95 protein-coding genes, 4 tRNA genes, 1 other RNA gene and 1 pseudogene (2 of these 101 only partly in view) are annotated in these 115,343 nt (G+C 45.4%); 68 read left to right on the top strand and 33 right to left on the bottom strand.

The features are described from left to right. From ORJ01_RS02520 to ORJ01_RS02495, 6 genes are all read left to right on the top strand, one after another. Nucleotides 1-757, top strand: the 3' portion of a protein-coding gene (locus tag ORJ01_RS02520; RefSeq protein ID WP_306176871.1) for an ATP-dependent DNA helicase. It extends 1,190 nt beyond the left edge of the window; the window shows 757 of its 1,947 coding nt (coding positions 1,191-1,947); its start codon lies beyond the left edge, outside the window; its stop codon occupies nucleotides 755-757. Then, on the top strand, nucleotides 754-1,452 hold the full coding sequence (tsaB, locus tag ORJ01_RS02515; protein ID WP_306176870.1) for a tRNA (adenosine(37)-N6)-threonylcarbamoyltransferase complex dimerization subunit type 1 TsaB: 699 nt from the start codon (nucleotides 754-756) through the stop codon (nucleotides 1,450-1,452). The genes ORJ01_RS02520 and tsaB overlap by 4 nt, the downstream gene beginning before the upstream one ends. 192 nt (nucleotides 1,453-1,644) lie before the next feature. After that, complete coding sequence (locus ORJ01_RS02510) at nucleotides 1,645-1,953, top strand: hypothetical protein (protein ID WP_226749880.1); 309 nt, start codon at nucleotides 1,645-1,647, stop codon at nucleotides 1,951-1,953. A 176-nt stretch (nucleotides 1,954-2,129) separates the two neighbouring features. Next, nucleotides 2,130-2,867, top strand: a complete 738-nt coding sequence (locus ORJ01_RS02505) for an SDR family oxidoreductase (RefSeq protein ID WP_306176869.1) — start codon at nucleotides 2,130-2,132, stop codon at nucleotides 2,865-2,867. Beyond that, on the top strand, nucleotides 2,864-3,373 hold the full coding sequence (locus ORJ01_RS02500) for a DUF2878 domain-containing protein (RefSeq protein WP_306176868.1): 510 nt from the start codon (nucleotides 2,864-2,866) through the stop codon (nucleotides 3,371-3,373). Before ORJ01_RS02505 ends, ORJ01_RS02500 begins: the two co-directional genes overlap by 4 nt. 87 nt (nucleotides 3,374-3,460) lie before the next feature. Next, nucleotides 3,461-3,967, top strand: coding sequence for a chalcone isomerase family protein (locus tag ORJ01_RS02495; RefSeq protein ID WP_226749883.1), 507 nt, complete (start codon nucleotides 3,461-3,463; stop codon nucleotides 3,965-3,967). A 101-nt stretch (nucleotides 3,968-4,068) separates the two neighbouring features. Here ORJ01_RS02495 and ORJ01_RS02490 read toward each other — a convergent pair whose 3' ends face one another. Beyond that, nucleotides 4,069-5,361 (bottom strand): alkaline phosphatase, encoded by a 1,293-nt coding sequence (locus tag ORJ01_RS02490; protein ID WP_306176867.1) that lies wholly within the window; start codon nucleotides 5,359-5,361, stop codon nucleotides 4,069-4,071. 225 nt (nucleotides 5,362-5,586) lie between these two features. Between ORJ01_RS02490 and ORJ01_RS02485 the strand changes: the two genes are divergently transcribed. The 5 genes from ORJ01_RS02485 (at nucleotide 5,587) to rarD (ending at nucleotide 12,108) form a co-directional block, all read left to right on the top strand. Further along, nucleotides 5,587-6,453, top strand: a complete 867-nt coding sequence (locus ORJ01_RS02485) for a class I SAM-dependent methyltransferase (protein WP_306176866.1) — start codon at nucleotides 5,587-5,589, stop codon at nucleotides 6,451-6,453. 176 nt (nucleotides 6,454-6,629) lie between these two features. Then, a complete protein-coding gene (gene fadD / locus ORJ01_RS02480; RefSeq protein WP_306176865.1) occupies nucleotides 6,630-8,285 on the top strand; it encodes a long-chain-fatty-acid--CoA ligase FadD in 1,656 nt (551 codons plus the stop codon). A 48-nt stretch (nucleotides 8,286-8,333) separates the two neighbouring features. After that, a complete protein-coding gene (gene rnd, locus ORJ01_RS02475) occupies nucleotides 8,334-9,467 on the top strand; it encodes a ribonuclease D (RefSeq protein WP_306176864.1) in 1,134 nt (377 codons plus the stop codon). Between the two features lie 145 nt (nucleotides 9,468-9,612). After that, complete coding sequence (locus tag ORJ01_RS02470) at nucleotides 9,613-10,980, top strand: DUF4397 domain-containing protein (RefSeq protein ID WP_226749888.1); 1,368 nt, start codon at nucleotides 9,613-9,615, stop codon at nucleotides 10,978-10,980. A gap of 228 nt (nucleotides 10,981-11,208) precedes the next feature. Continuing rightward, nucleotides 11,209-12,108, top strand: coding sequence for an EamA family transporter RarD (gene rarD, locus ORJ01_RS02465; protein WP_306176863.1), 900 nt, complete (start codon nucleotides 11,209-11,211; stop codon nucleotides 12,106-12,108). A 75-nt stretch (nucleotides 12,109-12,183) separates the two neighbouring features. Here the strand turns inward: rarD and ORJ01_RS02460 are convergent, their stop codons facing one another. Genes ORJ01_RS02460 through minC form a run of 4 tightly spaced genes read right to left on the bottom strand, consistent with a single transcriptional unit; the run spans nucleotide 12,184 to nucleotide 15,730 of the window. Next, nucleotides 12,184-13,905, bottom strand: a complete 1,722-nt coding sequence (locus tag ORJ01_RS02460; protein WP_306176862.1) for a hypothetical protein — start codon at nucleotides 13,903-13,905, stop codon at nucleotides 12,184-12,186. 41 nt (nucleotides 13,906-13,946) lie between these two features. After that, nucleotides 13,947-14,207, bottom strand: a complete 261-nt coding sequence (gene minE / locus ORJ01_RS02455) for a cell division topological specificity factor MinE (RefSeq protein ID WP_226749891.1) — start codon at nucleotides 14,205-14,207, stop codon at nucleotides 13,947-13,949. Nucleotides 14,208-14,210: 3 nt separating this feature from the next. Further along, nucleotides 14,211-15,020 (bottom strand): septum site-determining protein MinD, encoded by an 810-nt coding sequence (minD, locus tag ORJ01_RS02450; protein WP_229585014.1) that lies wholly within the window; start codon nucleotides 15,018-15,020, stop codon nucleotides 14,211-14,213. Nucleotides 15,021-15,031: 11 nt separating this feature from the next. Further along, complete coding sequence (gene minC, locus ORJ01_RS02445; protein WP_306176861.1) at nucleotides 15,032-15,730, bottom strand: septum site-determining protein MinC; 699 nt, start codon at nucleotides 15,728-15,730, stop codon at nucleotides 15,032-15,034. A 146-nt stretch (nucleotides 15,731-15,876) separates the two neighbouring features. Between minC and ORJ01_RS02440 the strand changes: the two genes are divergently transcribed. From ORJ01_RS02440 to ORJ01_RS02400, 9 genes are all read left to right on the top strand, one after another. Then, nucleotides 15,877-16,161 (top strand): YcgL domain-containing protein, encoded by a 285-nt coding sequence (locus ORJ01_RS02440; RefSeq protein WP_306176860.1) that lies wholly within the window; start codon nucleotides 15,877-15,879, stop codon nucleotides 16,159-16,161. Between the two features lie 11 nt (nucleotides 16,162-16,172). After that, entirely contained in the window at nucleotides 16,173-17,228 is a 1,056-nt protein-coding gene (locus tag ORJ01_RS02435; protein WP_306176859.1) for a lytic transglycosylase domain-containing protein, read from the top strand. 2 nt (nucleotides 17,229-17,230) lie between these two features. Further along, entirely contained in the window at nucleotides 17,231-17,893 is a 663-nt protein-coding gene (locus ORJ01_RS02430) for a fumarylacetoacetate hydrolase family protein (protein WP_306176858.1), read from the top strand. Then, nucleotides 17,894-18,388, top strand: a complete 495-nt coding sequence (locus ORJ01_RS02425; protein ID WP_226749897.1) for a YcgN family cysteine cluster protein — start codon at nucleotides 17,894-17,896, stop codon at nucleotides 18,386-18,388. A gap of 2 nt (nucleotides 18,389-18,390) precedes the next feature. Continuing rightward, nucleotides 18,391-19,044, top strand: a complete 654-nt coding sequence (locus ORJ01_RS02420; protein ID WP_226749898.1) for a mechanosensitive ion channel domain-containing protein — start codon at nucleotides 18,391-18,393, stop codon at nucleotides 19,042-19,044. A 61-nt stretch (nucleotides 19,045-19,105) separates the two neighbouring features. Then, nucleotides 19,106-22,516, top strand: a complete 3,411-nt coding sequence (locus ORJ01_RS02415) for an AAA family ATPase (RefSeq protein ID WP_306176857.1) — start codon at nucleotides 19,106-19,108, stop codon at nucleotides 22,514-22,516. A 21-nt stretch (nucleotides 22,517-22,537) separates the two neighbouring features. Then, on the top strand, nucleotides 22,538-23,428 hold the full coding sequence (zipA, locus tag ORJ01_RS02410; RefSeq protein WP_306176856.1) for a cell division protein ZipA: 891 nt from the start codon (nucleotides 22,538-22,540) through the stop codon (nucleotides 23,426-23,428). Nucleotides 23,429-23,494: 66 nt separating this feature from the next. Continuing rightward, nucleotides 23,495-25,534 (top strand): NAD-dependent DNA ligase LigA, encoded by a 2,040-nt coding sequence (ligA, locus tag ORJ01_RS02405; RefSeq protein ID WP_306176855.1) that lies wholly within the window; start codon nucleotides 23,495-23,497, stop codon nucleotides 25,532-25,534. Between the two features lie 53 nt (nucleotides 25,535-25,587). Continuing rightward, nucleotides 25,588-26,058, top strand: a complete 471-nt coding sequence (locus ORJ01_RS02400; protein ID WP_306176854.1) for a DUF2919 family protein — start codon at nucleotides 25,588-25,590, stop codon at nucleotides 26,056-26,058. Here the strand turns inward: ORJ01_RS02400 and ORJ01_RS02395 are convergent. Beyond that, nucleotides 26,048-27,673 carry a tetratricopeptide repeat-containing response regulator gene (locus ORJ01_RS02395; RefSeq protein ID WP_306176853.1) on the bottom strand — a complete coding sequence of 542 codons (1,626 nt, stop codon included), beginning with the start codon at nucleotides 27,671-27,673 and terminating at the stop codon, nucleotides 26,048-26,050. The two genes, ORJ01_RS02400 and ORJ01_RS02395, sit on opposite strands and share 11 nt — an antisense overlap. Nucleotides 27,674-27,973: 300 nt before the next feature. Here ORJ01_RS02395 and ORJ01_RS02390 point away from each other — a divergent pair, with 300 nt between their 5' ends. Continuing rightward, nucleotides 27,974-28,681: a DUF1499 domain-containing protein gene (locus ORJ01_RS02390; protein WP_226749904.1), complete on the top strand. Its 708-nt coding sequence runs from the start codon at nucleotides 27,974-27,976 to the stop codon at nucleotides 28,679-28,681. A 61-nt stretch (nucleotides 28,682-28,742) separates the two neighbouring features. Here ORJ01_RS02390 and ORJ01_RS02385 read toward each other — a convergent pair whose 3' ends face one another. Both ORJ01_RS02385 and ORJ01_RS02380 read right to left on the bottom strand, forming a co-directional pair. Beyond that, entirely contained in the window at nucleotides 28,743-29,441 is a 699-nt protein-coding gene (locus tag ORJ01_RS02385) for a gamma-glutamyl-gamma-aminobutyrate hydrolase family protein (RefSeq protein ID WP_306176852.1), read from the bottom strand. Nucleotides 29,442-29,445: 4 nt separating this feature from the next. Next, a complete protein-coding gene (locus tag ORJ01_RS02380) occupies nucleotides 29,446-30,444 on the bottom strand; it encodes an amidoligase family protein (protein WP_306176851.1) in 999 nt (332 codons plus the stop codon). 261 nt (nucleotides 30,445-30,705) lie between these two features. On the opposite strand from ORJ01_RS02380, the gene ORJ01_RS02375 reads away from it, so the two are divergent. Next, complete coding sequence (locus ORJ01_RS02375) at nucleotides 30,706-32,790, top strand: collagen-like protein (RefSeq protein WP_306176850.1); 2,085 nt, start codon at nucleotides 30,706-30,708, stop codon at nucleotides 32,788-32,790. Nucleotides 32,791-32,879: 89 nt separating this feature from the next. Here ORJ01_RS02375 and ORJ01_RS02370 read toward each other — a convergent pair whose 3' ends face one another. The 3 genes from ORJ01_RS02370 to ORJ01_RS02360 all read right to left on the bottom strand — a co-directional run bounded on the left by ORJ01_RS02370 (nucleotide 32,880) and on the right by ORJ01_RS02360 (nucleotide 35,232). After that, nucleotides 32,880-33,089: a helix-turn-helix transcriptional regulator gene (locus tag ORJ01_RS02370; RefSeq protein ID WP_226749908.1), complete on the bottom strand. Its 210-nt coding sequence runs from the start codon at nucleotides 33,087-33,089 to the stop codon at nucleotides 32,880-32,882. Further along, nucleotides 33,086-33,532 (bottom strand): hypothetical protein, encoded by a 447-nt coding sequence (locus ORJ01_RS02365; RefSeq protein WP_306176849.1) that lies wholly within the window; start codon nucleotides 33,530-33,532, stop codon nucleotides 33,086-33,088. The genes ORJ01_RS02370 and ORJ01_RS02365 overlap by 4 nt, the downstream gene beginning before the upstream one ends. 179 nt (nucleotides 33,533-33,711) lie before the next feature. Next, entirely contained in the window at nucleotides 33,712-35,232 is a 1,521-nt protein-coding gene (locus ORJ01_RS02360) for an aldehyde dehydrogenase family protein (RefSeq protein ID WP_306176848.1), read from the bottom strand. Between the two features lie 159 nt (nucleotides 35,233-35,391). On the opposite strand from ORJ01_RS02360, the gene ORJ01_RS02355 reads away from it, so the two are divergent. Then, nucleotides 35,392-36,291, top strand: coding sequence for an AraC family transcriptional regulator (locus ORJ01_RS02355; RefSeq protein ID WP_226749911.1), 900 nt, complete (start codon nucleotides 35,392-35,394; stop codon nucleotides 36,289-36,291). A 98-nt stretch (nucleotides 36,292-36,389) separates the two neighbouring features. Here ORJ01_RS02355 and ORJ01_RS02350 read toward each other — a convergent pair whose 3' ends face one another. After that, nucleotides 36,390-36,641: a YdcH family protein gene (locus ORJ01_RS02350; RefSeq protein ID WP_226749912.1), complete on the bottom strand. Its 252-nt coding sequence runs from the start codon at nucleotides 36,639-36,641 to the stop codon at nucleotides 36,390-36,392. Nucleotides 36,642-36,976: 335 nt separating this feature from the next. On the opposite strand from ORJ01_RS02350, the gene ORJ01_RS02345 reads away from it, so the two are divergent. Then, complete coding sequence (locus ORJ01_RS02345) at nucleotides 36,977-37,525, top strand: DsrE family protein (protein WP_306176847.1); 549 nt, start codon at nucleotides 36,977-36,979, stop codon at nucleotides 37,523-37,525. Nucleotides 37,526-37,536: 11 nt separating this feature from the next. Here ORJ01_RS02345 and ORJ01_RS02340 read toward each other — a convergent pair whose 3' ends face one another. The 7 genes from ORJ01_RS02340 to ORJ01_RS02310 form a co-directional block, all read right to left on the bottom strand. Further along, nucleotides 37,537-38,688, bottom strand: coding sequence for a diguanylate cyclase (locus tag ORJ01_RS02340; RefSeq protein WP_306176846.1), 1,152 nt, complete (start codon nucleotides 38,686-38,688; stop codon nucleotides 37,537-37,539). Nucleotides 38,689-38,756: 68 nt separating this feature from the next. Then, complete coding sequence (locus ORJ01_RS02335) at nucleotides 38,757-39,662, bottom strand: cation diffusion facilitator family transporter (protein ID WP_306176845.1); 906 nt, start codon at nucleotides 39,660-39,662, stop codon at nucleotides 38,757-38,759. 909 nt (nucleotides 39,663-40,571) lie between these two features. Continuing rightward, nucleotides 40,572-42,266, bottom strand: a complete 1,695-nt coding sequence (locus tag ORJ01_RS02330) for a bifunctional diguanylate cyclase/phosphodiesterase (RefSeq protein ID WP_306176844.1) — start codon at nucleotides 42,264-42,266, stop codon at nucleotides 40,572-40,574. A 366-nt stretch (nucleotides 42,267-42,632) separates the two neighbouring features. After that, nucleotides 42,633-42,708 (bottom strand) — tRNA-Val (locus tag ORJ01_RS02325). Nucleotides 42,709-42,729: 21 nt separating this feature from the next. Beyond that, nucleotides 42,730-42,805 (bottom strand) — tRNA-Val (locus ORJ01_RS02320). Between the two features lie 21 nt (nucleotides 42,806-42,826). Continuing rightward, nucleotides 42,827-42,902 (bottom strand) — tRNA-Val (locus ORJ01_RS02315). Nucleotides 42,903-42,923: 21 nt separating this feature from the next. Then, nucleotides 42,924-42,999: transfer RNA gene (locus ORJ01_RS02310), tRNA-Val, on the bottom strand. A 204-nt stretch (nucleotides 43,000-43,203) separates the two neighbouring features. Here ORJ01_RS02310 and gltX point away from each other — a divergent pair. Together gltX and ORJ01_RS02300 are read left to right on the top strand one after the other, a co-directional pair. Continuing rightward, nucleotides 43,204-44,616, top strand: coding sequence for a glutamate--tRNA ligase (gene gltX / locus ORJ01_RS02305; protein WP_306176843.1), 1,413 nt, complete (start codon nucleotides 43,204-43,206; stop codon nucleotides 44,614-44,616). A gap of 76 nt (nucleotides 44,617-44,692) precedes the next feature. Further along, nucleotides 44,693-45,481 carry a YdiY family protein gene (locus tag ORJ01_RS02300; RefSeq protein ID WP_306176842.1) on the top strand — a complete coding sequence of 263 codons (789 nt, stop codon included), beginning with the start codon at nucleotides 44,693-44,695 and terminating at the stop codon, nucleotides 45,479-45,481. Nucleotides 45,482-45,800: 319 nt separating this feature from the next. On the opposite strand, the gene serA is transcribed toward ORJ01_RS02300, so the two are convergent. The 4 genes from serA to ssrS form a co-directional block, all read right to left on the bottom strand. Then, on the bottom strand, nucleotides 45,801-47,027 hold the full coding sequence (serA, locus tag ORJ01_RS02295; RefSeq protein ID WP_229585036.1) for a phosphoglycerate dehydrogenase: 1,227 nt from the start codon (nucleotides 47,025-47,027) through the stop codon (nucleotides 45,801-45,803). An 83-nt stretch (nucleotides 47,028-47,110) separates the two neighbouring features. Continuing rightward, nucleotides 47,111-47,767, bottom strand: coding sequence for a ribose-5-phosphate isomerase RpiA (gene rpiA, locus ORJ01_RS02290; protein ID WP_226749923.1), 657 nt, complete (start codon nucleotides 47,765-47,767; stop codon nucleotides 47,111-47,113). A gap of 88 nt (nucleotides 47,768-47,855) precedes the next feature. Next, complete coding sequence (locus tag ORJ01_RS02285) at nucleotides 47,856-48,455, bottom strand: 5-formyltetrahydrofolate cyclo-ligase (protein WP_306176841.1); 600 nt, start codon at nucleotides 48,453-48,455, stop codon at nucleotides 47,856-47,858. A 66-nt stretch (nucleotides 48,456-48,521) separates the two neighbouring features. Beyond that, a non-coding RNA gene (gene ssrS / locus ORJ01_RS02280) (6S RNA) lies at nucleotides 48,522-48,705 on the bottom strand. 165 nt (nucleotides 48,706-48,870) lie between these two features. Between ssrS and ORJ01_RS02275 the strand changes: the two genes are divergently transcribed. The 8 genes from ORJ01_RS02275 (at nucleotide 48,871) to ORJ01_RS02240 (ending at nucleotide 61,680) form a co-directional block, all read left to right on the top strand. After that, complete coding sequence (locus ORJ01_RS02275) at nucleotides 48,871-49,452, top strand: UPF0149 family protein (protein ID WP_306176840.1); 582 nt, start codon at nucleotides 48,871-48,873, stop codon at nucleotides 49,450-49,452. Nucleotides 49,453-49,533: 81 nt separating this feature from the next. Then, on the top strand, nucleotides 49,534-50,835 hold the full coding sequence (gene pepP, locus ORJ01_RS02270) for a Xaa-Pro aminopeptidase (RefSeq protein ID WP_306176839.1): 1,302 nt from the start codon (nucleotides 49,534-49,536) through the stop codon (nucleotides 50,833-50,835). 49 nt (nucleotides 50,836-50,884) lie between these two features. Further along, the gene (gene ubiH, locus ORJ01_RS02265) at nucleotides 50,885-52,126 is read left to right on the top strand and encodes a 2-octaprenyl-6-methoxyphenyl hydroxylase (protein ID WP_306176838.1); all 1,242 of its coding nucleotides are present in this window, start codon (nucleotides 50,885-50,887) and stop codon (nucleotides 52,124-52,126) included. Continuing rightward, nucleotides 52,113-53,312, top strand: a complete 1,200-nt coding sequence (locus tag ORJ01_RS02260; protein ID WP_306176837.1) for an FAD-dependent monooxygenase — start codon at nucleotides 52,113-52,115, stop codon at nucleotides 53,310-53,312. The genes ubiH and ORJ01_RS02260 overlap by 14 nt, the downstream gene beginning before the upstream one ends. Before the next feature lie 162 nt (nucleotides 53,313-53,474). Then, on the top strand, nucleotides 53,475-55,331 hold the full coding sequence (locus ORJ01_RS02255; RefSeq protein WP_306176836.1) for a DUF885 family protein: 1,857 nt from the start codon (nucleotides 53,475-53,477) through the stop codon (nucleotides 55,329-55,331). A gap of 130 nt (nucleotides 55,332-55,461) precedes the next feature. Continuing rightward, on the top strand, nucleotides 55,462-56,496 hold the full coding sequence (locus ORJ01_RS02250; RefSeq protein WP_306176835.1) for an efflux RND transporter periplasmic adaptor subunit: 1,035 nt from the start codon (nucleotides 55,462-55,464) through the stop codon (nucleotides 56,494-56,496). After that, nucleotides 56,493-59,582, top strand: coding sequence for an efflux RND transporter permease subunit (locus ORJ01_RS02245; protein ID WP_306176834.1), 3,090 nt, complete (start codon nucleotides 56,493-56,495; stop codon nucleotides 59,580-59,582). The genes ORJ01_RS02250 and ORJ01_RS02245 overlap by 4 nt, the downstream gene beginning before the upstream one ends. A 358-nt stretch (nucleotides 59,583-59,940) precedes the next feature. Then, nucleotides 59,941-61,680 carry a PAS domain S-box protein gene (locus ORJ01_RS02240; RefSeq protein ID WP_306176833.1) on the top strand — a complete coding sequence of 580 codons (1,740 nt, stop codon included), beginning with the start codon at nucleotides 59,941-59,943 and terminating at the stop codon, nucleotides 61,678-61,680. A gap of 157 nt (nucleotides 61,681-61,837) precedes the next feature. Here the strand turns inward: ORJ01_RS02240 and ORJ01_RS16180 are convergent. Beyond that, nucleotides 61,838-62,077, bottom strand: a pseudogene (locus ORJ01_RS16180) (porin); the annotation flags it as partial. Nucleotides 62,078-62,561: 484 nt separating this feature from the next. On the opposite strand from ORJ01_RS16180, the gene ORJ01_RS02235 reads away from it, so the two are divergent. Next, a complete protein-coding gene (locus ORJ01_RS02235; RefSeq protein WP_306176832.1) occupies nucleotides 62,562-64,235 on the top strand; it encodes a Calx-beta domain-containing protein in 1,674 nt (557 codons plus the stop codon). Nucleotides 64,236-64,506: 271 nt separating this feature from the next. Next, complete coding sequence (locus ORJ01_RS02230) at nucleotides 64,507-64,908, top strand: hypothetical protein (RefSeq protein WP_306176831.1); 402 nt, start codon at nucleotides 64,507-64,509, stop codon at nucleotides 64,906-64,908. On the opposite strand, the gene ORJ01_RS02225 is transcribed toward ORJ01_RS02230, so the two are convergent. Continuing rightward, entirely contained in the window at nucleotides 64,892-65,710 is an 819-nt protein-coding gene (locus ORJ01_RS02225; RefSeq protein WP_306176830.1) for a zinc-dependent metalloprotease family protein, read from the bottom strand. The two genes, ORJ01_RS02230 and ORJ01_RS02225, sit on opposite strands and share 17 nt — an antisense overlap. A 192-nt stretch (nucleotides 65,711-65,902) precedes the next feature. Here ORJ01_RS02225 and ORJ01_RS02220 point away from each other — a divergent pair, with 192 nt between their 5' ends. Together ORJ01_RS02220 and ORJ01_RS02215 are read left to right on the top strand one after the other, a co-directional pair. Further along, nucleotides 65,903-66,541: a DUF2959 domain-containing protein gene (locus ORJ01_RS02220; RefSeq protein ID WP_306176829.1), complete on the top strand. Its 639-nt coding sequence runs from the start codon at nucleotides 65,903-65,905 to the stop codon at nucleotides 66,539-66,541. 38 nt (nucleotides 66,542-66,579) lie between these two features. Then, on the top strand, nucleotides 66,580-66,804 hold the full coding sequence (locus ORJ01_RS02215; protein WP_226749937.1) for a hypothetical protein: 225 nt from the start codon (nucleotides 66,580-66,582) through the stop codon (nucleotides 66,802-66,804). Between the two features lie 146 nt (nucleotides 66,805-66,950). Here ORJ01_RS02215 and ORJ01_RS02210 read toward each other — a convergent pair whose 3' ends face one another. Together ORJ01_RS02210 and ORJ01_RS02205 are read right to left on the bottom strand one after the other, a co-directional pair. Continuing rightward, nucleotides 66,951-67,547 (bottom strand): DNA-binding response regulator, encoded by a 597-nt coding sequence (locus ORJ01_RS02210; RefSeq protein ID WP_226749938.1) that lies wholly within the window; start codon nucleotides 67,545-67,547, stop codon nucleotides 66,951-66,953. After that, a complete protein-coding gene (locus tag ORJ01_RS02205; RefSeq protein ID WP_306176828.1) occupies nucleotides 67,544-68,620 on the bottom strand; it encodes a sensor histidine kinase in 1,077 nt (358 codons plus the stop codon). The genes ORJ01_RS02210 and ORJ01_RS02205 overlap by 4 nt, the downstream gene beginning before the upstream one ends. Before the next feature lie 191 nt (nucleotides 68,621-68,811). Between ORJ01_RS02205 and ORJ01_RS02200 the strand changes: the two genes are divergently transcribed. The 11 genes from ORJ01_RS02200 to ORJ01_RS02150 all read left to right on the top strand — a co-directional run bounded on the left by ORJ01_RS02200 (nucleotide 68,812) and on the right by ORJ01_RS02150 (nucleotide 82,651). Next, nucleotides 68,812-69,732 carry an alpha/beta fold hydrolase gene (locus ORJ01_RS02200; RefSeq protein WP_306176827.1) on the top strand — a complete coding sequence of 307 codons (921 nt, stop codon included), beginning with the start codon at nucleotides 68,812-68,814 and terminating at the stop codon, nucleotides 69,730-69,732. Between the two features lie 8 nt (nucleotides 69,733-69,740). Further along, nucleotides 69,741-70,655, top strand: coding sequence for an ABC transporter ATP-binding protein (locus tag ORJ01_RS02195; RefSeq protein WP_306176826.1), 915 nt, complete (start codon nucleotides 69,741-69,743; stop codon nucleotides 70,653-70,655). Continuing rightward, nucleotides 70,652-71,380, top strand: a complete 729-nt coding sequence (locus tag ORJ01_RS02190; RefSeq protein WP_306176825.1) for an ABC transporter permease — start codon at nucleotides 70,652-70,654, stop codon at nucleotides 71,378-71,380. Before ORJ01_RS02195 ends, ORJ01_RS02190 begins: the two co-directional genes overlap by 4 nt. 191 nt (nucleotides 71,381-71,571) lie before the next feature. Further along, nucleotides 71,572-71,802 carry a hypothetical protein gene (locus ORJ01_RS02185; protein ID WP_306176824.1) on the top strand — a complete coding sequence of 77 codons (231 nt, stop codon included), beginning with the start codon at nucleotides 71,572-71,574 and terminating at the stop codon, nucleotides 71,800-71,802. Nucleotides 71,803-72,812: 1,010 nt separating this feature from the next. Further along, nucleotides 72,813-73,892 (top strand): glycine cleavage system aminomethyltransferase GcvT, encoded by a 1,080-nt coding sequence (gene gcvT, locus ORJ01_RS02180; protein ID WP_306176823.1) that lies wholly within the window; start codon nucleotides 72,813-72,815, stop codon nucleotides 73,890-73,892. A gap of 60 nt (nucleotides 73,893-73,952) precedes the next feature. Further along, nucleotides 73,953-74,339, top strand: a complete 387-nt coding sequence (gene gcvH, locus ORJ01_RS02175) for a glycine cleavage system protein GcvH (RefSeq protein ID WP_226750726.1) — start codon at nucleotides 73,953-73,955, stop codon at nucleotides 74,337-74,339. Between the two features lie 305 nt (nucleotides 74,340-74,644). Continuing rightward, nucleotides 74,645-77,536: an aminomethyl-transferring glycine dehydrogenase gene (gene gcvP / locus ORJ01_RS02170; protein WP_306176822.1), complete on the top strand. Its 2,892-nt coding sequence runs from the start codon at nucleotides 74,645-74,647 to the stop codon at nucleotides 77,534-77,536. Nucleotides 77,537-77,905: 369 nt separating this feature from the next. After that, nucleotides 77,906-78,658: a glycosyltransferase family 2 protein gene (locus ORJ01_RS02165; protein WP_306176821.1), complete on the top strand. Its 753-nt coding sequence runs from the start codon at nucleotides 77,906-77,908 to the stop codon at nucleotides 78,656-78,658. Nucleotides 78,659-78,782: 124 nt separating this feature from the next. Continuing rightward, complete coding sequence (locus ORJ01_RS02160) at nucleotides 78,783-79,421, top strand: TVP38/TMEM64 family protein (RefSeq protein ID WP_306176820.1); 639 nt, start codon at nucleotides 78,783-78,785, stop codon at nucleotides 79,419-79,421. Further along, nucleotides 79,418-81,154, top strand: coding sequence for a glycosyltransferase family 39 protein (locus ORJ01_RS02155; protein ID WP_306176819.1), 1,737 nt, complete (start codon nucleotides 79,418-79,420; stop codon nucleotides 81,152-81,154). The genes ORJ01_RS02160 and ORJ01_RS02155 overlap by 4 nt, the downstream gene beginning before the upstream one ends. 552 nt (nucleotides 81,155-81,706) lie before the next feature. After that, a complete protein-coding gene (locus tag ORJ01_RS02150; RefSeq protein ID WP_306176818.1) occupies nucleotides 81,707-82,651 on the top strand; it encodes a RimK family alpha-L-glutamate ligase in 945 nt (314 codons plus the stop codon). Nucleotides 82,652-82,920: 269 nt separating this feature from the next. On the opposite strand, the gene ORJ01_RS02145 is transcribed toward ORJ01_RS02150, so the two are convergent. Together ORJ01_RS02145 and ORJ01_RS02140 are read right to left on the bottom strand one after the other, a co-directional pair. Beyond that, complete coding sequence (locus tag ORJ01_RS02145; RefSeq protein WP_306176817.1) at nucleotides 82,921-84,582, bottom strand: diguanylate cyclase; 1,662 nt, start codon at nucleotides 84,580-84,582, stop codon at nucleotides 82,921-82,923. A 339-nt stretch (nucleotides 84,583-84,921) separates the two neighbouring features. Next, on the bottom strand, nucleotides 84,922-87,774 hold the full coding sequence (locus ORJ01_RS02140; RefSeq protein ID WP_306176816.1) for an EAL domain-containing protein: 2,853 nt from the start codon (nucleotides 87,772-87,774) through the stop codon (nucleotides 84,922-84,924). Nucleotides 87,775-88,580: 806 nt separating this feature from the next. Between ORJ01_RS02140 and ORJ01_RS02135 the strand changes: the two genes are divergently transcribed. The 5 genes from ORJ01_RS02135 (at nucleotide 88,581) to ORJ01_RS02115 (ending at nucleotide 95,306) form a co-directional block, all read left to right on the top strand. Beyond that, on the top strand, nucleotides 88,581-89,735 hold the full coding sequence (locus ORJ01_RS02135; protein WP_306176815.1) for a porin: 1,155 nt from the start codon (nucleotides 88,581-88,583) through the stop codon (nucleotides 89,733-89,735). Between the two features lie 9 nt (nucleotides 89,736-89,744). Then, a complete protein-coding gene (locus tag ORJ01_RS02130) occupies nucleotides 89,745-90,140 on the top strand; it encodes a phosphate ABC transporter substrate-binding protein (protein WP_226750773.1) in 396 nt (131 codons plus the stop codon). Nucleotides 90,141-90,183: 43 nt separating this feature from the next. Next, a complete protein-coding gene (locus tag ORJ01_RS02125) occupies nucleotides 90,184-91,794 on the top strand; it encodes a methyl-accepting chemotaxis protein (RefSeq protein ID WP_306176814.1) in 1,611 nt (536 codons plus the stop codon). A 525-nt stretch (nucleotides 91,795-92,319) separates the two neighbouring features. Then, a complete protein-coding gene (locus ORJ01_RS02120) occupies nucleotides 92,320-94,365 on the top strand; it encodes an amidohydrolase family protein (protein ID WP_306176813.1) in 2,046 nt (681 codons plus the stop codon). 320 nt (nucleotides 94,366-94,685) lie between these two features. Beyond that, nucleotides 94,686-95,306, top strand: coding sequence for a heme-binding protein (locus tag ORJ01_RS02115; RefSeq protein WP_306176812.1), 621 nt, complete (start codon nucleotides 94,686-94,688; stop codon nucleotides 95,304-95,306). A gap of 206 nt (nucleotides 95,307-95,512) precedes the next feature. Here ORJ01_RS02115 and ORJ01_RS02110 read toward each other — a convergent pair whose 3' ends face one another. Continuing rightward, nucleotides 95,513-96,310 (bottom strand): thioredoxin family protein, encoded by a 798-nt coding sequence (locus ORJ01_RS02110; protein ID WP_306176811.1) that lies wholly within the window; start codon nucleotides 96,308-96,310, stop codon nucleotides 95,513-95,515. A gap of 186 nt (nucleotides 96,311-96,496) precedes the next feature. Here ORJ01_RS02110 and ORJ01_RS02105 point away from each other — a divergent pair, with 186 nt between their 5' ends. The 11 genes from ORJ01_RS02105 to ORJ01_RS02055 all read left to right on the top strand — a co-directional run bounded on the left by ORJ01_RS02105 (nucleotide 96,497) and on the right by ORJ01_RS02055 (nucleotide 108,614). Beyond that, entirely contained in the window at nucleotides 96,497-97,114 is a 618-nt protein-coding gene (locus tag ORJ01_RS02105; RefSeq protein ID WP_306176810.1) for a hydrolase TatD, read from the top strand. 120 nt (nucleotides 97,115-97,234) lie between these two features. Continuing rightward, on the top strand, nucleotides 97,235-97,711 hold the full coding sequence (locus ORJ01_RS02100; RefSeq protein ID WP_306176809.1) for an NYN domain-containing protein: 477 nt from the start codon (nucleotides 97,235-97,237) through the stop codon (nucleotides 97,709-97,711). A 115-nt stretch (nucleotides 97,712-97,826) separates the two neighbouring features. After that, entirely contained in the window at nucleotides 97,827-99,167 is a 1,341-nt protein-coding gene (locus tag ORJ01_RS02095; protein ID WP_306176808.1) for a pitrilysin family protein, read from the top strand. Next, entirely contained in the window at nucleotides 99,164-100,624 is a 1,461-nt protein-coding gene (locus ORJ01_RS02090; RefSeq protein WP_306176807.1) for a pitrilysin family protein, read from the top strand. The genes ORJ01_RS02095 and ORJ01_RS02090 overlap by 4 nt, the downstream gene beginning before the upstream one ends. Nucleotides 100,625-101,013: 389 nt before the next feature. Beyond that, nucleotides 101,014-103,284, top strand: a complete 2,271-nt coding sequence (katG, locus tag ORJ01_RS02085; protein WP_306176806.1) for a catalase/peroxidase HPI — start codon at nucleotides 101,014-101,016, stop codon at nucleotides 103,282-103,284. A gap of 275 nt (nucleotides 103,285-103,559) precedes the next feature. Further along, a complete protein-coding gene (locus tag ORJ01_RS02080; protein ID WP_306176805.1) occupies nucleotides 103,560-104,471 on the top strand; it encodes an AEC family transporter in 912 nt (303 codons plus the stop codon). Between the two features lie 66 nt (nucleotides 104,472-104,537). After that, entirely contained in the window at nucleotides 104,538-104,756 is a 219-nt protein-coding gene (locus tag ORJ01_RS02075) for a DUF4177 domain-containing protein (RefSeq protein ID WP_226750785.1), read from the top strand. Next, nucleotides 104,757-105,005, top strand: a complete 249-nt coding sequence (yidD, locus tag ORJ01_RS02070) for a membrane protein insertion efficiency factor YidD (protein ID WP_306176804.1) — start codon at nucleotides 104,757-104,759, stop codon at nucleotides 105,003-105,005. After that, nucleotides 104,989-105,393: a TM2 domain-containing protein gene (locus ORJ01_RS02065; protein WP_306176803.1), complete on the top strand. Its 405-nt coding sequence runs from the start codon at nucleotides 104,989-104,991 to the stop codon at nucleotides 105,391-105,393. Before yidD ends, ORJ01_RS02065 begins: the two co-directional genes overlap by 17 nt. Before the next feature lie 104 nt (nucleotides 105,394-105,497). Further along, complete coding sequence (locus ORJ01_RS02060) at nucleotides 105,498-106,484, top strand: kelch repeat-containing protein (RefSeq protein WP_306176802.1); 987 nt, start codon at nucleotides 105,498-105,500, stop codon at nucleotides 106,482-106,484. Between the two features lie 75 nt (nucleotides 106,485-106,559). Next, nucleotides 106,560-108,614, top strand: coding sequence for a bifunctional 2',3'-cyclic-nucleotide 2'-phosphodiesterase/3'-nucleotidase (locus tag ORJ01_RS02055; protein WP_306176801.1), 2,055 nt, complete (start codon nucleotides 106,560-106,562; stop codon nucleotides 108,612-108,614). 547 nt (nucleotides 108,615-109,161) lie between these two features. On the opposite strand, the gene ORJ01_RS02050 is transcribed toward ORJ01_RS02055, so the two are convergent. The 3 genes from ORJ01_RS02050 to ORJ01_RS02040 all read right to left on the bottom strand — a co-directional run bounded on the left by ORJ01_RS02050 (nucleotide 109,162) and on the right by ORJ01_RS02040 (nucleotide 112,169). Continuing rightward, a complete protein-coding gene (locus ORJ01_RS02050) occupies nucleotides 109,162-109,365 on the bottom strand; it encodes a response regulator (protein WP_306177514.1) in 204 nt (67 codons plus the stop codon). A 213-nt stretch (nucleotides 109,366-109,578) separates the two neighbouring features. After that, entirely contained in the window at nucleotides 109,579-111,228 is a 1,650-nt protein-coding gene (locus ORJ01_RS02045) for a diguanylate cyclase (RefSeq protein ID WP_306176800.1), read from the bottom strand. 131 nt (nucleotides 111,229-111,359) lie between these two features. Next, entirely contained in the window at nucleotides 111,360-112,169 is an 810-nt protein-coding gene (locus ORJ01_RS02040; protein ID WP_306176799.1) for a GAF domain-containing protein, read from the bottom strand. A 311-nt stretch (nucleotides 112,170-112,480) separates the two neighbouring features. On the opposite strand from ORJ01_RS02040, the gene ORJ01_RS02035 reads away from it, so the two are divergent. The 3 genes from ORJ01_RS02035 to ORJ01_RS02025 form a co-directional block, all read left to right on the top strand. After that, nucleotides 112,481-113,296, top strand: a complete 816-nt coding sequence (locus ORJ01_RS02035) for an alpha/beta fold hydrolase (protein WP_306176798.1) — start codon at nucleotides 112,481-112,483, stop codon at nucleotides 113,294-113,296. Continuing rightward, the gene (locus ORJ01_RS02030) at nucleotides 113,293-114,792 is read left to right on the top strand and encodes an ATP-binding protein (protein ID WP_306176797.1); all 1,500 of its coding nucleotides are present in this window, start codon (nucleotides 113,293-113,295) and stop codon (nucleotides 114,790-114,792) included. The genes ORJ01_RS02035 and ORJ01_RS02030 overlap by 4 nt, the downstream gene beginning before the upstream one ends. 493 nt (nucleotides 114,793-115,285) lie before the next feature. Then, nucleotides 115,286-115,343 carry the 5' end (the start) of a zinc-dependent metalloprotease gene (locus tag ORJ01_RS02025; RefSeq protein ID WP_306176796.1) on the top strand. 2,471 nt of this gene lie beyond the right edge of the window, so only the first 58 of its 2,529 coding nucleotides appear in the window; it begins with the start codon at nucleotides 115,286-115,288; the stop codon falls past the right edge of the window.

The raw sequence follows: 115,343 nt of genomic DNA, 5'->3' as shown, positions 1-115,343 counted from the left end.
TTTTACGTCAGCCACGCTATCGGTAGATGAAGGCTTTGCCCATTATCAACAACAAATGGGCTTGACGGGGGCAGATACCCTGTTACTCGAAAGCCCGTTTGATTATGCGCAACAAGCGCTGCTCTGTGTGCCGCGATTTATGCCAGAGCCGCACGAGCCTGCAATGATGCATGCTTTATTAACTATGGCAATTGAGCTAATTACCGCTAATAACGGGCGTTGTTTTTTCTTATTTACCAGCCATCGTATGTTACAGATGATGGCGAAAGCCTTACCTGAACAAATTCGCCAGCCGGTGCTTATTCAAGGCTCTACCGGTAAACGTTTATTGTTAGAACAATTTGTTAAATTAGAAAATGCGGTGCTGCTGGGTACCGGCAGTTTTTGGGAAGGCGTTGATGTACGTGGTGATACCTTAAGTTGTGTCATTATCGACAAGCTACCCTTTGCCTCGCCAGATGATCCGTTGTTACAAGCGAGGGTGGAAGATTGTGCGATGCGCGGTAAAGATCCTTTTGCTGAGGTACAATTACCGCAAGCGGTGATTACCTTAAAACAAGGGGTCGGCCGACTGATCCGTGATGTAACCGATCGCGGTGTGCTGGTGATTTGCGATAATCGGTTGGTGACTAAACCCTATGGGGCGACCTTTTTAAAAAGCTTGCCACCGATGCGGCGAACGCGTGATCTCGGCGCGGCCAGTCAGTTTTTAAAAGAGATGCAAGGTTTAAAAGAGCAGCAACAAGGAAACTCATGAATTTTTTAGCGTTAGATACTTCTACCGAAGCGTGTTCCGTCGCGTTAAGTCACAATGGCAAAATACTGACCCTAGACGAAGTATGCCCGCAACAACACAGCAAACGTATTCTACCTATGGTGCAGCAATTATTGGCTGAGGCCGGTGTTAACCTGAATCAGCTAAATGGTATCGTATTTGGTCGTGGCCCTGGGAGTTTTACTGGCGTAAGGATTGGCGTGTCGGTCGCACAAGGTTTAGCCTTTGGCGTCGATGTACCGGTATATGGCGTTTCGACTTTGGCGGCGATGGCACAAGCTGCTGCGCAGTTAAAAAATGCTCAACACGTTATTGCTGCAATTGATGCGCGGATGGCCGAGGTCTATTTGGCTGTCTATGCTCGTGATGAGCAGGGTTTGATGCAGGCGATTAGCGCTGAAGTGGCGGCAAAGCCTAGCGCCTTACCCGCAGCGATAACCGCTTTAAATTTTGACACTGAGGTAATGGCCGTCGGCACCGGCTGGCAAACCTATCAGAGCCAGCTACAAGGCATACTTTCAGCCAGCGTGGCCAAAGATATTTTATATCCCTCAGCACAATACATGCTGCCTTTTGCTGATCAGGCATGGCAACAGGGCCACTTTGTTGCAGCAGAGCAGGCCGAACCGGTTTATGTGCGAGACGAAGTCACTTGGCAAAAACTGCCCGGCCGTTAACCCCTAACCACACTCACATTACCAAAGACTGGTCAGACCGCACTCCGGTACAGGTCTGACCATACTCAGAGACGTTAGCTTGAAGTCGCTAGCTTGCAGATGCATATTAATATCACTGTTTGCAAAAGTTACTGGCTTGTTGGTTGATTACTTGTCTATAATTAGAGCACTTTCCAATAGCTAAGATCTTGCATGAGCATCAACGCCAGTAACAACATTAATCCTAGTAGCTTGCTAAATCCGGCAACGAATCGGCCACAGCCGAGTCGTACGGTGCAGCCAGAGCGGGAGAGTGTGGTTAAAGAAACGGCGGGTATTCGTTTTGAGCGTGATGCGGTGGAGCGATTAGATAGCGAGCGGGAAGCGCAAACTAACCGCCAATCTTTTCGCGATAACACGGAACAACGCAACGAACGCGCGGTTGCTGCGTATCAAAGTTTGCAAAACGAACAACGCCGCAGCGAAGTTCAAGCCATGCTAGGTGTTGATTTATACGCTTAATGGCTGTTAATTGTTTGCTTTAATTTTTTCGTTTCGCTTATCCCTTCTACTGCCACACTGAACTGTTCTAATTCCTTTACGTACAAGTTATATCTTTTTTGCTCGCTTACTATTTATTTGGCCTTGCTTACAGAAGCTAATGCGTGAGTGAGCTCAGCGACATAACAGGAGTGAATATGTCTGCAACAATTCTTATTACCGGCGCTAGCTCAGGTATCGGGCGCGAAACCGCAAGCTATTATGCACAGCAGGGCTGGACGGTTTACGCGGTGGCTCGCTCAGAAGATAAGTTAGCGGCACTGGCTGCTGAACATCCTGAAAAAATTATCCCTGTCAGCTTAGATTTAACAGATTATGCAGCAATGCAAGAATGGCAAGCCAGTTTACCGGCAACACTTCATTTTGATGTGGTGCTGTTAAATGCCGGGAATTGCGAATATGTCGAGGCTAATGATCTCGATTTAGATGCGTTTGCACGAACTTTTGCCATTAATTTTCAGGCTGTTGTTAGCAGTACTAAGCTGTTATTACCACGCTTAAAAGCCGGCAATACTTTAGCGATTGTTAGTTCAATGGCACATTTTTTTCCTTTTACTCGTTCAGAAGCCTACGGTGCCAGTAAAGCTGCGGTCAGCTATTTTGTTGATAGTTTACGCGTCGATTTATCTCATAGCGGCATCCATATTTGTTTGATTGAACCCGGCTTTATTGATACGCCATTAACGCAAAAAAATGATTTTCAGATGCCTTTCTTAATGCCTGTGGCCGCCGCAGCTAAACGTATTTTTGATGGCATCGAAGCGGGAAATTTACGGCTGCGTTTTCCAAGACGCTTAGCCTATTTATTAAAAACGCTGAGTGTGTTGCCTTACGGTTTACGCTGTAAGTTGGCAGCCAAGATGAAGCAATCATGAGCAGCGTTAAGGTTAAATTAAATTGGCGAGTCTTAATTGGCTTTGAGTTAAGTTGGTTTTTACTGGTCTATTTTCAGCAATTGGCTTTTTGGCCGGTTTTAGCTTATTTGCTTTATGGTCTTTGGCAACTGCCGTCAATGAAGGCGCGTTATTTGGTATTGGCGGCTACCATTTTAGGTATCAGTGTTGACTCGTTATTAGTCGCAACCGGGATCTTAAGCTTTGCGCAATTGGCTTGGTTACCGCTGTGGTTTATTTTGTTGTGGGCCATATTTGCGTTAGCACTGGTTGAAGTGATGAGTCGTTTCTTAACAAAACCTTGGCTGGGCTTTTCCTTGGGCGCAACCGGTGGGCCGCTGTCTTATATTGGCGGTGCGGCATTAAGTGACGGTGTCATGAGCTTCCCATCAGGCGTGACTTCATACATCGTTTTATGTTTAGTCTGGGGCTTATTAGGTGTGATTTTCGGTAAGATCCCGAGCTTGTTAGAGACCAGGACAGCTTAAGAGTTGAACGGTTCCGCTCAGAAATAGTCTAAACATTATCGTCGGCGGCATCACAACGCTGCTTTTGGCAAGTTATTTGGAGGGGCTATGCGTAAGTTATTGGGTATTGTTTTAGCACTGGGTGTGTCATTCCCGTTGTTCGCGGTTCCGCAACTTGAGACCGTTGGCCAAGGAAGTTACCGTTATTTATTTTGGCAGTTATACGATGCACGTTTAGCGACCCGCGATGGCCGTTATGTCGATTACCAGCAAAGCTCGCCGTTATTGTTAGAGTTAACTTATAAACGCAAGATTAGCCGTGATCAGTTCATCGAGGCAACAGTTGATGAGTGGAAAAAGCTGAAACAAAGCACCCCTGAGCAACAAGCTGACTGGGCTGAACAATTAAAGACTTTGTGGCGTGATGTAAAAGAGGGTGATCGTTTAGCGGCAGTGCTGTTAGCGGATTCGAGTGTCGAATTTTATTTTAATGGCACTAAAACTGGGGTGGTTGAAGATAACATTTTTGGTCCCGCGTTTTTTAATATATGGCTACACAACGATACCAGCGCCCCAAAGTTACGCGAGCAATTAACCGGTCTAGGTAGTGAATAAACAACAAAGCGCAAGTTAATACTGGATAGTTAAGTGTTGTCTCAGAATCACTTAACTATCCGGCAAAAATAAATACTAGGCGTTTTTAAGCCCGCAAAGGCTTAATGGCTACTGATATACTTGATTAATTGCTTAGCAATATCGGTATTGTCCATAAAGCCGTGGAAATCTTCACTGTTTTTACCATAAGCCATGACGGGGACATCCACCGCGGTATGGGCGCCTGTTGTCCAACCGGTGTAAGAATATTGAGCCACAAGTTTAACCGCCACTTCGCGTAAGGCTTTTTGCTCTTTGCCCCGAGCAGCTAACAATTGTTGCTGTTCTTCTTTGGTTAGTTGGATCTTGGTAAGAGCTAGCCAGCGTGCTAGCGCGGTGTTGTCATCTGGGGCAGCGTTAAGCTCATCTGCTATTTTACGCCCCGTAGCTGATACCCCTTTAATGACCTCTGGTAACCATAAATACTTGCCTGCCGCCCCTAAAGACATGCCACCGGTTTCGTGATCAGCAGTAATAATTAATAAGGTATCAGGATTGGCATCGACATAGGCTTTAGCAACCGCGATAGCGTTGGCAAAATCATCCATTTCAGCCATGGCACACGCGATGTCGTTATCGTGGCCACACCAGTCAATCTGACTGCCTTCTACCATCAACATAAAACCTTTTTCAGCAGGGCTCAACAATTGTAGAGCTTTGCTGGTCAGTGTCGCTAGTTGTCTCGGTTCAGTCGCATTAAGTGCAGCAGGTAACGCAACGTCAGCCATCAGTGCCAGTGCCGGTGCGCGAGTCAGCGAATCAAGTTGCTGCCAATTATCGATGTACTGATAACCTTCGTTTTTAAATTCATTAACCAGATGCCGATCTTCACGGATAAAAAACTGAGTGCCACCGCCTAAGATTACATCAGCGACCGGCTTGCCGTTGATCCGGTAGTCAAAGTACATATCTGCAATCTGATTGTAATTTTGCCGACTGATATTGTGGGCTAAAAAGGACGCGGGAGTGGCATGGTTAACCTGAGAACTTGCGACCACACCATTAGCTTTACCGTGATGTTTCGCCAGTTGCATCATAGTGCCAATCGGTATGTGTTGGCGATTGACTGATATAGCGCCGTTATAGCTTTTTACGCCAGTGGCCAGAGCTGTAGCACCTGCTGCAGAGTCAGTAACCAGGGTGTCGTCGTCAGGGTAGGTGCTAGCGGTACCCTTGAGTAAATCATCAAATATCGTGTTAGCGACAGGGTGTTCCCCCTCGTGTTGATAATAACGATAGGCCGTTAAGTAAGCGGGGCCCATACCATCACCTATCATGTAAATGATATTTTTTGGCGCTGCAGTTGCGGCGGTTGAGGCAAAAGCAATTATGGGTAGCAGTAATAATGCGCGCATCAGATACCTTGTGTATTTAAACAACAGAGAAGTATTTATAGTTTAACGGATGAATATGACAACACCAAGGCGCTTGCGGCAAACTGGCTAAAAAATGATGCCAGTATGCAGGGTGCTTTTGCTGGACTTTTGGGCAAATAGGGCGTTATCTTAAAGCGAATTGTTTGATCGCAGTTCCTTATCCAGAGTCCGCATCTTAATAATGTTATGAAGCAAGGTTTTACTATGAAAAAAATAACAACAAGCATAGTGTCTTTAGGTTTATTACTGGCGTTAATGCCTACGCCTAGCATTGCTAATAATGCCACCGAGTGGCAGCAGCGTTTGACCGAATTGTCTGAGGGTCGTTCGCGTGGAAAGGCTCACTTGCAGCGCAACCAATACCGCAATCCAGTTGAGACCTTAATGTTTTTTGGTATTGAGCCGCAAATGTCCGTTTTGGAAATTTGGCCAGTACGAGGCTGGTATACCGAAATTTTGGCGCCGTTTTTAAAAGATGAAGGGCAACTGACGATTGCGCATTTTCGTTTAGATGGTAGCAATAATGCGGGTGAAAAAAGTGTGTTCTGGTCTCGACTGACCAACCGATTAGAGCAGCGCATATTGCAGCAAGAGGCCACTTTTGGCCAAGTATCTCGCGTCGCGTTAGATCCCCCCAACTTTATTCCGCAACTAGCCGCTGACCAATTTGATATGGTATTGAGCTTTCGCAATGTACATATTTGGGATCAGGCAGGACATTTGCGAGCAACGTTAGAAAATATGTTTCGGGTACTCAAACCGGGCGGCATCTTAGGAATGGTTGAGCACCGTGCTGCTAAAGTGACCGAACTGACCAGTTATGCCGTAGAAGGTTATACCGATGAAGCCTATTTAATCGCTGTAGCTGAGGCGATTGGCTTTCATTTAATTGACCGTAGTGAAGTTAATGCCAATGCAAGAGACACCAAAGATTATGTGAAAGGGGTTTATACCTTGCCGCCAACGTTAGCATTAGGACAAGAAGATCGCGATTTTTACCAAAATATTGGTGAAAGTGATCGCATGACACTGAAATTTATTAAACCACAAGACGTCGACAGCTTAGATTGATTGTCTGCTGCAGACATTTATGGGATGATTAACCTAGAGTAAAAACTCAGTATTTAGATGGCAACAGTAACTACTGTTCAACATCAACACAACTATAACGATAAATGGTTTTGTCAGAATACAGCATAGACGCCTGACAGCGACCAGATAGAAAAACTTCAAAAAAGGAGTAGACGGTGGATAGAGTCTGGTTAGAGAGTTATCCTGAAGGTGTGCCGGCAACAATTGATCCCGATCATTATTCGTCATTAAACGACATTTTTAGCCGTAGTATTGAAACTTACGCCGATAAAGACGCTTTTATCAATATGGGTAAGAGTCTTACTTATCGTGAGTTAGATCAGCAAAGCCAAGCCTTTGCCGCGTACTTGCAAAATACCTTGGGTTTGGTTAAAGGCGACGCTGTCGCGATTATGATGCCTAACCTTTTACAATACCCAGTGGCGTTAATGGGAACCTTGCGTGCCGGTTGTACCGTAGTCAACGTAAACCCCCTTTATACGCCTCGGGAATTACAACATCAGCTGTCAGACTCTAAAGCCAAAGCCATTGTTATCGTCGATAACTTTGCGCACACGCTGATGGCGGTAGAAAAACAATTACAAGTTGAACATGTCATCTTAACCAAGATGGGTGATATGTTAGGTAGTGTCAAAGGTTCGGTCGTTAACTTTGTTGTGAAACACGTGAAAAAGTTGGTGCCCGCCTATCAACTGCGTAAAGCCATTCCCTTTAAACAAGTGCTGAAAGAAGGTGCTAGGCTGCAATGGCAAAAACCGAACATCAGCGGTGAAGATATTGCCTTTTTGCAGTATACTGGCGGGACTACCGGCGTATCAAAAGGCGCCATGTTAACCCATCGCAATATGGTGGCAAATTTAGAGCAAGCCAGCGCCTTTTTAGATCACTTTTTAGTGGCAGGAAAAGAGTATGTTGTCACGGCGTTACCGCTTTACCACATCTTCGCGTTAACGGCGAATTTCTTTGTGTTCTTTAAGCTAGGTGGTACCAATTTACTGATCACCAATCCACGTGATATGCCCAACTTTGTTAAAGAACTCGCTAAATTTCCGTTTACCTCGATCACGGGCGTCAACACCTTGTTTAATGGTTTGTTAAATACGCCAGGTTTTGACAAACTGGATTTTAGTACGCTAAAACTCTCTCTGGGTGGCGGTATGGCGGTGCAACGGCCAGTCGCTGAACGTTGGAAAAAAGTCACTAAGAGTCGCTTATTGGAAGGTTACGGTTTAACGGAGTGCTGCCCACTGGTTACTTTAAGCCCGGTGAACTTAGAAGACTTTAACGGCAGCATTGGCTTACCGGCACCGTCTACAGACATCCGTTTAATTGATGATAACGGTAACGATGTTGCCCTAGGTGAGTCAGGTGAAATGTTAGTGCGTGGCCCACAAGTGATGCTGGGTTATTTAAACCGCCCAGAGGAAACCGCTAAAACCATCAAAGAGGAATGGCTTTACACTGGTGACATTGCTCGGATGGATGAGCAAGGTTTCTTTTATATTGTCGATCGTAAAAAAGACATGATTTTAGTGTCGGGCTTTAACGTCTTCCCTAATGAAATTGAAGAAGTTGTCGCCATGAACGATAAAGTACTTGAAGTGGCCGCAGTGGGTGTTCCAAACGACGTAGCGGGTGAAGTGGTTAAAGTGTTTATCGTGAAAAAAGATCCTTCTTTAACCGAGCAAGAAGTGATTGCGCACTGTAAGCAACATTTAACGGGCTACAAAGTGCCTAAACTGGTAGAATTCCGCAAGGAATTACCCAAAACGAATGTAGGCAAGATACTACGCCGCGAATTACGCGGTTAGTACTTAGAGCCGGCGATTGCCGGCTTTATTTTTTGAAGAGAGAACACCATGTCGTTGCTTAGTGATAATCAAAGTTTAGCCCGTTTTTGTTTGCAGGCAGCAGAGCAGCCTAGCTTAGCGGTTGATACTGAGTTTATCCGGCAAAGTACCCTGTCACCGAAGTTAGGGTTAATTCAATTATTTGATGGCCAGCATTTTGCGCTGGTAGATCCGCTGGCGATTGATGATTGGACGCCATTACAAACGTTGTTTGCAGCGCCGCATATTTGTAAAATTCTGCATTCTTGCACCGAAGATTTAGAAGCTTTTGCAACCATTAATATTACGCAGCTCACTCCCTTGTTTGACACTCAACTTGCAGCAGAAGTGATCGGTTGGGGTGGGAGTATTGGCTATGCTCGGTTGGTCGAGCAAATTACCGGCGCGGTGATCGATAAGAGTGAAGCGCGTACTGATTGGTTGGCAAGGCCATTAGCGCCCGCACAGTTAGCGTATGCTGCGAATGATGTAAAATATTTGCTCGATGTATATCAACGTTTGCTTAGTGAATTTAAAACCCCGCAGCAACTCGAGGTTTTATTCGCGGAAGGGCAACAATTACTGCAACGTCGCCAGCATCAATTGCCTGATCAATTTAAGTTTTTAGAGATTAAAAACAGTACCCAATTAAATAGTCGTGAATTAGCGGTATTACGTGACATCGTAAGTTGGCGTTTTCAGTATGCCAGTAGCAAAGATCTGGCATTGGGTTTAGTGGCTAAAGATGCTCAGTTGCTGGAATTAGCGAAACGCCGCCCGGCCACCCCAGAAAGTTTATTGAATATACCCGGCATGGCGACTCGTGATATGCGTCGACATGCCAAACTATTAGTGGAGTTAATTCAGCAGGCGAAAGCGTTAGCGCCAGAGCAGTGTCCACAACGTTTTTATCATCTTGACCGTTTTGCCGGAGAAAAGGTGGTGTTAGCTGAACTGGGGCAGGCGGTGAAAGAAGCCGCTGCCAGTAGTGGTTTGCCCGCCCCATTTTTGTCAACCCGTCGGCAATTGCATGAGTTTTTTAATTGGTGTTGGCGGGTGTCCGATGAGCAACGTTCACAATTACCGGTCCCTGAATATTTACGAGGCTGGCGTGCAGAGCTACTAAAACCGTTTTTACCCAAACCAGCACATATCGACTTTTAAATTAACTGAACAACAACGTTAGTTAACGTTAAATGGATTTATGTAAAAAATAGGTGTTTTCTTTCGATATTTGTCAACTTTTTCGATTGATCCCGTAATTTTGAGACAGCGTAAATTTTCGGGCTTATCAATTAAAAGGGTATTAATGATGAAGAAAATATTAACACTTTCCTTAGCTTCTGTGGCAATGCTTTCCTTAAGTGCTTGTAACAGCAGTAACGATGATGAAACCATCACACCACCAGGTCAGCCTGCAGCCGTTGCGGATGCCACCTTGAAGTTTGTACATGCCTCGTCAGATGCACCTGATGTCAATATTCGTTTTGGCGCGAACGCGGTATCGGGTTTGGCTTATGCTCAGAGTTCTGCAAATTTCAACGTGACTCCGGACACATACCAAGTTGCTGTTGATGCCATTTTACCAGGTAATAGCACTGCCACAGTGATTGGCCCATTGGGTGTGACGTTAGCCGAAGCGACCAACTACACCGTATTTGCTGTTGGCTCTGTTGCAAATGAAACCTTAGAACCGCTAGTGGTTACCTCTGATGTTGCGCCACTGGCTGCGGGTAACATCCGTGTGCAAGTTGTACATGCGGCTTCAGCAGCACCCACTGTGGATGTGCATGTTACTGCGCCAACGGATGCCTTAACCGCACCCTTAGCAACCCTTGATTACAAAGACTTTACTGCGCCCGTAGATGTGCCAGCAGGTAACTATCGTGTCCGTATTACACTTCCTGGCCAATCTACCGTTGTATTTGACTCGGGTACTTTAGAGTTAGCCGCAGGCACGGATTTAGTGGTAGCGGCAATCAACAACCGTTTATCAGGTGCTTCACCTGTCTCATTGTTAGCGGTTGCTCCAGATGGTAGCTTCTTTGATGTGGCTGATGCCAATACCACTTCTTCAGTGCGCGTCGTACATAACGTCTCAGATGCACCTGCTGTTGATGTTATCGTTAATGACAGTATTGAACTGGTTTCGGCGTTATCTTTCCCTGACTTCACTGATTATGTGGGTGTTGCTCCAGATACCTACAATGTTAAAGTCGCTGCGGCTGCAGATAATAGTGTAGTGGTCATTGATGCAGACCTGACCTTAGATGCAGGCGCGTTTTACAGTGTGTTAGCTGTGGGTTCTTTGCAAAATGATACCATTGAGCCGTTAGTGTTAGCAGATATGCCACGTCGTGTTGCAACTGAGGCACAAGTGCGTATTGTGCATGGTTCTACTTTAGCCGGTCCTGTTGATATCTATGTTACTGCTACTAATGATATCAGCGCTGCTACCCCTGCGTTTGCAGCTGTGCCATTTAAAGCCGACACCGGTTATGTATCGCTAGCCGAAGGTACTTACTTTGTTACTGTAACTCCAGCGGGTAGCAAAACGGCTGCTATCGGGCCATTATCGTTAGACTTAGAGGCTAACAAAATCTACACCGCGGTTGCTCGTGATGGTGTAGGTTTAACCGGTAACGTGGGTTTGATTTTATTAGACGATTTTAACTAAGTCGTTACTGAAATACTTTTTCCTGTATCTTGAGCGACTAGCCTTGGCTAGTCGCTTTTTTTTGCCTGAGGCCTGCATTATTTAAGCTATTGTTTATATTGATGTAACGTCCTATATTTGACCGCTTTGTTTTTGCAGCAGCTAACAGGCCGGCGTGGCTTAGCACAGATAGAGGCAGACGCATCCCAGCGTTGTGCGTATAATCGGCCGCTAATTTACGGGGTGGTTATGTCGTTAACGCGTGAACAAAAACTCGGTGGTGTATTTGCTGCCAGTGCTTATACCTTATGGGGCATTGCCCCGTTATACTTCAAACAGATTGATTATATCCCGGCTGCGGAGATTTTAATTCACCGTATTGTTTGGTCATTTCTCTTATTAACTTTGGTGATTGTTGCACTGCGCCAAGTACACAGCACGTTTAGGGTGTTTCGTCAGCCGAAAATGTTGGCTAGCTTATTGCTGACTGCGGTATTGCTAGGTGGCAACTGGTGGTTGTTTATTTGGGCGGTGAATAATAAACACATGCTCGATGCCAGCTTAGGCTATTACATTAATCCGTTGCTGAATGTGCTACTAGGTATGATGTTTTTGGGCGAGCGCTTGCGTAAATTACAGTGGCTGGCGGTATCGCTGGCAGCAGCAGGTGTGTTGTGGCAAATCATCAGTTTTGGTGCTTTGCCTTGGGTCGCTTTAACTTTGGCGTGTTCTTTTGCGATCTATGGTTTGTTACGCAAAAAATTGGCGGTCGATGCCATTACCGGTTTGTTTTTTGAGTCTTTATTGTTAATGCCACTGGCGCTGTGGTACTGGAACTCCTTTGCAGAGAGTTCAGCCGTTAATTTGTTAAACAACACCTTGGCGTTAAACGCTTATCTTGTGGCTGCGGCCTTTGTGACCACGATCCCTTTGCTGTGCTTTATTGCCGGTGCGCGTCGTTTGCGCTTATCGACAATGGGGTTCTTTCAATATATCGGTCCAACTTTTATGTTTATCTTTGGTGTTTGGCTTTATCAAGAGCCGTTTGCGGCCGAGCGCTTATTTACCTTTAGTTTTATTTGGGCGGGGCTAATTTGTTACAGCTATGATGCTTGGCGTAACTCGCGCCAATCGCGAAAAGCCAGCTAAAACAAGCAATAAAAAAGCCAGAGCATGGCTCTGGCTTAAGCTATCTCGCAGGTGGTCGTAACCGCTAAACGGAGTTTAGTCTGCCAGTTTCATTTCCGTGCTGACCACGACACCATGCTCGTTGACACCAAAAGACATGCCAATTTTCATATCTGATTGCAGCATTGATTCAAGCTCGGCAGGCATAGGTTGTCCTGACATGGCAAACATTTCACCCAGAGCGGCAAAGAACTGTTGATAATCCATACCAAAAGCAATCATGCCGTTTTTCTTTAAGGCTTCTTTAGCAATCACTTGTGCTTGAGCGGTGGCTTTATCACCCACATACAACAAGAGGTGATTACCGCTTAGCTTTAGCCGTACATCTAAATTAAGCATGGCAACGGGTGGAAAAATATCCGCTACGGCAATATCCTCGCCATCAGCTGGCAGCGTAATATTCGCCAAAGGCGGTAACATCGCTTTGGCATTTGCTAATAAGGTTTGTGGATTATCAGCCGACAAGGTCACTAAGGCATCAGCCGCTTTTGGCTGCCCTGTGTTCATGTCGATGCTAAAGCCATTAATGGTTACTGAAGCACCTTGCAAGCCATTGGCAGCCATGCCGGCCATGGCTAACATCATCATAGGGTTTTGCGCTTTCATCTGCTCTTGTATCGCCACAAGTGGCTCACAGCTAAGCGTCAGATCTGTCATGCCAGCCCACATTTTACTAATAGCTGGGGTCAGTTGGCTGATCTCAGTTCCCATGGCTAGGTAGAACATGGACGGATGGATCCCACCCGCTAAACTCGACGGGATAAAGCCTTGCATACTCTGCATGCCTTCTAAAGCAATTTGGCTTTCTGTAGGCCACAGCATCGTGCCGCTCATATGTAAACCGCTGTTATCTTGCTGGGCAATTTTGGCATCCATTACTAAACCTGGCCAAGTTTTCGCGAGCATGGCGGCATCAGTACGACAGGCATCGCTGTGCCACACTTCAAGCGCAGCAGGTAGGCCATCTGTAAACGTTAGCTGCAAATCTTTAGCTAATTGATTGCCATCGGTAGTGGTTAAAGCTAAAGCCAGCTGTTCGGTACTTAAAAAACCAATGCCATCTTGATGCAGCTGATATTTCTTGCTCATTTCGGTGAGCTTTTGGCTGTTACCTAAATTTTGTGCAGGTTTACTTTGCGCTAAACTTTGCGCGCGGTGCTCAGCCGATAATTGCGTGTTGTGTAAAACCACCGTACCCCAGCCACGATCAATACTGACCAACAGCTCTAAACCAGGCATAGCATCACCTAAGGGATAAGCCTGATAGCTATGCTCGCCTAACTGGCGTTGTTCAGAGACGACGCCGCTTTGGGTCGCTGCGCGCTCAAAGAAAGCTTGAAAGGCTAAAGCGTCAGACACTTCAAAACGCACCACCGGTGCCGCGCCAACTAAATAACTGAGCGAGCGTGTTTTGGCCATAATGCCGGTGTTGGCAACAAAGGTTTCTGGTGATGTTAATACGGTCAGGTAGTCTTGAAATAAGGCTATGGCAAATTTCAATGCTGGCGAGCCATTCTCAGATAATGCGGCCATCGCTTGCTGCATTTCGTCAGAATTATATTGTGCCGGTGACATACCGAGACTTTTTAAATAGGACACGATATCCAGAGCAGTAAATTGGCCAGAAAACAGCGCGGTATCTGCAGGAACGTAGTCTAGCTCGGTAAACGAGCTTGGGCTGGTAGATGATTGATTGAGGGCGAAATAGCCAGCAACGCCTGCGGCAACGATAGCGGCGGCAATTAGGGTCTTGCGCATTGTCTGCTCCTTTGACATAGAGTTATGATGATAAGCGCTGCTTAGCGCTTATCATCGGGGAAAGTAACGTTTAGCTCGAGTACTGACAGTTCATCACTGCGTTGTTCCAATGACACGGCAATTTGGTCTGCAGGGATATCGACATATTTACGAATGACTTCTAATATATCGCGTTCCATTTGCGGCAAGTAATCTGGGCCAGAGCGTCTTTTGCGCTCATGAGCCACAATGATTTGCAGGCGCTCTTTGGCCGTGCTGGCGGTATTTTTTTTAGTTGAACGAAAATAATCCAGTAGCGACATTAGTTATCCTCCAAAAATCCTTTTGATAAAGCCCTTTTTCTCAACGGTCAGAAAACGGAATGGCCGTGTTTCGCCAAGCAGGCGTTGTACGGTATCTAAATAAGCCTGACCAGCATCACTGTCTTTATCTAAAATAACGGGTTGCCCTGAGTTAGAGGCATTAAGCACCGCTTGAGATTCAGGGATCACGCCTATCAGTTCGATGGCTAAAATTTCTTTAACATCTTCAACGCTCAGCATTTCGCCTTTTAACACGCGCTCAGGATTGTAGCGGGTTAATAGCAAATGCTCTTTAATACCATCTTTACCATGCTCGGCGCGTTGTGATTTGCTGGAAAGCATACCGATAATGCGATCAGAATCGCGAACTGACGACACTTCAGGGTTGGTCACCACGACCGCTTCGTCGGCGAAATAAAGCGCCATCATTGCGCCTGATTCGATACCCGCTGGCGAGTCACAAATAATAAAATCAAAATCTTCAGATAATTCTTTCAGTACACGCTCAACACCATCACGGGTTAGGGCGTCTTTATCGCGCGTTTGTGATGCCGGTAAAATAAATAAATTTTCTACGCGTTTATCTTTAATCAGTGTTTGTTTTAAATTCGCTTCACCGTTGATAACGTTAACAAAATCATAAACAACCCGGCGTTCGCAGCCCATAATTAAATCGAGGTTACGCAAACCAATATCAAAATCAACAATGACGGTCTTTTTGCCAGCCAACGCTAAACCGGTACCAATCGCTGCGCTGGAGGTGGTTTTACCGACACCGCCTTTGCCCGATGTAACCACAATAATCTTTGCCATAGTGACGATCCTTACACTAATTCTGAAATGACTAAGCTCTCGTCCTGCCATTTAATGCAGGCCGGTTTGCCCCAAAATTCACCTTGCAGACTATCGCTAAGCCAGTAGTTTCCAGCTATCGACACTAATTCTGCCTGCATATTAAAACAATACACGCGTTTGCTATGATCACCATTAGCTCCCGCAATAGCTTTACCCCGAAGGGAGCCATAAATATGGATGTTGCCATCGGCAATCACTTCAGCGCCGGCGCCAACGGCACCTTTGATAATGAGATCTGCGCCTTTAGCATAAATTTGTTGGCCTGAACGAACGGTTTGTTCAACCACTTTGCTGTCCATGGTGCTCTGTGTTACTTGCGGTTGAACAGCTTTTTCAACGACGGCCGCAGCCGCTTTGACCTGCGCTTTACCGGCTTGTAGTACCGCTAAGCCCGCTTGTTGCGCTGCCGTTTTTTGCTCATTATTGGCACCGGTTACACCAACCAGTACTAAATTTAATTTGGTAAATACCTGTTTTAACGCAACAAAGTCAGGCTCATTCCGATTATCTTGTAGATTTAACACGATAGGCGCCTGATAAAAGAAGCCCGGTGCTTGGGCGAGTTTTTCAGCGAGAAGGGGCTCAAGAGTATGAATGCTTAGATCAGTACAATGTAACACGGACAAAGGGAACAAACTGCCCTTTAACTCTAAGGTGTGTTCAGACATAAAAATTCAGTGCTTTTGCTATTATTATTACTGCCATTGCAGCGTTATTATTTGCGTTACCGACAAGCGGCGCCATTACGCAAGACCTGAGCTTCATGTTATAGTCTTGCTATCTGTTAGGCAAGTTAGTGAAGTAGTTTTATTCTATGTTATGCGCCATTTATCGTAGCCTGCGTAAAGAAGGCACTTATCTGTATATTGAAAAGCGTGATGACTTCGAAAAGGTCCCCGCTTTATTACTGCAAAGCTTCGGAAAGCCGCAACTGGTTACCTTGCTCAATTTAGCTAAACGGGAACATTTAGCCCAAGTTGAAATCGAAAAGGTGAAAGCCGCTTTAACCGAGCAAGGCTACTATTTACAATTACCGCCCCCACCAGAAAATTTGCTGGCAGCACACAAAGCGTCAAACGCGTCTTCGCTGCAAAAATAAAGGAGAGAAGTATGACAGGATTAACATGGCGTCGCCTGACTACCGCCGCGGGCTTGTGGCTTTGCAGTTCAGTAGCATTGGCGAATACTGAGGTGGCTCAATCTGCCGAATTGGCTAAACCCGACTTTGCCAGCTACACCGCGGCCTTTAAAGCAGAAGCTGCAACTAAAGGTTATGATGCCGCTTTATTAGATGCCGTATTCTCCAGCCTGGAATTTCATGAGCGGGTGGTAAGCGCCGATCGCAGTCAACCTGAAGTGGTTGAAACGCTCAACACCTATTTACCGAAGCGGGTCAGTGAAATCCGCATTCGTATGGCGCGCGAGCGTTATCAACAATACCTACCGCAACTAGAACAAATAGGCCAACGCTATGGTGTACAGCCACGCTTTATTATCGCGCTTTGGGGGTTAGAAAGTAGCTTTGGCCGTTTTATGGGCACTTATTCCATTCCATCGGCTTTAGCCACCCTTGCCTATGAAGGGCGACGCGAAACCTTTTTTCGCCAAGAGTTTTATAATGCGCTAGATATTCTGGCCGAAGGCCATATCACGCTTGAAAACATGAAAGGATCTTGGGCTGGCGCCATGGGGCAAAGCCAATTTATGCCAAGCTCTTTTATGGCTTATGCCCAAGATGGGGATGGGGATGGTAAAAAAGATATTTGGACGAACGAGCTGGATGTTTTCGCTTCTATCGCCAATTATTTAAAAAACCAGGGTTGGGATAACAACAAAACCTGGGGGCGTGAAGTGTTACTGCCAGCCGATTTTGATCCGAGCCATGCCATTCAACGCGGCAGCTTAGCCCGTGCCGAGTGGTTAAAACGTTGGGATGCGTCTGAGCGCAGTGTGATGCAATGGCACAAACTGGGTGTCACCCGTTTAAATGGTAGCGCTTTACCAAAAAGTGAGCAGCCGGCGGCATTAATTATGCCTGACGGTGAAAAAGGCCGTGCCTTTTTGGCATACAGTAATTACAAAAGCTTAATGCACTGGAATCGTTCTTATTATTTTGTGACCAGTGTTGGCTATTTGGCCGATCTGATTGTGGCAGAGCAGGGCTAAACATGTATCAACATCTTACAATGGCCAACGTCGATATAGCCTTACCTGTGGGTAAGGTGGTGTGTATTGGTCAAAATTATCAAGACCATATCGCCGAAATGCAAAGTACCACCGCTCCTGAAGCCTTGTTTTTTATTAAACCGGCTACGGCGCTGGTGCCATTAGCACCGCAATTTAGTATCCCGCAGCAGCAAGGCGAGGTGCATAACGAGCTGGAAATCGCGGTGTTGATTAAAAGCCGATTATGCAAAGCCGATTATGCCACAGTCAATGATGCGATCTGGGGTTACGGTTTGGCTTTAGATTTGACGCTGCGCCAAGTGCAGGCCAAGTTGAAGCAACAAGGTCGTCCTTGGGAGATCGCCAAAGGTTTTGATGGTGCTTGTCCGCTAAGTGGTTTTGTTCCAAAAAACCAAGTGCAGCATCCGCAACAATTAGATTTTAGTTTATCGGTAAACCAGCAGCTGCGCCAACAAGGCAATAGCGCGAATATGATCCGTGGCATTAATCAATTAATCAGCGAAATGAGCCAGCATTTTACCTTGCTACCCGGCGATGTTGTTCTAACAGGTACGCCTGCAGGAGTAGGGGCATTGCAAGAAGGTGATGTTTTAACGCTAGAGCTCGCTGATTTTTTCTCGATAACAACGCAGGTAACCGCATAGATGGCTTTAACAGAGAATTTTTGGCAGCACAAACCGCTGGCTGAGATGAATAATGAAGAATGGGAAGCCTTGTGTGATGGCTGTGCTAAATGTTGTTTGAATAAGTTTATTGATGATGACGAAAGCGAAGGCCCTACTGCAGTGTTGCATCAAGATGAGCAAGTGCATTTTAGTAATATTGCCTGTCGCTATTTAAACAGTCATAAATGTGAATGTACTGAATACACGCAACGCACCGTGCTGGTGCCTGACTGTATCAAACTCACCAAAGATAATTTAAAAGATATTTTCTTTATGCCGACCAGTTGTGCCTATCGTCGTTTACATGAAGGCAGAGGCTTACCGTCTTGGCATCCGCTACTTAACGGCGGTAAAAAAAGCTTAATGCATAAAAAACAAATGTCGGTACGCAACAAAACCATCTCCGAAGATCAGGTCGATATGGACAAGTTCGAAGATTATATTGTTAGCTGGCCATTGAATGACTTGGATTAAGCATGAGTGTAGAGCAATCCATTATTGCTGAAAGCGACTTGCTGCAGCAATTAAGCGGCTATTTAAATCCAACCGTCATCCAGCTAGGGTTATCGGTTTTGACTGTGCTGGCTTATATTGTGATCAGTCGCCGCCTCGTGCCCGTTATTTACGGCTTACTAAAAGGCCGGCGGATGCGTCCGGACATGAATAAACGGGCATTGGTGGTTTTTCATATCTTATTGTTGTTAGTGTTGTTGGTGATGCTGAGCATCGTTTGGGGCGTCGACATTCGTGGCTTATTGGTGTTGGCTTCATCGATCATTGCGGTAGCCGGTGTCGCCTTATTCGCTTCATGGTCATTAATCAGTAACGTAACGGCTTTCTTTATCTTACTGGGGCAAAAAGACTTTGCTGAAGGCAGTAAGGTGCGCATTATTGATGGTAATAATGCGTTAGAGGGCGATATTGCAGAAATTCATTTATTCAATACGGTGCTGAAAACCAACGATAATGAGCGCATTATCTATCCAAATAACCTGATCATCTCGCGACCGGTGGTCATTGTGAGCGTTGCACCGGCTAAAAAGCGGCGTACCGTGGATGTCATGGCAAAAGCCGAACGTTGGCGACAGAAAAACCTACAAACGCGCCCAGTAAACCGAATTAGCAAGTGACAGTACTGTTGAATTTAGGTAGATTGAAAAAATCCAATGATTACAATAACGCAACGGCTGGATGCGCTTAAAACAGATTAAACTTGCCGGCTTTAAATCCTTTGTCGATCCGACCACTGTGCCGTTTCCTGAAGCGATGACAGCGGTGGTTGGGCCTAACGGCTGTGGTAAATCAAATGTTATTGATGCAGTACGCTGGGTGCTGGGCGAAAGCTCGGCCAAGAATCTGCGTGGCGATGCCATGACTGACGTTATTTTTAACGGTTCGGCCCAGCGTAAACCCGTTGCTCAAGCATCGGTAGAATTAGTCTTTGAAAACACACAAGGCCGCTTAGCCGGTCAAATGGCCGATCGCAGCGAAATTGCCATAAAGCGTTTGGTCACCCGCGATGCACAATCCAGCTACTTTTTAAACGGCAGTAAATGCCGTCGTCGTGATATTACCGATATCTTTTTAGGCACAGGGCTAGGCCCTCGTAGTTATGCCATTATTGAACAAGGTATGATCTCGCGGTTGATCGAATCCAAGCCGCAAGAGTTACGGGTGTTTATTGAAGAAGCGGCGGGGATTTCAAAATACAAAGAGCGGCGGCGCGAAACGGAGAATCGGATCCGGCATACGCGCGACAATTTAGATCGTTTAGCCGATGTGCGTGATGAATTAGCCAAAAATATCGATAAGTTAAAACGCCAAGCCACTACCGCTGAGCGTTACAAAGAACTGAAAGCGCAAGAGCGCAAATTAAAAGCTGAGGTGACAACCATTAAATGGTTAGCATTTAATCAGCAATTAACCGGCCTTGAGCAACAACTGGCGGCAGAAGAAACCGAGCTGCTTAAGTTTGAAACCAGCCAGCAAGGCGATCAGCGCATCTTAGTGCAACTAAAAGAGCAGGCGGTAGAGGCACGCACTTCGCAAGAGCGCTGTCAGCAGCAATATTATCAGCTTGGTGCCAGTATTAGTAAGTTAGAGCAGCAAATTGTTAATCAGCAACAGCAACAGCAGTTTTTGCAAAGCCAACTCCAACAAAAACAAGACAGCTTGCAACAATTTAGCCAACATCAACAGGCTGATCAGCAGCTATTAGACGATTACACGGCGCAACTGACGCAATTTGAGCCACAGATAGCGCTGTTAGAGGATCAGTTAGCCGAAGTTGACGAGCAGTTATTGTTGGCTTCCCAAGCGTTACAGCTGCAACAACGACGCTTTGAACACTGGCAAGAGCAGCGTTTTAGTTTACGCCAGCAACAGCAGCAATTAACAATGCAATTACAGCATCTCGCCCAGCAGCAACAGCATGTTTCAGCACAATTGCAGCGGCAGCAAGCACAGCTCGAGGCTATTGACGAGCAAGTATTAAGCTTGGAGTTAGCCCAGTTAACCGAACAAGAAACCTTATTGGCTGCTGCCGTTACTCAAAGCAGTGCGCAACTCGAAACGTTGCAAAATACCTTAGCTCTTGCAGCCGAACAACGTGAGCAAACACAGCAGCAGCTGCAGCAACTGCAAAATCAATGGCAGCTGGTGCATAATGAAGCTCAGCGACTCACGGCGATCCAGCAGTCTTTACCGAGCTCAGCACAGCATGTTTTACAACAGCTGGAAATAGTCGAGGGTTGGGCGCTCGCTGTAGCCTTTGCCTTAGGCGAGTTACAACATGCTCAAATTGGCTGTGCTGCTCAGAGTGAAGTGCAAACCTATTTAGACGCTGCAGCGCAAAGTGCAGCGCCCGGTACGTTAGCCGCCCAAGTGCTTAGCGGCCCTTATCCTGAAAGCTTTCAACATATTTTAGTTGCAGAGTCGTTGGCGCAGGCCAAAGTGATGCAAACCCAATTAGCTGCAGGGCAATCTGTGATTTGCCCGCAAGGGATCTGGCTGGGACAAAACTGGGGGCAATTACCCAGCGCCAATGCGGCCGACAGTGCTTTACTGCGCCAAGAGCGTTTACAACAATTAATAGCTGAACAGCAAAAATTAACTGCTGCACTATCCGTTGCTGAGGCAACGGCTCATGCCGCGAAACAGCGCTGGCAAGACACGCAAAGCCAATTCACAGCGATACAGCAGCAATTAGAGCAGCAAAAAACCGCTTGGCAGCAACAGCAAACCGCTGTGCAGTTAAAACAACAAGCTTTAGCACAGCGACAACAACAACGGCAGCAACTCGTTGAAACCATCGGCGCACTTCAGGATGAGCTGGTGCTACTTGCAGCCAGCAGCGAGCCTTTGCGCGATCAACAAGAGGTGGTTGCTGAGCAATTAAGTGAGCAACAAGCTGAGCAAATAGAGTTTGAGCAGGCCGAGCAACAGGCTCGGCAGCAAGAAAGTCATTTACGTGGGCAAAGTGTGCGGTTACGCCAACAATTACTAGAACAACAAATGCAACAAACGCTTTGTCAGCGTCAGCAGCAAAGTCTTGCCCAGAACCTCAATCGTGCCCAAGAGCAACAGCTACAATTACAATCGCAAATTGATGAGTTAACCACACAACTGCAGCAACAAGCCGATCCAAGCGAACTGTTACAAGCACAGTTGCAGGAAAATTTAGGCTTGCATGTGGATGCTGAGCAGGCTTTGCAACAGGCGAATGAGCATTTATCGACGATTGAGCAACAAATTCGTGCCCTAGAGCAAGGTCAATCAGGTATAGTGCACTTAGTTGCGCAACAGCAAAAGAAACTGGAGTCGTTGCGCTTAGATGCTGAGGGTTACCGAGTTCGTGCTAACAATATGTTGGAACTCTTACGAGAACAACAGGTCATCTTAAAAAGTGTGTTAGCGGATTTACCGGCAGACGCGCAAGAGTCAGTATGGCAGCAGCAACTGGATAAAACCGTAGATGCGGTATCCCGACTTGGCGCAATTAATTTAGCCGCGATAGAGGAATATCAGCAACAAGCTGAGCGCAAGCAGTATTTAGATGAACAACATGCCGATTTAATTGCGGCACTCGATACGCTGGAAACAGCGATGCGAAAAATTGATCGGGAAACACGGCAACGCTTTAAAGAGACCTTTGAGCAGGTTAACCAAGGGTTGCAGCAATTGTTTCCTAAAGTCTTTGGTGGCGGTAGCGCTTACTTAGATTTAACCGATGAAGACTTACTGGAAACCGGTGTGAGTATCATGGCGCGACCACCGGGTAAAAAAAACAGTACAATTCATTTATTATCCGGTGGTGAAAAAGCGTTAACCGCTTTATCATTAGTATTTTCAATATTCAGGCTTAATCCTGCGCCATTTTGCATGCTGGATGAGGTCGATGCACCATTAGACGATGCCAATGTGGGGCGGTTTTGTAATTTGGTGCGCGAGATGTCTGAAACGGTACAATTTATCTACATCAGCCACAATAAAATTGCGATGGAAATGGCCGCGCAATTAATGGGGGTAACTATGCAGGAACCCGGCGTCTCTCGAGTGGTGGCGGTTGATGTAGACGATGCTGTCAAGCTGGCAGTAGCCTAAGAACAGTGAAAGGTATAAGAAATGGCTAGCGACTTGCGTATGGTTTTAATTATTTTAGGTGCCTTAGTATTGGGCGGCTTATTTTTACATGGCTTATGGACGGTGCGTAAAAACAGCTCGAAAACGCAACACCGTTATCATCCAGAAGAAAATACCAAGGATGACACAGCTGAAGGTTTTGATGAATTAGGCGTTGGCCCTGTTCGGGTGGTTAAAGGGGCGACAACGGCTAAAAAGCCGGTAGAGTTAAAGCGTTTTAATACGCCTCGATCAGAGCTCAAACCGCAGAGTCGGCCCATTGATGTGCAGCGACCAGTAGAGCAAAACGATTTATTTAGTGAGCCAAAAGAGCCGAGTTTAAATTTTTCAGCCATAGAGCAACTAGAGCCGAGCTTATCCGCTGTCGATGACTTTGATTACGAGAACGAGGTTGCGACAGACAGCGCTCACAGCAGTAGCAGTGCCAGCGAGTCTGAAGCGTCGTCATCAGAAGTGTTGATTTTGTACGTGCTGTTACCCGAAAATAAAGAGATCCAAGGCCAAGAATTGCTGTCAGCCTTAACGCCTTTAGGTTTTAAATACGGTGATATGGATATATTCCATCGTCATCAAGACAGTGCCGGTAATGGCGAAGTATTATTTAGTCTAGCTAATATGTTTAATCCTGGGACCTTTGCCTTGGATAAAATGGAACAACTGTCGACCCGTGGCCTAAGTTTATTTATGACCTTGCCAGGGCCAGGTGAGCCATTGCAAAACTTTAATTTAATGAATAACGCTGCGAAAAAATTAGCAGAAGAATTTGGTGGTCAGGTGTTAGATGGTCAACGTAGTGTCTTAACAGTACAAACGGTACGACACTATGTTGAACGGATCCGTGAGTTCCAACGGCAGCGTTTGATCCATCGTTAAGTTAATATCTAATATCCTAACGGCAGGTAATTACCTGCCGTTTTTCGTCGAGAGTTAGGCCCGCTTATGAAACCAACAGCTGAACAGCAATGCGCTGCTATCCGCCAACAACTGGCAGACTATAATTATCAATATTATGTGCTGGATGCGCCGACTGTCCCTGATGCGGAATATGATCGTCTGTATCGTGAGCTGCAACAGCTAGAGCAACAGTTCCCTGAATTTATTACCCAAGACTCACCGACACAGCGGGTGGGCGGTGCCCCCTTGGCGAAGTTTTCGCAGGTACAGCATCGCTTACCGATGTTATCTTTAGACAATGCTTTTGCTGCAGAAGATCTGAGCGCTTTTACCAAGCGCATGCGAGACAGGCTAGATCTCAGCGGTGAGTTTAGCTTTTGTTGTGAGCCAAAACTGGATGGTTTAGCGGTGAGTATTCGCTACGAAAACGGTCAATTAGTCCAAGCAGCAACACGCGGAGATGGTTACACCGGCGAGGATATTACTAGCAATATCAGAACCATTAGAGCCATTCCATTACAGCTAAAAGGCGAGTCGATCCCAGCAGTGCTTGAAGTGCGGGGTGAGGTGTTTATGCCGCTTGCGGGTTTTGCCCGCTTAAATGAGCAGGCACGGCAACGCGGTGATAAGTTATTTGCCAACCCACGTAATGCCGCTGCAGGCAGCCTACGCCAGTTAGATCCGGCCATCACTGCCACTCGACCACTGATGTTTTACGCCTATGCCGTAGGCCAAGTTGACGATCCGACTGAGCTGTTAGATAGTGCCTGTCACTATCAGCGTTTGCAGCAATTAAAACAGTGGGGCTTACCGGTCTGTCCTGAAATTCAGTTAGTGACGGGTGAGTCGGCGGTGCTGGATTATTATCAGCAGATCTTAACGCGACGTGCCGAGTTGGCTTATGAAATTGATGGCGTGGTGATTAAAGTCAGTAACTTAGCGCAGCAACAGGCTTTGGGTTTTGTTGCGCGAGCACCGCGCTGGGCCATTGCATTTAAATTTCCAGCCCAAGAAATGCTAACAACCTTACTTGATGTTGATTTTCAAGTTGGCCGCACTGGTGCCATTACGCCTGTTGCCAGACTTGAACCGGTGTCGGTGGGCGGCGTTACCGTCAGTAATGCGACCTTGCATAATCAGGATGAGATTAACCGTCTTGGTGTGCAAATCGGTGACAAAGTGATTATTCGCCGGGCGGGAGATGTGATCCCACAAATTGTGGGTGTGGTTTTAGAGCAGCGGCCTGAGCATACTGTGCCGGTGCAATTCCCCAGTCGTTGTCCAGTTTGTCAGGCGCATATCGAACGGGTCAGTGGTGAAGCCGTGGCACGTTGTAGCGGCGGTTTAAGTTGTCAGGCACAGCTTAAAGAATCGTTAAAGCACTTTGTGTCGCGCAAAGCGCTGGATATTGACGGTCTTGGCGATAAGCTCGTGGAACAATTAGTCGATCATGCACTGGTGAAAGCACCAGCCGATATTTTTGCCTTAGATATGCCGTCTTTGCTGGGGTTAGAGCGGATGGCCGAAAAGTCAGCATTAAAGCTGTTGCAGGCGATTAAGCAGGCTAAAGCCACAACCCTAACACGTTTTATTTATGCCTTAGGCATTCGTGAAGTCGGTGAGGCGACTGCGCTAAATTTAGCCACGCACTTTGCATCCTTAGATGCCTTAGCGCAAGCGAGCAACGAGCAATTATTGGCGGTCAGTGATGTCGGTTCAGTAGTGGCAGAGCATCTGGGCCATTTCTTTGCTGAGCCACATAATCAGGCCGTAGTCGCCGATTTGCTGGCCCAAGGTGTGCACTGGCCTGCTATGAGTAAAGTTGCAGCAACGGAGCAGCCCTTAGCGGGGCAAACCGTGGTGCTGACTGGAACCTTACAAAGCATGGGCCGCGATGAAGCAAAAGCGTTATTGCAACGTTTAGGTGCCAAGGTCTCGGGCTCGGTTTCTGCCAAAACGCATGCGGTGGTTGCGGGAGACAATGCCGGCTCGAAATTGGTTAAAGCCAATGAGCTCAATGTGCCCGTGTGGGATGAAGCTGATATGCTGCAATTGTTTCAGCAAAATGGGCTTGTCGATGCGTAATCTTTATTTGCAGTGTGGGCAGTAATAGCGATGTTGTGTTGGCGAGCATGCTGATGAAAGAGTGGCCATTGTTAGATAAATACGGCTTAGTCCCCATACCAATGCGTTTATATTGGTTACTGATTTTATTGTTGCGGCCATATCTAAGTTGGGTCTTGGTATTAACCGTACCTGCGCAGCAAAAAGACATGTTGAAACTCTTTTATCCGCAGCAGCAAGATTTTCTGATCGCTTGCTTATTGGCGTTACCCGTTTTACTGATTGTTGCCGCCTTGTCGCAGCGCAGTGATAAACGTCATGCCGGCTGGCGGCATGTCTGGCGTTATGGTTTACCCATTTTACTGCTTTGTTGTTGTGCTGATCTGGCCTATACGCTTTATGATCTGCCAGACGATGCCATTTTAGATGCCCCATGGCGTTTGTTTACCTTAGTAGGGCTTGGGCTAGGCTTTGGCTGGCTGTGTCGCTCGCGTACCTTACCAGAGGTGTTTCGGGAGTGGCCGTTACCGGTAACTAAAGATTAGCGGCTGGTTTCAGTTTATGTTTAAGCTGATCATAGCGTTGTTGCTGATCGGGTTTTAGCATCGCTTGCTCAATAATTCGCTGGCACTGACGTAATAACTTATTTTGTTCTTTGATTGGGCACAACGGCCGCGGTGAAGTCAGAATGGTTTGCCACAAGTTTAACGCAATACCCGCATTTTTAGGCATTACTTGATGAGCTAATGAGAACGCGGCAAATGCTTGCTCCCAATGTCCACGTTGATATAACTGCACCGCACTGTTGTTGAGTTCGCGTGGGCCCAGTTGCATTTGTTTGCGTTCAGCTTTTTCTTGTTGCAGATAAGCATTTAACATCGGATCCGCTTGGTTTTTCAGACAATAATCACTTATCTGTTCAAATAAATGTTCAGCATTTTCAGTTAAGCCTACTTCATGCATCGCTTTGGCTTTATCGAGCGCATCTTCTAATGACTGAATGGGCGTATCGACTTTTAAACCCCGCAGTAAGGCTTTGGCCTTTTCTTTATTATCTTGTAAATAATGCAACCGCGCTTGAATGATATGTTGCTGCTCAGACAGTTCATGCTTATTAAACTGTTTTTGTAAACTGAGTAAGCTCTGGGTAGCTTGGCGATTTAAGCGCACGTTCTGTTCTTCATCTTCGCTGCTCAGCGCGAAATCAATGCTGGCTCTGGCCAAATTAAGATATAAGTCTGGCTGTTCGAAAATTGAAAACCGTGCAAATTTAACCATGTCTTTCGCCGCACGGTATTGCGATTCATAATCATGATTTAAACGCGACATATGGAATAGCTTTTGTTGGCGTAATAAATTGCGTGGTGCTAAATCGGCGGCATCAATTAGATGCTGTTGCGCTTCTTGATAACGTTTTTGTTTAAACTCTAATTCGGCAAGCAAATCTAAAGCAAATAAGCGGCTGTCTGAACGCATCAGCATCGCTTCTAACTCACTAAAAGCCTGCGACTCTTTATCCAGTTTTAAATAGCAACGCACCAAGCCCATGCGTGCCCAGTTAAAAGGTTGGATCGCCAGCATCGCTTGAAAGTACTGCTCGGCCTCTTTATAACGCGCCAAGTTTAATAATATATCGCCCTTGAGCTTTAATAATAACGGAAACCACTTGCGCTGATTGGCATCAGATAGTTGCTCATCAATAAAGCTTAAAGCGGCATCATGGTTTTGCGCATCTAATAATTTATAAAGTTGGCGAAGCTGTTCTTTACGTTTTAAGACCCGCTCGATACGCACCTGCAAGTCTTTTATGGCAAAAGGTTTTGCCAAAAATTCGTCGGGTTGCAGTTCGATAACACTGTGCACAAGGGTAGGATCGGTTTCAGCACTGATAAAAATGACACCGGTGGTGTATTTTTGTAAGCCATTAAATTTGAGTTCTTCGTAGAGCTGGTAACCGTCTTTGCCTTCACCTTGGTTGTAAGAGCAAATAATCAGATCGTAATGATTTTCTCGACACAGGGTAAGGGCAAGTTGCGGCCGATCGGCCACCGTTATATCTTGATAGCTCAACTTTTCTAACGCATAGCGTAAATAGCTCTGTGACAAGGCTTGTTCGTCAATAATCAGAATTCGTTCATCGCGTTCTAGCGAGCTATCCATCGTTGGCAATAATCCTAAAAGTTACTCAAGTACACTATAGCAACTTTTTTGCACAGAATAACTGCTTAGTCGCAATTATTCATCGCATATTTTGCTGATTTTAAGAGCTTTTTAGTTAAGCCGCTTTGCGCTGGCACAAGCCTAGGCTTTGCCACATCGCGTTTGGCGCAAAGTGGCTAAAAACGTCTTTTACCGATTAAAGCCTAAGTTTATAAGATTAACATAAGTCCAGATACGATCCCTGCTAGTATTAACTGCTGGTATTTCATCGACAGCTAAAACAATAATAGGATACACAGTATGAACATTTTAGTGATTTTGGTCAGTTTCGTTGCCTTTTTAATGGTAGTGTTGCCTGGCCTGTTGTACAAATATGGCCTTTTTGCACTGAGCACCGCTTTTGCTGGTCTGCGTTATGGCGTTTATGTGGGAGGTGCAGCCTTAGTACTGTTATTAGTGTACTTAGTGCTGAAACGTAAAAATAGTAATTGGGGTTTAGCCGCGGCTTCAGCTTTGTTGGCTATATTTGCGGTGGCAGTGCCCGTCAGTTTATTAAATAAAGCGCGTTCAGTACCACCTATTCATGATATTTCGACCGACTTAGTCAATCCACCTGAGTTTATTGCCATTGCCCCGTTGCGGGCAGATGCCCCCAACCCGGTCGCGTATGCTGGCGAAGAAACGGCCGAGCAGCAACGTGTTGCCTATCCTGAGCTGGCGACCCAGCAATATTCCCAAAGCCTTGAGCAAGTGTTTGCTGCAGCCGAAGCTGCAGTGAAAAGCTACGGCATGGAAATCGTCAATGTTGACCGCGCAGCCGGTATTATCGAAGCGACACACACCACGGCATGGTTCGGCTTTAAAGATGATGTGATTATTCGCGTGGTGGATAACGGCGAGATGCGCTTATTGGATATTCGCAGTAAATCACGCGTCGGCAGAAGTGATGTCGGTAAAAATGCTGAACGTATTAACAGCTTGATTAGCAGTATCAATAGCGCCTTATAATCTTTAAAACGTAAGTGTAATAAGGCGAAAGGGGATGGCAGACATCCCCTTTATTATTTGTTTAATTTGCCTTGTTGCCTTTGCTTAAGCGCTTTACCGCCCGCGCAAAGCAGCGAAACAGCTCACGTTGTGCGGGCAGATAGGGTAAATACTCGGGATGCCATTGCACGCCCACCACAAATCGATGCTTATGCTCAATCGCTTGCACAAAACCATCGGCATCTCTGGCGGTAATAATCAGGTTATCGCCTAAACGTTTAACTGCTTGGTTATGCAGGCTATTGACACTAAAGCGGCTGGGCGAGACACAATGGCTCAGTTGGCTCTTCGGTGCCACCGTGACTTCTTTAACTGGTAATGCGGTATAGGCATTGGGGGTTTTCTGGCGATCAGGGCGGATATCGGCATGTAACGAGCCGTTCGCCACAATATTAAGAAGCTGTGCGCCGCGACAGATGCCAAGAATGGGCAGCCCCGAATCGAGATATTGTTCAAGCAGGGTCATTTCCAGTTTATCGCGAGCGGGGTCATAACGACTGGTTTCGCGTGCACCCTCACCATAATGCTCAGGATGAATATCATCGCCACCACTAATAACTAGCCCGCTGATCGGCTGGTTCAGCTCTGGCCCACCAGGGTAAAGATAAATACCGCGCAAGCCCACTAGCCATAGATTAAAGCGGATAGCCCACCAACCAATGGGTAAGCGTTTACGTGGACCAGTTACCGCGATGAGCGGTTTGGTTGCGTTTTTCATCATTGCGTTAGCCTAACGTTTGCAGTAATTCTGTACTGCGCGTTAGCCATTTTTTATCAAGATCGCGCGTCAAGCGTTGATAGTCGGCACGAAACTCATCGATAAATTGTGCTAGCCGTTTGGGCTGATCCGCCAGTTGTTCAACTTTAAGCCAGCGCTGCCAGGGTTTTGATAGATCCCAATTCGGGTTATCAATATCGCAGTTGGGTAAGCGGTAATGCAAGGTGGGCCGCGCCTTGATTAAAGCGCGCTCTGGATGCGTGTCTACCCATTTTTCATCGATGTGCGCAATTAATGGTAGTAAATCTAAACTGCGATTGCGGCTGGGGTTGTACGCCATATAGTCGCGAATAAAGTTATCTAAATCAGGTTGATACTGTGGGTCTACCACCTTAAGGATATAGTCTTTGTTAAAGTTATCGATATAGGGCGTAAGCTTGCGCACGAGGTCGATGTTTTCTTCAGCATAAATATAATCATACAAACACATATAGGCTTGCAGATACCTGACTATGGTTGTCACCTGAAGATCAGGCAGATCGGGGTTTAAGTGTAAACCGAAGGCATAACGTGCGGCTTTGCGTGTGCCGACCGCGCCGTTTTCGCGTAAACAAAGAAAGAGGGCATGCAATTCAGCCAACTGACTGATGTTGATCGGTGGCGCGACCACTTCCCAAGGCACCAGTTGCTCGGCTGCCGATTTCAATAATTGTTCAGCCGCTTGATAAATAGCACTGCTTTGCTGCGCACTCTCTTCTGTAGCAACGATCTTTTGCAAGAGCTCAGCATCGAGTTCCAGCCGAAAATCGCCTACACGGCTGTCTTTAATCTGGTAGTTGAAGATCGAGTGTTTAATTACCTTACCGCCGAAACTTGCAGTAATACAATTGACAATCGACTCGGGCTGGCAGCCAGCAAATTCTAATTCAACCCCGACTTGTCGTTCGACATTCTGATGATTTTGCTGCTGAGGTGGCAGCCAAAGCGTGGTGTTATGCTCGCTCAAAATGGCTCCTTAATGTGTAAGTACAATATTCTTAAATCAATCACTTATAGTATCGCGAATGAAGGTCAGGTGCGAATTGCCAACAAACATACTGATATTAAACAAGTTTTAAATTACCAATTTAATTTATAAAAAAATATCAAAATAGTTGCATCTAATTATTCAAGTGGATCGTTACTGAAATTGAAGAAGAGTATTTAGCAGCAAAGCCAATAGCTATGCCACTCATCAAACTCAGTTGATAAACTTAAGGACAACGTCATGACAATATCCAAATTAGTTCGGCCGACAGGGCCTTTAGCATTAAGCGCATTAGCTCTCGCCATGTTATTGGCTTTATCGGGTTGTAATGGTGATGATGGTGCTCCCGGTGAAATGGGCGCCACAGGGCAACCAGGCCAGCCTGGCCCCATAGGTAACAATGGCCAACCCGGTTTCGCCGCCGCTAATTTTCTTATCGCTAACAATGGCACGGATAACCGCAATACCGTGGATGTGGTTAATCAAAATGCCGCTATGCTGAAGCGTTTAACTGGCTTAAATAATGAAGGAGTGGCGCTTGATCCGCTGGGCAATTTAGTGCAAGCCGGTGACAGCATGAACGGTAGCCTAAAAACCTTTTGTCAAATAGCTCAACGTGCTGATGGCGCTGCATTTAACCTAAATAGTGATCGGGAAATTACCGGTGCAACAACCGGTTTAGTTAATCCTAAAGGAATTGCCTATTCTCAGATGCGTGGTTTAGTGTTTATTGCCGATCAAACTGCAATGCAAGTCACCGTATATGGCGGCGCCGCGGCGGGGGATGTCGCGCCGTTAGCTACCACCACCACCGATGCGATGCCGTGGGATCTGTTTTACGATGACAATAACGATAGGCTGTATGTGGCGCTAACAAATGGCGTACTGTCGGTTTACGATAATTATGTTGCAAGTAACTATGCCGCGATGCCAACACGCAATATTACCCCGGTTGATAGCAATGGGGCTAAACAGTCGATTAATTTACATGGGATTGCCTACGATCGTTTATCTGACAAAATGGTTCTTTCGGATGTTGGCAGTGCTACCGATGCCACTGATGGTGCAATTTTTGTACTTAATAACATATCATTGGTCGATGGCAATGTTGTGCCTAGCCGAGTCATTAAAGGCCCCGCAACTAAACTGGGTAATCCGGTAGATATTATTTTATCGGGCAGCGAATTACGCATTGCCGAAAAAGCCAATGATGCCATTTTGGTGTATGCCAATATTTTTGCAGGTGCAAGCGGTGATATTGCGCCTGATTTAACAACCAGCGCCATTAAACCTGAAGCACTAGTTGAACTGACCGCTTCGCGCCAAGACGCAGATATATCTGATATCAGCAGTGCTGCTGTGTTACTTGGTGTTGCGGTATCCAGTAATCCCGCGGCAACAGGCCCGACAACAGGGCAAATAAGCCGATTAAATGCGCCTTTAACTAGTAACTTAGGCCAATATAATGCGCTACAAAATATTGAAAGCGTTACCTTTGATTTGGCAGGTGACAGTTACACCACTTTTGATACGGCGACTAGCGGTGGCATTGTGATTTCTAACCGTGTCGCGACTATGCGCCTAGGCGAGCAATATTCTGCGGCGCAAGATCGGATCATTACCGGAAGTAACACGGGCTTAATTTCACCCAAAGGCTTAGATGTTGATTCTGCCTCAGGTTTGATTTTTGTGGCTGAAAATAATGCGGCAACACCAGGCGTATTCATTTATTCAGCCTGTGCTAGCGGTAATGCCGCGCCACTACTAACCTTAAACACCGCTCCGGCCCAACCGTGGGATGTTGATTATGATCCCACTACAGATCGTGCTTTTGTTGCATTAACCAATGGCAGTGTTGCGGTGTTTAATCAAGTTAGAGCGAAATGGCTAGCGGGTAGTAGTGTCATTAGCACTGCAGATCGTATGATCACCCCAGCGGTCTCCGGTGTTGCTGTAGCAGCGCCAACCAATTTACATGGTATTGATTATGATTTTGCCAGTGATGCGTTAATGGTCTCTGATGTGGGCAGTGCGGCCGATGCTACCGATGGTAAAATTTATATTCTAAATAATGCCAGCAGTGCTGATGGCTTAACCAATATAGCCGTTAATATCAGTGGTGCGAATACCTTGCTCGGTAATCCGGTCGATATTATGTATAGCGGTGCGCATTTGTATGTTGCCGAAAAGTCGAATAACCGCGTGTTACGATTTGATAATATCTTGAACATTGCCGGTGGTAATATTGCTGCCAACGCCAGTTTTGCGGTAACGGCCCCCGAGTCGGTGGCGATTATTCCGGTGTATCTGACTAATCGGCAGTGATGCGCTAATCAGGATTTTGCGATAAGCGCTAAGGCATAAAACCGGTACGATTTGATGCCGGTTTTAGTTAATTACTTTGCGCTTAGCGTTTATCCTTGCCACTGAAACACTTCCTCCAATGGCAATTTAAATTCAGCGGCGATCTTAAACGCAACTTCGAGAGAAGGGGAATATTTACCTGCTTCAATGGCTGCAATGGTTTGGCGAGTGACGCCAACCCGTTGCCCCAATTCTGCTTGCGTCATTTCACCATGCATGAAGCGTTGTAAGCGAATATTATTAGATAAGCTACCGTTCATGCCGCTTGCCTACGATAGCTGACCGCTACCATGCCATATTGCACCATTTCTGCTAACACAATCATAAAGAGTGCTGCGTTGACAATATCCCAACCGCTGTTAGAAAAGGGCATCACCACGCCGACTAAAATCATTCCGGTAATCAGCACATAATACGCTATGCTAACCGAGTACTGTTTAATGGCAGTATCACGCTCATCTGGCTGCAGCTTAGCTTCCGCTGAGTTAAAGAACCGTAATAAAAGATGGCCAATACCCAATAACGTCAGCTGAATAGCTACCGTAATGGCATAGCCGATTAACTGCCTAAGATCAGGCAACGGTTGTGCAGGAAAATAGCCCGTTGCGACTAAGCTAAAATAGGGGCCAAAGGTAAGCAACATGGCGAAAAGCGACAACCAAGCCACTTTCTCGCGATACGGCATTGTTTCAAGTAATAGCATATGGCTCTCCTAGGGTAAGTCAGTTTTATGGTAGCTATATTCAACTTAGTGTTTGCCTTAATTGTCATCATGTCAAATATTTTTAACTTAAAGTTGTAAAAAAAACGGCACGCTTTAATGACAATGCGTGCCGGCTGTAGTTTATCAATTCTTTTTTATGGGGTTAGCAAAACCTTTGGCTAGAAGAAACCTAGCGGATCTTCACTGTAGCTGACCAATAAGTTTTTGGTTTGCTGATAATGATTCAGTGCCAGTTTGTGGGTTTCTCGGCCAATACCGGATTTCTTATAGCCACCAAAGGCCGCGTGTGCCGGATACATATGGTAGCAGTTCGTCCACACCCGACCGGCTTCAATTTTACGACCAAAGTGATAGGTGCGATTCATATTGCGCGTCCAAACCCCAGCGCCTAAGCCAAATTCTGAACTGTTAGCCAGCTGAAGGGCTTCGGCTTCATCTTTAAAGGTCGACATCGAAATCACTGGGCCAAAAATTTCTTCCTGGAATACCCGCATATCGTTAGTGCCTTTTAAGATGGTGGGCTGAATATAATAGCCGCCGTTTAAGTCGTCACTTAGCTGTTCAACCTGACCGCCGGTCAGCACCTGCGCGCCTTCTTGTTTGCCGATTTCAATGTAACTTAAAATTTTATCAAACTGCGCTTGGGATGCTTGTGCGCCGACCATGGTTTCGCTATCCAGTGGGTTGCCGCGCTTAATTTGTAGTGTGCGCTCTAAAATGCGCGCAATAAATTGCTCGTAAATGCCTTCCTGAATAAACAGCCGTGACGGGCAAGTACAGACTTCACCTTGGTTAAAGTAGGCCAACACCGCACCTTCAATCGCTTTGCTAAGAAATGAATCGTCTTTATCCATCACATCGTTAAAAAAGATATTTGGCGATTTACCGCCAAGCTCAACGGTAGACGGAATAATATTTTCTGCTGCACACTTTAAAATGTGCGAGCCAACAGGCGTAGAGCCGGTAAACGCAATTTTGGCAATACGGCTGCTGGTTGCGAGGGCTTCTCCGGCTTCTTTGCCAAAGCCATTGACCACATTCAGCACCCCGGCTGGCAGTAAGTCGCCGATTAATTCCATTAACACTAAAATAGAGGCGGGCGTTTGTTCGGCAGGTTTTAATACCACACAGTTACCGGCCGCCAGTGCTGGCCCAAGTTTCCATGCGGCCATTAAAATCGGGAAGTTCCACGGAATAATTTGACCAACCACGCCCAGTGGTTCATGAAAATGGTAGGCAACAGTGGTTTCGTCAATCTCGCCAATACTGCCTTCTTGGGCGCGTATACACCCAGCAAAATAACGAAAGTGATCAATTGCCAGTGGTATATCGGCGGCCAGGGTTTCACGAATGGCTTTGCCGTTATCCCAAGATTCCGCGACGGCTAACATCTCTAGGTTTTGCTCCATACGATCAGCAATCTTCAGTAAAATGTTACTGCGTGCCGCTACAGAGGTAGTGCCCCAGGCGGCTTTAGCGAGATGCGCCTTGTCGAGCGCTAATTCGATATCTTCTTTACTCGAACGTGGGATCTGGCAAAACACCTTGCCGTTTACCGGGCTTTTGTTATCAAAATACTGGCCTTTAATGGGGGCGACCCATTCACCACCAATATAGTTACCATATTGCGCTTTAAAGTTAACTAAGGCACCCGCTGTACCTGGATTTGCATAAATCATAGTCTATCCTTTGTCTAAATAGTTTAGTAATTAATTAACTAAATCTGGCGGGAAGTTATTGTTTTTTAGCCGCCATAAGTTCACATTAGCTCAGGTGTATTCAGCACGCTTGCTTGCTAGTCCAGACTTTTTGTCTATTTGTCCAAACTGAGGGAGACTATGACAACATCGGTACTCACCCAAAAACGCCAACGCATTAATGTGCTTGTTGAAAACAAAGTGAGCTTTGCCGGTGAGCATGCTGAACTCAGTATTTATGACACCTATCAAGATGCGCAGCAGGTGGCGTTACACTCTAGCGAGTTATTATTTTGCGGTATGCTAACGGGCAAAAAAGTGATGCATGTCGCCGATTGCCAGTACCACAGCGCGTTTTTACCGCATCAATCTTTTGTGCTGGCGCCTGGGCAAAAGGTACTTATCGACTTTCCAGAGGCATCACTGCAACAACCCACTACCTGCCTTGCCATTGAAATCAGTACCGATAAAATTCGTAAGGTGGCCGATGCGTTGAATTTCAAACAAGAAATTAGCCATAGCGATTTTTTTCATTATGTGCCGAAACTGGTACACGGCCAGCATAATTCGCAAACGCAGCAGTTACTGCAAAAAATGATCACGCTGTTCAGTGAAAACGAGCAGCACCGAGACTATTTAATTGAATTGTCGTTAAACGAGTTAATTACCCGTTTATTGCAGCAGCAAAGTCGCGAATTACTGTTGGCCAGTTGTAAGCAAAACAACCAAACAACACCGCTGGGTAATGTGCTGAACTATATTGAGCAACACCTGAGCGAAGATATTCAAATTGAAACGTTATGCAAAATTGCCTGCATGAGCCGCAGTAAATTTTATCAGCAGTTTAAATTAGCTTTTGGGGTAACCCCAGCGCAGTGGCAGCAGCAATTGCGCTTACAACAGGCTTATCGGTTACTGCAAACTGGCGAGCGGATAAGCCAAGTGTGTTATCAGTTAGGCTTTAATAACCCAAGCCACTTTAGCCGGGTGTTTAAACAAACCTTTGGGGCAGCGCCTATCCATATCGCTAAAGCCAATTAGCCGCCGCGTAAACGGCTAGCGATGCCGAAAACTGCAAAACCACAGTGACGCTTTTTTGTTAAGCGTAGCTGTGGTTAATAAGATTATTTGGCTTGGTGTTATTGCGCGGCTTCTTCTTTTTTTACCATGGCAAGCAGCGAGTCTTTAAGCTGAACACGGCGCATTTTTTTCTGCTCTAAATTGTCATCCGTAGTAGGGATACCGGCAGATTCAATACTAAATACTTCGTGATCTAAGTCGTTGTATTCATCAAATAACTTGGCAAAGTGCCGGTCGTGCATCTTTAAATGGCGAATAGTATGGTGATGATCAGGAAACTCACTGAGAAAGCTATGTTTTTCAAGCGTCATATTATTTCCTTATGCGATTAATTATTGTCTTTCCCTGATAAGTATAGGCGTAAATTAAATAAGGTTTATTGATCTCGGTCACAGCGTTGTTTGAAACCACAGGGGCAGGCTTTAAATGTTGATTTTAAAAAAACCGTTCAATAGTTAACCGCCGGGCCAATAGAACTTTAGATGCAGACGGTTCCGGCAAGTATTGGCTAACGCATTGAAAGCGGTTTTTTCGTTTGACTCATAGCTCAATGTTGGGCGCTCAACGGCTTAAACTGATGTTCTTTAGGCTTGTTGATTACGCGGGTGCTAGGTATAGTCTTTATAAACAATCGTTGGACACTCCCATGCAAATACACCGTTTTCTTTTATTAATACCCTTATTGCTTTGCACTGAAAATGCCTTAGCTGCGCAGCTGGACAATTTTAAAACCGGCCCCGTGTTTAACGATTTCGGGCCGACAGCACCTGTGCAACAAACTGAGCCGTTGCCCGCCAATACGGTATTTAAGCTGGCTTTCGACGTCGCTAAAGCGGCAGAACCAGGCAAGCTAAATCGGTCTATAGAAAGTGCGGCTCGATTTATCAATATGCATGTTGCAGCGGGTGTGCCTTTAGAAAATATTCAGCTGGCCGTGGTAGTGCATGGCAGTGCCTCTTTAGAGATGACGAACCCAAAATTTTATGCCGCCAATAAAGATGGACTAAAAAATAGCAGCGCCACTGCTATCGCACAACTACAGGAAAAGGGAGTCAAATTTTACCTTTGTGGACAAAGTGCTGCTGCTTATGGCATCAGTAATGCTGACTTGCTACCCGGTGTGAATATGGCGCTTTCTGCGATGACGGCTCACGTGCTATTGCAACAGCAAGGTTTTGCCATTAACCCATTCTAAAATTCTTGATGTCAAAGCCCAACTGCGCCGAGGGTTACGGTATTTCTGCCAGCACGCTTGCTGCTGTAAAGCGCTTCATCTGCGGCTTTTAGCGCACTCACATAGTCGTGTTGTGAGGTATCTACATACACTAAACCGATACTGATGGTCAGTTCGACCTTGGCATCAGCCACAAATTGCAGTTGTTTTTCAACTTGTTCACAGAGTCGTTGGCTAATTTTGAGTGCGGTGGCCTCATCTAAATCGATAAGCAGTGCAGCATATTCTTCACCGCCAATGCGGCCAATAATATCGTTACAACGCAATTGTTTAGATAACAACTGTGCCACGGCTTTAATTGCGCTATCGCCTACCGCATGACCAAATTTATCGTTAATTTTTTTAAAGAAATCGATATCGATCATCATTAAAACGGCAGGCAGAGGGCGCTGTTGTTGCCAATAACGTTCAACCAGATTGAAAAAATGCTCGCGATTAGCCAGTTTAGTTAGGCCATCACGTTGCGACTTTAGGGTGAGCTTGCGTTCTAGTTTCAAAAAGCATAACCAGGGTAGCAGCAAAGCGGTAAAGGTGGTCAGTAAAATATGGCTTAGCAGGGTATAGACCGAGCTTTCAGGTAAGCCATTCATATCTAAAGATTGCCATTGCCAGAGGATCAACATTACTTGGGTAAACATGGTTAGCGCATGCAGCAGAAAAATACCTTGTAAGGTGCGGGTAAAGGTGGGTTCGGTGATCACCGATTTTTGGAGTAGCACAGCACACAAATAGAAGGTGATGCCAATAGCTAGCGCAACCAGCACACTCAAGATACCGGGATGGTGATAGACACTGAGCAATGCTATAACAATCAGTGCCAACAGCACAAAAGCGTGTTGGCGCCGACGCCGCGTATAGCGAAAACGTGAAAATTGAATGAGCCCCGCCAGCACCAATATTGGCGCCAATAACAACAAGCAATCAGCAACAAAGAAGGTGAAAAACGCCGTAATATCGTAAGGGCGTAAGGCAACGAGCGTGCCACCCAGCACAAAACTGATGGATGAGAATGACCAAAGTCGAAAGCAGCGATCTTTAGGCTTGCGCCGATAAAGTAAGTACAAATAAAAACCCACGATCAGGTTTATTACCAGAGCTAATATCACAACAGTGGGTAAATGCATGTATTCCTCAGGACAAGGCAAAGAAGTGACGAGTCCGCTTTAAAAATCTCATTACAAGCATAACAAAATTAATGACAAACTTGCGCGTTATTGCAGTTAGTCAGGGTGGCATGCTCAAATTCTAAGGTGGAATGACCTATACGAAACTCACGGACTAATAGTGCTTTTAAGGTGGTTTTTATTTTCTCCAGTTCTGCCACATCCATGTTTTCCACCACAACATGCGCTTCAAGCGCACTGTGCTGTTCATCGACTTGCCAGATATGCACATGATGCACGTTCGTTACGCCGTCTAACGCTTGCATGGCCAAAATAACCTGTGGGATATCTATATGCTCAGGTGTGCCATCCATCAATAAATGGATAGCTTTAGGCAGCATGCTAAAACCTTGCCAAAGCACATAGCCGGCAATCAGTAATGTCAACAAGGTATCCACCCAGTACCATTGATAAAGCAAAATTAAGGTTCCTGCGATAATCACTGCCACGGAGGCGAGGGCATCGGAGACATTGTGCAAAAAGGCGGCTTTGATGTTTATGCTGTTTTTTGATTGTGCATACGTCAGAAGCACGGTGACCACATCGATGAGCAACGCAAAACTGGCCACAATGACCACCAGCCAACCGGCGATCTCTTGTGGATCAGCTAAACGCCATAACGCTTCGTAAATAAGATAAAAGCCAATAATGATTAAGGTGGTGAGGTTAATTAGCGCTGCAATCACTTCGGCCCGTTTATAGCCAAAGGTTTTCAATTCATCGGCGGGTTTACGGCTTATCTTGCGGGCAAAAATGGCGATACCCAGCGAAGCGGCATCGCTTAAATTATGCAGGGCATCGGCAATCAGCGATAAACTTCCCGAGATAACACCGCCAATAATTTGTGCTACGGTGAGTAAAACGTTGATGACCACGGCAACAAGTAGTTTGCCATCGCCAAGGTTTTCTGTGCCGTGGTGGTGTGAATGGGGCATGAGCGGTATCCTACGGCTGAGTGACTTTTATGAAATGAGGGTAAAGTACTGTCATCATGATATGAATATCATCTATTTTTAAATATAGGAAGAACAAAAGTTTTTACCAAGATTTATTATGAACATGTGGCAAGCATATGAATATCTGGGAGGTATTGAGAGCAAGTTATGTTAAGTAACACTAGAGCGTTAATCTAGTAAGAGTCCTCAACATAGCGGCCTTGCTGTTTTAGTGCCTTAATATCCAATGCCAGTGGTAAAAATATCTTATCCAAAGTGGACGCAACATCAGTAGCCATTTGCCTCCCGCCACAAACTAGAATTTGGGCGTTAGCTGCCATCACTAACAAAGAGTTTCCCTAAAGGATAAACCGCATCGGAAATTGGCAAACGGGCTCGTATTAGGCAGAGAACGTTGCCATAACGATGATCAGCATGTTATGGCGTTCGAGTAAAAATATTGGGGCTTGTTGACGTTTGCTGGTTGTTTTTGCAGCTGAGTGGCTGGTATTTATACAAGGCAGAGCTTGTGCCGTGTAGTTATTCTACATAAACAAGCGACCCGTTTGGATGGCACAAACGGGAACAGCTCTGCTGGCCGAAGGCGAAATATAGGATATATTTCGTATAACACAGTAGAAATGCCAGCCACACGCTGCCTGAAGGGTTCGTCTGGCGATGCTTTGCTCTTTGTGGCCTACATGGATGTAGGTCAGGGGCGAGAGCAGGACGCGGTAGCTTTTCTCGTCGTTTATTTAGAATAACTAAATTACACTCATCGTTTCGCGATCAAAACATCGCCAAACGAACAAAATCTAAATAGCAAACGTCAACAAGCCCCAGTTAGTCCTGATAACTTTACTGGCGATAAAGAATAACCGCGAGCGTTGGCTACAAACAGAACCTGCTTTAGAGCCCATCGGCTTTGAACTGAGGAATGCTAGCCAAAAGGTGCTCCTTTCTTAATGGTTTAGCGAAGAAAAAACCTTGGAATTGTTTACAACCCAGCTTTTTAAGCTCGGTTAATTGTTCTAAATTTTCTACCCCCTCTGTCACTACATTAAGCCCTAATCCCTGAGCTAACAATAATATAGTAGAAACAATCTTTCGGTCTGATGCACTGTTTGTAATTTCTTTTACAAAGGATCTGTCAATTTTTAGTTCACTAAGCGGCAGATTTTTAATATAGGCTAGCGAAGAGTAGCCTGTACCAAAATCATCCAAAGAAAAACTGATACCATAGCGTCGCAAATCCTGCATTTTCTGCACTATAATGGCTGGGTTTTCTAGCAATAATCTTTCGGTTAGCTCTAGGTGCAATCGTCGAGGTTCAATTTTGTGATTGAGCAAAGATTGAATAATATCCGGAACAAAGTTTGGGTGTGCAAATTGTTTAGGGCTAACATTAACGGATAAGCGGCAAGAGGCAAACTCAGGTATAGTGCTGCTCCATGTTAAAAATTGACACGCTTGCTCCAGTAACCATCCTCCCATTTTGTAAATGGCTCCATTACGTTCTGCCAGAGCTATAAATATATCAGGGCGAACAAGTTGGTTTTGATACTGCCAACGCATTAACGCTTCAAAGCCAATTAATTGTCCATGTTCATCGACTTGAGCTTGATAAACTAGAAACAGTTGTTCTGTGAGTTGTGTAGACTTTAATCCTTGGTCTAAGACTGCGGAATGTCGTTGTTCTTGATCAATTTCATTAGAGTGAAATACGAGGCCGCCCCGCTGTAGTTGTTTCGCAAATTTAAGGGCATTCTCAGCATAGCCAATAGCATTTTGGCTGTTTTCGTTGGGTTGATTAAAGTTGTAAATACCACCACTGAAAGAACAACTTATTGGCCTATTAATAATGGTCTCTACGCTAGAAAGTTGGCATAGTACCTCAGTTAACCATCGCTTAATTTCATGTTGAGGTAACTCTGATTGAAACAACACGCCGAATTCGTCTTGGCTAGAGCGAGCAATTAACCTGAAGTCTTTATATTTAGACAATTTCTCAGCTGTTTTTCGAAGAACTTCATCACCATATTCATAACCAAAAGCCTGATTAATTTTACTGAAATCATCAGCGTCGATCATCAGTAAGTAAAAGTTCTGCTTATTTAACACCAGACCATCGATGGTGTCATTTAACGCTAACACTAAGGCGTTTCTGTTGGGTAAGCCGGTCAGTAAATCTGTATTCTCTAGTAAGTGAATTTTTTCACGTTTGGAAATACTGTCCCTGAGGTCTCTAATCATTCCCAGATAAGCGGTGCCATCGTCCATTTCTAGCTGACATACTCTCAACTCTATGGGTATGAGTTCGTCGTTGATATTTTTGGCCTGCAGCACACGTGTATTACCTATCACGCGTTTAACAAGGTTACTTCGATAATCACGTAAATAATTATCATGATGCTCAGCGTGATAGTCGACCATGAGACATTTGATATTTTTGCCGAGTAAGTTTGCCTCCGTATAGCCAAACAACGTTAAAGCTGTTTGGTTGCAATAAGTAATTAAGCCATTTTTATCAATGCTGACAACGGCATCCATGATGTTATCGAGTATTGTTCGGTTTAAACTTTCTTTCGCGGAAAATACAGCCATTAATAATCCTAAGAATTTAAAACGACAACTTTTAATACCATTAATCTAAAGCATAGCTTTGATTCTATAAACCGTACAGTAATTTATATAATGACCTATAATGGGTAACTCTATGATTGGTATTGAAAAAGAGCATAGTTGATACCACGATATTTTAGAGACATCAAAACTGAGGCAGTTGTAGTGAATTAGCTGCATTAATGCAGTTCTCAATTAGAACTTGAACTAGAAATAGATGTTGAAGTATAGGAAAGTCTCAGTTAATTATAATTGTGTCGAAAAAAGAGTAATGAGTATGCGTAAAGAGGGGCGGTGCTCTCCAAGCGAAGCTGTTAATAAAAATGGAATTTAGTTTTAAAGGGGATTTGGTGGATTGTACTGGGTTCGAACCAGTGACCCCCGCCTTGTAAGGGCGGTGCTCTCCCAGCTGAGCTAACAATCCGTGGGATACGTAACATCGAATTGGTGGATTGTACTGGGTTCGAACCAGTGACCCCCGCCTTGTAAGGGCGGTGCTCTCCCAGCTGAGCTAACAATCCGTGGGATACGTAACATCGAATTGGTGGATTGTACTGGGTTCGAACCAGTGACCCCCGCCTTGTAAGGGCGGTGCTCTCCCAGCTGAGCTAACAATCCATGGGATATGTGACATCATATTGGTGGATTGTACTGGGTTCGAACCAGTGACCCCCGCCTTGTAAGGGCGGTGCTCTCCCAGCTGAGCTAACAATCCACGCTGTGATGGCGCTCATTATAGGCAGCAAGAAAAGAGTGTCAACTTTATTTTCTGAAAATGCTACCGCTTGCCGCAAAAGTGAACAGCATTTTGCCTATTGCCGAAAAAGTCTGCATGAACAACGACAGCTTTGATGCATCCTGCGGCTGGCATTGCTACAATAGCCAGCTTATAGCTTGTTCAGTCAGATATGGAAAAATTATGTCATTGGTGACTCGTTTTGCCCCAAGCCCAACCGGTTATTTACATGTTGGTGGTGCTCGTACTGCCTTATTTAGCTGGTTATACGCTAAAAAACAAGGTGGTAAATTTATCCTGCGTATTGAAGATACCGATTTAGAGCGTTCAACGCAGGCCTCGGTTGATGCCATTTTAGAAGGCATGCAGTGGTTGGGGCTGGATCACGATGAGGGTCCTTATTATCAAACTAAACGGTTTGATTTGTATAAACAGGTGGTTGCGCAATTATTAGCTGAAGGCAAAGCCTATAAGTGTTTTTGTACTGTTGAAGAAGTAGACGCCATGCGTGAAGCGCAAATGGCCGCTGGGGAAAAACCCAAATACAACGGTATGTGGCGTGACAGAACCGATCATCCGAGCGACAAGCCTTATGTTATTCGTTTTAAAAACCCACTAGATGGCGTAGTGGTAATTGACGATATGATCAAAGGCCGTATTGAAATTGCTAATGCCGAGCTGGACGATTTGATCATCGCTCGTAGCGACGGTACCCCAACTTACAACCTTACCGTAGTGGTAGATGACTGGAAAATGGGGATTACTCATGTGATCCGTGGTGATGACCATGTTAACAATACGCCTCGGCAAATGAACATTTTAGCGGCATTAGGTGCAGAGATTCCAAAATACGCACACGTACCGATGATATTAGGCGATGACGGCAAGCGCTTATCTAAGCGCCACGGCGCTGTTGGCGTGATGCAGTATCGCGATAATGGTTTCTTACCGCAGGCGTTACTAAACTATTTAGTGCGTTTGGGCTGGTCTCATGGTGATCAAGAAATTTTTAGTATTGATGAATTAAAAGATCTCTTTGATTTGTCTGACTGTAACCGCGCACCCTCTGCTTTTAATACAGACAAGCTGATTTGGCTTAACCAGCATTATATGAAAACGCTGCCGGCAGAGCAGGTGGCTGAGCACTTAGCTTGGCATCTAGCAGAGCAAAAGCTGAATACTGAAAACGGCCCGGCGCTTACTGACGTGATTAGCGTGCAAGCTGAACGGGTAAAAACGTTAAAAGAGTTGGTAGAAGTCAGCCGTTATTTTTATGAAGACTTCAACGAGTTTGAAGAAAATGCAGCGAAAAAGCATTTGCGTGTTGTTGCAGCGGAACCTTTAGCGTTAGTTCATGCCAAACTGGCTGAACTCAGCACATGGGATGCTGCCAATATCCACCAAACTATTAATGCAGCAGCAGAAGCATTGGGTTTAGGTATGGGTAAAGTCGGCATGCCATTGCGTGTGGCGGTTACCGGTGGCGGTAACTCACCTGCTTTGGATCAGACGTTGTATTTAGTCGGTAAAGAGCGTGCTTTAGCGCGGATCACACTGGCACTTGACTATATAAAGCAACGCGCTGAAAGTAACTAAGCGGTTAGCCAGAGCTAGCGTCTGAAGAACCGGCGCTAGCATTACTCAGAAACCCCATAAAGAAATTACGCCTAACATGCCTGTTTTAATACTTTTGCTCGGATTATTGTCCTTTAGTGTACTCGCCAACGAAGAACCCGAGAACGATGCGGGAACTTTGCCTGAATTTATTGATTTGGGTATTTTGGGCACCATTACGGGTGATATCGAACTCGGCTTTTTGTTTATCAACGGGAATACCGAAGCACGAGGCTGGCGGCTGGTCACCGAGATGGTGCATGACACTGAGTATTTTCGGAATAAGTATCAGTTTCAGGGGCGGTTACAAAAAAATCAATTTACCAATACGGACACCGGTGATGTGACCAGCCAAACGACCATAAAGCGTTACGCGTTCACGGGGCAAAGCAATTATAAATTCCTAAGTGGTACACAGTCATTCTTTGGCCGTGCAGCCTACGCCTATGACATGCTCGGGGCTTTTAAACAGCAAGGGCAGTTGGTAACAGGTTATGCTAACCGTATTTATGAGCACCAAGCTAACTATTTAGACTTAGAAACCGGCCCGGGTTTTGCCTATCGCGAAGCGGCATCGGGTAACACTAGTCGCGGTTTAATCTGGTTTTTAGCAGCCAACTTCGACCAAGAGTTGTATAAAGGCAGTCGCTTTCGGCAGACTTTTGAAGGAAACGTCTCGCTGGATGGCAATAACTCGATATTCACCAGCCGCACTTCATTAACTTCACAAATCAATGGTCGATTAGGCATGCGTTTAAGTTTTAGTGTGAACTATAACTCTGAGCCTGAAGGCGACGCTGAAACGACAGATACTGAAACATCTGCTTCACTGGTTTATGCTTTTTAAATGAGTCGTGTTATAGCTAAGCTTTAAGGTATTGAACGAAACAAAAAGGGACTTAGGGTTAATAGCGATGTGTGTAATGTTTAGCATGACGCGGTTTGCTCATATCAACACGCCATCAATCATCCCTGAGGCTAATTGATGAATTTCATTCCTGAAGTTCACCCTTCCGGGCCAGCAAAGCTTTTCAAATTCGTTCCCGACGAATTTGTCGGGCCATCCATGGCTTGCAACGGTTGATTTAGAGCAAACAGGTCATGCTCAACTGATTTGTGCTAGACTCAAGGTCATTTTTTAAGCGCATTCACTAGTTGGTATTCAATTAATGCAGAATACGGGCTCTTAATGTACCTGGGATCGCTTTTAATTCATTTAACGCCTGTTCACTATCTTCAGAATCAATATCAATTACCACATAACCAATTTCTTGTACGGTCTGTAAGTACTGACCAGATATATTGATATTATGCCTTGCAAAAGCTTCGTTGATCTTGGTCAGCATACCTGGTTGGTTTTTGTGGATATGCAACAAGCGTGAGCGGCCTTTGTGCTCAGGTAATGATACTTCAGGGAAGTTAACAGCGGATAGTGTTGAACCATTGTCACTGTATTTCACCAGCTTACCCGCCACTTCAAAACCAATGTTTTCTTGTGCTTCTTGGGTTGAACCACCGATGTGCGGAGTCAAAATCACATTATCAAATTGACGCAGAGGTGAAACAAACTCTTCGCTGTTGCCTTTGGGTTCGATAGGGAAGACGTCAATGGCAGCGCCAGCCAACCTTTGGCTTTCTAAGGCGGCGGTGAGTGCCGGAATATCGACTACCGTGCCGCGTGAAGCATTGATCAAAATCGCGCCTTGTTTCATTAGCGCCAGTTCTGTTTCACCAATCATGTTTTGAGTTTGTACGGTTTCAGGTACATGCAAACTGATCACATCTGAGGTTTTCAGTAAGGTTTCTAAATCAACTTGTGTGGAGTTACCTAACACTAACTTGCTTTCGATATCATAAAATTGCACGCGCATACCGATATTTTCAGCCATGATGCCTAACTGCGTACCGATATGGCCATAACCAATAATACCCAAGGTTTTACCGCGGGCTTCAAACGATTGGTCTGCCGTTTTTAACCACTCGCCACGATGCGCAGCGGCGTTACGTTGTGGAATACCACGTAACAGCATAATTAATTGGCCTAATACTAACTCGGCAACCGAACGCGTGTTAGAGAAAGGCGCATTAAACACCGGAATGGCGCGAGTTAACGCGGCATGCAGATCAACTTGGTTAGTACCAATACAAAAACAACCAATCGCCATCAGTTTATTGGCGGCATCTAATACCGGCTCGGTCAGCTGAGTGCGCGAGCGAATACCGATCACATGTGCATCTTTGATTCGCTCAATCAGCTCATCTTCTGGTAATGAAGTCTTCAAATACTCGATATTGGTATAACCATTATCTTTAAAGGTTTGTACGGCACTGTGGTGCAAACCCTCGAGCAGCAGGATTTTAATCTTGTCTTTTGCTAGCGAAAATTTTTCCATGTCACGTCTCTTGTGCTTAATTAAATTAAAAAATGCTGCCTATGATTGTCGTCGTATTACTGCAGCTTCGGTGCTGCATTTTATTATTTCAAGGTTTGGGTGCCGTTTGCTGTACCAACCAGCACGATATCGGCATTACGCTGAGCAAAAATACCGTTGGTGACTACACCGACGATATTGTTTAATTGTTGTTCCAGTTGCAGCGGATCGGTGATGGCTAAGCCGTGTACATCAATGATCTGATTGCCGTTATCTGTAATTACGCCTTGTCGTAAAACCGGTTTGCCACCCAGTTTGCTCAATTCGCGGCTAACATAGGCGCTGGCCATTGGGATCACTTCAACCGGTAAAGGGAAACGGCCCATCACGTCTACTTGCTTGCTGCTATCAACAATACAAATAAAGGTATCGGCTACGGCGGCAACAATTTTTTCTCGAGTTAGTGCGGCACCACCACCTTTAATCATGTGACGCTGCGGGTTAATTTCGTCAGCACCATCGATATACACATTAAAGCTAGCCACGTCATTTAAGTCGAACACCGGAATACCCAGCGCGGTTAATCGTGCTGTGGATTGCTCCGAACTAGACACAGCGCCAGTGATTTTATGCTTAATCTCGGCTAAGGCATCGATAAAATGATTCACGGTAGAGCCGGTACCGACACCGACAATGGAGTTCTCAGGGATAAAAGCCAGTGCTGAGCGTGCAGCATTTCGTTTCATTTCATCTTGAGTCATTGCTTATCTACTTTATACGTTTAGCCATACAGATGGATATTATATCGGCTGTGTTAAAAAAAGACAGTGTTGCTTTTGCTCTGTCTGCTTAGTCGGCGTTAAAACGCCAAAAATGTGAAGGTGTAGCGATAGCCGCCATGGGCTGATCCCAGGGCGCTATGGGTAATTCAGGCCATTGCTGGCAATTATGCGCTAAACCAATTAATTGTGGTGTGCGCGCTGGCGCAGCAAGATGATTTAAAGGCGCAAGCGTACGATCGTAAAAACCACCGCCCATACCCAACCGTTGGCCACGATCATCGAAAGCGACTAAGGGCGTAAAAATAACATCGAGCTCGGCCACCGGTTTAATGTGTTGGCAATGCCAAACGGGCTCGGCAATACCGAATTTGTTTGTTCGCATTGGCATTGAAGGCAAGTAATGCTGAAATAACAAATAGCCACTGACAAAAGGATGCAGTACCGGTAAATACAGCTGTTTATTGGCGTTAAGTAAGGCGTTGATTAATGGGCTGGTATTAATTTCGGCATCGTTGCTTAGGTATAAAGCAAAGTGTTGTTGGCGCATGATGTCAGGTTGGCTAAGGATTTGCTGGCAGAGCGCAAGGGCGGCGCTATGTTGGGTTGCGGCAGAAAGGGCTTGGCGACGCTGTCGCATTTCTGTACGCAATTGCTGACGACTTAACATGTCTTGCTGCAGCCTCGCAAAATCGTAATGGCAAAGACAAACCGCTGAGCCTGAGGCGGTTTGTAAGTGTTCTCCAAGTTGCCGTAACTTATTTAAGCCCTTGAACCCAAGGTTCAAGGCGGAAGGCCAATGGTCACCGTAGGCTTCCCAGTACAAGCCGGGCCTGCACAAAAGCAACGCAAAAGCATCCCTAGGTAAAACAATTATCGGCTCAGGGACGTCAACAAGCACACAAACAACCCAGAGAACGGGTTAAGTATAACATCCGTAACGGCGCTGTCTAAATTATTCGATAAATTGCCGGTTTGTTTGCTGGTTGTTTAGGCAGCTATACGCTGTAAGCCTTTGCAGTATTGGCCAAAACGAGTGGGGGTGTTAGCATAAGCGACTTTGATTTTTTTAGGCGAGGGGTGTTATGCCCGGTTCTTTGATTCACAGCTATGATCGTTGGAGTACGGCACTTGAGCAAGCCCATGTTATGGCATCGGCCGCCGAGCTGCATGGTTTAATGAGTGGTTTACTCAGCGGTGGCTTATCGGCCAAATCAGCTGACTTCTTAGCCGTGTTATACGATTTTTTAAATGATGGTCAGGCTTTACCCGCAGCGCTAAAAGCCGACGTCCAGCAGTTAATTAGCAATACTGCCATCAGCTTACAAAGCGGTGAATACGATTTTGCACTATTGCTGCCCAACGAAGATGATGCCTTGGTTGAACGGTTAGAGGCCATGGTGGAATGGACACAAGCCTTTTTAGTTGGTTTTGCGGTGCAGCAAACGGATCTGTCTTTAGTGTCAGAAGATGTGCGCGAAGCGGTAGAGCAATTGACTGAAGTGACCAAAGTGGATCTTACCACCAGCTCTGATAGCAGTGCTGAAGAAAACGAAGAAGCTTATTACATGGTACTCGAACATATTCGGTTAATGGTGTTCAGTTGCTTTAACGATGTCGGGCAAAAGTTTCAAGATAAAGGCCCCGTAAGTAAAACCCTGCATTAATCTGTTGATGGGCGTTTTAGGCTAAGCGAAAGGTGCGCTTAGGCCAAATACAGCTTGGCAGATGACCCAAACCGAGGCTTTATGTTACCCGAATATTTTCAGCAACGTCGTCAACAACTGCTTGCGCAACTACCCGAGCACAGTGTGGCGATTATCGCCGCGGCTTCAGAGCAAACGCGCAGTCGTGACACCGAGTATCCCTTTCGCCAGCATAGCGATTTTTGGTATTACACCGGCTTTAACGAGCCAGATGCCTTACTGATTTTAAGCAAAGCAACCGATGCTGATACCACCAGTTTGTTGCTGTGCCGCGACAAAGATGCTTTCGCTGAAATGTGGCAAGGTCGACGCTTAGGCCCCGCAGCGGCGTTTAAAACACTGGGGCTTGAGGCCTGTAGTCAAACCGAGCAGCAAACACAGCTGACTCAGGCGTTAAATGGTAAAACGGCGGTATATCTTAATTTAGGTGAACATCCAGGCTTAGAGCAGCAAATTAGTGAGATCATGGCGGTGTTGCGTCAGCGCGAAAAGCGTGGCGACATTGCCCCGACGGCATGGCACGATTTACGACCGCTCAGTAGTGAACAACGCTTGGTTAAACAACCGGAAGAGTTGCACATTATGCGGCAAGCGGCACAGATCAGCAGCCAAGCGCATCAGCGTGCGATGCGGTTTTGTCAGGTTGGTGCCTGGGAATATCAGCTGGAAGCGGAGATTTTGCATGAATTTGCCATGCACGGTGCACGTTTCCCCGCGTACAACAGCATCGTTGGCAGTGGCGAAAATGGCTGTATTTTGCACTATGTTGATAATGCCAGTCAGTTGGCAGATAACAGCTTAGTATTGATTGACGCCGGCTGTGAGTTGCAAGGTTATGCTGCCGACATTAGCCGTACCTTTCCGGTCAATGGACGTTTTACACCTGAGCAAGTAGCCATTTATCAATTGGTGTTAGATGCACAGCTTGCGTGTATTTCTGCCGTAAAACCCGGTTGTACTTTTGCCGATTTAAACTCGTTAGCGGAACAAATCTTAACCATGGGCTTAGTTGCGCTGGGTATATTACAAGGCGAGTTGACTGAACTTATTCAGCAAAAAGCCTGTAAACATTACTTCATGCACGGTATTGGTCATTGGCTAGGTTTAGATGTGCATGACGTAGGGGCTTATAAAATCGCGGGGCAAGATCGGCCTTTTGTCGCTGGTATGGTGTTAACCATTGAACCAGGTCTGTATTTTCCTGCCGGTTGTGCCGCCGCCGCAAAATGGTGGGGGCTGGCCGTGCGGATTGAAGACAATATTTTGGTAACGGCTGATGGCTACGAGAACCTTACTGCTAGCTGTGTAAAAAGCCTTACCGAGATAGAGCAGTTAATGAAGTGAAGCCTGTTTCATCTGATAAACCGGCTAATATGCTAGGAAAAGTGCTTGCATGAAAACCATAGAGCCTTCAGCCGCGCCAGAGCAGGCATCCAGCCCGCAGGGCGCAGCAAACTTTGATTTGGTTATTGCCGGTGGCGGTATGGCAGGCTCTATGCTTGCGTTGAGCATTGCCCAGCGTTGCCCCGAACTGTCTATCGCGATAGTCGAGCAGCAAGTGGCCAGTGCACCGCAAGCCAGTTTTGACAGTCGCAGTATTGCTTTGGCTGCAGCCAGTGTTGAACAGCTGCAACAATTAGGTATTTGGGCGGATTTAGCCCGCCACAGCTGCCCTATTTTACAGATCGCCGTATCCGATCGCGGCCATTTTGGTAAAACGTGGTTATCAGCTGCAGAATATCGGTTACCGGCATTAGGCCAAGTTGTCGAAGTAGAACACCTAGGCGCGGTATTAACGGCGAAGTTGGCGCACTATCCTCAAATCACGCGTTATCAACCCAATCAAATTAGTCAACTGCAAAGCCGTCAAGCGCAGCAACAACTCACTTTACAAGATGGCAGCACCATTGCTGCTCGTTTACTGGTCATTGCCGAAGGTGGCCAATCGGCTACTCGTCAACTTGCCGGTATTACCCAAAGTGAACAGCCTTATCAGCAAACCGCGATCATTTGTAATGTGGCTATTGCCCAGCGACATCAGCATAAAGCTTATGAACGTTTTACCGAGCATGGGCCTTTAGCTTTGCTGCCGTTAGTGGATAATCGCTATTCAGTCGTTTGGACCGTTAGCCCTGAGCAAGCCGAGCAGCTAATGGCTTTGTCTGAGCCTGATTTTTTGGCAAAACTACAACAAGCCTTTGGCTATCGTGCAGGGCAATTTACTGGCTGTGGTCAGCGAGCATGTTATCCCTTGGTGCTGCGACAAAGCCCGCAAGTGGTCGGGCATCGGTTGGCGTTGCTTGGTAATAGCTTACACAGCTTGCACCCGATTGCTGGACAGGGCTTTAACTTAGCCTTACGCGACATTGCCACTTTAAGCGATCTGCTTGCCAGCGATACTTTAGACGAAGTGGGCACTTACCCGCAGTTACGCCGTTATCAGCTGGCGCGACAAGCCGATATGGCGCAAGTGATCCAACTGACTGATGCGCTGGTGCGCAGCTTTTCGAATCGCTCTCGTTTAATTGCCTTGGCGCGCAATGTGGGGTTGTTAGCATTATTACTGAATGATCAGTTAAAACAGCCATTAGCACGGCAAACCATGGGCTATGGAACCTCTTATGCAAAATCTTGATATTACTATCGTCGGTGGCGGCAGTGCGGGGCTTACTTTGGCATTGTTATTGGCGCCCTTAGGTTTACAGATTGCGGTGGTAGAGCAAGGCGCTGCGCCGACATCGGCCGAGTTAACCTATCAGCGCGTCAGTGCGTTAAATCCGGCTTCGATGCGTTTACTCAGTCACTTAGGTGTGGCAGACCCTATTATGGCGCAAGCCGCGGCTTACTCGTCGATGGCTGTGTGGGAAGCGGATAGTTTTGGACGAATTGAATTTAGTGCAGAGCCACCTCAGTTGCCGCAACTCGGTTGGATCTGCGATAACGAAGGGATCCGCCAGCAGTTATATCAGCAGCTACAAACACACAATAATGTGCAGTGTTTCTTTCAAGCAAAGATTAGCCAGTTGGCGCAAACCGAGCGCGAAGTATTAGTGCAGCTCGCCAGCGGTGACATTTTATTAAGTCAGTTACTGGTGGGCGCTGATGGTGTCAATTCTTTTGTACGGCAGCAGCAACAGCTACCGTTAACGCATTGGGATTATCAGCAGCAGGCGATTGTGGCGCGTATTCATTGCCAAGAACCGCATCAAGGCGTGGCGCGACAGGTATTTTTACCCACCGGGCCGCTAGCATTATTACCTTTACCCGATGCACAGCAATGCTCTATTGTTTGGAGTGCCGATACGGCACGGGCAGAGCAGTTACTGGCCTTAGACGATAATGCCTTTAATCAGGCATTATCGGCAGCAAGTCAAAGCGCCTTGGGCTGTTTAACCCTGACGAGCGAGCGGCATGCTTTTCCACTGACGATGCGTTATGCCAGTGAGTGGGTGCGGGGGCGGGTTGTGTTAGTGGCCGATGCTGCGCACAGTATTCACCCTTTGGCAGGCCAAGGTATGAATTTAGGTTTAATGGATGTGGCCGCGTTAGCGCAGATTATTGAAAAGCAACTGCAAAGCGGTAAAGCCTTGGCAGAACCTCGTGCATTACTGGCCTATCAGCGCTGGCGTAAAGCCGAAGCGCAAAGCATGATCGGCACGATGGAAGCCTTTAAACGGGGTTTTAGTAACAAGCAATCTGCACTGAAATTATTACGTGGTGCAGGCTTGTTGTTGGCCGATAAACTACCGGGTTTAAAACAAAAGCTGATGGCGGCTGCGCTGGGTAACAGTGGCGACTTACCAGACATTGCCAAGTATTAAACGGGGCTTTAGGCTGTTTGCCGTCAGGCGCAGCCCTTTGTTATCGCCAGCGCAAGGCTCAGCACCTTTCTCGCAACACTCTACAACACAAATTCTTTAGACTAACCGGCTTATACGCGTTAGTCTTGAGAGGACATCAGCTCCTCAACAAGGATTTTAACCATGCGTAAGTCTTTAATTGCTTTAGGTTTAGCCGCTTTTCTGGCCGGTTGTGGCGAAGCGCCAACTACACAAACTAGTCAAACTGTGGATACCGTTGCCGCACAACCACAAATTTCTGAAACAGCACGACTGAATCAGTGGTTTGAAACAAAGTACGAAGAACAGTTACAGCAAAGCCCATTACGTTTGACCATGTTGGGGCGCAAAGACTTATACAACCAAGTCGATGATGTCTCAATCGCAGCAGAAGAGGCGCAATTGGCTTGGTTAGCGGCTACAGTGGCAGAACTGACCAGCAGCTTTGATTACAGCCAACTTGATTTAGAAGCACAAACCTCTTACGACATCTGGGTTTATCAGTACGAACAAGCAAAAAACGGCGTGCAATTTCGCAAGAACACTTATGTATTCAACCAGATGCAAGGTATGCATGCGTTGTTACCACAAATGCTGATTAATTTTCACAAAGTGGATAACAAAGAAGATATGCAGGCCTATGTGTCGCGTATCGAAGGCATCAGCCGAGCGATTATGCAATTACTGGAGCGCACCCAGGCGAATGCTGCGGACGATTTTCGGGCGCCTCGTTTTGCCTATGAAGGGATCATTGAGCAAATCGATAATTTGATCACCGGTGCGCCATTGCTCGATGCGCCGCAAGATATCCCATTGTGGAGCGATGCGAAAGCGAAGATCGCCGCACTGACCAGCGCGGATAAACTCAGTGATAAAGAAGCCGAGCAACTGACCAATGATGCCAAAGTGGCGCTGCAGCAGCATTTTTTACCCGCTTATACCGCATTAAAACAATGGTTAGCAGAGGACGTGAGCAACACCGACGAGATTTCGACGGGTGTGGGCAAGCAAGAAAACGGTGTTGCTTATTACGATTACATGCTAAATGTTTCCACTACTACCTCGTTAACCGCTGAGCAAATTCATCAGATTGGCCTAGATGAAGTTGAACGCCTGACGAAAGAGATGATTGCCATTAAAGATCAGGTGGGGTTTGACGGTGATCTGGCGGCCTTTTTCAAATTTATTAAAGCAGACGATCAATTTTACTATCCCAATACCGATGAAGGGCGGGAAGGCTACCTAGCAGACTCACGGCAATATTTGGCTTTTATTGAAGAAAAATTACCTGAGTATTTTGGCATTTTACCCAAGGCAGGATTGGTCGTGAAACGGGTAGAGGCATTTCGTGAGCAGCCAGGCGCAGCGCAGCATTATTTTCCTGGCACGCCCGATGGTGCAAGACCGGGTATTTACTACGCGCATTTATCTGATATGCGCGCCATGCCAAAAAACGAAATGGAAGCCATCGCGTATCATGAGGGTAGCCCTGGCCACCATATGCAAATCTCCATTGCACAAGAGCTCACCTCGGTGCCGACTTTCCGCACCCAAACCGGTTTTACGGCTTATGTCGAAGGTTGGGCGCTGTATTCAGAATTGTTAGCGAAAGAAATGGGCGCTTATGAAAACCCGTATTCAGATTTTGGCCGTTTAATTACCGAGATATGGCGCGCAGTGCGTTTAGTGGTAGATACCGGTTTACATAGTAAAGGCTGGACTGAGCAGGAGGCTATTGAATACTTCTTAGCAAAAACTCCGATAGCCAACGAAGCGGTGCGATCAGAAGTTCGACGTTATATTGTGTGGCCTGGGCAAGCGACCGCCTATAAAATTGGCATGATCAAAATACTGGAATTACGTAGCCACGCGCAGCAGCAACTGGGTGAGCGTTTCGACATTCGCGCTTTCCATGACACCGTGCTTGGTGGCGGTGCCTTGCCGCTAGCGGTGCTGGAGAAACGCGTCAACAATTGGATTGCTCAAGTCAAAGCGAGCTAAGCCAGTATTACCATACTGACCAGCTATCTCCTCAAAAGGGCTGTTTATCGCGTATAAACAGCCTTTTTTGATCATCACCGTTAAAAAGTGCGTATCGTTTGCGTTAACTTAATTATGCAAAGGACTTCACATGACACTTTTTCGGCTAATCATAGTCAGTTTGGCTATTGTCTTTTTTAGCCCGGCACAGGCACAGCAAGCTAGGGGAGGGCAGGCTGCACAAGTTATTGTTATGCCATTGAGTTTCGAGCAGCAAAGCAGCCGCATCGAAGCGGTGGGTACAGCCGAGGCCGTGCGCTCAGTGGTGATTTATCCTGCTGTTGCCGATAAAGTCACCGCAGTAAATTTTTTACCCGGACAGTTAGTTGAGCAGGGTGATGTGTTGCTGCAATTAGACGATCGCCGGCAACAAGTCGCCGTGGATCGTGTCACAATCCAATTAGCGGATGCCGAGCGCACCGTTAACCGTTTACAAGAAAGTCGCCAGCGCGGCGCTATCGCGCAAAGTGATTTAGATGACGCTATTACTAACCGCGACTTATTAAAAGTACAAATGGCCGAAGCCAAAACCAATCTTGAAGATCGAACGGTACGCGCACCCTTTAGCGGCGTAGTAGGGCTTACGGATGTCGAAGCGGGTGATCGCATCACCTTGCAAACTCCGATCACCACTTTAGATAATCGTGAACAATTACTGGTTAATTTTGTGGCGCCAGAAGCCGCCTTACCCATTTTATCGGCACAGGGTTCGGTGTCGTTACAGCCTTGGTTATCGCAAGGTGAAACGATAGCGGCGGTAATCAGCCAAGTGGATTCACGTATCGATACCGCCAATCGTAGCATTCGTGCCAGAGCCCTGCTTGATAACGCCCAAGACCAGTATCGGCCAGGTATGAGCTTTCGAGTGATTTTAGAGTTGAAGGGTGATAGCTATGCCGTGGTGCCAGAAGCCGCGCTACTGTGGGGGGCAACCAGCGCTTATGTTTGGCTCATGCAAGATAACAAAGCGGTGCGGGTTGATGTACAAATTATACAGCGACTCAGCGGCCGTTTATTAGTCGCGGGTGCCTTAAACGCCGGTGATATGCTGATTGTTGAAGGCGTGCAGAGCTTACGCAATGACCAGGCAGTAACTGCTGTTGCTACCGAGGATAGTGTCTTATGAGCCAGCCGAATATCCAGAACGATTTACCGTCGTTATCGATCCGCCGTCCCGTGTTAATTGTGGTGTTAAATCTGCTGATTATCATCGCGGGTTTAGCGGCGTTGAATGCCATAGAGGTACGAGAATTACCTGATGTCGACAGACCAATAGTGTCCGTAACGGCCGCTTACCCTGGCGGTTCGCCAGAAACCGTGGATACCGAAGTCACCAGTAAACTAGAAGGGGCAGTGGCACGGGTCAGTGGTGTTAAATCTATAAATGCATCAAGCGAAGAGGGCAGCTCTCGTATTCGCGTTGAGTTTAGACCCGGTACTAATTTAGATGACGCCGCCAATGAAACGCGTGAAGCCGTCAGTCGGGTGCAGCGCGAATTACCGAATGGTGTGGAGCGTTTAGCCATTATCAAAGCGGATAATGATGCGGAGTCGGTGGTGAGTTTAGCCGTGTCGAGTAAAACCTTGGATCTGGAAAGCTTAACCGAACGCGTTGAAACGGATTTAGCACCGATGTTTTTAAGCATTCCTGGTGTGGCTGACGTACGCTTAAATGGCGACCGCGAACGCGTGCTGCGCGTTTTACTCGACCCACTGCGTTTAACCAGTTTTAATTTATCGGTTACTGACGTGGCTGCAGCACTGCGCTTAGCGCCTTTTGATGTGCCTGCGGGCAGCATGAAATCCACCGATCAGCAGCTAATTGTTCGCGCAGATGCTACGTCGATTACCGCAGAGCAAATTGCCGATATTATTGTCAGTGGTAACACCCGAATTGGCGATGTGGCCACCGTGTATTTTGGCCCGGCAGATGCAGGCAGTTTAGTTCGGCTAGATGGTAAACCGGTGATTGGGTTAGGGGTGATCCGACAGGCTCGCTCCAATACTATTGAGATCTCAGACGAAGTGTTAGCCATGGTGAAGCAACTGGAAAACCGCTTCCCTGATTTAGAGTTACAAGTGACCTCAGATGATGCCGAGTTTATCCGCAGCTCGGTGAAAGAAGTGTTGACCTCTTTGGTGCTGACCATCTTAATGGTTATTGCCACCTTGTGGCTGTTTATCGGCTCTGGCCGTGCCACCATCGTTCCGGCTTTGTCGATCCCTGTGTCGCTGATTGGTGCTTTAGCGGCCATTTGGTTAATGGGTTTTTCAATTAATATCTTAACCTTGCTTGCACTTGTTTTGGCCACGGGTTTAATTGTGGACGATGCCATCGTGGTAACCGAAAACATTCAGCGGCGCCGAGCTATGGGTTTGGGCGCGCGGGCAGCGGCAGTTATTGGCACGCGTGAAGTATTCTTTGCTGTGGTTGCGACCACGGCGGTTCTCGTTGCGGTGTTTGTGCCCATTGCCTTTTTACCTTCTACCGCTGGTCAGTTATTCCGCGAGTTTGGTGGTGTTTTGGCTATCGCAGTGATTATTTCGTCTTTTGTGGCGTTATCACTGGTGCCCGCACTAACTGCGAGGTTGCCAATTAAATCAGGCGGTCAATCGCGTTTAGCGACGTTCGGTAACAAAATTTTGCAGGGTTATCAACGCACCTTACATTTTGCCTTAGATAAGGCATGGTGGGTATTTTTAGCCAGCGTGCTTGCTGCAACAGCCGCACTGAGTGTTGTTAGTGTGCTGGATAACGAGCTGCTTCCCACAGAAGATCGCGGTAGTATCCGTGTTTTTGCCCGTGGCCCTGATGGTGTGGGCTTGAATTTTATGGATCGTCAAGCGGATAAAATGGAGGATATTTTGCTGCCTTATGTCAACGGCGGTGATATTGACTCTATTTATACGGTTGTCGGCCAGTGGGATCCAAACCTCACCTTTATTACGGTGCCATTAAAACACTGGGATGAGCGTAAGCGCTCACAACAAGAGATTATTAATGAGATCCGTGGGCCATTGGCTGCGATACCGGGTGCGCCAGCGCGGGCTTTTGGTTCAAACAGTTTGAATTTACGTGGCCAAGGCGGTGGGCTGGAATTGGCTTTAACTGGGCAAAGCTACAGTGAAATATTTGCTGCAGCCCAGGCTTTTGCTAATGTGATCCAGCAGCAAATCCCCGAACTTGGTATGCCACGTATTTCGTATCAACCGACCCAGCCTCAGCTTAGAGTGAACATTGACCGACGTCGGGCGCAAGAATTAGGTGTGCCGTTATCCGATATCGCTACCACCTTAAGAGTAGCGATTAATGGCGATGACTTAGCCGACTTAAATGTTGGCGATCAAGCTGTACCGATTATCTTGCAAGCGCAAACTTCGAAAATTAACGACCCTTCTGATCTGGCGAATTTATATGTGGGTTCTCGGGATGGTGGCTTAGTGCCGTTATCAAGCTTGGCTTCTATTTCTGAAGAGGGCGTTGCCGCTGAACTTGAACGCCAAGCGCAGCGTCGTGCGATTGAACTTGATCTGGAATTACCGCCAGAATTACCGCTGCAAGAAGCGGTAGCGCAGTTGCGTGAGCTGGCGGAGCAACATTTACCTGATAATATTGGCTTAATCTTTTTAGGTGAAGCACAAACGTTCGAGGAAACGGCCCGCGAAGTCACCATGACCTATGTGCTGGCTTTTGTCATCGTGTTGTTGGTATTAGCCGCGCAGTTTGAAAGTGTGAATAGTGCCGTAGTGGTCATGGCTACGGTTCCCTTTGGTATTGCCGCAGCGTTATTCGCGCTGTTTTTAACCGGCACCTCGATCAACATTTACTCGCAAATAGGCTTGGTGATGCTGATTGGCTTATTAGCGAAAAATGCCATTTTGTTGGTTGAGTTTGCTGATCAGTTGCGTGACCAAGGTCTTAATGTGCGCCAAGCGGTAGAGCGTGCGGCCAGTATTCGCTTACGCCCCATCACCATGACGCTGCTTTCTACTTTATTGGGTGCGTTACCCTTGATTTTATCTACCGGCGCGGGCGCTGAAGCGCGCAACGCCATTGGCTGGGTGGTCTTTGGTGGTTTAGGCATTGCGGTGTTATTCACGCTGTATTTGACACCGGTGTTGTACCTAGCCTTAGCACGTTTTGCCAAACCAAGAGCCGATGAAAACAAGCGCTTGAAAACCGAGCTAGAGCATGCGGAGCAATTTGAGTAACGGATGGGCTTTTACCTGTGCAGCTAAACTGATAAAGCTGCACAGGTTTTGCTTTTTCGCTTGATAACGTTGATAAGGTTAGGTTTTAAACGTTGAATGGTGTCAAAGCAAAAACTTATAGAACAGATGGTATATGAAAAAAAGTGCTGCATTAAGGCAAAATTTAAGGCCTGATGCTATGTCAGTCGGCTATAAAGCCTTGTTGTTATAACTGACTAATTAGCCTAAGCATTATTTTCATCCCCTTTTAGTAACAGCTGCTAAACTAAAAATGTTCAAATTATTTTGCCCTTGATAAATTGTTTTTTCTACACCTTAAATTTAACTATCGTATTATTTCAGTGCTTAGGATAATCATATGTTTAATTTTACAACCTCAGCTGCAGAACAAGCGTTAAAGCAAGCCATTATTGCTATTGTGACCATTGACGAGAAAAATAATATTACTTTTTATAATGCGGCTGCACAGAAGCTTTGGGGCTATGAACCAAACGAAGTGCTGGGCAAAAACATCAGAATATTAGTCCCGCAAGAACATAAATCAAACCATGATTCTTACGTAAATCATCATCGCACCACAGACCAAAATAAAATTGTGGGTAGCTCGCGAGAAGTCGAGCTAGAAACAAAAGCCGGTAAGCGGATTTGGGTTCAGCTTTCTTTGTCACAAGTGATGGTCGGTGGTAAAAAACATTACACCGCTTTTGTTAGAGATGTCAGTGCCGAGCGTGAGGCTCGTCTCACGGTCGAGCAAATACTTGAACAAGCCTTAGACGCTGTTGTGTCAATTGATGAGAACAATAATATTACTTTTTATAATTCTGCTGCTGAAAAGTTGTGGGGATATCAACGTGCTGAAGTTCTTGGGCAAAACGTCAAAATGTTGGTGCCGCAAGCCATTCAATCTAGACATGATGATTTTGTAAACGCTAACCGAAAAACGGGTCAGGATAAAATTGTTGGCACGAGCCGAGAAGTAGAAATTTTTCGTAAAGATGGCAGCACTTTATGGGGAAGTTTATCCCTGTCGCGAGTCAAATTGGGTGGGCGCACGTTATATACCGCTTTTTTACGTGATGTAACCGAAGAAGTTGAGAAAAGAGAGATGCAGCGAATGTTGTCTCTTGTCGCAAATGAGACAGATAATGCGGTAATTATCAGTGATGCTGATGGCCTCATTGAATACGTTAACAATGGCTTTGTGCGATTGACTGGTTATACCTTAGCGGAAGTGAAAGGCAAAAAACCTGGAAAGGTTTTGCAAGGTAAAGAAACCAATCCAGAGACTATCAACACCATTAGAAAGCACTTGCGCGAACGCACGCCATTTTACGATGAAGTTTTGAATTATAGAAAAGATGGTAAGCCATACTGGACGTCATTATCGATTAACCCGGTAATCATCGATGGCGTGTTAGTGAATTTTATCGCCGTTCAGGCTGATATTACTAAAGTGAAACAAATGGCGTTGGATTTTACCAATAGGCTTGATGCAATTGGTGAAGCGCTTTGTATTATGGAGATTACGCCACAAGGTGAATTGATTGAGGCAAATCATTTACTCACTGACACATTAAAAGGCCTAATGTCAGTGTCAGAATTTGCACCACATGTTTTTAAAGCGTTAAGCCAAGAAGAACAAGCCTCACTTGAAAAAGAAGGTTACGTTTCGAAACTAGTTGAAGTAGGTCATGGCAGTAACTTTAAAGCATTTGATGCACGGATGTGTGTATTACGCAGTTTTTCGGGTGAGATAGGGCGTTTGGTCTTTTTTGCTATAGATGTCAGTATCCGCAAAAGAGCTGTTAATGAAACACAAGTTTCTATGGAGAGCTTGGTTAAAACCAGTCAAACCATCAGTAATATTGTTGCTACTATCAATGGTATTTCTGAGCAAACCAATCTATTGGCTTTAAATGCAGCAATTGAAGCGGCTCGTGCTGGTGAGGTAGGGCGTGGTTTCGCCGTTGTTGCCGATGAAGTAAGAAACTTGGCGGGGAACTCAAAAGATTCATCTAATGAAATTAAGGTATTAGTTAAAGATACGGTTCAAAAAATTGAACATGTTGCAAAATTAATCAAGCAAATCGACAGTTGATACCCTGCAAAATGCAAACAATACTGATGTGGTGAGGTGCTTGCACTTACTTGGGAAGGTCTTGAAAGTTGAATTGTTAATAGCAAATCTCTTTAAAACTGATGGGCCTTTGAAAGAAAATGCTGAGCTCAAGCACAATTCAAGAACGTGTGCTGCTTTAAAAGTTTAGCTGGGCTCGTAACGAAATGGCGTTACCAAAGCCCAGCGCTTTAGTTTTTTTGATAGACTTAGCGTTTAAGATATTCGCTATCAGCTTAATGTTTTTACTGGGGTAATAACGTAAACCAAAAGAATATACTGAGGCGCGGCTTTGTTCTTGTGTCAGGTTGAACCTGCTGATGCCTGCCGTTAGCTCCCAGTCGTTTTTGCTACTGATGCCACCAAGACTGCCATTTTTAAACTTTCTGTTTTGTCCCGAGAGTCATTCGCTCGTCTCAAAATATCCCCCACTATATTGATACTGCTGTGCAGAAGTACTGTTGATGTCAGTTTGCGGCCACTCAGCCATAAGCATAAAACCTTTGTGTTGCCTAAGCATATCTATACCGATTAAAGGTTTGGTTATGCCAAGCGCTCTCTATAGTTGCCGCGCTAAAAACACGATTAACGCCTTTTGCTCGTGCGATGAGCTATACTTTATTTTTTAATTCTCTGCCGAGATTTCATCATAGCTACGCTCTTGCTTTATCGCTCAAATGGCTGTTGGTCATTCTTTGTTTGATCCGATGCAGTAGGTGGTAGCGTTTTATAAATAGGCTTGAGCCGTCGCCTTGAATAAACGGCATAGTTGTACGAGTTGAGTATAACGCATCTGTTAAGGAGCAGGTTCGCTGAGCGGCCACGTTTCCTTTTGTGAATAAACAACTTAGGAGCCGTATTTTATGCTAAAACCCCTCAGTTTTTCGGTATTAGCGCTATCGTCGGTCATGGCTTTTGCCGAGTCTTATCCCGATCGCACACTTGATATTAATGCGCCAACACAGTTTTTGCAGTCAAACGGCTTTACCTATCCGGCGCTAACACATTTAGAATCTGAAGCTTTGGTGCATGATGTGGTGTTTTTCTACTCAAACGACATGCTGGATTACTTTCAAAATGATGTTGAGCAGCTGCTTGCTTATGTTGAAGGGGCGGTGAAGATTAATAACGACAGTTTTCGACGCCAAGATATTCCATTACGCCGCAGAATAGCGGGGGTAGTGGTGATACCCACAGATTTAGCTTATGACGATAAAGCTGAGCGGGAAGAACGGCTTAATAATTTGCGCAGTGTATATTTCAACAGAACCTATGATTTTAGTTTTTACTACGATACCTCTTATGTCGTGGCACTTAACCGCTATTACCCTGATATTGTTGCCTCTATTGGTTTGGCTGAAGTAAGCGGTAAATACTCTTGGGTCTCTCCGGTTGGGCTCGGTTTAGCCGACCGTACCTTAGCGCACGAGCTAGGACACAACGATGGTTTTATTCATGATACCGAAAGTTATAACAGCTACACCACGGCTGAGCGCACGCTTTTAGCTGCGCCATTCGCTCGTGGTAGCACCTGTGGTAACTTTGACAGTATTATGAAAAGTGCTAATGGTAATCGCAGCGAAGGGTTTTTTTCATCGCCTTTAGTAAGCAACAGCCAAGGCGTAGCCTGTGGGGTAAATGAAGAAGCGGATGCCGCACGAGCTTATAAAGAAGCCATTGTCAGTCTTATTCCTAATCGTCAGCGGCCCTTTGCTAACAATAAACCCGCTAAAGCCGCTTCAGGCACTGTTGCCTTATCTTTGCCAAGTGCGGTGATTAACGAAGGGCAAACGTTAATCGTTGAAGTCAACTGGTCAGGCGCCGCCTTAGGTGATGTTGTGCAGTTAATTACGCGCAAAGCGACTGCCGATCTCACCGATTTTCAGTCTACGCTTCAAAGTGTCTACTTTGATGGCAGCAACACCACAAGCCAAGTGAGTGTAGCAACCTTCCAAGATACGGTGTTTGAGCAAGATGAGGTGTTCGTCGTAGAGCTGATCCATCCTTATGGCGTCAGTATTGCCAGCAATGCCACATCGCAAACCGTGACGATCACCTCAGATGACATGGGTAATCCCGGTGTGATTAACTTTTCACAAAACACGTTGCAATTATCCGAAGGCCAGAATGCCAATTTAACGCTTAATCGTACAAATGGTGCAGACGGTCAAATTAGCGTTACGGTGTTGGCTGAAGCTGGCAGTGCCACTGCTGACGATTTTACCCCAATAAACCGTGAAGTGGTGTTTGCCAATGGTGAGCTGAGTAAAACCATTAATGTTGCGGCCACAGCCGATTTGCTTGCCGAACCTGCTGAAACTTTTACCGTGCGCTTAACGGGCAACAACCAAGTGATTGGCACGAATAATAGTGTCAGCGTCACTATTAACGCCTCTAGTGCTCCAGCATCGGGTGGCAACACCGGAAGTAACAGCAGTTCAGGCGGCGGTAGCAGTAATCTGTCGGCACTTTGGTTGTTAGTGTTAATCGCAATGCGTTGGCGCTTTGCTAATACCCCTCACGGGGGAAGGGCTTAAAAATGGTATTGTGAAGCCACAACACGTTTTAAAACGGATATGCCGCTGTGTTGGGAAGTTAAAGGCGTTACGCCAAAGTTTAAGGGTGCTTTCAACGTTTGATGGGTGGCAGATGGTTAGTGAAGCCGTTTAAATTAACTTCCAAAGCTCGCTATTTTCTGCTCTGAGAAAAACTAAATTATTTTAATGTGTTATGCAGTTTTGCTATCAAATTAAGCTCGCAGAGCTCTTATTGATAGCGCTTAAGCATAAAATTCATACGAGAGAATTAATGAAAGTACCTTACCTATTGAGAACACTACTTTTTGTTATTATTTTATTTAACGGGAATAGTGCCGCTGATGAGCTTTATCTAACAATCGAAGAGCGCGAACAGCAGGCTGTTTTAATTGTGAGTGCTAAGGTTGTTAGTTTAGTACCGCTAAAGTTTTCAGAAGATTTGTACGAGCGAAAGGTCGCTATTCTTGCAATTCAAAATATCAGCAAAGGCAATTCGAACGCTGAATTTATATTAGTGTCAGTGGGTTATTATTGGCCTTATGGGATGTTGAATAGCCAAGATATTAACGTTGAGGTAGGTATGAAAGGTACTTGGTTTCTTACTAAAGAAAAGGAAACAGGGCTATTTAAATTAAATAGCCCAAGTGATGTGGTGATTAACCCATTAAACTAGCTTGATTATTTTTCTTTCTTAATTGGAAAAACAGCATTAAGCAGGCAGATAAAAACAAGATTATTGCAGGGGGTTCTGATACCGCTGCTGATCTTTCACCTAAGTTATTGACTAAAATTTCCATATTCTCATAGCTAAAGGCTCTATCTTTTAACCTTTCGATATTAGGCATATTAGAAGGGGCCGCGCCAGTGGCCATTAAACCCCATGCCGATTCGCCTGGGTTAGGTTGCGCTAGCGTTGGATGAGCTAATCCTAAGCCATGCCCAATTTCATGTGATAAGGTTCCTGCAATCGCATTAACGGCTTCGTTAGTATCCCAACTGAAACCTGCACTAATGGTAAGGGCAGAAAAAATGTTATTGGAAAAAATAGACCCAAAAATAGTGTTTGGCGCAATTGTTGAGCGAGAAACACAGGTATAACATGCTACGCCGAGCCCATTGTATGGGCCAGAAAGACGAGAACCCACTTGAATAGTATAGTGGTTCGGATCGATAGCGGATACATCGTCAGTGACAGCTGCTTTTATAAAATCAATATTTAATTGTTTATCGTTGCTGATAAAGCCATAAAGACTACTATTGTAAAAATCATTTCGAACGGCTGTCATGATGGCATCCGTTAATGAATTAAAGGTGCTTGCTGCGAATCCTGCTTGAGTCACGTCAAATGCAGATGTGGTGTTTCCCCACATATCAGTCGAGGTAGAGGTAAAATCAACTTTTATGAGTAATGCATTAGCCGAATAACTGGTCATCGCGAATAAAAAAAGAGCTAAAAAGCTTACCTTTTTTAACATAAATCCATCCCGCTGTTTAAATTGTTGTTCTCAGAATTAAACTATAGCCTAAAACAGCTGTTTATTGACCTTTTTCTTTCACTTACTGGGGGAAATTAAAAGCGTTATGCCAAAGGAAGCAAACTTAAGATTTGTTCAAATCACGTTTAGTGGTTATTATCAGATGTCTGGTTTTTGCAAAGGACTGATCTTATGCGTTATCTATGGTTAATTTTGCCCATTTTCTTTACTTTAACGGGCTGTCAAAGTGCCTATTATTCGGCGATGGAAAAGGTTGGCGTGCATAAGCGTGATATTTTAGTTGATCGAGTAGAAGAAGCGCAGCAATCACAGCAAGAGGCGCAGCAACAGTTTAAGTCAGCGCTAGAACAGTTCAGCAGCTTAATAAAGTTCGATGGTGGCGACTTACAGCGTATGTATGAAGCGACCGATAGCGAGTTTCAGGCCTGTAGCAAAGCCGCTGCAGAGGTAAGTGGCCGCATTGACAGTATCGAATCGGTAGCCGATGCCTTATTTGACGAGTGGCAAGATGAGCTGGAGCTTTATGGCAACGACAAATTGAAACGCGACAGTGCGAGTAAGCTGGCCGCCACGAAACGCCAATACACCAGTTTACTTAAAACCATGCGCCGCGCCGAAGACAGCATGCAGCCTGTGCTGGCGTCACTGCAAGATAACACCCTTTATTTAAAGCATAACCTAAACGCCAAAGCGATTGGGGCGTTAAAAGGTGAGTTTAATTCTATTCAAAAAGACATTAACCAACTGATTGCTGAAATGAATACCGCAATTAAACAAAGCGAACAGTTTGTGGCAGCGTTAAAACAATAAATTCAACAACAGTAAAAATCATTCGTCAGGAGTACGTTATGGCAGGTCAGGGCTCAGGTGGCAACGTTATCGCCGCCTTGTGTAATGTGTTTATCCCCGGGTTAGGGCAGCTGGTCCAAGGCCGTATTTTAGCGGCTATCGTGTTTTTTGTTATTTGTGCTGTGGGTTATGCCACCTTTTGGTTAGTGATCCCGGCTATTGTCGCTGCCATAGCGCACTTATGGTCGATAATTGATGCGGCTAAGTTTCGTCCCATGCTTTAAGGGTTTTTAGTCATTTTAACCAAGATTCATTTAAACACGCGGCCAATGATACCGCGTGTAATGGCTTAACTTATGACCTTTTGAGTTTTGTTGTCTTTAGCAGTGTCAGACTGCATCCCGCCTGTAAGTTTTGCGTGATAACCTTATTACAACCACCCTTTATGTCGCGCAATGCGCGCTGCATCAATACGGTTACTGGCGTTCAGTTTACTAATGGCTTCAGATAAGTAATTACGGGCAGTGCCTTCGGCGATATACAATGCTGCGGCAATCTCACTGGTGCTTAGCCCCTCAGTCGCTAAGCGCAAAGCTTGGCGCTCTTTTTCGCTCAACGGATCTTGATCGCCTAACGAGTTTAACAACAATTCACTGTCTATGACCCGTTTGCCTGCCATCACTTGCGATATAGCGCTGACCAATTCTGCGACCGGCGCGTCTTTCAATAAAAAACCACCCACGCCTGCGTCAATAGCGCGCTTCACATAGCCAGCACGACCAAAGGTAGTAATAATCACGACTTTGGTAGCTAATTTTTGTTGTTGAACATATTGCGCTAGTTCAATCCCGGTATGACCTGGCATTTCTATATCGCTTAACAGCAAATCAAACCTTTGTTTTTTTAACAGTGCCAGCGCGGTATTGCCGTCAGCAGCTTCGGTTACCGAATAGTCAGCTTCCAGTTGCAGCAAGGTGGCCAATGCCGTGCGTACCATGGCCTGATCTTCAGCCAGTAAAATATTCATACGTTGTTCTTCCTAAGCGGCAGCTCAATTAAAGCCGTTACGCCCTCGTGTTGTTGCAAAAGTAAGCTGGCGCCCACCGCGGCTAAACGCTGACGTAGCCCCTGTAAGCCATTGCCTTCCTTAAGATTGCTGGCTGTGCCGTTGTCTGTCACTTCTACTTTAAGGCAATCAGATTGTTGGCTAAAGCTGATTTGACAGCGATCGGCTTTACTGTGGCGCATGACATTGGTTACTAGCTCAGTTAAGGCCAGTAGCATGGTGGTTTCATGTCGTTTATCCAGCACCGGGATCGTGCCAACCAGTTCGGCTTTACAGCCTGCATCGCGCAGGCGTGCCAATAATTTAGTGATTTCTGCGGCTAAGCCCTGATGCTTATACCCTGACACGCTTTGCCTAACCTGGCTTAAGGCATCGCGGGCGATCTGGCTTAACTCCATAAGATGTTGCTGCGCTTCAGTCGTTTTTTGATGCGATAGCAACTTTTCGGCTAAATCGGCTTTTAAAACAATACTGGATAAGGTGTGACCAAGAATGTCGTGTAAATCACGACCAATGCGTTCGCGCTCGACCATGGCAGCAAGTTGTTTAATTTCGTCTTCGCTTTTATGTTCGGCCAGGCGGTGCCGCAGTTTGGCTTGTTCGGCGCGGCCAAGTAGGCTTACCGCCAACACGATGGGCACACCCATAATCAAAAATAGCGGCCATGCAATGCCTAAGCTGATATCCAACACCACCAAAAGCGCTACCAACATACTCATTAGCAGCAGATAAGGTTTTAACGCGTAGGCATAACCAATAAAAAAGCCGGCATAAGCAAACATAGCAATGGAGCCGGCGTTAATAGGGGTTATCAGGCTCGCAATGAGTACTATACCGGTTATTGGCCAGTGTAATTGCTGCCGTTTGCAGCGATAGGCAGCAAAATAACAAGCTAAAAACAGCAGCAATGCCAGTGCCATACTAAGGTATTGCCAAAGTGCAAAGCGCACCGTAAAAAGCGGGATAATGTAAAACACCAGATTAATCAGGTAAATCCAACTAAGTTTACTCTCTAACTTTTCATCAAGTGCCATTGGCTTCTCCTAATTATTCTGATGGTTTAGTCTAATCAGGAAGCGGTAGGCAACGCCAGTGACAAAGGTCATATTACGCGATGGCATTTGTCACCCATTATTGCTGACAAGCGTTACCTGTGCAGTTTGTTGCCATTTCCTACACTGACCTCATCAACAACGCACACCTAAAAATTGATGAGGTACATACGATGAAACCATTAAACACCACGCTCTGTCATTGGGTTCTGGCTTTAGGTTTGGCTGGCAGTTTGCTCAGCTTACCTATTCAAGCAAAGCAAGCCGTTACACCCAACACGCTGCCGGCTAAAGCGCAGCAAGCTTGCGCTTGTTTTGAGGCAAAGGTGATTGGGCAGGGGCCAGCGATTATTTTAATTCCAGGGCTGGCGTCATCTGGCGAGGTTTGGCAAAGCACGGTGGAAGCACTTAAGGCCAATTATCAGTTGCATATTTTGACTTTAGCCGGCTTTGCTGGGGTAAAACCCATCCCCTCCCAGCAGTGGGGTGATGGTTACCTTGCGCTGCAACAGCAAGCGTTATTACGTTACATCCGCGAACAGCAACTTCATAAACCTATCGTTGTTGGGCATTCGCTAGGCGGTTATTTAGCGCTGGCATTAGCGGTAACTGCACCATCAGAAATTGGCGGCGTGGTCAATGTTGATGGCCTACCGGCTCTGGGCGCACTTTTTGCGAAGCAGATGAGCAGTGCAGCAACAAGCGAAAACACCGTACCTATTAACGGTGGTTTTGACCCAATGGCAATGGCAAAAAGTATGGCTACAAGCCAGGATTGGCAGCAGCGTATTGTTAAAGACATGTTTCGTTCAGATGGGCAAACCTCTGGTCGGGTATTTGCCGAGCTCATGCAGGCCGATTTGCGGCCACAGCTAGTCAATATTAAGGTGCCCGTGCTTACTATCGGAGCACTGCAAAATGGAGCGCCCTATAGTACTGCCGAGCAAGTAAAAGCAAATTATCAAGCACAGTTAGCAAATGCACCAACGCAATTTCACCGCTTTGCTTTTGCTTACGAGTCTAAGCATTTTGTCATGGCGGATGCGCCGGTGTGGCTTAACCAGCAAATTCAGCAATTTTTAGCGGCGCAGTAGGAGGTTATATGACGTTAGCTTCTCAACCCGTGTTACAGGTTAATCATCTTTATAAACGCTATGGGCGAACCCATGCTTTGCAAGGGGTAAGTCTTGAGGTGGCAGCAGGGGAAGTATTAGCCATTTTAGGGCCAAATGGTGCGGGTAAAACCACCCTTATTGCTGCCATTTTAGGGTTACTTCGCACAGACAGTGGCAGTATTAGCTTATTTAGCGAGCTGCAACAATCCAATACCCGCGAGGCTGCGGTGAAGCAGCGGCTAGGTGTCATGATGCAAATTGGTTCGGCCAGCGCCAACTTAACGGTGGCCGAGCAATGTGATTTATTCAGCAGTTATTACACGAACAGTAAAACCGTGACGGAGTTGTTAGCTATCTCCGGCTTAACCGAACAAGCGGATCAGCGTTTTAGCCGTTTATCAGGTGGGCAAAAGCAACGCTTGCTGTTTGCGCTGGCGCTAGCGGGTAAACCCGATTTACTGTTTTTGGATGAGCCTACTTTAGGCATGGATGTAGAAGCCAGGCGTGCACTGTGGCAGCAAATTGCTTCATTAAAAGCGGCAGGCGTAGCCGTGGTTTTAACCACGCATTATTTAGAAGAAGCCGAGCGCTTAGCTGATCGTATAGCCGTGTTGCAGTGCGGTAAGATCATTGCGCTCGGTAGTCCAGCACAACTTACCGCGCAAATCAGTGGCAAACAGATTTTCTGCACCAGCGCCTTAACTAAAGCGCAGCTGTTAGCTCTGCCAGGCGTACTGAAGCTGGAACAACAGCATGAACGTTTTTGTATTGTGAGCCAGGCGGTTGAACGAACTGTGCTGGCGTTGTTACAAGCTGATGCCAGTGTTGGTAATTTAGAAATAAAATCCGTGGCTTTAGAGCAAGCCTTTTTACAACTCACCCATACACAGGAGGCGCTATGAGCAGTTTAACTTTGTATTACAAAGAAGCCCGTTACGATTTACTCAGTATTTTGCGTACACCGGCTTTTGTGTTGCCGGCTCTGGCTTTTCCATTGATGTTTTACTTGTTTTTTGGTGTGTTTTTTCGAAGTGGCGGCGGGGCGGATTACCTGCTAGTGACTTACAGCTGCTTCGGTGTTATGGGCCCGGCCATGTTTAATTTTGCCGCCGGGATCGCCAGCGATCGCGCCCACGGCTGGCTAACGCTCAAGCAATTATCACCTATGCCGTTTAGTGCCTATTTGTTGGGTAAGCTAAGTACTAGTTTGGTATTTTCTGTGGTGATTTTAGCGTTGTTATTTAGCACAGGTGCTGGGCTTGGCGGCGTGGTGTTAAGTGACGGGCAATGGCTGTTATTAGCGATAACGATATTAGTAGGCACGCTGCCTTTTGCCTTGCTGGGGCTATTATTAGGTTTAAGCCTGTCTGATAAGGCTGCACCGGGTGTGGTTAACCTTATTTATTTGCCCATGGCGTTTTTATCGGGGTTGTGGCTGCCGTTATTTCTGTTTCCTGATTGGCTACAACAACTTGCTTGGTTATGGCCCAGTTTTCATTTGTCGCAGTTAGGTTTAAAAGTCATTGCGCAAGATCTAGGGTTTAGCTGGTTCAGTCATCTTGGTGCGTTGTTGTTAATGTCAATGCTGCTGGCTCTGGCTTGTGCAAGGCGTTTTAGGCAGATGTAATTTGGTATTGGTGTTATTTTAATTTCTTTTTACCTTAGCGTGAATTTCGCTAGAAGATCGACATTAAAAACGATTGCTAATTTAGCGTTCAGCAGTAAGCTTAATTTGAATTGAAAATTGTTTTAGTCAGGTTATCAACTTAGACAATAACGGTGAGTTTAGCTTGTTTAAAAAAGAAGGTAGTAAAGCCAATGCAGCAATCTATAACACGACTTACTTCACTGCTATTGCTGTTTACGCTCGCTGGTTGCAGTAATAAAGCGATCTATCAGAATTTGCAGCTTAATAAAAAGCAGCAATGTCAGCAATTACCGGTCAGCCAATATGATGAGTGTATGCGGAGTATCCCTCTCACTTACGAAGAGTATGAGCGGGAACGGCAGGAAGTGCTGAAAAAGAGTAAAAAGACCAAAGATGAGTAGTTAATCGCTGCTCTAAACCCAGCAGTATCAAGCTGGGTTTATTGCACCTAGCCTACAGTGTCAGATACCGAGCACTCCCAAGTTCTCAGAGTTTAAAGTTTTTCGCCGTTGGCGAGATACTTTCTTTTGCGTCGCCAAAAGAAAGTATCCAAAGAAAATGCGACCCCACTTCCGCTCGAAAGCCCGACTGCTCATGCGCTGTCCAAGGCGAAAACGTAACTCGCGCGGCGCTACCGTCGCCGCACTCAAACACCCGTTTTCTTAAAACCTTGGCCAACGATGTTCAGTCGGCTCGCTCTAAGGGGAATAAAAGCCAGAACGGTAATCGCTTAGCGAGACCCTTGTGCCAGAATTGGCGCATCTCAAGTATCGTGAATTGTTGGTCAATCCATGTCGTGTTTTTTACAAGTAGGATAATGAAAGAGTGTTTTCCTAATAGGAAACCCATTATTTCTAAAGGGTAACCTCGTTATTTGTCAGAGGAGGTGGTTTAAGGCTGACAACAAAGAGCCAACTATTAAAGTGGGCTTTAACTTTTAAACGACTTATTTAACCCCATTAAACGACTTATTTCATGGGATTACTTGAACAGCGATTAAGCAGCGTTGTATAGCTACTATCTAAGAACACATTAAAATTTTTAGATGATTGATCAATTAACACTGCAACGAGCTTATTGTTGGTTAAATCAATCTGAGCAAATGCAATATAGTTTATTTAATCCCGCTACAAGCCGCTAGCTGCAACAGGCTCACGCATTTGGACGGCGGCTCAGTGAGCTTGGATCTCACACTAGTCATAAATTTCGCCTTAGATTTTTTGGTAAGTGGGTTTGATTCATTACAAAAAGTAATCCAAATTGGGCTGTTTACCCAAGGGGCCTTGCGGTATAATCCAGCAGTATTTTTTAGTCCAAGCTGCAGGGTTGTTGCGTAACAGGCTGAAATTTAAGGCCTTTTGCTGCGATGGTTTTTCTGCTGCTGACCCTCACACTAAGTAGGAAAAAAATAATGGCTCAAAAAACCGTGTTACACGCCAGCCACCTCGCTGCCGGTGCCAAGATGGTCGATTTCTTTGGCTGGGATATGCCGATTAACTACGGCTCACAGATCGAAGAACACCACGCCGTGCGTCAAGACGCTGGCATGTTTGATGTGTCGCACATGACCATCGTTGACATAACCGGTGCCAACACGCGTCAATTCCTGCGTTATTTAGTCGCCAATGATGTCGCCAAATTAACCGTGCCAGGTAAAGCCTTATACACCGGTATGTTGAATGCAGACGGTGGTGTGATTGACGATTTAATCGTGTATTTCCTGCAAGAAGACTTCTTCCGTTTAGTGGTTAATTCGGCTACCCGCGAAAAAGATCTGGCGCACATCAATGCGCAAGCTAAAGCCTTCGACGTGATGGTTACAGAGCGTCCAGAATTCGCGATGATTGCCGTACAAGGCCCAAATGCTAAAGCTAAAGTAGCCACTTTATTAAATGACAGCCAACTGGCTGCCGTTGCCGGCATGAAGCCCTTCTTTGGTGTGCAAGCAGGCGATTTATTTATTGCGACCACCGGTTACACTGGCGAAGACGGTTATGAAATTGCCCTGCCAAACGAGCAAGCCGCCGATTTATGGCAGCGTTTAGTGGATGCGGGTGTAAAACCCTGTGGTTTAGGTGCACGTGATACGTTACGTTTAGAAGCCGGCATGAACTTATATGGGCAAGACATGGATGAAAGCGTATCGCCATTAGCCGCTAACATGGGTTGGACTATCGCCTGGGAACCGGCTGAGCGTGACTTTATTGGTCGTGCGGCGCTTACGCAAGCTAAAGCGGCAGGTACTGAGAAGCTGGTGGGTTTAGTGATGGAACAAAAAGGCGTGTTACGCCATGGTCAGCGTGTAGTTACGCCAGCAGGCGAGGGCGTGATTACTTCAGGTACTTTTTCACCTACACTAGGTTTTAGTATTGCGATGGCGCGCGTACCGGCTGCGACTACCGATACGGCTGAAGTGGATATTCGTGGCAAAATGGTTGCGGTTAAAGTGATCAAGCCGGCCTTTGTCCGCGCAGGAAAAAAACTGGTTTAAGCCGCAAACTGCGCGCTAATTTACACCGAACTACAACATAAAACAGCTAAGGAAAATAACATGAGCAACATCCCTGCGAATTTAAAATATGCATCTAGTCACGAATGGCTGCGAGCAGACGGTGACGGTGTTTACACTGTAGGTATTACTGAGCATGCTCAAGATCTGTTAGGCGATATGGTGTTTGTTGAATTACCAGAAGTGGGTGACACTGTAGAACAAGGCGGCGATTGCGCTGTTGCTGAATCGGTTAAAGCCGCTTCTGACATTTACGCCCCCGTAGCTGGTGAAGTGATTGCAGTTAACGAAGCCTTAGCGGACTCACCAGAATTGGTAAACAGCAGCCCATACGCTGAGGGTTGGATGTTTAAAATTAAGATTGCTGACGAAGCCCAATTAGCCAGTTTGTTAGACGCTGCGGGTTACCAGAGCGCTATCGAAGAGTAATATCGGCTGTTTTAGCTGTTGGCTACCAACCAATACAGTATTGATTTCATTATGACGCTGTTTTGGTTGTTTAATCTTCCGCTTGCGGCTGTCCATTATTAATGACAGCGCCGGTAAAGAAAAACGGCTGATAGCGAAAACCGCAAAGTGTGCTGTGCTTATTTTGATTAATCTATTTGAGCTTACACTGCGTAAGCAACCTAGTTCGCACACTCGCATTTTTTATATCAGCTGGCGTAGCAGCTTATACCTTAACTGCTTCGCGCCCGCTGTGTTAACCGCTGCACCAATACCAGGAATTAAGCATGACCCATACCGCTGTTAAAACCCTGACGCAACTTGCCAAACACGATGAATTTATTCAGCGCCATATCGGCCCAGACAGTGCCGAAACGGCAGCCATGCTGCAAGAACTGGGCGTTGACAGCCTAGAGCAGTTAATTGCTGAAACCGTGCCAGAGAGCATCCGCTTACCTGAGCCGTTATCTATTGGTGACAGCCGCACTGAAGCCGATGCTTTAAGCTTTTTGAAAGCCGCTGCGTCTAAAAACAAAATGTATAAATCATACATTGGTATGGGTTATCACCCGACATTAACGCCAAACGTTATTCTGCGTAATGTTTTAGAGAACCCGGGTTGGTACACGGCTTATACACCTTACCAGCCTGAAATTGCTCAAGGGCGTTTAGAGTCTCTATTAAATTTCCAGCAGTTATCGTTAGATTTAACGGGTATGGAATTAGCCAGCGCTTCATTGTTAGATGAGGCCACTGCCGCAGCAGAAGCCATGGCGTTAGCCAAGCGTGTTTCTAAGAGCAAATCTAATACTTACTTTATTGCTGACGACGTACATCCACAAACTATCGACGTGGTAAAAACCCGCGCGGAAATGTTTGGTTTTGAAATTATCGTTGGTAACGCTAGCGAAGCGACAGAATTAGAGGTGTTTGGAGCTTTGCTACAGTACCCCAATACGCGCGGCGATATTCGTGATGACCGCGCTTTAATTGCTGCTATTCAGGCGAAAAAAGCGGTGGTTGCCGTTGCTACTGATCCTATGGCATTAATGCTGTTAAAAGCACCAGGTGAATTAGGTGCTGACGTGGTGCTAGGTTCTATGCAACGTTTTGGTGTGCCTATGTGCTACGGCGGCCCACACGCCGCTTTCTTTGCCACCCGCGATGCCTATAAACGCTCTATGCCAGGTCGCATTATCGGTGTATCAAAAGATCGCCGTGGCAATCAAGCACTGCGTATGGCCATGCAAACACGCGAGCAACATATTCGCCGCGAAAAAGCCAACTCAAACATCTGTACCGCCCAAGTATTACTGGCCAATATGGCGTCGTTCTATGCGGTATATCATGGTCCACAAGGTTTAAAAGACATAGCTGAGCGTATCCATCGCAGTGCCGATATCTTCGCTGCCGGTGTTAAAGCTAAGGGTGTTCAGTTAGTTAATAACCACTGGTTCGATACAGTAAGTTTTACCGTTGCGGATCGTGCTGCCGTTATCGCTCGTGCTTTAGCTGCGGGTGTAAACTTACGCACGGACATGGCCGATTGTTTAGCCGTGAGCTTTAACGAAGCCACCAAAGCCGCTGATATTGCTGAGCTGTTCGATATCGTATTAGGTAATGGTCATGGTTTGGATGTACAAGCCTTAGATGCTGCTATTGTGGCTGAGGGTTCAACTTCTATCCCTGCCGATTTAGCACGTACTAGTGCGGTATTAACGCACCCGGTATTTAACCAGTATCACTCTGAAACAGAAATGCTGCGTTATATCAAAAAATTAGAAAACAAAGACTTAGCTCTGAACCATTCAATGATCAGCCTAGGTTCTTGCACCATGAAGCTTAATGCTACCGCTGAGATGATCCCGATTACGTGGCCAGAATTTGCCTCTTTACACCCGTTTGTACCGCGCGATCAAGCTGAAGGTTACTACGAGATGATCGGTGAGTTGGGTCGTTGGTTAGTTAACATCACTGGTTATGATGATATATCGATGCAGCCAAACTCGGGTGCGCAAGGCGAATACGCCGGTATGGTCGCTATTCGTAAGTATCACGAAAGCCGTGGCGAAGGTCACCGTAATATCTGTTTAATCCCAGTATCGGCGCACGGTACTAACCCAGCGACAGCAGCCATGACCAGTTACGAAGTCGTACTGGTAGATTGTGATAAATCAGGCAACATCGATATGGCTGATTTAAAAGCGAAAGCGGCAGAAGTGGGCGAGCGTTTAGCCGCCATCATGGTGACGTACCCGTCAACACACGGTGTATTTGAAGAAACCATCGCTGAGCTTTGTGACGTGGTCCACTCTTATGGTGGCCAAGTTTACATGGACGGTGCCAATATGAACGCGCAAGTCGGTTTAACCTCCCCTGGCTTTATCGGTTCAGACGTATCGCATTTAAACCTGCACAAAACCTTCTGTATTCCACACGGTGGTGGCGGCCCGGGTATGGGGCCTATCGGTGTGAAAAGCCATTTAGCACCGTTCTTACCGAATCACAGTATTGTAAAAATTGACAACACCGGCAGTAGCAACGGTGCGGTAGCGGCAGCACCTTTTGGTAGCGCGGGTATTCTGCCAATCAGCTGGATGTACATTGCCATGATGGGCAGTGAAGGTTTAAAACAAGCTACCGAGTACGCAATTTTAACCGCTAACTACGTCGCCAAGAAATTAAACCCACACTTCCCGGTGTTGTATGTAGGTACTAAAGGCCACGTGGCGCACGAATGTATTATCGACATTCGGCCACTAAAAGAAGCCAGCGGAATTACCGAAATGGACATCGCTAAACGCTTAATGGACTTCGGTTATCATTCACCGACGATGAGCTTCCCAGTAGCGGGCACGCTGATGATTGAACCAACAGAATCAGAAAGCAAAGCCGAGCTAGATAAGTTTATTGAAGCGATGATCACCATCCGTGCGGAAATTGCCAAAGTTGAAGCAGGCGAATGGACTGTTGATAACAACCCATTAGCCTTCGCGCCACACAGTATGGAAGATATCTTCGACCCAGCATGGGATCGCGCTTACGAGCGTCAATATGCTGCCTTCCCGGTGAAGTTTGTTGCAGAAAACAAATTCTGGCCAACGGTAACCCGTATTGATGACGTTTACGGCGACCGTAACCTGATGTGTTCATGCCCAAGCCCGGAAGATTACAGATAATTTGTTGATAATTGTTGTTTCCATTAAATAAGTCGTTTAATGGGATTAAATAAGTCGTTTACCGGAAATAAGTCGTTTAAAACTTAAGCCCACCTTGTGTGGGCTTTTTGTTAGGTGATTAATAAGGATACCCTTTTGAAATAATGGGATCCCTGTTAGTTTTGTCACATATCTGATATGAAAAGCTGCGAAACGTCATGAATCTTCAAAAATTACTTAACATTATATTTTAATTGGATAATTTAAGAAGATACCTCAGAGGTTCGGCTATTTGACTGTATAAAAATGCCTTAAGGAAAACTTAAGGGAAAGCTGTTTATAATGAATTATAGCTCATGATGAATAGTTGGCCTTTTAAGCGAGAAACGGATGCCTGAAACGATTTGCATTAGTGTTGTGATACCAGCCAAAAACGAAGCCGATAATATTTCGCCATTGGTGTTAGAAATTTTTGATTGTTTTTCCAATAGAAATGATTTTGAGATCATCTACATCGACGATGGTAGCACGGATGATACTTATACAAAAATTATGGCATTACATGATGCTTATCCCACAAAGGTACAACTGGTAAGACACCAAAAATCTGTTGGCCAAAGCACAGCCGTCTATTCAGGTATTCAATTTGCCCGTGGTGATTTAATTGTCACACTTGATGCTGATGGGCAAAATAACCCAGCCGATATCCCAACCTTATTACAACATGCTGAAAAAGTTAAACTCATTGAGCAAGACTTTTGTATTGCTGGCTACCGTAAAGCGCGAAAAGACACCTCTTGGAAACGTTTCCAGTCAAAAGTAGCTAATAGTGTTAGAGCCAAATTATTAAATGATGATTCTCCTGATACCGGTTGTGGGTTGAAAGTTTTTCCAAAAGCAACCTTTAACAAGCTACCGTACTTTAATCACATGCACCGTTATTTACCGGCACTTATCAAGCGCTTAGGCGGTAGCATCGTTGTAGTAGAAGTGAGCCACCGAGATCGTCAACATGGCCAATCAAAATATGGTATGTGGGGGCGTTTGTTTGCAGGGTTAATCGATATGCTAGGTGTAATGTGGCTGCAAAAACGCAATAAAAGGGTACATGTTACTGAAACCACCTGTACAACTAAAAATTAACAGACTTAAACCAACATATTATTTACCACTATAAATGACTCAATCACACTCTGATCACGTTAACGTTAAATGGTATAAACAAAGCATTGCCACTTTTGTTTTGTGCTTAGTTATCGGTTGGATCTTGACTGATTTTGATTTTTTGTCGTCGTTTAATCAAGAATGGATTGATCGCGATATCAGAGAAAACGGTATTCAAGGGCTGATCTACTTTCTAGTCATTGGTACAGTGCTAACGGCATGCGGCTTTCCAAGACAGCTAGTGGCTTTTCTTGGCGGATATGCATTTGGCTTTGTGTGGGGAACCTTAATTGCAACTTTGGCAGCTGTTCTCGGATGTTCGTTGGTGTTTTATATTTCTAAATATGCCATATCACCGTTAATTGTTAAGCGATTTGCACGCCAAACAGCAGCAATTGCTGGTTTCTTAGCTGCACAACCTACGCGTAAAACGATCATTATAAGGTTATTACCCATTGGCAGTAATCTTATTACTAACTTGCTTGCGGGCGCCTCACGGATAAATGCACGCGCTTTTTTTATTGGGTCTGCGGTAGGATATCTGCCGCAAATGATTGTTTTTGCTTTACTTGGTAAAGGGATATTAATCGGTTCTGATTGGAAAATTGCTGTCAGTATTGTGATGTTAGCAATTTCAAGTGTTCTCAGCATTCATCTTTATAAACGATACAAACGCAGCGCCGTTGAATTCAGCAGTAGCGATAATAACGCACTCAAGCCTAGTGCCAAGGAAGAGTTATGAATACCCTTAAACCAACTTATCTTCCAGCGTTTCTGCAACAAGCTGGTGCGACTAGCTGGCTATTATTTTTTGTGGCGGCAGTACTTATTTTTTCCGGTATGGGGCTGCGTGATCCCTGGCCTGCGGATGAACCTAGATTTGCTTTTATTGCAAAAGAGATGGTTGAAACGGGCCAATGGTTTTTTCCTGCCCGTGCCGAAGAACTTTATCCCGATAAGCCCCCCATTTTTATGTGGACGATTGCCTTTTTTTATTGGCTAACGGGTTCAATGCGCTGGTCTTTTCTATTGCCTAGTGCCTTGGCGGGGATGTTAACGTTGGTATTAGTGTATGACATTACAAAACGGCTATGGGACAAAAAAACGGCTCTGGTAGCAGGCTGGCTATTGTTATTTAGTCTTCAGTTTTTGTTGCAAGCAAAAACCGCGCAGATTGACGCCATGGTTTGTGCTTGGATCACCCTAGGTTGCTATGGACTGTTAAGGTATTGCTTAGTCGATGGTCAATTTAAATGGTATGCGCTTGCGTGGTTTTTTATGGGTATTGGTGTTATCACCAAAGGTGTCGGGTTTTTACCCGTATTTATGCTGCTGCCATATATTTGGTATGCGCGAAACACAGAACGCTCGCAGCGAGTTGTGCAACACCCGCTCTGGACCTGGTTCACTGGGCCAGTTTTTATGTTAGCGGCGATTAGTTTATGGTTTATTCCGATGCTATTGTTGGTTGCGCAAGCTGATAACAATGCTTATGAAATATACCGCGATAATATTTTATTAAAGCAAACGGTGACCCGTTATGCCGATGCTTGGCATCATGTAAAGCCTGCGTGGTATTTCATTACCTCAGTGATACCGGTATTTTGGTTACCTGCCATTCTCACCGTGCCTTGGTTAATTAAACCTTGGCTAGCCGCAGTAAAGCAATATGACGGCCGTATTCTCCTGCCTTTAGGGTATGTGTTATTAGTCATCGCGTTTTTCAGTGCAAGTTCTGGTAAGCGAGGTGTGTATATTTTGCCAGCATTGCCTATGCTCGTTATTGCTATTGCCCCTTATTACAAAGAGCTTTTATCGAAAAAATTACTTAAAAATAGCTTATTTGTTTTTACACTAGGTTTAAGTTTGCTTTTTACTTTGTTGGCGATTTTAGGCTTAGCCGATGTAAAGGCCGTAAGCAAATTAGCGCTGAAAATTGAGATAGAACCTTGGTACTTATTTTTGCTTATTGGTGTTATGGGTATAGTAACTTTACTGCTAAATAGAAGCTATAAATGGCTTGCTTGGCCGGTATTTTTTAGCGTGTTGTGGTTATCCTATAGTACCTATGGTTATCAACTCAGAAATAACGCTAGCACACCGATCTCAATTTATGATCAAGTACAGCTGCAATTTGCGGCACGACAAGAAACCCAGCCACAAATCGCTTTAGTTAATTTTTCAGAACAATTTTTCTTATTTTCACCTTATGCTATGTATCATTTTGGAGCGCATACGCCTAATGATCAGCAATTAATGGCCGCTTATCATTGGCAGCAAAATGAGCATCAGTATGTATTAATTGAAGAAAGCTTGCTCGAAAATAGTTGCTTTGATGTTGCACAGGCGCTGGATGTCGGTTTCGCACATCGACGTCACTGGATGTTATTACCTATTAGTGCCAAGCATGCTGATTGTCAACAAGCGGAAGTTGAGCTGAAAACTTACTCATACAAAACATCAGCTTCAAAATAACAATTTTTATATGGCAAAACGTGATTTATTAAAATCCAAAGTTGGTAAGATTCATGTTTTTAAGTGTTTGGCATGACGCATATTAATTTATTAGCTTAAATGTTGTTGGGAGTTCTTCATGTTTGAAAATAGGCCATTGACGCCTGCTAGCTCATAACTGACTTGTTAGTTATGTCGCAATATTTCATGGTGCGACATGTTGTTAATGACTTATTTAAAAATAAAGGAAATGTGAGTGCATTCACCCCTTTGATGCCTAATAAAAAAGGTTTACTGCCAACAATACAAAAAGGGTTATTTGTCTTTTTGTCGTTATCGGTAATAATGTGAGCCCTCGAATTTGAGGGCTTTTTTGTCACTGAAATTGGCTTTATTCTTGAGCAATGCAACGACATCGCTGATAAATCGCCTTTGGCGTAACAAGGTACCGATTCAAGCTGATTGAGCCATCTGTTATTTAGTGTTAAAGCATTACAGATCACTGAAGCGTTATCTTTCAGGTAAAGGCAACAAACCCAACAATCCTAAATGAGTCATCAAGGGCAACATAGCATGAGCAAGATTTACGTGTTACATGAAAACAATGATTGGACCGTGCATTTACAAAATCGACTCGATGAATTGCATTTCCCTTATGAGCTATGGCATTTAGATGAGGGCATCATCGATTTAGCCAGTGAGCCACCCGAGGGTGTTTTTTATAATCGTATGAGTGCTTCTTCTCATACCCGTGATCACCGGTTTGCCCCAGAACTGGCTGGCGCAGTAATCGCTTGGCTGGAATTTCATGGCCGTAAAGTGATCAACGGCAGTAACGCATTGCGTTTAGAGATCAGTAAAGTACATCAATACTTGGCTTTAGAAAAAGCCGGTATCGCCACGCCAAAAACTATTGCTGCCGTAGGCAAAAAACACATCATCGCCGCTGCAAACTCGTTAGGCATGGGCTCATTTATCACCAAGCATAACCGTGCGGGCAAGGGGCAAGGTGTGCAATTATTTCACTCGGTACAGGCACTGCAAGAGTATCTTGATGGTCCTTACTTTGATGCGCCGGTGGATGGCATTACCCTTATTCAGCAATATATTAAAGCAACCGAGCCCTTTATCATCCGACATGAGTTTATTGGTGGTAAGTTTTTGTATGCTGTGAAAGTGGATACCTCTGAAGGGTTCGAGCTTTGCCCAGCCGATGCCTGTTCAATAGGTGACATGTTCTGCCCAACAGATGAAAAACCGGCACAGCCCAAAGCGAAATTTGAAATACTACAAGATTATCGCCCCGCCTTTATTGAGCAGTATGAATCTTTTTTAAAAGCGAATCGCATTGACGTTGCGGGTATCGAGGCCATTCAAGATGCAGATGGCAACAGCTATGCCTATGATGTGAATACTAACACCAATTATAATTCAGACGCTGAGGCCAAAGCGGGGCAATTTGGTATGCTTGAACTGGCACATTACTTAAAAGCCGAGTTAGATAAAGTATCTGCCTAAGTATTCGGATTTGCTGACGCAATCTTAGTTCTAAGGCACACTTTTTCTGCATCGAGCCATTACATAAACCGCTGCTCCAAGGCCGCGGTTTATTTTTTATGCTTAATAGGCCAGCTTTATGATTTAGAGAAACCTGTCTTTACTCGTGGTATTTTTAACTAACTCTTTTAACCATTTCGTAAATACTAATAGTTGTGTCATTAAGGGGCTTGATTTAACTCAGTTGAAGAGATGACCTTTACAGCATCATGATTTGATGCAAAGTGCGGCTAGTCGGCAACAGGCGTGTTGTAACTTGTTACAACCACGGTATTTCTGCCTTTCTCCTTGGCCGAATAGAGTGCCTCATCAGCCAAAATAATTAATTTATCCAGATCAATTTGATTTGGAGTGGCACTTACCACACCAATACTCATCGTCACATTGCCTATTTTATTTAGGTCAATTTTTTCAATTTGTGCTCGCAGACTTTTTGCGAGTTGTTGCGCCTGATCACTCGTGGTATTGGGCAAAAATAATAAAAACTCTTCGCCTCCCCAGCGCAATGGAATGTCAGAATCACGTATCCGACTCTTAATTTCTTTAGCCACCGCTTCCAGTACCATGTCACCGGCGGCATGACCAAATTGGTCATTAATGCGTTTAAACCAATCTAAGTCCATCAACATGATGGACATTGGAATATTGTGCCTTTTACCCAACTCCCAACTTGGGTAAACAAGCTTAGAAAATGCCCGGCGGTTATACAAGTTGGTCAGAGGATCGTGCAGTGCATTGCTTTCTGCGGTAATACGCGCCTTTTGCGCTAACTTAAAATTAAAACCAAGCGAGATAGACAGCAATGACATCTCTAACAGCATGCCTACTTCTATTCCTCGAAACGCCCATTGCGAATAAGGAATAATGCCCCAAGTGGCAAAACTAGAAATGGTTGCGCCGCCGGTTCCCATAATTATGGCGGGAATAAAAAACTTGGCTAGCGGATCGTTATTTTTGAAAGCTAGGCATCCAATCACGAGCATCCAAACCGATAGGATGGTTAGCATAATTAACTGGATCATGATGATAAACGCGCGATCACCAGACAAAAATATCAGAGCCGCTATGACTATTAAACTGGCATAGATGCGCTGCCTGTAGGTATACAAGGCGGGTAAACAAGTCCGTGTATTCAAAAAGCCAATAGTAAACATGACTGCTGAGATCAAATAGCAAAACATGAGGCTTGGCATTAACCACTGCTGCAGGCTGACCGATCCAGACCAAAGCAGCCAAAAACCATGTCCGGTATAAGTGAAATTAAATGCAGTAAAGGCAAACAGGTAGATGGGGTAAAGTAAGTACTTAATTTCTTTTAAGTAAAAGTATAACGCTAAGTTGTATATCAGCAATATCAGTAAGCCACCATACAGAACACCATAAACATAAGCATTTTTGGTTAAGGCCTTGGCCATTGCCCTTTCGCTGCCCATGTAGACAGGAATGGTAAGAGGGTCTTCAGAGTTAATTCGAAAAAGCACATGAGACGTGCCCAGCGGAAATTTATGTGCAACCGACGGCATGCGATCTCTGCGTGAGCGATCTGAGAAAGGCACGTTATCGCCTGTAGATACCTGGTAAGTTAATTGGTCGGCGGTAAAAAAATACAGATCAATATTATCTAACCAGGCATTATCAATCTTTATAACGCCTTGCAAAGGTGCATCTGTCACATTTTCAACAGTTAATACCGCCCAGATTGTGCTTTGGGTAAAACCGAAACTCACTTTATTTTGAGTATTTTGAGTAAATTCATTGCGTTTGTATGCGGCAAAGGCTTGCTGCGGCGTTAAGCTGGATTTTGGGTCATCAAGTAAAAATAAACGCTCATTCACAAGCGCAATTTCAGTGTCAGTAAGTGCGGTATCTGCTGTCGCAAGCAGTGACCACAAACACAAAACAACCAGAAGAGTTGCTCTTATGAGCATTTGGCAGCGGTTCATAGGTAATGACGGTGATCCATTTTTACTCAAGGTTATTGGGTAGAGCTAGACAACCTTTTCTAGCTAGATAGCCAATAAATGCCAACACTATTTAAGTAATAGCCTAATATATCTAAGCCAATAAAGTAAGTGTTGGTAAGATATTACGCAATAAACGAAACAAGCAAAAGCCTAATTCGCAGCCACAATAAGCAGGCTCTAGACAAGAGTTTAATGTGACGATTCAGTTTAACCTAGGATCTTATCGTTTTTTCACTTATTAAAGTGTGAGACATCGATTTCTTAACATCATTCTTGTAATGCGCTTTTTTCAAAACGGTTCAAGAATGCTTCAAACTCCCTTATCGGTAGCGGTTTACTATAAAGATACCCCTGATACTCATAACACCCAAGTTTTGACAGTGCATGGCGCTGAGCTTCGGTCTCGACGCCTTCGGCAATCACAGTTAACCCTAAATTCTTGGCTAAACCAATCACCATCTGTGCGATCGCTGAGTCGTTAGGATCGATTAAGATATCTCTAACAAAACTGCTGTCAATTTTCAGCTGGTCCATGGGTAGAAGCTTCAGATACGATAGCGAAGAATAGCCAGTACCAAAGTCGTCTAGTGAAAAACCTATACCATGAGCTTTGAGCAGAGTCATTTTACCAATGATGTCCTCGGTATTTTGAGCAAGCATGCTCTCCGTAAGTTCAAGCTTAAGCAGGTTTGGATTAGCCCCTGTGTTTTTAATGATCGCTAACACTTGATCGACCCAATCGACTTGCATGAACTGACGTGCGCTGACATTGACGGAAATGCTCAAATCGGCCATTACAGGAATGTTGGCCCAGCTTGCCAGTTGAGAGCATGCCGTTTCTAATACCCAGCTTCCAATAGAAAGGATCAAACCCGTCTCCTCAGCGATGTGAATAAAGTTTGCAGGAGGGATCATACCATGCTCAGGATGTGTCCATCGGATGAGCGCCTCAACACCGACAATGCCAATACCTTCAGCGACCTGAGCCTGATAATGTAAAGAAAATTGTTTTAGGTAAATAGCTTGACGTAAGTCGGTTTGAAGGGCAACGCGTGCCGACATGCTTGCTTGCATTTGTGGCTCAAAGAAACGCAAAGTATTCTTGCCTGCCCCTTTGGCTTGATACATAGCAAGGTCTGCTTGCTGCAAGCAATTATCAATGTTTTGAAGGTTTTTTGAATCTACTAGAGTGACTCCAATGCTTGCGGTGCATTGATGCTCAAAACCATCCAATCGATAATTTTTAGCGAGCAAAGAGAGAATCTTTTCTCCGATGGAAGCTGCTTGGCTGGCGGCTTCTTCAGTAGAGGAATTCAAACCTTCAAGCAATACGACAAATTCGTCACCACCCCATCTGGCAATGGTGTCGCCCTCACGTACTGATGATTCAAGACGCTTGGCAACCATCTGAAGCAGTTTATCACCGATGGGATGGCCTGCAGTGTCGTTGATATTTTTAAACTCGTCTAGATCCACAAATAGCAAAGCTGTTTGAGCGCCACTGCGCACACTTGAAGAAAGGGCTTGCTGCATACGATCAATCAACAATAGACGATTCGGCAAACCGGTTAGTGAGTCGTAAAACGCAAGGTGTTCGACCTTTTCTTCGATGGCTTTACGTGCTGAGATGTCGGAAAAAACGCCTACGTAGTGGCTGGTTTGGCCTTCGTCATTTTTAACCGCCGTAATACTCAGTATTTCTGGATAGATCTCGCCGTTTTGGCGTCTATTCCAAATTTCACCTTGCCATGATCCATCAGCTTCAACACTTGCCCACAAAGATTGATAAAAGTCAGCGTTGTGTCGACCTGATTGGAGCAGACTTGGCGTTTGGCCTATGGCTTGCTCAGGAGAATAACCGGTAATGGTGGTAAATGCTTTATTGACACTGATAATGGATTTATTGATATCCGTTACCATCATACCTTGTTGTGACTCAAAGGCGGTTGCAGCGATCCGTAGTTGAACTTCTGCTTGTTTCCGATCGGTGATATCTTGAAAGAAACCATAGACTCTGCGGTTTTCAAAGTCAGCTCTGCCAATGGCATGCACATTGCGAAGATTGCCTTTTGCGGTGATGATCTCCAGTTCTAGATCAAATGGTTCGCCATACTTGATAATTCGATCTACGGCCAGTGCAATAATCGGCTTGGATGTTGGAGTATAGAAATTAATTCCAATTGCTATTGATGGATCTGAATCAGGATCCAGTTCATGGATATGGAAAACCTCTTCAGTCCATGTCTGTTTGCCTGAGTCTATGTTAAACTCCCAGCCTCCGACTTTGCCGATCTGTTCGGTTTCTGCAAGAAGTTTTTGGCTTTTTTGTACTGCTAATTCAGCTTGTTTTCGGTCAGTGATATCAGTAATAAACCCCCTCAATTTTGTACCAACGCCATTTTCATCACGCGCAATAACTTGGCCTATGACGTTTAACCAATGAATAGATTGGTCAGGATAATGTATTCTAAAATCAAATTTATATTGATCAGAGCCTCCTTGCGCTATTGCACTGTCGATGAAGAGGCTAAATTTCTCACGATCTTCAGGGTGGGTAGCGTTGATAAAAGTATTGAAATCGTATGGTCCTAACTCTGAGAGACCATATAATTTATCGTGGTTGCTCGAACGTGTTATTGTGCCAGTGACAAGATCTCTTTCCCAAGCTGCAACATTTGCTAACTCAGATGATAAACGTAATAACTCTTCACTTTGCCTTAGTTGTTCTTGTGCTTTTTTCAGGTTAGTCACGTCATAAAAGTTGATGATGACTTGGGTTAATTCACCGTTAAGATCAAATTCAGGAAAACCATCAACAGACACCCAATTGGGTTCTAACAGGTGAGGGCTTACTATACCCAGTACAAGGTTTTTTAAACGTTGGCGTGAGGAAATTATGCGATTCACAGGATAGTCAGCCAATGGCATAACAGTGCTTTGTTCCGTGATGAAGTTCCAAGCCGGATCAATCCCTTTCTTGCCTTGCATTTGTTCTTCAGTTAAACCGAGCAATTCGCACGCGAGAATATTGCTATAAATAATTCGAGTATCTGGAGCGTGGACTACAACGGCTAAGTTTAAGCAGCGTAACAATTCAAGTTGGGAATATTGAGTGTTCAATTCGTGCCCTTTCCAAGGTATTTGAAGAATGCCGCAATGTTACTTTCAACTTTCAACTTTCAACTTTCAACTTTCCACTTTTACAAGACGATAAAAGGTCTCATGTCTGTGATAGGTTTTTTTGCAAAATTAACTTATATGACTATAGTCAATTTGTAATTTTTAGCGTCTTTTCATTGGTTTTTTAGTTGATTCGTTTCTAACGGGGAACTTAATGGTCCTTCATATTAATTTAAAGATAGCTCAAAATTGAACTACTATAATCAATGTGCTATGGATTTGTAGCTTTTACCTCTTACACTTTAGTAAGCATGATTACTCAATTGAAGCGCTCTGAGCTTGTAAAGTAAAAGCTAAAGGCCTTAATTTTACAAAAAAACTGTTGGCATTAACGACATCACGGTTGTTTTATTGTATGAAAAATCGGCTCATAAAGCCGCTTAAGCACATTTTTGCTGGTATCTGAGACGTTTCTTTTCACCAGCATGGCCAAAAATTGTTCAAAAGTCAGTTTAGTGTTAATAAAGCATGATGTTGAAGTAACCGCTAATAAGAGGTGCAGTCTTGTTCAAGACCATCGTTGCGTTAGTGATGTTCGATCAAGCGATCACTACTATATTTTTGTTTGAAATTATGTAGTTTAACTTACAGGGTCAGAAATTAATTTTGAGAAAAATGAACCAGAGTTCATTTTAAATAAAAATAATATGCTAATATCAACAAAATTTTGCAATACGACAATTGCGACAATTGCGACAGTAACAACATTAGCGACTATATAACCAGTCAGCTTTAAAGAGGGTCATATGAAAAAAACAGTTTTATCTTTAGCACTATTAGGGTGTTTAAGTGCCCCCGTAGCATTTGCCGATGTAGCTATTAACGGTTTCGCATCCATAAAAGGTGGTATGACAACGGAAAGCGATAAGCAGCTTTATGGCTATGATAATAACTTTGATTTAAAAAATGAGAGTTTATTTGCACTGCAGGTTAAATCAGATTTAGGTGAAAAATTGTCTGTAACTGGGCAATTAATTGGCCGTGGCAGTAAAGACTTTGATGTCGGATTTGAGTGGGCTTTTATTACTTACGAATTATCTGAGAATATGCGGATAAATGCGGGTAGATTAAGAACGCCATTTTACAAGTATTCTGATTTTAAAGATGTGGCTTATGCTTATGACTGGTTGCGCGTTCCTCAAGGTGTTTATGGTCTTGGTTTTGATAACATTGAAGGTGTTTCTTTTTATCGAACAGCCCAAATTGGCGGTTTAGATTCTACTTTACAGGCCGTTGCCGGTTCTTACGACGGAGAGACAACGGTTAGTGGTTTTGAGGTAGATGCTGAAATTAAAAATATCCTTGGTTTAACTTGGGAGCTTTCAAACGGCAACTTAAGCGGCCGTGTTGCTTATTTAAGAGGTAAAGTGACTATTGATGCAGAGTCTGCGTCACTCTCGCCAACGCTTACCATTGGTGGCTTGCTTAATACCTTGAATGGTCTTGGTTTAAATACTTTAGTCAGTGACATTGACATTCAAGACGAGACGGGTTCTTTTTTAGGTTTGGGTTTAACTTACGACAATGGCGACTGGGTTTTAGTCAGTGAAATCACTCAAGTGACAGTAGATAATAGTTTTATTGCTGAACAAAACAATTTTTATGTTTCATTGGGTAAACGTTTTAACAACCTAACTCCTTATATATCTTATGAGGTTGAAGATAACGAAAGCCGCGATAATATTTTCACACCGTTTCAAGCTGTGTTACCCGCACAGTTGTTTGTACCGGTGCAAGGTATTGTGCGTTCACAAGAGCGAAGTGCAAAAACATGGAACCTTGGTGCTCGTTATGATTTTCACCCATCTGCTGCGTTTAAAGTGCAATATTCTTCTGAAAAGAACGATTCCACTGGTGACCGTATTGGTTTAATTGCCCTTGGCGTTGATTTAGTATTTTAAGGAGTTGTTATGTTAAACAAAATGCTATTAGGCACGTTGGTTGCTTTCTCTTTTTCTGCAGCAGCAAATATTGCCGTTATCGTAAATCCTGCAAACAATACGAGTGTTGATGCGGAGGAAGTTGTTCGAATTTATACAGGGCGCTCGAATGCATTTGTTGCCGTTAATTTAGCCGAGTCTTCAGCGCTTCGTTCAGATTTTGATGAAAAGGGCGTTGGTCGCTCATCCTCTCAATTAAAAGCGCATTGGTCAAAACTGGTATTTACAGGAAAAGGTACGCCTCCAGCTGAACTTGCTAGTGAAGCAGAAGTAATAGAATTTGTTGCTGCTAATCCAAAGGCTATTGGTTACATCAACGCTGATAAAGCTACAGCAGCTGTAAAAATTGTTCATACTATTAAATAAAATCAAAATCCGGCGGTTATACCGCCGGCTTTGAGGTCGCCTTATGAGAAATTTATCAATAATTGTCAAAATATGGCTAGTGATTGCATTAGCCGTTGTTGCATTCTCTGCTGTAGTGACAGTGAGTATATTGTTTACCCTTAAAAATAATGATGCGACCCAGAAGATGCAAGATTTTATGTATGAAACTGCTAAGCTATCTTCGCAAGTACGTACCAATTTTGTATCGTTAGATGAGTTTTTTACCCAGTCTGTAACGCTATCTGATCCCGATTTACTTGCTACAGCTAAACAGAATCAATTAAGAATTTCCGAAACACTTGTTCGACTAAAAACATTAAATCCTGAGTGGGCTGACTCATTGCAGCAGCTTTCTCAAGAAACCAACAATTATGCTAACTTATCCTCTGATATCGCCCAGCGGTTTATTGACGGCGATGTAGATTTTGATGTAATCAAAAAACAAGTTGAGACCAAAACAAGCTTGTATGAGTCATTGTCTGCTGATTTTCTTAAGTTCGAGCAACAAGCTGATCAGCGTTTTGCTAAGGCCATTTCTGATGTATCTGATAACTCAGAACGTGCATTAAAAGTCATTTTATTATTGGGTGGAGTCTTACTTTTATTAACAGCAGGATTAGGTCATATTATTGCCAACAGAATTAGCCAATCTGCAAAAACCCTAGGCTCGTCTCTAGCCGAATTAGCCAGTGGTAAAGGAAATTTAGCAAGCCGTTTGCCGGTAAATAGTGATGATGAGCTGGGTAAAGTTGCTATTGAGTTCAATTCCTTTATTAGTATGTTACAAGACTCTTTTAATGAGCTTGCACATGCGGTAGACCCTTTAACAAAAAGCTCTCGTAATCTTGCTTCTGGTATGAAAGATCTTCAATTAATGACAAATGAGCAAAGCTTGGATTCAGAAACGGTCAGTCAAAGCATGGCAGAAATGCAAATGTCTGTTAGAGATATTAGTCAATCAGCTAATGACGCGGCGATTTCTGCTGAAAAGGCTAGCCAGTTAGCGAAGCACGGCTTTGATAAAACGACTCATGCGGTAGATTTTTCTGAGGGGCTTTCTACCGAGATTTCACAAGCACAGGCCGTGATTACTGAATTAGCTGAAAAAACTAAGAATGTGACGCAAATTCTCAGTAGCATTAACGCTATTGCTGACCAAACAAACCTACTCGCATTAAACGCTGCCATTGAAGCGGCCCGAGCGGGCGATCATGGCCGTGGTTTTTCTGTTGTAGCAGACGAAGTTCGTAATTTATCTACTAAAACAGCTCAGTCGGTTATTCAGGTGCAAAATGTAGTGGGTGAGTTAACACAGAATGTTAGTCAAGCCGTTAGCATTATGCAGCAGGCAGTAAAAAACGCAGCGCATTCTGCTACTTTAGCAGCAGATGCAGGTGTTTCTATAGAGCAGATAAGTGGTGAAGTTCAACAAATTAGTTTGCTTAATGCGCAGATTGCTACCGCTACCGAAGAGCAAACCATGGTGGCCGAACAAATTGTGAGCAATACGAATAAAATGATTACCTCTTTTGTTAACTCCAAAACAGTGCAAAGTGATGTGAATGGTATTGCCAGTGAGCTTAAGGCGTTATCTGAGTCATTGGCTCGGATCAGCTCAAAATTTGAAACCTAAACTTGATTTTCAGAGATTATTTACCTGAGGAATGCTTAGAAAATTTTGAGGGTTAATTAAAGTGTAAAATGCTAAGAGAACATTCATGGCAGTTGCTGTATTGAGGTTAAGTTAAACACCTCAAAATGCGAATGCTTGCCATGAATGTTCAAACTTTGCATGTTGATTTCTTCCGGTGAGTCATCTTTAAAACGGCGCTTAAAACGCTAATTTCTTTTTATAAAAATTCAGAAATAATATCCATAAATACCCGCCGTTCTTTAAAGCAGGGCTGTTGTTATGGTACAAGCACATTTCTACCAACTGTCTTTTAATGAAGTGCACTAGCCGCGCAGCCATTGGTGTTTTGCGTAGTGCAGGATAGACTCATTTTAAGCGGCTGGGTTAGCGGAAGCACCGCCACCACCAAGGTGGGCTTACAGCACAGCGTTTAACTACACCTAACAACTTGTTTGCCAGTTGCATTACTTATCCAAGATGAGTTGCAGCCCATAAGTCTTTTAAAAGCCTCAAAGGAGAGCTGAAATGCGATTATTGTTATGTGGTGTCATGTTGGGCATGCTGTTTGGCTGCTCCAAACCGGCGCCAACCTCGACTAGCGAAACACCCAGCGAAGAACATTTTACGGTGATGTTAAATGGCAACCGTGTTGGGCATTTGCATGTTATGACTGCCGGTAGTCAGATCAGTATTGATTATGATTATAAAAGCAATGGTCGCGGCCCTGCCTCAAAAGAGATCCTCAGTTTAGATGCGCAGGGGTTACCCACGGCATGGCAAATTAATGGTAATACCACCTTTGGTAATAGTATCAGCGAGCAGATGCAGCGCTCTGCCGAGCAAGTTAGTTGGCAAGATGCCACCGGTGCTGATCAAAAAACGGTGCCGGGTATGGCCTTATATGTGCCACAAAATAGCAGCCCATATAGTGCCTATATTATGGCCAAGGCGTTATTAGATACCCCAGCCAAAATGTTACCGGCGTTACCTGCAGGGCAATTATCAATAGAAAAGCTGGAAAGCCTGGTTGTTGATAATAACGGCAGCGAATTAACAGTAAGCACTTATGCCTTATCGGGTGCAGATTTAGATCCCGATTATTTAGTGCTCGATGAGCAACTGCGCTTTTTTGCCTTTATTAACCCGCGTTTTATTGTGATCCGTGAAGGTTTTGAAGCAGAAGAAGCACAGCTGCGTCAACGCTCTGCGAACTATTCTACTCAGCGCTTTGAAGCGATTCAGGCAGAATTTGCCCATCGTTACGACGGTGTCGTGCGTATTCGTAATGTGCGGGTATTTCAACCAGAGCAACTGGCCTTATCTGAGCCGGTATCGGTATTGGTTAAAGACGGTCGTATTGAGCGCATTGCCCCGTTAGAGGAAGCCACACAACCGGGTGAAACCGAAATTGCCGGTAATGGCGGCAGCTTGTTACCCGGTTTATACGATATGCATGGCCATGTTGGCGATGATGATGGCTTAATGAATGTATTAGCGGGTGTGACGTCAATTCGCGACATGGGTAACTCGTTAGAGGTACTGGGTGAGTTAATCGGTAAAATTGATGCGGGTATTTTGGCCGGGCCGCGCATTTCCCGCTATGGCATGATTGAAGGTAAAAGCCCCACCAATAATAACAACGGTATTTTAGTTGAAACCGAAGCACAGGCTTTAGCTGCTGTGCAAACCTATGCCGATAACGGTTTTCCGGGTATCAAAATTTATAACAGTATGAAAGGTGAGTGGGTACCGGCGATGGCCGAGCTTGCCAAAGCGCGCGGTATGCGCGTGTCAGGTCACGTACCTGCGTTTTCTAATGCCAATGCCATGATCAAAGCCGGTTATCATGAGCTGACGCATATCAATCAAGTGATGCTCGGTTGGGTGTTGCAGCCAGATGAAGATACGCGCACCTTGCTGCGCTTAACGGCCTTAGACCGCTTACCCGCGCTGGATTTAAACAGTGAACCGGTACAGTATACCTTGCAACTAATGCGTGATAATAACGTTGCGATGGAGCCCACGTTAGCTATTCATGAGCGTTTGTTGTTATCGCGCAACGGTGAAACACAGCGTGCGGTATTAGATTATATTGATAACATGCCACCGGGTGTGCAGCGTAGTGCCAAGGTGTCGATGGTACAGGTGACAAGCCCTGAACAAGATGCGGCTTATCGCGGTGCTTACGAGCAAATTGTTAAAACATTAACCATGATGCGCGAAAAAGGTATCTTTATTGTGCCCGGTACTGATTTAGGCGGTGCTTTTACGCTGCACCGTGAATTGGAACTGTATCAACAGCTTGGCTTTAGCCCAGCTGAACTGCTGAAATTAGCCAGTTACGATATGGCCAAATACATGGGGCATACTGAGCTTGGCAGTATTGAAGCGGGCAAGTTAGCCGACTTTTTCTTAGTGCCTAATGATCCTACCGTCGATTTTAAAGCAGTGAAAACAATCAGCTTGGTGTCTCGCGGCGGCGTGTTTTATTACCCAAGTGACGTTTATCCCAAATTAGGTATCAAACCGTTTACGGATAAACCGGCTGTGCGCACCGTAATGGTAGAATAAGCCTTAGCTTAAAAAATTGCAGTAGGGCGCGGTGTTAGCCCTATTGCATTTATCTACCTATCTGCTGCAGTAGGGCGTTTCAGCAGCGCCTGCTGCAATCATCACACTGTTTAAACTACCTGCTATTTTTCAGTGACAGTGCTGTTTCATCAAGCGTCGTTCTGCAGTTGCAGTGATTCTGAGTAATCCTTCTCGTTTTTAATAAATAAAACTACATTAAGATTGATCGTATCGTGGCTTAAGCGCGTTGATAGCCCTAACAACCGAATGCAGCATTGCCGTTTCGCAGGTAATGCGTGTTCAACCTAAGGATATTTAAGATGACATTACTAAGAACAACTCTGTTATTACTGTTGTCGCTTTTTGCGGTTAAAGCGTTGGCTATCGAAGAGGCAAAATATGCGGTTGAAGTGTCTGAGCGTGATTTTGAGCTGCGTTTGTACGAGCCGCATATCGTGGCAGAAACCGCCGTGGCGGCCGAGTTTGATGAGGCGGGTAATGCGGCTTTTCAGCGTTTGTTTAAATACATTTCGGGTAACAATGCCGCTCGACAAGACATTGCGATGACGACACCGGTTGGTCAAGCCGCAGAAGGGCAAAAAATTGATATGACCACACCGGTCGGCCAGCAACAGCAAGCCGGGCGTTGGTTAGTCAGTTTTATGATGCCAGCTGAATTTACGCTTGATACCATTCCAGAGCCGCGTGATCCTTTAGTCAAAATTCGGCAAGTGCCAGCACAACGCATGGCTGCTATTACTTATTCCGGTTTTTGGAATGAAAAGGGCTATTTGCGCCACAAAGAGAAATTGATGCAGTGGATCAACGATAAAGGGTATCAAGTCGCGGGTGAACCATCTTGGGCTCGTTACAACCCGCCGTTAATGCCATGGTTTATGCGACGCAATGAAGTGTTAGTGCCAGTGATTGTTGCGCCATAGCGCAACACAACGTGATTGCAAAAAACACCATGTAGGTTGTAATCAAAATCAGTTAAGCATGACCTGTTTGCTCTAAATCAACCGTTGAAGGCCATGGATAGCCAGAATCGAGCCTCAGGGATGATTCATGGCGTGTTGATGTGAGCAAACCGCGTCATGCTGAACACTAACTGATCAGTATTTGTGTACGCTTTTTATTAATTTGTTTACTCTTTGTCCGCATCGGCAGGTTTTAGAAAACTAAATTCGTTATAGCTTGGTATCTTTAAAGGCGAGCTGGCATCAAGCATTGCGGCTTGCTGCAGGGCTTGCACATCGGCAATGATTTGACTACGAAACGTTTTCACCTCATTCCATACCGCGATAAATGTCGCGCGTTCGGCTTGCGGATCGGTCTCATAGGCCAGTAATAAAGGGCTTAGATGTTGATAGCCTTGGGCTAAGATTGTCGCTTGCTGTTGTTCAAAGTCGAGGATCTGTTGCTGTGCCGCAGTGTTAATGCTCGCTTGCTGTGATTGAGCAAATTGTTGTTTAAAGTCCGTCTGTAAAAAATACTGCTGATAAACCGCGGCATCAAAAGATGCGGCATTAGTCCACTGCATTAAGTCGAATTTATTTAATAGCTGGCGATTACTGGGATTAATAATCATCACCGTTGGTGTGCCATAATACAAGGGCAGCTGATACCGCATGGTGGTCGCTTGGCCGAATTCTAGATAGGCAACATCAACCAGCACCAGTTCAAATCGCTCGGCTAACGCAGCAGCAAAGGTCGGCTCGGCAAAGTGCTCTAGTAGTGCTACGCTGTCATGACACCAACTTGCCCCTAGCGCAACTAATAACAATTTGTTTTCTGCTACGGCTTTTTGCTCCAGTGCCGGTAGCGTTGGCAAGATCTGTTGTTCTGGCTGATACGTCAGACCACTATCGTGCTTACTTGCTGCCTGAACAGGCAACAGCACTAAACTAAAGATTATTAAGGCTAAGGATGTAAATGCGTTCACAGAGCACTCCAATTGGCGATAAGGTTACGGGATTGTTCACCCAAAATGACATTTGATAGCTAGCTTTTAGCACGATACCCTACCTTTTGTCATGCACGCTTTTATTCGCTATGCAGCATTGCCTTGCTGTGGTAACGGCATTTAGTCATGCTGTTGTTTTAAATTCAGCTATCAGCAGGAGACACCATGAGTGCCAGCCCTTTTCGATATTTTGATGATCAACGTTTAACCCTGCAATGTGGCAGTGAACTCCCAGCAGCACAGTCGTTATTAACATTTGGCGATAACCCAACCTTATTAATGCAACTGGCTGCTGCGCCAACGGCTGAGCAACTGCTTAACGCGGCAGAGCAGGCCTATGTTGACGGTTATGAGCAACAAGCCTCTAACGAGTTTGAGCTGCAGGGCATGGCAATAGCGGGTGTCGGTGATCCGTTATTACAGCTTGATTTGCTACAGCAGGTGATACCAGCGTTTAAACAACAACGCCACGGCGTGCCGATAACCTTGGTTAGCTTTGGGTTAGTTGCGCCCAGTGAGGCGATGTCGCTCTGTCAGGCGTTACTTGATCTCGGCGTTGAGCAATTAGAAATCTTTTTACCTGCCACTAATCCGCCCGCTTATCAGCAGTTAGTGCAGCCAACACAATATGGCTTTAGCGAGGTGTGCCAATTTATTCATACCGCCAGCGACGCGGGCTTGTATGTCAGTTGTTTTGCCTATGAACCGGTAAAACAGCAAAGTGCTTTACGTGCTTTAGCAAAAGAGTTGGGTGCCCGAGACTTTGTTGTGAAACCGGGTTGAACAGGCTCCGGCAGTTGTTTGCCTCAGTGTTATCTGCATTAATCGCAGCACGTCATTAAAAAGCTTGCGCCTCGCTACATTGCCAGTTAGCGTGGCTTTTTATCTTTAACGAGTATTTCAATGAGCAGTGTGACCATTCTGGTCGATGTGCAAAACATCTACTACACCAGCCGAGAAGCCTATCAGCGTAACTTTGATTACAACGCCTTTTGGCGTCTTGCTACGGCTAATCGCACCGTAGTAAAAGCGATTGCCTATGCCATTGAACGTGGCGATGAAAAGCAGCGGCAATTTCAAAATATTTTGCGGGCTATCGGTTTTGAAGTGAAATTAAAGCCTTTTATACAACGCGCCGATGGCAGTGCTAAGGGCGATTGGGATGTCGGTATTACGCTAGATGCGATTGAATACGGAGCCAGTAGTGACACACTGATTTTACTCTCGGGCGATGGTGATTTTGCGCTATTAGCACAGCGGCTCATTGACAAATATCACACCGAAGTCGAAGTGTATGGCGTGCCAAGCCTCAGCGCGCAAGCCTTGGTTAATGCAGCAAGCCGGTTCATCCCGATCAGTGACGATTTGTTATTAAAATAATCAGTAATCTAAACCATAAGCCAGGTTTTTAGGCTGAGCCTTGCTTTACAGCCTATGCTAGCAAGTATATCGTGTTGCACTCATTTACCGCACAGGTAATCGTTAAGGAGCTGTTATGACATTTTTTTCCACCGCCAGACGCTGGGCGTGTTGGCTAGGGCTGGCGAGCATTACCGCTTTGCCGACACTGGCGAATACCGCTGGGCAAGTTCAGCAATTTACCCTTGAAAACGGAATGCAAATTTTAGTGTTAGAAGATCACTCGATCCCGAATGCTAATATGTATTTATTTTGGAAAGTTGGCTCACGCAACGAAGCGCCCGGTATTACCGGCATTTCACATTTTTTTGAGCACATGATGTTTAACGGTTCAAAAAAATACGGCCCGAAAATGTTTGACCAGGTGATGGAAGCGGCAGGTGGTGCGAATAACGCCTACACCACGGAAAACTTAACCGTGTATACCAATTGGTTTCCGAACACCGCACTGGAAACGATCTTTGATTTAGAAGCGGATCGCATTGCCGATTTAGATATTGATCCAGACATGGTAGCCAGTGAAACCGGTGTGGTGATCTCCGAGCGCAGCACCGGCCTGGAAAACTCCAATTACCGCACCTTAAGCGAAGCATTAAAAGGCGTGGCCTTTCAAGCACATCCTTATAGTTGGTCGGTGATCGGGCATGAGTCAGATATTCAATCTTGGGACATCAAGGATCTAGAGCAGTATCATAAAACTTATTATGCACCGAATAACGCGGTAGTGGTGATTGCCGGTGCTGTGACCCTTGCGGAAGTAAAACGCTTAGCCGAGCAATATTTTGCGCCGATCCCCGCGCAACCGGCACCGCGCGCGGTCAAAACCGTTGAGCCAGAGCAAACGGGTGAGCGCAGGGTGTTTGTGACTAAAGCTTCTGCCACCTCAGCAAATATTATGCTGGGCTATCATGTACCTGCGACCTCCGATGCTGATTACTATGCATTAGAGCTACTTAGCACCATTCTCAGCAGCGGCAATAGCTCGCGTTTGCATCAAGCCCTCGTCGAGCAACAACTTGCCACTAACGTGTTTACTAATGTGCCTTTATCGTTTGATCCCAATTTATTTTATATCTATGCCGTGGCTCGCCCCGGGGTTGCGGCAAGCACCTTAGAACAAGCGTTATTGCAGGCGCTAAGCGCGTTGGCCCAAAACGGCGTAACCGCGAATGAGCTAGAAAAGGCTAAAAATATTCAGCTGATGAATTTTTATCGCGAGATGCAAACCATTAATGGTAAAGCCGATAACATTGGTACTTACCAATTGTATTTTGGTGATTACCGCAAGTTATATCAAACAGCCGAGCTGTTTAATCAAGTCAGTGCCGCCGATATTCAACGGGTGGCCGCACGCTATTTAACTCGGGCAAACCGCACCGTTGGCATTTTGGCCGCTAACGAGGAGACCGATCAATGAAACACCTTATCAAAAATAAGCTAGCGGTATGTCTTGTGCTGGCTACGAGTCTGGCGCTCAGTGGTTGCAGCCTGACTGCTCCCGCAGTAACTGCCCCTGCGTCAAATGCTAGCGATAACGCACCGTCGGTGTCGGCATTTACGTTACCGGATTATCAGCAAGTGGTGCTGCCCAATGGCTTAACGCTGTATTTAATGCCGCAACATGAAGTGCCCTTATTAAGTGTGCAGGCGGTCATTAGCGCCGGTGCTGTGCTGGATCAGCGCGGTGGCGAAGCCTTTTTAACCGCACAAAGCCTGCTGTTAGGTGCTGGCGATAAAAACAAGCAACAACTAGAGCAAGTCACTGATTTTATTGGTGCCAGTTTAAATAGCGTGGCTGGTAAAGAAGCCAGCTACCTCAGCATGAACTTTATGCAAAAAGATACCGACAGCATGCTGGATATTTTAGCGGCGGTGCTAAGGCAGCCGACGTTTGATGCGACAGAATTTAGCAAATTACATGCACGGTTAGTGGCACAACAGCAGCAAGCCAAAGAAAGCCCGCGTAATGTGATTGGCAGTTATTTTGATGCACTGCTCTATGGCAACCATCCTTATGCCAAAGCCAGAAGTGGCAGCGAGCGATCCTTGGCTTCTCTGGATTTAAAAGCGGTTACTGAGTTTTATCAGCGTTATTATCAACCCGATAATATTGCCATAGTGGTCACCGGTGATTTTCAAGTGAGCGAATTAACGGCGCAACTAACAGCGCGTTTTGCTGACTGGCAAGGGCAAAGTGCAGTAAAACCAGCATTAGCTGAGGTCAGTAAGCCCAGCCAAGCGCGGGTGTTGTTAGTGGATAAAGCCGATGCGACAGAGACCACATTGATGTTCGGTGGTGTCGGGGTCAGTCAAAACAACCCTGATTTTGTTGGCTTAGAAGTGATCAATACCATTTTAGGTGGCCGTTTTACCTCATGGTTAAATGATGAGCTGCGCGTTAACAGCGGGCTAACCTATGGCGCGCGTTCAGGTTTTAGTGCGTTAAGCCGCGGTGGTGCTTTTCAGATCAGTACCTTTACCCGCAGCGAAACCAGTCAACAAACCATTGAATTAGCGCTGAAAACCTACAGTAAACTGTGGCAGCAGGGCATCGACCAAGCAACCTTAGACTCGGCTAAAGCTTATGTGAAAGGCCAGTTTCCACCAGATTATGAAACGAATAGCCAGTTAGCGAATTTACTCGGTAGCATGCATTTGTATCAGCTAGATAAAGGCTACATTAACGACTTTGAGCAAAAAGTGGATAGCCTGACCTTAGCGGATACACAGCGGTTGATTCAGCAATATTTCCCACAGCAACAGTTGCAGTTTGTGTTAGTGGGTAAAGCAGATGAGCTAGTATCTTTTGCGCAAACGCTGGGCGAAGTGACTCGGGTATCAATTCAAGCGGATGGCTTTGCCGCCAGTCGTTAATTAATCATCCTTTCTTGTTGGGCTAATCTTTTTGGCTTAACTTACTAAAAAATCGCTGGTCAGCTTAAGCTATCAGCGATTTTTTTATGTCTGCTAAGATCCTCAAACTGTTCACCTCAGCTAAATCGCTGCATCACGGCAATTTCACCCATCGCATTTTTGCTTTCATCATATTAGTCGATTAGGGTAATCGTTTTAATTCACTCTAATCTATTAGCTAATTGCTATACTCTTTAAGTGCGTTGTTATCCAAGCCAAGACAGCAAAGCCAAACAGACATGCCGGCATGGGTAAACCAATTTGTAGCTCACACGTCTGCGCTGCAATCTTTAGAGTGAAATACCGTTTTTACTACAGGTGTATAAACGTAAACGCAAAGGAACCTTATAATGAAAAAACAACGTTTTAATAAAACCGCTGTGGCGATAGCCATGAGTATGTTGTTGTTGTCTGGCAGTGCCTTAAGTGACAATCATGGCAAGGCCGAAATGACTAAGCCCAAAGGCGCTATGGGCACAGGTATGGCAAAAGAAGGCCAAGCGAAAAATAATCAATTCTGGTGGCCGGATCAACTGGATCTGTCTGCACTGCGCGATCATGATGCGCGTTCAAATCCCTATGGCGGCAACTTTAGTTATGCCGATGCTTTTAACAAACTGGATCTGGATAAAGTTAAACAAGATATCGATAAATTACTGACCACTTCTCAAGATTGGTGGCCTGCCGACTTCGGCAACTATGGCCCGTTTTTTATTCGGATGACCTGGCACAGCGCGGGGACTTATCGCACCCTTGATGGCCGTGGTGGCGCCGGTGGTGGTCAGCAACGCTTTGACCCGTTAAATAGCTGGCCTGATAATGGCAATTTGGACAAAGCTCGTCGTTTGTTATGGCCCATTAAACAAAAATACGGTGAGTCGTTATCATGGTCTGATTTAATGGTACTGGCGGGTAACGTTGCGCTAGAAAATATGGGTTTTAAAACCTACGGCTTTGCTGGTGGCCGAGCGGACGACTGGGAACCGGATATGGTGTATTGGGGGCCAGAAGTCGAAATGTTAGCCAGTGATCGTGAAGATCGCGATGGTAAATTACAACGGCCGTTAGGTGCCACCCACATGGGCTTAATTTATGTCAATCCAGAGGGGCCAAAAGGCGTGCCGGATCCCATGGGCTCAGCGAAAAACATTCGGGTCGCGTTTGAACGCATGGCCATGAATGACGAAGAAACCTTGGCGTTGATTGCCGGCGGTCACACATTCGGTAAGATGCACGGTGCGCACAAACCCGCGGATTGTGTAGGTGCAGAGCCTGCTGCTGCCGGTATTGAAGAGCAAGGTTTAGGCTGGAAAAACAAATGCGGTAAAGGTCACTCTGAAGATACCGTCACCAGTGGTTTAGAAGGCGCCTGGACACAAGCACCAACTCGTTGGACGTCACTCTATTTAAGCAATTTACTGAATTTCGAGTGGAAACAAACACGTAGCCCAGCCGGTGCTATTCAATGGATCCCTACTGATGAGTCATTACATACCGTAGTGCCGGATGCGCATGTTAAAGGTAAATTTAACCCGCCTGTGATGACCACCGCCGATATGGCGTTAAAAGTGGATCCAGAATATCGCAAAATTGCGGAGCGCTTCTTAGCGGATCCTGAAGAGTATCGTTTAGCCTTTGCTAAGGCATGGTACAAGTTAACGCACCGCGATATGGGTCCACCACGTAACTTCTTGGGTAAAGACGTGCCGCAAGATATTTTGGTGTGGCAAGATCCGATTGATGAAAAAACTAAATCGACCATTGATGCCAAAGCCGTTAAAGATCTTAAAGCCAAGATTTTAGAAACGGGTTTAAGCGTGCCTGAGTTAGTGCGCGTGGCTTGGGCTTCTGCAGCCAGTTACCGTCAATCTGATATGCGAGGCGGCGCAAATGGTGCGCGTATTGCGTTAGCACCGCAAAAAGATTGGGCGGTGAATAACCCCGCTGAAACCGCCAAGGTGTTAGCGGCGTTAACCGAAGTGCAAAAAACCTTTAATGCGCGCTCTAACCGACGTCAAGTGTCGTTAGCGGATTTAATCGTGTTAGGCGGTGCTGCAGCAATTGAAAAAGCGGCAAAAGATGCCGGTTATACTGTTAATGTGCCTTTTACACCCGGTCGTGGCGATGCCACTCAGGCACAAACCGACGTCAATTCGTTTAGCTTGTTAGAGTTAACGGCAGATGGTTTTAGAAACTACTTTGACAGCAAAAACAGCTACCGCTCACCAACGGAAATGTTGGTGGATAAAGCCGATCAGTTAGATCTGAGCGTACCGGAAATGACCGTGCTAGTTGGCGGCTTACGGGCATTAGATGCTAACCACAGTGGCAGCAAACACGGTGTGTTAACCACTAAACCTGGTACATTAAATAACGACTTTTTCGTTAACTTGTTAGATATGTCAACCGTGTGGAAAAAGTCGGCTAACGATGGCGTTTACGAGGGCTTTGATCGCAAATCAGGCGCACAAAAATGGACGGCAACGTCAGTGGATCTGATTTTTGGGTCAAATTCAGAGCTGCGTGCGGTGGCTGAGGTTTATGCCTTTGAAACCTCTAAGCAGAAATTCGTTAACGATTTCGTGGCGGCATGGAGCAAAGTCATGGAGTTGGATCGTTAAGTTAGCGAAGCGACTGCTTTAAATCGTCATACCTTAAGGCCCTGTGTTGTTTAACTCAGGGCTTTTTATTTTGTCCGCGCTGCGGCTGTTTAACTTGGGCTAAAAGGCAAATCAAACGCGTAAAGTAGGCTGTTTTCGTAAGGTTATCAAGGCCATTTAAGGCATGTTAAATATCGAGGACCAATGGCTGTCACGCCTAAGGCAAAAAGGTATACTCATCGGCGCAATGAACACTTATCAGTTATCAGTTAGCTAGCCTGTTTTGGAGTTGTAGCATGCCGCCTTTTTATCTTCCGCTGTTACCTGATTTACTGTTATTACTCGGCGGCATGGGTTTACGTCGTGCTTTACCTAGTGCCACTTGGCAAGGTATTGATACCCTTAATTATTATCTGCTATTTCCCGCTTTAATTTTTGTGAGTACCTTACGCAGTGCACCCGCTTGGACTGATTTGGCGATCATCGGTACGGGGGTGTGGTCGGTTATTTTAATAGCTTGTGCCTTAGGAGCTATGGTGCGGCGTTGGGGGCCAGCGCGTTTTCTTGATTTTGCGGGGATGTGGCAAACCGCTTGGCGTTTTAACGCCGCGGTGGCGCTCGCATTGGTGCAAGTGTTTCCGCAGGACTATCGCGGTTTGATGTCAATTGCGATAGGGTTAGCAGTTCCCTTAGCCAATCTCTTAGCCGTAGCGGCGTTATCACGCGGCCAACAGCTAACGAAACGGCATATACTTCGCCAGTTAGTGACCAATCCTTTTTTAATTGCCAGCCTCGCGGGTATCTGCTTTTCGTTATTAAATGTCCGTTTACCTGAGCCGTTATGGCTTGCGTTAAGTAAGCTGGCGCAGGCGGCGATCCCACTGGCCTTGTTATCTATTGGTGCGGCAATCAACTGGCGGGCTTTAGCACAAATTACCCGTTTTCAGTTAGCACTAAACAGCATTAAACTACTGATTTTACCCGCCTGCATGTTGCTAGGTACGCAATGGTTAGGTTTAGCGGCAGCGCCCAGTGCGGTACTGGTGTTATTTGCGGCTTTACCAACGGCTGCAGCTGCGCATGTGTTGGCCTCGGTATTTGGTGCGGATCGGCAAAGTGTGGCGACCTTAATTGCACAGTCGACAGTGTTGGGATGTTTGACTCTGCCACTGTGGTTGCTTCTGATACAGCAACTGATAATATCTTAAAAAGTTAAAACCTAATTAGCGGCAGTGCGCCTAGCCGCTTCTATTCTACTTATCAAGGAGCTCGTCATGGCAACAACATATCGGGAATACAAAGTTTTACATATCGCCGAGGGCGGCTGTGGCACCATCTTTTTGGGCGCATCGGGTTTACCTTTAAAAAAAGTAGAAGCCGAGTTAAACGCGCAGGCGGCACAAGGTTGGCAGGTGGTTTTTCAGGTGATTGAGCAAAAACGCTTTTGGCTGTTTTGGAGCCGTGAAGCGATGATCGTTACCTTAGGGCGTTAAATGCTCAAGCCGTTGCTGTTAAAGTTAATCGCCTATTATCGGCGAACCGGCGGCGGTCAGCGCTGGTTTGCGGTTGACTGCAATTTTGAACCCACCTGTTCTGCTTATACCTATATTGCAATTGAGCGCTATGGCGTGCGCCGAGGTGTGTTATTGGGCTGGCATCGGATCCGCCGTTGTAGCCAACATGATAGTTTTTGTAAATGTATTGAGCCGGTACCGGAGACTGAAGATGCTAAAGCAAATTGAGGTGGATGCTCAGGAAGAGGCGCTACGCTCGCGCACAGCGGCCTTGCCCGATGCTCAGCGCCAAGCCTTTTATCAGAAAGTAAAAGACCAACTGAAAGATCCCGATACCTATGCTGCACTAAATTGGTTTTTTGTAGCGGGTTTACATCACTTCTATCTGCAGCAATGGCGGCATGGTCTGCTGAATATCTTAAGCTTTGCGCTGGGTGTCGCGTTATTGTTTACCAGTGTTTGGTTGACCGGTATCGTGCTGATAATGTTAGTGAGCATATACGAGTTTTATCAGTTGTTCCGTGCCCAAATTATTGTGCAAGATTGGAATAATCAATTAATGAACCGATTACTGGATAGTGGTGATTATCTTAAGCAACAAGCTGACCACCTCTAATTAAACCGCCATTTACTGATACCAAGCCAATGTACTGTGTGAGCAAATACACCACGGCTTGGTATGAGCCCACTTACTGTTTAATTGCTGCTGGAGTGACCTTAATGCGCATTGTCATATTATTTTTTCTGCTCTGTTCCTGCAATAGCGTTGCCACGACGCAGTGGCAACGTTTAGCTGATATGCCGCTTGCGGTTCAAGAAATTTATCCTGCAGCACATAACGGCAAAATCTACGTTGCCGGGGGGCTTAGCGATAGCCTGGATATGAGCGTGCAGCAAATGACCGCATTGGTGCAAGTGTACGATCCTGCCACCGATAGCTGGTCATTAGCAGCAGAGTTACCTGCACCGCGGCATCATGCTTATTTGGTGTCGGTGCAACAGCAGTTATTCCTGTTCGGTGGTTTTGTAGAGGCGAATGATGGCCGTTGGAGTGCTAGTGCAGATATTTTGCGTTTAGATGAAGCGGCTAAGCGTTGGCAAAAAGTAGGGCAACTGCCAAAGCCATTAACCGAAACCACAGCCGTGGTGATCGCTAATAAAGTGCATTTTGCTTCAGGTCGTTCACCGATTGCTCTAGAAAATGCGCAGTGGCGCGATCAAGCCGATGTGAATTGGCACTGGATCTTTGACCCTGTTACTTTAAGCGTGCAAGCCGCACCGGCACTTTCACAGGCGTTTAATAGCGCTGCTGCCGTTAATTTGGCTGAACAATTTTATGTCGTTGGTGGTCGGCAAGTAGGGAGCAGTAATTTAGCACTGTTGCAACGTTTTGATCCGCTAAGCGGTAAATGGCAAACGTTAGCCCCGTTACCCCAGGCGCAAGGTGGCCTAGCCGCAGCTGTGATTGATCAGCAAATATGGGTATTTGGTGGTGAGTACTTTACGGACGGTGGCGGTGTGTATAGCGAAGCTTGGGCTTATCAGCCCGAGAGTAATACTTGGCAAGCACTGCCTGCCATACCGATACCACGGCATGGTTTAGGTGCTGTGACCTTAGATAACGCGATTTACGTAATCGGTGGCGCTACCACGGTGGGGTTAAAAGATACTTCAGCGGTGCTTGAACGCGTACGGGTGGTAAAGTAACTATCGAATCAGCTAATGCGCGAGTCTCGTTTTAGATACTGGCGCACTTTTGTGAAAATTTAGGACCACCTTCTTATGCCACAACCTCGCAGTTCTATGCTCTTGCTGACGCTTTTAACAGGTTTATTTGCTTGCTCGCCGCCTAACGAGCAACCGGTTCAAGTTAAATTGCGCGTTTTAGAAACGTCCGATTTACATGCCAACATGCTGGATTTTAATTATTACAGCGGTCAAACCGATCCGAGTTTAGGCTTGGCGCGCACCGCCAGTTTAATTAAAGCGGCTAGGGCTGAAGTACAAAACAGCGTGTTGGTGGATAATGGCGATTTAATTCAAGGTAGCCCATTAGGTGATTATATTGCGCAGCGCGGCTTGGCTGAAGGCGAGGTCCACCCGATCATGCTGGCGCTAAATACCCTAAATTATGATGTTGCTACCCTGGGCAATCACGAGTTTAACTTTGGCTTACCGTTTTTATATCAAACGCTAGCGGGGGCTAATTTTCCTTATACCAGTGCCAATATTTATTGCGCTGAAGTGCAATGCCGCCCGGGTGTCGGGCAGGGCGATCATTTATATCCCCCTTATATTTTGCAGCAAAAACACGTTATTGATACTCAAGGGCAACCGCAGCAAATCACTATTGGCTATATTGGCTTTGTGCCGCCGCAAATCATGTCATGGGATAAACAACACTTACATGGCCAGTTGCGGGTAGACAGTATTATTGACACCGCAAAGCGCATGGTGCCCGAAATGCAAGCAGCCGGTGCCGATGTGATTATTGCGATTGCTCACTCGGGTTTAGGTCATACGGGCGCAGAGGTTGATCCGATGGCTGAGAATATGGTGTATGCCTTAACAAAGGTACCCGGCATTGCTACGGTGTTGTTTGGCCACAGCCATGCGGTGTTTCCCGCGGCGCAATTTCAACATCTACCAAGCGCGGATATCACGCAGGGCCTGCTCAACGGTATTCCGGCTGTGATGCCAGGGCGCTGGGGGGATCATTTAGGTCTGGTCGATTTGACCTTGCAGCAAAACGCCGGTAAGTGGCAAGTGGTCTCTGCTCAAGCGCAAACTTTAGCGGTGTTTGACAATGCTACTCAGCAGCCGAATGTGGAGGCTGATGCTGCTATTGTTGCCGCTGTTGCTGAGGCGCATAAAGGCACTATAGCCTTTATGCAGCGTAGTATTGGTATGGCCTCTGCTGATATGTACAGCTTTTTAGCACAAATTCAGGATGATCCCACCGTGCAATTGGTTGCCGATGCACAACGAGCGCGAGTGGCCGACCTATTGCCGCCGGAATTGCAAGATATCCCGCTCTTGTCAGCTGCCGCGCCGTTTAAAGCGGGTGGTAAGCTTGAGAGCAGCAACGATGCTGAGCAATATATTCAAGTGAGCCAAGGGCCGTTAAGTTTTCGTAATGCTGCCGATTTGTATTTGTATCCGAATACTGTTGTCGCAGTAAAATTAAACGGTGCTGAGTTAAAAGACTGGTTAGAGTGCTCGGCTAATCAGTTTTTACAGATTGATCTCACCTCAACGGCGCCACAAACGCTGATTAACTTGGCGCATTCATCCTATAATTTTGATGTGATTGATGGTATTCATTACCAAATTGATGTTAGCCAACCGAGCAAATTTAATCAGCGCTGTGAATTAGTGAATGCATCGGCAAACCGCATTGTAGATTTACGTTATACCGACGCCGATGGCAAAGTGTATCGGGATGCCGAGTTTGCGGCGAAAAGTTTTATTGTTGCCACCAATAACTATCGGGCCTACACCGGTATGTTTGCGGGTACCGGCAGTGATAAGGTGGTGCTGGAATTACCCGACACTAATCGTGAAGCCCTGGTGGCCTATATTCAGCAGCGATCACAGTATGATGCTGCCAGCGATCGTTATCTTAGTGCGGTGGATCCGCAAGCGGATCATAATTGGCGTTTGTTGCCACTGAAAAGCCCGGTGCAATTAGATTTACGTTTTAAAACCCGTGATTCAGTCGCCGCGCAGCAGTTCATTCAGGCGAATCAGTATTGGCCCATGACGAAGCTGGCGAGCGATAATGTTGGCTTTGCAGAGTATCGGCTCGATTTGCAAGTGGCAGCGCCGGCTAATTAGACCTCGCTGGAGGTTGTGTGTAGTTAAGAACGCTGTTGGCTAACGTTTTCGTAACAGCAGCAGGGAGCCTGCGCAGGCTGAAAGGGCACAGGGAGGTGATACGCTGTTTTGAGTGAATTGCAGCTGTTCAGTTCAGGCTCTCTCGGAAAAACTAACGTCTACTTTGCCCTCTTTGCAGGCATTCGATTTATCGTGAACCTAGCAAATTATCTCTAGTCGTGTGGCGAAATTTAGTGTGCCACTACAAAGAATGCCTTGAGCGAATAGCGATTGTTTAGAATAGGGGAATTGAAAAAAGAATGTCTGGGCTACCTTATTTGCGGACATTATTTTTTCCTGAACTTAGCATGTAATAATAAAATCTGTAATCAGATTGCCAATTTCAGTGTGCCATTACATATCAATACTACTTCAACATCAAGACTGAGTTGAGCTAGCCGAGTTAAACGATAAAATCGCGGTTCTGCTGGAGTGTACAGTAAATCAGCCCTCAGTAAAGCATGATACCGTTCAGCCTCATTGATAATTAATGTCTCGATTCCATAGTTTAATTAGCAGAGCGGAATTGTCGGTAAATAGCGTCTAGCTCATCCCCCAGCAAAGAGGGATCAAAGGGCTTTTCAATCACTGCAACAGCGCCAGAATTAAGGTATTGCTGCTTTTCAGCCTGCTGGATTCGTGCTGTCATAAACACAACGGGAATGTGCTGTCCATTAGGCATGTTGCGAAGCTCTTTTAAGGTCCCTTTTATCCGGCATCATTTCCATGCACACCTCCGTTACTGCAGCTTCACACAATTTCTGGCAAAAAGCGTAAATCACCGTTACTTTTTTTAGCAAAAATAAAACTTCAATATCTATTATGCCGCTCTTTACTCTGGAAAAACGAATCTCTGCTTTGCCTTATTTACGGACATTCGTTCTTTCGTGGCCTAGTAAGTCAATCCCTGTTGAGATAACCAAATTCAGTCCACTACCACATTTTCAGTCATAATACGCACTTGATTACGCCCTTGATGTTTCGCTTGATAAAGCACTTCATCCGCTGCGTTCATCATTATTTCTGCGTTGGCATACTTGCCAATACTTGAAACAATACCCGCAGAGAAAGTACAAGAAAAATGTTGTAATCCCGAACCAAAGTGGATTTCTCTGAAAGATACCAAGATATTATCTAGCAGCAATTTTGCATCTTCAGCACTACACTTTGGCAATACAACCAGGAACTCTTCCCCGCCATAACGACCGGCTCTGTCACTGCGTCGCAGTCTTTTGCTTAACAAAGCGGCAATGGTACTAATTACGGTGTCGCCCATCGCATGACCATGATTGTCGTTCACCTGTTTAAAATGATCTAAATCGACCATGGCTATACAAAAATGCTCGCCACTACGACTCATCCGGTCAAACTCAATCATTACCGCTTCTTTAATCGCAGCGTGTTTGACTAACCCTGTCAGGCTGTCACGTTCAATCAACGATTTAATTTCACGATTTCGGGCAAGCCTTAACTTGACGGAAGTCACCAAATTGTCATCTGAAATGGGTTTGGTAATAAAATCATCTGCACCAAAGGACAATGCCTGCAATTGTTGCTGAATATCATGCTCTGCCGATAAGAAAGTAATATGCAGACTGTTGAGCGAATCATATTGCCGGATAACACCGGAAATTTCAGCACCAGAAAAAGCTGGCATATGCATATCCAGCAATAAAACATCCGGTTTAAAAGCGACTAATTCAGCAATGATTTGTGCAGGATCACGAATAACCTGCACTTCAAACCCAGCAGATTTTAATACCCAGCTGTAATGCTCCGCTAACAGTAGATCGTCATCAAGAATACTCACTTTTTTGTCCGAAAAAGTATTTTCATCAAATAACTTACTGATCCGCTGCAGCATACTTGGAATATCTAACGGCGATACAAAACAACCCTGTGCTTTGTGGCGAACGCCCTCTATCCGAATCTCAAAACTGTCTTCTTCGGAAAAAATCATCAACCATGATTGTTTTTCATTCACACTCTGTAGTAATTCGTACTGGCTAAATAAGCTTTGATTAGCAAGGGTTACTGCACTAAACAACAAAGCGGGGGCTTGTTTTCGAAGGGCGCTGACGCACTCAGGAAAAGTATCAAATGTGGTTATCTGATAGCCAAAAGCATGCAGCTGGGCGTTTAATTCATCCCGTAACGCTGAAGACGCAAGAACCAGCCAAATATCTTGTCGCTTCAGCGGTTGTGAAAGTTGATTTTCAATCTGAAAGGCCGGCTCAGCAGCGCCTTGGCTCACTTCCGCCACAAAACGCTCAATCGCTTCTACCAAAGGTTCCAGAATATGGGGCTCAGCCAGTTGTGCACGATGTGCACTGATCGCGTGCACTTCAATTTGCCGGGCCAGATGGCCTAAATGCTGAAACTGAAAAGTGCCACAGGAGCCGGCCAATTGATGCGCCAGCCTAATAATGGCAGGTAATACAGTCTTATCGCCCTGCGCAAGCTGCTGTGCTGCCTCGGTAAACTGCGCAGATTTCAAGCCTAAAGTAGTCCAAAAATTAGCTTGCAACGCGGTCATAGCTTGTTGAATTTCGACAAGTGATTTGTTCGTCGGCAAATGCTGTACTCCTATACTTTGGTTTTTCAAGACTGTGGAAGATCCAAAATTGGGAGGCTTACATAAAACCGTTCACCGTTGCCAAGTTCTGAATCAAATCCTATCGTACCTTGCACCGCTTCAATCAATTGTTACAAAGCGGCAAGCCCAAACCTGTGCCACCTTCCTTTTTGGCACTGCTGGCATCGGCTTGTGAAAATCGTTGAAAATTTTCTGGGCAAATTCTGGTGAAATCCCTGGGCCCTGGTCCTGCACGTCAGCTCACTGGCCGCTAATTGCTGACGCGGTTGCGCTTGTAAACGATCTTCAATTTCCTGCTCCACGGTTTTGGTAAATTCTGTCGCAATTTCACGTTCGTTGGCTGTTAAAGTGCGGGGTTTTGAGTCAATAAAACACAAAGTGCCTATCTGCTCGCCCGATCGCGATAATGACACGCTAGCATAAAAACAAATAAAAGGTGCCTGAGTTACCAATAGATTATCGACAAAACGGCTATCTAGTAGCGTGTCCGGCACTTCAAAAATACCATGACCTAAAATGGCGTGCCCGCAGAAGGAAATGTCACGACCAGTTTCACAAGCATCCAGACCTTGCTTTGATTTAAACCATTGCCGCTCGCTATCTACCAAGGACATTAGCACAATTTCGCTGCATAAAACTAACCGGGCCAGGTGGGTAATGCGATCAAAGCGTTGTTCAGATTCAGTGTCCAACAAGCCTGTCAGCTGTAACGCCGGCAAGCGTTCATGTTCAGTCAGTAGTCGCGCCGGTACTTGCATTGACTTCTCCAAATTGGTTGACTTAAGTGTTAACAAGTAGCGCTGATAAATTGCCGCTAATTCATCGCCAAGTTGGGTGGCTTCAAACGGTTTCTCGATGACTGCGACAACACCGGCATCAAAATACTGTTGTTTTTCCGCCTGCTGAATACGAGCCGTCATAAATACCATAGCGTTTGACGACAATTATCTTTTTCCCTAAGTTTCGCCAGGGTTTGTAGCCCATCCATGCCTGGCATCATTGCATGTAAAAATTGTCACGAACGTGTCGGCCTATTCGGCGAAATAAACTATAAAATAGCTGCGAAATCCCGGATTTAAAGCTACATTAGCAAAACAAAGTCCAGTTCACTGAAATAAATCCATCGTAAACTTAGTTAGTTAAGTATTATACTTTTTAAAATATTGGCTTTACACTTCAAATCATATTTTTTTAAATGTCGGTAACGATTAATCTGACAGTGGGGTCTAAGATGGATGTTTTGCAACGCAATAACGTGCAAATTTCTGGGGCAATCGACCGACCTGTGTTGTTGTATGCACATGGCTTTGGCTGCAGTCAGGCAATGTGGAATGCGATTACGCCTGCTTTTGCCGGGCAAAGTTGTCAGGTCTTGTTTGATTATGTTGGCAGCGGCCAATCTGATATTACCAATTACAGCTTTGAACGTTACGCCAGCTTGCATGGTTATGCTCAAGATATTCTGGATATCTGTGATGCGCTGACGCTGAAAGAGAATGTCATTTTTATCGGCCATTCGGTCAGTTGCAGCATAGGTATCTTAGCGGCAAATGCACGACCATGCTTATTTAAAAAAATGATTTTACTTGGGCCTTCGCCCTGTTTTCTCAATCTGCCACCCAACTATCATGGCGGCTTCGAGCAATCTGATTTGGAAGATATGCTGGAACTGATAGATCAAAATTATTTAGGCTGGGCCAGCTACCTTGGCCCAGTTGTCGCAGGTACAACCAACGATTCAGTCGTCGCAGGTCAACTGTCAGAGAGCTTTTGTTCGACCGACCCGGTGATTGCGCGACATTTTGCCAAAGCAACATTTTTTGCAGACAACAGAGCCGATTACGCCGAACTGGCGGTGCCCAGCCTGATTTTACAACATCAGCAGGACGTGCTGGCATCGTTAGCTGTGGGTGAATTTGTGCATCAACAAATTAAACACAGCCAATTACAAATTTTGGATGTTACCGGCCATGCGGCGCATATGAGCCACCCGAAGTTGGTTATTGATGCGATGCGTGATTATCTCGACACAGAGCTGTCGCAGTGAAGAGTAATGACGAGCTTGATGCCCTGCCTTGCCCGGTAATCGTAACAGATCTTAACGGCTTAGTTATTTATGTTAATCAATGTGCGTTGACCACTTTTGCCATAGCTACGCAAGCAGATATCACGCAAATTGAGCAGCTGTTTCCGCCGGCAGCAGCAATCTTTTTACAAACACATGTCTGGCCAATGCTTCGAAACGAGGGGCTGGTTAAGGAGTTTTATTTAAAAGTAAAACGCACATTACAGCCACCGTTACCGGTTTTACTGAATATTCAGAAAGGTCTCTTTCAACAACAAGCCTGCTATCGCTGGGTGATTTTACCCGCAGCACAGCGGGCCAGTTTTGAACAAGAACTGCTGAGCACCCGGCAACAACTGCAGCAATTAGCAAAAGAGACCGAGTCTCATCGCTATATTTTACAAGCTGTACTGGATGGTGCGCAGGATGTCGCCATTATGGCTGTTTCAGCAGTTGGTATTGTTCGCTTCGTCAATCGCGGTGCCGAAATGTTGCTGGGCACACCGAGCCATCACTTAATTAACAGCACAGTAATGCAATTCTTGACTTCAGAAAGGATGTGCACCTACTTCCAGCAAGTCGCGATACCACAAAAAAGTGCTTCACCGGCTGCTCCGCCAAACGACCTGATTTCAGAATCGTTCGACACCGTGATTTACCGCAGCGATGGCCAATATATCGATGTGCAGTTGCATATCCGCCAACTCGATCAAACCTTACTTTCCGAGGATATGGAATTTATTATTCTGATGACGGATATCCGCCAACGTAAACATTATGAAAAATTACAGAACGATTTCATCGCGAACATCAGTCATGAACTTCGTACTCCTCTCACCGCAATCCTTGGCAGTTTACATTTGCTCAATTCGGGTAAGTTAGGGGATGTGCCAGAAAAAGTGAAAAAACTAATTGATATTACTGAGAAAAATTCCAATCGGCTGAAGTACTTAATTACTAATATTTTAGATTTTTCCAAACTCAAAGCAACCAAAATGTCGATTGAACTGCAAACGGTTTTTTTGCAACCTCTGCTCAAAGATGCGGTGGCTGAGCATCGCTATTATCTCCCTGATAAAAAAATTCAGCTTGAGTTAGAGATGCCAGAACAGCCAGTCAATATTGTGATCGACCCTCAGCGCTTTATGCAGGTGATGGCTAATTTACTGTCAAATGCGATTAAATTTTCCGTGCCGGATTCGAGAGTCAAGATTGTCGCAACATTAGAGGAGTCATGTGTTGTTATTGCAATCGAAGATCAGGGACCGGGTATCACAGCTGAGTTTCTACCCTATATATTCACGCAATTTAGTCAACAAGATAGTGTCAGCAATCGTCACTATGAAGGCTCAGGCCTTGGACTTGCTATTAGTAAAAGTCTGGTTGAATTGATGGGAGGGGCTATTGGCTATCGACCAGGAATTACTAGTGGTGCTGTGTTTTGGTTTAGTGTTTTGCGAGTTCATCACACCTCTTAGGCGGCTAATTCCTGCGATAAATGACTGAGTGTGTCAGAGACAATTTGGGTTAGCGCTTTTTTTTAATATGTTGGTAATGCGCGAACCTCTCGAAAATTTGGAGCGCTGTGATCCCATCATTCATACCAATGTCTGCTTTCAATGAAAAGCGCAGATTTAATCGAACCTCAGTGAATTTCTGCTTCTGGCATAAACAAGCTATTCAGCTAAGCGAATACCACTCTGGCTTTTTATTCCCCCTTAGAGCGAGCCGACTGATCATCGTTGGCCAAGGTTTTAGTCAATCATTAGCCAACCATTAACCACTATAAATTTATTAAATAAATCGCGCGCAAAACCGAGCCGTTAGCGGCATTTGAGCCATTTATCGTATTAGTGCGTATGTCAGTCTGATCAATCTTGACTGAACGCATGGCTACGGCCAGTTTACATAGGTTGTTACTTTTGCAACCTGTTCACGAATACATTAACTAAAAAGATAAGAGACTACTCAATGAATAAATCCATTCTCTCGCTTGCGGTATCGCTGGCCTTATTGGCCGCGCCGATTG

The sequence above is a fragment of the Alishewanella sp. SMS8 genome, from assembly GCF_030737935.1.
Classification (GTDB): domain Bacteria; phylum Pseudomonadota; class Gammaproteobacteria; order Enterobacterales; family Alteromonadaceae; genus Alishewanella; species Alishewanella maricola.
This window is presented reverse-complemented; position numbering and strand designations above follow the sequence as displayed.

Coding starts and splice junctions, on each gene's coding strand:
- ORJ01_RS02125 (WP_306176814.1), top strand. CDS start 90,184: ATGAGAAATTTATCAATAATTGTCAAAATATGGCTAGTGATTGCATTA.
- gcvP (WP_306176822.1), top strand. CDS start 74,645: ATGACCCATACCGCTGTTAAAACCCTGACGCAACTTGCCAAACACGAT.
- ORJ01_RS02430 (WP_306176858.1), top strand. CDS start 17,231: ATGTATCAACATCTTACAATGGCCAACGTCGATATAGCCTTACCTGTG.
- ORJ01_RS02365 (WP_306176849.1), bottom strand. CDS start 33,532: ATGCTATTACTTGAAACAATGCCGTATCGCGAGAAAGTGGCTTGGTTG.
- ORJ01_RS02440 (WP_306176860.1), top strand. CDS start 15,877: ATGTTATGCGCCATTTATCGTAGCCTGCGTAAAGAAGGCACTTATCTG.
- yidD (WP_306176804.1), top strand. CDS start 104,757: ATGCTCAAGCCGTTGCTGTTAAAGTTAATCGCCTATTATCGGCGAACC.
- ORJ01_RS02120 (WP_306176813.1), top strand. CDS start 92,320: ATGCGATTATTGTTATGTGGTGTCATGTTGGGCATGCTGTTTGGCTGC.
- ORJ01_RS02435 (WP_306176859.1), top strand. CDS start 16,173: ATGACAGGATTAACATGGCGTCGCCTGACTACCGCCGCGGGCTTGTGG.
- gltX (WP_306176843.1), top strand. CDS start 43,204: ATGTCATTGGTGACTCGTTTTGCCCCAAGCCCAACCGGTTATTTACAT.
- ORJ01_RS02260 (WP_306176837.1), top strand. CDS start 52,113: ATGCAAAATCTTGATATTACTATCGTCGGTGGCGGCAGTGCGGGGCTT.
- ORJ01_RS02220 (WP_306176829.1), top strand. CDS start 65,903: ATGCGTTATCTATGGTTAATTTTGCCCATTTTCTTTACTTTAACGGGC.
- ORJ01_RS02370 (WP_226749908.1), bottom strand. CDS start 33,089: ATGAACGGTAGCTTATCTAATAATATTCGCTTACAACGCTTCATGCAT.
- ORJ01_RS02490 (WP_306176867.1), bottom strand. CDS start 5,361: ATGCGCGCATTATTACTGCTACCCATAATTGCTTTTGCCTCAACCGCC.
- ORJ01_RS02395 (WP_306176853.1), bottom strand. CDS start 27,673: ATGGATAGCTCGCTAGAACGCGATGAACGAATTCTGATTATTGACGAA.
- ORJ01_RS02385 (WP_306176852.1), bottom strand. CDS start 29,441: ATGATGAAAAACGCAACCAAACCGCTCATCGCGGTAACTGGTCCACGT.
- ORJ01_RS02195 (WP_306176826.1), top strand. CDS start 69,741: ATGACGTTAGCTTCTCAACCCGTGTTACAGGTTAATCATCTTTATAAA.
- ORJ01_RS02485 (WP_306176866.1), top strand. CDS start 5,587: ATGAAAAAAATAACAACAAGCATAGTGTCTTTAGGTTTATTACTGGCG.
- ORJ01_RS02155 (WP_306176819.1), top strand. CDS start 79,418: ATGAATACCCTTAAACCAACTTATCTTCCAGCGTTTCTGCAACAAGCT.
- ORJ01_RS02240 (WP_306176833.1), top strand. CDS start 59,941: ATGTTTAATTTTACAACCTCAGCTGCAGAACAAGCGTTAAAGCAAGCC.
- ORJ01_RS02115 (WP_306176812.1), top strand. CDS start 94,686: ATGACATTACTAAGAACAACTCTGTTATTACTGTTGTCGCTTTTTGCG.
- ORJ01_RS02210 (WP_226749938.1), bottom strand. CDS start 67,547: ATGAATATTTTACTGGCTGAAGATCAGGCCATGGTACGCACGGCATTG.
- ORJ01_RS02040 (WP_306176799.1), bottom strand. CDS start 112,169: ATGACGGCTCGTATTCAGCAGGCGGAAAAACAACAGTATTTTGATGCC.
- ORJ01_RS02335 (WP_306176845.1), bottom strand. CDS start 39,662: ATGCCCCATTCACACCACCACGGCACAGAAAACCTTGGCGATGGCAAA.
- ORJ01_RS02375 (WP_306176850.1), top strand. CDS start 30,706: ATGACAATATCCAAATTAGTTCGGCCGACAGGGCCTTTAGCATTAAGC.
- ORJ01_RS02090 (WP_306176807.1), top strand. CDS start 99,164: ATGAAACACCTTATCAAAAATAAGCTAGCGGTATGTCTTGTGCTGGCT.
- katG (WP_306176806.1), top strand. CDS start 101,014: ATGAAAAAACAACGTTTTAATAAAACCGCTGTGGCGATAGCCATGAGT.
- ORJ01_RS02060 (WP_306176802.1), top strand. CDS start 105,498: ATGCGCATTGTCATATTATTTTTTCTGCTCTGTTCCTGCAATAGCGTT.
- tsaB (WP_306176870.1), top strand. CDS start 754: ATGAATTTTTTAGCGTTAGATACTTCTACCGAAGCGTGTTCCGTCGCG.
- ORJ01_RS02470 (WP_226749888.1), top strand. CDS start 9,613: ATGATGAAGAAAATATTAACACTTTCCTTAGCTTCTGTGGCAATGCTT.
- ORJ01_RS02185 (WP_306176824.1), top strand. CDS start 71,572: ATGCAGCAATCTATAACACGACTTACTTCACTGCTATTGCTGTTTACG.
- ORJ01_RS02225 (WP_306176830.1), bottom strand. CDS start 65,710: ATGTTAAAAAAGGTAAGCTTTTTAGCTCTTTTTTTATTCGCGATGACC.
- pepP (WP_306176839.1), top strand. CDS start 49,534: ATGTTACCCGAATATTTTCAGCAACGTCGTCAACAACTGCTTGCGCAA.
- gcvH (WP_226750726.1), top strand. CDS start 73,953: ATGAGCAACATCCCTGCGAATTTAAAATATGCATCTAGTCACGAATGG.
- minE (WP_226749891.1), bottom strand. CDS start 14,207: ATGTCGCTACTGGATTATTTTCGTTCAACTAAAAAAAATACCGCCAGC.
- zipA (WP_306176856.1), top strand. CDS start 22,538: ATGGCTAGCGACTTGCGTATGGTTTTAATTATTTTAGGTGCCTTAGTA.
- ORJ01_RS02190 (WP_306176825.1), top strand. CDS start 70,652: ATGAGCAGTTTAACTTTGTATTACAAAGAAGCCCGTTACGATTTACTC.
- gcvT (WP_306176823.1), top strand. CDS start 72,813: ATGGCTCAAAAAACCGTGTTACACGCCAGCCACCTCGCTGCCGGTGCC.
- ORJ01_RS02215 (WP_226749937.1), top strand. CDS start 66,580: ATGGCAGGTCAGGGCTCAGGTGGCAACGTTATCGCCGCCTTGTGTAAT.
- ORJ01_RS02300 (WP_306176842.1), top strand. CDS start 44,693: ATGCCTGTTTTAATACTTTTGCTCGGATTATTGTCCTTTAGTGTACTC.
- ORJ01_RS02330 (WP_306176844.1), bottom strand. CDS start 42,266: ATGGCTGTATTTTCCGCGAAAGAAAGTTTAAACCGAACAATACTCGAT.
- ORJ01_RS02340 (WP_306176846.1), bottom strand. CDS start 38,688: ATGCATTTACCCACTGTTGTGATATTAGCTCTGGTAATAAACCTGATC.
- rarD (WP_306176863.1), top strand. CDS start 11,209: ATGTCGTTAACGCGTGAACAAAAACTCGGTGGTGTATTTGCTGCCAGT.
- ORJ01_RS02235 (WP_306176832.1), top strand. CDS start 62,562: ATGCTAAAACCCCTCAGTTTTTCGGTATTAGCGCTATCGTCGGTCATG.
- ORJ01_RS02035 (WP_306176798.1), top strand. CDS start 112,481: ATGGATGTTTTGCAACGCAATAACGTGCAAATTTCTGGGGCAATCGAC.
- ORJ01_RS02065 (WP_306176803.1), top strand. CDS start 104,989: ATGCTAAAGCAAATTGAGGTGGATGCTCAGGAAGAGGCGCTACGCTCG.
- ORJ01_RS02350 (WP_226749912.1), bottom strand. CDS start 36,641: ATGACGCTTGAAAAACATAGCTTTCTCAGTGAGTTTCCTGATCATCAC.
- minD (WP_229585014.1), bottom strand. CDS start 15,020: ATGGCAAAGATTATTGTGGTTACATCGGGCAAAGGCGGTGTCGGTAAA.
- ORJ01_RS02255 (WP_306176836.1), top strand. CDS start 53,475: ATGCGTAAGTCTTTAATTGCTTTAGGTTTAGCCGCTTTTCTGGCCGGT.
- ORJ01_RS02095 (WP_306176808.1), top strand. CDS start 97,827: ATGACATTTTTTTCCACCGCCAGACGCTGGGCGTGTTGGCTAGGGCTG.
- ORJ01_RS02360 (WP_306176848.1), bottom strand. CDS start 35,232: ATGATTTATGCAAATCCAGGTACAGCGGGTGCCTTAGTTAACTTTAAA.
- ORJ01_RS02250 (WP_306176835.1), top strand. CDS start 55,462: ATGACACTTTTTCGGCTAATCATAGTCAGTTTGGCTATTGTCTTTTTT.
- ORJ01_RS02285 (WP_306176841.1), bottom strand. CDS start 48,455: ATGTTAAGTCGTCAGCAATTGCGTACAGAAATGCGACAGCGTCGCCAA.
- ORJ01_RS02390 (WP_226749904.1), top strand. CDS start 27,974: ATGAACATTTTAGTGATTTTGGTCAGTTTCGTTGCCTTTTTAATGGTA.
- rnd (WP_306176864.1), top strand. CDS start 8,334: ATGTCGTTGCTTAGTGATAATCAAAGTTTAGCCCGTTTTTGTTTGCAG.
- ORJ01_RS02415 (WP_306176857.1), top strand. CDS start 19,106: ATGCGCTTAAAACAGATTAAACTTGCCGGCTTTAAATCCTTTGTCGAT.
- ORJ01_RS02420 (WP_226749898.1), top strand. CDS start 18,391: ATGAGTGTAGAGCAATCCATTATTGCTGAAAGCGACTTGCTGCAGCAA.
- ORJ01_RS02080 (WP_306176805.1), top strand. CDS start 103,560: ATGCCGCCTTTTTATCTTCCGCTGTTACCTGATTTACTGTTATTACTC.
- ORJ01_RS02165 (WP_306176821.1), top strand. CDS start 77,906: ATGCCTGAAACGATTTGCATTAGTGTTGTGATACCAGCCAAAAACGAA.
- ubiH (WP_306176838.1), top strand. CDS start 50,885: ATGAAAACCATAGAGCCTTCAGCCGCGCCAGAGCAGGCATCCAGCCCG.
- ORJ01_RS02055 (WP_306176801.1), top strand. CDS start 106,560: ATGCCACAACCTCGCAGTTCTATGCTCTTGCTGACGCTTTTAACAGGT.
- ORJ01_RS02245 (WP_306176834.1), top strand. CDS start 56,493: ATGAGCCAGCCGAATATCCAGAACGATTTACCGTCGTTATCGATCCGC.
- ORJ01_RS02400 (WP_306176854.1), top strand. CDS start 25,588: ATGAAAGAGTGGCCATTGTTAGATAAATACGGCTTAGTCCCCATACCA.
- rpiA (WP_226749923.1), bottom strand. CDS start 47,767: ATGACTCAAGATGAAATGAAACGAAATGCTGCACGCTCAGCACTGGCT.
- ORJ01_RS02130 (WP_226750773.1), top strand. CDS start 89,745: ATGTTAAACAAAATGCTATTAGGCACGTTGGTTGCTTTCTCTTTTTCT.
- ORJ01_RS02355 (WP_226749911.1), top strand. CDS start 35,392: ATGACAACATCGGTACTCACCCAAAAACGCCAACGCATTAATGTGCTT.
- ORJ01_RS02495 (WP_226749883.1), top strand. CDS start 3,461: ATGCGTAAGTTATTGGGTATTGTTTTAGCACTGGGTGTGTCATTCCCG.
- ORJ01_RS02500 (WP_306176868.1), top strand. CDS start 2,864: ATGAGCAGCGTTAAGGTTAAATTAAATTGGCGAGTCTTAATTGGCTTT.
- ORJ01_RS02150 (WP_306176818.1), top strand. CDS start 81,707: ATGAGCAAGATTTACGTGTTACATGAAAACAATGATTGGACCGTGCAT.
- ORJ01_RS02275 (WP_306176840.1), top strand. CDS start 48,871: ATGCCCGGTTCTTTGATTCACAGCTATGATCGTTGGAGTACGGCACTT.
- ORJ01_RS02505 (WP_306176869.1), top strand. CDS start 2,130: ATGTCTGCAACAATTCTTATTACCGGCGCTAGCTCAGGTATCGGGCGC.
- ORJ01_RS02230 (WP_306176831.1), top strand. CDS start 64,507: ATGAAAGTACCTTACCTATTGAGAACACTACTTTTTGTTATTATTTTA.
- ORJ01_RS02200 (WP_306176827.1), top strand. CDS start 68,812: ATGAAACCATTAAACACCACGCTCTGTCATTGGGTTCTGGCTTTAGGT.
- ORJ01_RS02075 (WP_226750785.1), top strand. CDS start 104,538: ATGGCAACAACATATCGGGAATACAAAGTTTTACATATCGCCGAGGGC.
- ORJ01_RS02135 (WP_306176815.1), top strand. CDS start 88,581: ATGAAAAAAACAGTTTTATCTTTAGCACTATTAGGGTGTTTAAGTGCC.
- ORJ01_RS02205 (WP_306176828.1), bottom strand. CDS start 68,620: ATGGCACTTGATGAAAAGTTAGAGAGTAAACTTAGTTGGATTTACCTG.
- ORJ01_RS02510 (WP_226749880.1), top strand. CDS start 1,645: ATGAGCATCAACGCCAGTAACAACATTAATCCTAGTAGCTTGCTAAAT.
- ORJ01_RS02105 (WP_306176810.1), top strand. CDS start 96,497: ATGAGTGCCAGCCCTTTTCGATATTTTGATGATCAACGTTTAACCCTG.
- minC (WP_306176861.1), bottom strand. CDS start 15,730: ATGTCTGAACACACCTTAGAGTTAAAGGGCAGTTTGTTCCCTTTGTCC.
- serA (WP_229585036.1), bottom strand. CDS start 47,027: ATGGAAAAATTTTCGCTAGCAAAAGACAAGATTAAAATCCTGCTGCTC.
- ORJ01_RS02100 (WP_306176809.1), top strand. CDS start 97,235: ATGAGCAGTGTGACCATTCTGGTCGATGTGCAAAACATCTACTACACC.
- ligA (WP_306176855.1), top strand. CDS start 23,495: ATGAAACCAACAGCTGAACAGCAATGCGCTGCTATCCGCCAACAACTG.
- ORJ01_RS02345 (WP_306176847.1), top strand. CDS start 36,977: ATGCAAATACACCGTTTTCTTTTATTAATACCCTTATTGCTTTGCACT.
- ORJ01_RS02425 (WP_226749897.1), top strand. CDS start 17,894: ATGGCTTTAACAGAGAATTTTTGGCAGCACAAACCGCTGGCTGAGATG.
- ORJ01_RS02460 (WP_306176862.1), bottom strand. CDS start 13,905: ATGCGCAAGACCCTAATTGCCGCCGCTATCGTTGCCGCAGGCGTTGCT.